Annotated in this window: 108 protein-coding genes and 5 riboswitches (1 of these 113 cut by a window edge); of the genes, 30 read left to right on the forward strand and 78 right to left on the reverse strand. The window is 42.3% G+C overall.

Translation table 11 applies throughout. The features are described from left to right. Positions 1–579, reverse strand: partial view of an NAD(P)H-dependent flavin oxidoreductase gene (locus BHE18_RS07880; protein WP_268876301.1) — the 5' portion only. It extends 411 nt beyond the left edge of the window; only the first 579 of its 990 coding nucleotides appear in the window; it begins with the start codon at positions 577–579; its stop codon lies off the left edge, out of view. A 367-nt stretch (positions 580–946) separates the two neighbouring features. Between BHE18_RS07880 and BHE18_RS07885 the strand changes: the two genes are divergently transcribed. Further along, positions 947–2,416, forward strand: coding sequence for an aminotransferase class I/II-fold pyridoxal phosphate-dependent enzyme (locus tag BHE18_RS07885; protein ID WP_071618020.1), 1,470 nt, complete (start codon positions 947–949; stop codon positions 2,414–2,416). Between the two features lie 143 nt (positions 2,417–2,559). Here the strand turns inward: BHE18_RS07885 and BHE18_RS07890 are convergent, their stop codons facing one another. Next, entirely contained in the window at positions 2,560–2,679 is a 120-nt protein-coding gene (locus BHE18_RS07890) for a GapA-binding peptide SR1P (protein WP_071618021.1), read from the reverse strand. 467 nt (positions 2,680–3,146) lie between these two features. Continuing rightward, the gene (locus tag BHE18_RS07895) at positions 3,147–3,944 is read right to left on the reverse strand and encodes a polysaccharide deacetylase family protein (protein WP_235860264.1); all 798 of its coding nucleotides are present in this window, start codon (positions 3,942–3,944) and stop codon (positions 3,147–3,149) included. A gap of 569 nt (positions 3,945–4,513) precedes the next feature. On the opposite strand from BHE18_RS07895, the gene BHE18_RS07905 reads away from it, so the two are divergent. After that, positions 4,514–4,897, forward strand: coding sequence for a hypothetical protein (locus BHE18_RS07905; RefSeq protein WP_071618024.1), 384 nt, complete (start codon positions 4,514–4,516; stop codon positions 4,895–4,897). A 91-nt stretch (positions 4,898–4,988) separates the two neighbouring features. Here BHE18_RS07905 and lpdA read toward each other — a convergent pair whose 3' ends face one another. From lpdA to BHE18_RS07930, 5 genes are all read right to left on the reverse strand, one after another. Next, positions 4,989–6,398, reverse strand: coding sequence for a dihydrolipoyl dehydrogenase (gene lpdA / locus BHE18_RS07910; protein ID WP_071618025.1), 1,410 nt, complete (start codon positions 6,396–6,398; stop codon positions 4,989–4,991). A 4-nt stretch (positions 6,399–6,402) separates the two neighbouring features. Further along, positions 6,403–7,755: a dihydrolipoamide acetyltransferase family protein gene (locus BHE18_RS07915; protein ID WP_071618026.1), complete on the reverse strand. Its 1,353-nt coding sequence runs from the start codon at positions 7,753–7,755 to the stop codon at positions 6,403–6,405. 120 nt (positions 7,756–7,875) lie between these two features. Beyond that, a complete protein-coding gene (locus tag BHE18_RS07920; protein WP_071618027.1) occupies positions 7,876–8,853 on the reverse strand; it encodes an alpha-ketoacid dehydrogenase subunit beta in 978 nt (325 codons plus the stop codon). A 3-nt stretch (positions 8,854–8,856) separates the two neighbouring features. Next, the gene (gene pdhA, locus BHE18_RS07925; RefSeq protein ID WP_071618028.1) at positions 8,857–9,972 is read right to left on the reverse strand and encodes a pyruvate dehydrogenase (acetyl-transferring) E1 component subunit alpha; all 1,116 of its coding nucleotides are present in this window, start codon (positions 9,970–9,972) and stop codon (positions 8,857–8,859) included. Between the two features lie 456 nt (positions 9,973–10,428). Beyond that, positions 10,429–11,079 carry a YkyA family protein gene (locus tag BHE18_RS07930; RefSeq protein ID WP_083573661.1) on the reverse strand — a complete coding sequence of 217 codons (651 nt, stop codon included), beginning with the start codon at positions 11,077–11,079 and terminating at the stop codon, positions 10,429–10,431. Between the two features lie 307 nt (positions 11,080–11,386). On the opposite strand from BHE18_RS07930, the gene def reads away from it, so the two are divergent. Beyond that, positions 11,387–11,941, forward strand: a complete 555-nt coding sequence (def, locus tag BHE18_RS07935) for a peptide deformylase (RefSeq protein ID WP_071618029.1) — start codon at positions 11,387–11,389, stop codon at positions 11,939–11,941. An 82-nt stretch (positions 11,942–12,023) separates the two neighbouring features. Here def and BHE18_RS07940 read toward each other — a convergent pair whose 3' ends face one another. After that, the gene (locus tag BHE18_RS07940; protein WP_071618030.1) at positions 12,024–12,794 is read right to left on the reverse strand and encodes a Cof-type HAD-IIB family hydrolase; all 771 of its coding nucleotides are present in this window, start codon (positions 12,792–12,794) and stop codon (positions 12,024–12,026) included. Between the two features lie 648 nt (positions 12,795–13,442). Between BHE18_RS07940 and BHE18_RS07945 the strand changes: the two genes are divergently transcribed. Beyond that, entirely contained in the window at positions 13,443–13,649 is a 207-nt protein-coding gene (locus BHE18_RS07945) for a DNA-dependent RNA polymerase subunit epsilon (protein WP_071618031.1), read from the forward strand. 4 nt (positions 13,650–13,653) lie between these two features. Then, entirely contained in the window at positions 13,654–15,321 is a 1,668-nt protein-coding gene (rnjA, locus tag BHE18_RS07950) for a ribonuclease J1 (protein ID WP_071618032.1), read from the forward strand. A 67-nt stretch (positions 15,322–15,388) separates the two neighbouring features. Here rnjA and BHE18_RS07955 read toward each other — a convergent pair whose 3' ends face one another. The 6 genes from BHE18_RS07955 to BHE18_RS07980 form a co-directional block, all read right to left on the reverse strand. Then, complete coding sequence (locus BHE18_RS07955; protein ID WP_071618033.1) at positions 15,389–16,051, reverse strand: potassium channel family protein; 663 nt, start codon at positions 16,049–16,051, stop codon at positions 15,389–15,391. A gap of 130 nt (positions 16,052–16,181) precedes the next feature. Beyond that, complete coding sequence (locus BHE18_RS07960) at positions 16,182–17,195, reverse strand: cytochrome d ubiquinol oxidase subunit II (RefSeq protein WP_071618034.1); 1,014 nt, start codon at positions 17,193–17,195, stop codon at positions 16,182–16,184. Between the two features lie 65 nt (positions 17,196–17,260). After that, positions 17,261–18,598, reverse strand: a complete 1,338-nt coding sequence (locus tag BHE18_RS07965) for a cytochrome ubiquinol oxidase subunit I (RefSeq protein ID WP_071618035.1) — start codon at positions 18,596–18,598, stop codon at positions 17,261–17,263. 635 nt (positions 18,599–19,233) lie between these two features. Then, positions 19,234–19,791 carry a nuclease-related domain-containing protein gene (locus BHE18_RS07970; protein WP_071618036.1) on the reverse strand — a complete coding sequence of 186 codons (558 nt, stop codon included), beginning with the start codon at positions 19,789–19,791 and terminating at the stop codon, positions 19,234–19,236. 394 nt (positions 19,792–20,185) lie between these two features. Next, the gene (locus BHE18_RS07975; protein WP_071618037.1) at positions 20,186–22,009 is read right to left on the reverse strand and encodes an ABC transporter ATP-binding protein; all 1,824 of its coding nucleotides are present in this window, start codon (positions 22,007–22,009) and stop codon (positions 20,186–20,188) included. A gap of 9 nt (positions 22,010–22,018) precedes the next feature. Further along, a complete protein-coding gene (locus BHE18_RS07980) occupies positions 22,019–23,773 on the reverse strand; it encodes an ABC transporter ATP-binding protein (RefSeq protein WP_071618038.1) in 1,755 nt (584 codons plus the stop codon). Between the two features lie 599 nt (positions 23,774–24,372). On the opposite strand from BHE18_RS07980, the gene BHE18_RS07985 reads away from it, so the two are divergent. Continuing rightward, positions 24,373–25,248 (forward strand): mechanosensitive ion channel family protein, encoded by an 876-nt coding sequence (locus tag BHE18_RS07985; RefSeq protein ID WP_071618039.1) that lies wholly within the window; start codon positions 24,373–24,375, stop codon positions 25,246–25,248. A gap of 44 nt (positions 25,249–25,292) precedes the next feature. On the opposite strand, the gene BHE18_RS07990 is transcribed toward BHE18_RS07985, so the two are convergent. The 3 genes from BHE18_RS07990 to BHE18_RS08000 form a co-directional block, all read right to left on the reverse strand. Beyond that, the gene (locus tag BHE18_RS07990) at positions 25,293–26,423 is read right to left on the reverse strand and encodes an N-acetyldiaminopimelate deacetylase (protein ID WP_071618040.1); all 1,131 of its coding nucleotides are present in this window, start codon (positions 26,421–26,423) and stop codon (positions 25,293–25,295) included. A gap of 123 nt (positions 26,424–26,546) precedes the next feature. Then, positions 26,547–27,257: a 2,3,4,5-tetrahydropyridine-2,6-dicarboxylate N-acetyltransferase gene (gene dapD, locus BHE18_RS07995; protein ID WP_071618041.1), complete on the reverse strand. Its 711-nt coding sequence runs from the start codon at positions 27,255–27,257 to the stop codon at positions 26,547–26,549. A 91-nt stretch (positions 27,258–27,348) separates the two neighbouring features. Beyond that, positions 27,349–28,230 carry a LysR family transcriptional regulator gene (locus tag BHE18_RS08000; protein ID WP_071618042.1) on the reverse strand — a complete coding sequence of 294 codons (882 nt, stop codon included), beginning with the start codon at positions 28,228–28,230 and terminating at the stop codon, positions 27,349–27,351. 110 nt (positions 28,231–28,340) lie between these two features. On the opposite strand from BHE18_RS08000, the gene BHE18_RS08005 reads away from it, so the two are divergent. After that, entirely contained in the window at positions 28,341–29,066 is a 726-nt protein-coding gene (locus BHE18_RS08005; protein WP_071618043.1) for a sulfite exporter TauE/SafE family protein, read from the forward strand. On the opposite strand, the gene BHE18_RS08010 is transcribed toward BHE18_RS08005, so the two are convergent. The 3 genes from BHE18_RS08010 to BHE18_RS08020 form a co-directional block, all read right to left on the reverse strand. Continuing rightward, a complete protein-coding gene (locus BHE18_RS08010; protein ID WP_071618044.1) occupies positions 29,055–30,554 on the reverse strand; it encodes an MDR family MFS transporter in 1,500 nt (499 codons plus the stop codon). The genes BHE18_RS08005 and BHE18_RS08010 overlap by 12 nt on opposite strands. Before the next feature lie 110 nt (positions 30,555–30,664). Beyond that, positions 30,665–31,102, reverse strand: a complete 438-nt coding sequence (gene cbpB / locus BHE18_RS08015; protein ID WP_071618282.1) for a cyclic-di-AMP-binding protein CbpB — start codon at positions 31,100–31,102, stop codon at positions 30,665–30,667. Between the two features lie 392 nt (positions 31,103–31,494). Next, the gene (locus BHE18_RS08020) at positions 31,495–31,740 is read right to left on the reverse strand and encodes a YkuJ family protein (protein WP_032089035.1); all 246 of its coding nucleotides are present in this window, start codon (positions 31,738–31,740) and stop codon (positions 31,495–31,497) included. Positions 31,741–31,883: 143 nt separating this feature from the next. On the opposite strand from BHE18_RS08020, the gene BHE18_RS08025 reads away from it, so the two are divergent. Next, positions 31,884–32,837: an MBL fold metallo-hydrolase gene (locus tag BHE18_RS08025; protein WP_071618045.1), complete on the forward strand. Its 954-nt coding sequence runs from the start codon at positions 31,884–31,886 to the stop codon at positions 32,835–32,837. After that, positions 32,834–33,067, forward strand: coding sequence for a glutaredoxin family protein (locus tag BHE18_RS08030; protein ID WP_071618046.1), 234 nt, complete (start codon positions 32,834–32,836; stop codon positions 33,065–33,067). The genes BHE18_RS08025 and BHE18_RS08030 overlap by 4 nt, the downstream gene beginning before the upstream one ends. 53 nt (positions 33,068–33,120) lie before the next feature. On the opposite strand, the gene BHE18_RS08035 is transcribed toward BHE18_RS08030, so the two are convergent. The 6 genes from BHE18_RS08035 to BHE18_RS08060 all read right to left on the reverse strand — a co-directional run bounded on the left by BHE18_RS08035 (position 33,121) and on the right by BHE18_RS08060 (position 39,423). After that, the gene (locus tag BHE18_RS08035) at positions 33,121–33,615 is read right to left on the reverse strand and encodes a DUF3993 domain-containing protein (RefSeq protein WP_071618047.1); all 495 of its coding nucleotides are present in this window, start codon (positions 33,613–33,615) and stop codon (positions 33,121–33,123) included. Between the two features lie 808 nt (positions 33,616–34,423). Next, positions 34,424–34,663 carry a hypothetical protein gene (locus tag BHE18_RS08040; RefSeq protein WP_071618048.1) on the reverse strand — a complete coding sequence of 80 codons (240 nt, stop codon included), beginning with the start codon at positions 34,661–34,663 and terminating at the stop codon, positions 34,424–34,426. A 110-nt stretch (positions 34,664–34,773) separates the two neighbouring features. Continuing rightward, positions 34,774–35,997, reverse strand: coding sequence for an EAL domain-containing protein (locus tag BHE18_RS08045; RefSeq protein WP_071618049.1), 1,224 nt, complete (start codon positions 35,995–35,997; stop codon positions 34,774–34,776). Between the two features lie 137 nt (positions 35,998–36,134). Next, positions 36,135–36,902: a 2,4-dienoyl-CoA reductase gene (gene fadH / locus BHE18_RS08050; protein WP_071618283.1), complete on the reverse strand. Its 768-nt coding sequence runs from the start codon at positions 36,900–36,902 to the stop codon at positions 36,135–36,137. Positions 36,903–37,023: 121 nt separating this feature from the next. Beyond that, on the reverse strand, positions 37,024–37,239 hold the full coding sequence (locus BHE18_RS08055) for a hypothetical protein (RefSeq protein WP_071618050.1): 216 nt from the start codon (positions 37,237–37,239) through the stop codon (positions 37,024–37,026). 108 nt (positions 37,240–37,347) lie between these two features. Further along, on the reverse strand, positions 37,348–39,423 hold the full coding sequence (locus BHE18_RS08060; protein WP_171910672.1) for a sensor domain-containing protein: 2,076 nt from the start codon (positions 39,421–39,423) through the stop codon (positions 37,348–37,350). A gap of 217 nt (positions 39,424–39,640) precedes the next feature. Between BHE18_RS08060 and BHE18_RS22875 the strand changes: the two genes are divergently transcribed. Both BHE18_RS22875 and BHE18_RS08070 read left to right on the forward strand, forming a co-directional pair. Next, on the forward strand, positions 39,641–39,937 hold the full coding sequence (locus tag BHE18_RS22875; protein WP_071618051.1) for a hypothetical protein: 297 nt from the start codon (positions 39,641–39,643) through the stop codon (positions 39,935–39,937). Positions 39,938–40,141: 204 nt separating this feature from the next. Continuing rightward, positions 40,142–40,609, forward strand: a complete 468-nt coding sequence (locus BHE18_RS08070) for a YkyB family protein (protein WP_071618052.1) — start codon at positions 40,142–40,144, stop codon at positions 40,607–40,609. 86 nt (positions 40,610–40,695) lie between these two features. Here the strand turns inward: BHE18_RS08070 and BHE18_RS08075 are convergent, their stop codons facing one another. Beyond that, positions 40,696–41,598, reverse strand: coding sequence for a chemotaxis protein (locus tag BHE18_RS08075; RefSeq protein ID WP_071618053.1), 903 nt, complete (start codon positions 41,596–41,598; stop codon positions 40,696–40,698). Positions 41,599–41,759: 161 nt separating this feature from the next. On the opposite strand from BHE18_RS08075, the gene BHE18_RS08080 reads away from it, so the two are divergent. Next, on the forward strand, positions 41,760–41,960 hold the full coding sequence (locus BHE18_RS08080; protein WP_071618054.1) for a hypothetical protein: 201 nt from the start codon (positions 41,760–41,762) through the stop codon (positions 41,958–41,960). Between the two features lie 54 nt (positions 41,961–42,014). On the opposite strand, the gene queE is transcribed toward BHE18_RS08080, so the two are convergent. The 4 genes from queE to corA all read right to left on the reverse strand — a co-directional run bounded on the left by queE (position 42,015) and on the right by corA (position 45,177). Beyond that, on the reverse strand, positions 42,015–42,740 hold the full coding sequence (queE, locus tag BHE18_RS08085) for a 7-carboxy-7-deazaguanine synthase QueE (RefSeq protein WP_440480386.1): 726 nt from the start codon (positions 42,738–42,740) through the stop codon (positions 42,015–42,017). Then, positions 42,734–43,171 (reverse strand): 6-carboxytetrahydropterin synthase, encoded by a 438-nt coding sequence (locus BHE18_RS08090; RefSeq protein ID WP_071618056.1) that lies wholly within the window; start codon positions 43,169–43,171, stop codon positions 42,734–42,736. Before BHE18_RS08090 ends, queE begins: the two co-directional genes overlap by 7 nt. Continuing rightward, positions 43,171–43,833, reverse strand: a complete 663-nt coding sequence (queC, locus tag BHE18_RS08095) for a 7-cyano-7-deazaguanine synthase QueC (RefSeq protein ID WP_071618057.1) — start codon at positions 43,831–43,833, stop codon at positions 43,171–43,173. The genes BHE18_RS08090 and queC overlap by 1 nt, the downstream gene beginning before the upstream one ends. Positions 43,834–44,012: 179 nt before the next feature. After that, a riboswitch (PreQ1 riboswitch) is annotated at positions 44,013–44,057 on the reverse strand. Between the two features lie 124 nt (positions 44,058–44,181). Beyond that, positions 44,182–45,177 (reverse strand): magnesium/cobalt transporter CorA, encoded by a 996-nt coding sequence (corA, locus tag BHE18_RS08100; RefSeq protein ID WP_071618058.1) that lies wholly within the window; start codon positions 45,175–45,177, stop codon positions 44,182–44,184. Positions 45,178–45,307: 130 nt separating this feature from the next. On the opposite strand from corA, the gene BHE18_RS08105 reads away from it, so the two are divergent. Continuing rightward, entirely contained in the window at positions 45,308–46,465 is a 1,158-nt protein-coding gene (locus BHE18_RS08105) for an aminotransferase A (RefSeq protein ID WP_071618059.1), read from the forward strand. 42 nt (positions 46,466–46,507) lie between these two features. Here BHE18_RS08105 and BHE18_RS23185 read toward each other — a convergent pair whose 3' ends face one another. After that, entirely contained in the window at positions 46,508–46,684 is a 177-nt protein-coding gene (locus BHE18_RS23185) for a hypothetical protein (RefSeq protein ID WP_169792809.1), read from the reverse strand. 888 nt (positions 46,685–47,572) lie between these two features. Between BHE18_RS23185 and BHE18_RS08110 the strand changes: the two genes are divergently transcribed. Next, positions 47,573–48,253, forward strand: a complete 681-nt coding sequence (locus tag BHE18_RS08110; RefSeq protein WP_071618060.1) for a GNAT family N-acetyltransferase — start codon at positions 47,573–47,575, stop codon at positions 48,251–48,253. 117 nt (positions 48,254–48,370) lie between these two features. Here the strand turns inward: BHE18_RS08110 and ptsP are convergent, their stop codons facing one another. The 11 genes from ptsP to BHE18_RS08170 all read right to left on the reverse strand — a co-directional run bounded on the left by ptsP (position 48,371) and on the right by BHE18_RS08170 (position 58,141). Continuing rightward, entirely contained in the window at positions 48,371–50,092 is a 1,722-nt protein-coding gene (gene ptsP / locus BHE18_RS08115) for a phosphoenolpyruvate--protein phosphotransferase (RefSeq protein WP_071618061.1), read from the reverse strand. Then, a complete protein-coding gene (locus BHE18_RS08120; protein WP_032089054.1) occupies positions 50,092–50,358 on the reverse strand; it encodes a phosphocarrier protein HPr in 267 nt (88 codons plus the stop codon). Before BHE18_RS08120 ends, ptsP begins: the two co-directional genes overlap by 1 nt. Before the next feature lie 629 nt (positions 50,359–50,987). Then, positions 50,988–51,251, reverse strand: a complete 264-nt coding sequence (locus tag BHE18_RS08130) for a hypothetical protein (RefSeq protein WP_071618063.1) — start codon at positions 51,249–51,251, stop codon at positions 50,988–50,990. A gap of 106 nt (positions 51,252–51,357) precedes the next feature. Beyond that, a complete protein-coding gene (locus tag BHE18_RS08135; RefSeq protein ID WP_071618064.1) occupies positions 51,358–52,140 on the reverse strand; it encodes an ABC transporter permease in 783 nt (260 codons plus the stop codon). 14 nt (positions 52,141–52,154) lie between these two features. After that, on the reverse strand, positions 52,155–52,772 hold the full coding sequence (locus tag BHE18_RS08140) for an ABC transporter ATP-binding protein (RefSeq protein ID WP_071618065.1): 618 nt from the start codon (positions 52,770–52,772) through the stop codon (positions 52,155–52,157). A 101-nt stretch (positions 52,773–52,873) separates the two neighbouring features. Further along, positions 52,874–54,151: a hypothetical protein gene (locus tag BHE18_RS08145; protein ID WP_071618066.1), complete on the reverse strand. Its 1,278-nt coding sequence runs from the start codon at positions 54,149–54,151 to the stop codon at positions 52,874–52,876. Further along, positions 54,121–55,317, reverse strand: a complete 1,197-nt coding sequence (locus BHE18_RS08150; RefSeq protein WP_071618067.1) for a DUF58 domain-containing protein — start codon at positions 55,315–55,317, stop codon at positions 54,121–54,123. The genes BHE18_RS08145 and BHE18_RS08150 overlap by 31 nt, the downstream gene beginning before the upstream one ends. A 5-nt stretch (positions 55,318–55,322) precedes the next feature. After that, entirely contained in the window at positions 55,323–56,255 is a 933-nt protein-coding gene (locus tag BHE18_RS08155; protein ID WP_071618068.1) for an AAA family ATPase, read from the reverse strand. Positions 56,256–56,352: 97 nt separating this feature from the next. Continuing rightward, a complete protein-coding gene (locus tag BHE18_RS08160; protein ID WP_071618069.1) occupies positions 56,353–57,090 on the reverse strand; it encodes an SDR family NAD(P)-dependent oxidoreductase in 738 nt (245 codons plus the stop codon). Positions 57,091–57,237: 147 nt separating this feature from the next. After that, on the reverse strand, positions 57,238–57,825 hold the full coding sequence (locus tag BHE18_RS08165) for a cell wall hydrolase (protein ID WP_071618070.1): 588 nt from the start codon (positions 57,823–57,825) through the stop codon (positions 57,238–57,240). Between the two features lie 124 nt (positions 57,826–57,949). Continuing rightward, positions 57,950–58,141, reverse strand: coding sequence for a hypothetical protein (locus tag BHE18_RS08170; protein WP_071618071.1), 192 nt, complete (start codon positions 58,139–58,141; stop codon positions 57,950–57,952). Positions 58,142–58,314: 173 nt separating this feature from the next. Between BHE18_RS08170 and BHE18_RS08175 the strand changes: the two genes are divergently transcribed. Next, on the forward strand, positions 58,315–58,494 hold the full coding sequence (locus tag BHE18_RS08175) for a YkvS family protein (RefSeq protein ID WP_071618072.1): 180 nt from the start codon (positions 58,315–58,317) through the stop codon (positions 58,492–58,494). Positions 58,495–58,684: 190 nt separating this feature from the next. Next, positions 58,685–60,049, forward strand: a complete 1,365-nt coding sequence (locus BHE18_RS08180; protein WP_071618073.1) for a DUF2254 domain-containing protein — start codon at positions 58,685–58,687, stop codon at positions 60,047–60,049. Positions 60,050–60,123: 74 nt separating this feature from the next. On the opposite strand, the gene BHE18_RS23600 is transcribed toward BHE18_RS08180, so the two are convergent. From BHE18_RS23600 to BHE18_RS08225, 10 genes are all read right to left on the reverse strand, one after another. Further along, a complete protein-coding gene (locus BHE18_RS23600) occupies positions 60,124–60,243 on the reverse strand; it encodes a DUF6254 family protein (RefSeq protein ID WP_440480379.1) in 120 nt (39 codons plus the stop codon). A 70-nt stretch (positions 60,244–60,313) separates the two neighbouring features. Then, positions 60,314–61,351, reverse strand: a complete 1,038-nt coding sequence (locus BHE18_RS08185; RefSeq protein WP_071618074.1) for a YkvI family membrane protein — start codon at positions 61,349–61,351, stop codon at positions 60,314–60,316. A gap of 604 nt (positions 61,352–61,955) precedes the next feature. Beyond that, entirely contained in the window at positions 61,956–63,650 is a 1,695-nt protein-coding gene (locus BHE18_RS08190; protein ID WP_071618075.1) for a M3 family oligoendopeptidase, read from the reverse strand. A 101-nt stretch (positions 63,651–63,751) separates the two neighbouring features. Next, positions 63,752–64,210: a MarR family transcriptional regulator gene (locus tag BHE18_RS08195; protein WP_141771826.1), complete on the reverse strand. Its 459-nt coding sequence runs from the start codon at positions 64,208–64,210 to the stop codon at positions 63,752–63,754. Positions 64,211–64,415: 205 nt separating this feature from the next. After that, positions 64,416–64,655: an aspartyl-phosphate phosphatase Spo0E family protein gene (locus tag BHE18_RS08200; protein WP_071618077.1), complete on the reverse strand. Its 240-nt coding sequence runs from the start codon at positions 64,653–64,655 to the stop codon at positions 64,416–64,418. A 249-nt stretch (positions 64,656–64,904) separates the two neighbouring features. Then, a complete protein-coding gene (locus BHE18_RS08205; RefSeq protein WP_071618078.1) occupies positions 64,905–65,405 on the reverse strand; it encodes a GNAT family N-acetyltransferase in 501 nt (166 codons plus the stop codon). 130 nt (positions 65,406–65,535) lie between these two features. Further along, a complete protein-coding gene (locus tag BHE18_RS08210; RefSeq protein WP_071618079.1) occupies positions 65,536–66,048 on the reverse strand; it encodes a 1,2-dihydroxy-3-keto-5-methylthiopentene dioxygenase in 513 nt (170 codons plus the stop codon). 13 nt (positions 66,049–66,061) lie between these two features. After that, on the reverse strand, positions 66,062–66,697 hold the full coding sequence (locus BHE18_RS08215; RefSeq protein WP_071618080.1) for a methylthioribulose 1-phosphate dehydratase: 636 nt from the start codon (positions 66,695–66,697) through the stop codon (positions 66,062–66,064). Then, positions 66,684–67,898 carry a 2,3-diketo-5-methylthiopentyl-1-phosphate enolase gene (locus BHE18_RS08220; RefSeq protein WP_071618081.1) on the reverse strand — a complete coding sequence of 405 codons (1,215 nt, stop codon included), beginning with the start codon at positions 67,896–67,898 and terminating at the stop codon, positions 66,684–66,686. The genes BHE18_RS08215 and BHE18_RS08220 overlap by 14 nt, the downstream gene beginning before the upstream one ends. Before the next feature lie 89 nt (positions 67,899–67,987). After that, positions 67,988–68,094: riboswitch (SAM riboswitch) on the reverse strand. Positions 68,095–68,136: 42 nt separating this feature from the next. Further along, entirely contained in the window at positions 68,137–69,336 is a 1,200-nt protein-coding gene (locus tag BHE18_RS08225; protein WP_071618082.1) for a pyridoxal phosphate-dependent aminotransferase, read from the reverse strand. A gap of 119 nt (positions 69,337–69,455) precedes the next feature. Between BHE18_RS08225 and BHE18_RS08230 the strand changes: the two genes are divergently transcribed. The 3 genes from BHE18_RS08230 (at position 69,456) to mtnA (ending at position 72,852) form a co-directional block, all read left to right on the forward strand. Further along, positions 69,456–70,232, forward strand: a complete 777-nt coding sequence (locus BHE18_RS08230) for a carbon-nitrogen family hydrolase (RefSeq protein WP_071618083.1) — start codon at positions 69,456–69,458, stop codon at positions 70,230–70,232. Positions 70,233–70,337: 105 nt separating this feature from the next. Beyond that, positions 70,338–70,489: riboswitch (SAM riboswitch) on the forward strand. Positions 70,490–70,601: 112 nt separating this feature from the next. Continuing rightward, positions 70,602–71,789, forward strand: coding sequence for an S-methyl-5-thioribose kinase (gene mtnK, locus BHE18_RS08235; RefSeq protein ID WP_071618285.1), 1,188 nt, complete (start codon positions 70,602–70,604; stop codon positions 71,787–71,789). Between the two features lie 10 nt (positions 71,790–71,799). After that, on the forward strand, positions 71,800–72,852 hold the full coding sequence (gene mtnA / locus BHE18_RS08240) for an S-methyl-5-thioribose-1-phosphate isomerase (RefSeq protein ID WP_071618084.1): 1,053 nt from the start codon (positions 71,800–71,802) through the stop codon (positions 72,850–72,852). Between the two features lie 355 nt (positions 72,853–73,207). On the opposite strand, the gene BHE18_RS08245 is transcribed toward mtnA, so the two are convergent. The 3 genes from BHE18_RS08245 to BHE18_RS08255 form a co-directional block, all read right to left on the reverse strand. Continuing rightward, positions 73,208–73,807, reverse strand: coding sequence for a metalloregulator ArsR/SmtB family transcription factor (locus BHE18_RS08245; protein ID WP_071618085.1), 600 nt, complete (start codon positions 73,805–73,807; stop codon positions 73,208–73,210). Between the two features lie 104 nt (positions 73,808–73,911). Continuing rightward, on the reverse strand, positions 73,912–74,376 hold the full coding sequence (locus BHE18_RS08250; protein ID WP_071618086.1) for a methylated-DNA--[protein]-cysteine S-methyltransferase: 465 nt from the start codon (positions 74,374–74,376) through the stop codon (positions 73,912–73,914). A gap of 14 nt (positions 74,377–74,390) precedes the next feature. Beyond that, positions 74,391–76,544 (reverse strand): PAS domain S-box protein, encoded by a 2,154-nt coding sequence (locus BHE18_RS08255; RefSeq protein ID WP_071618087.1) that lies wholly within the window; start codon positions 76,542–76,544, stop codon positions 74,391–74,393. A gap of 175 nt (positions 76,545–76,719) precedes the next feature. On the opposite strand from BHE18_RS08255, the gene BHE18_RS08260 reads away from it, so the two are divergent. Further along, positions 76,720–77,745, forward strand: a complete 1,026-nt coding sequence (locus BHE18_RS08260; protein WP_071618088.1) for an acyltransferase family protein — start codon at positions 76,720–76,722, stop codon at positions 77,743–77,745. Between the two features lie 293 nt (positions 77,746–78,038). Next, a complete protein-coding gene (locus BHE18_RS08265; protein ID WP_071618089.1) occupies positions 78,039–79,772 on the forward strand; it encodes a B12-binding domain-containing radical SAM protein in 1,734 nt (577 codons plus the stop codon). Between the two features lie 22 nt (positions 79,773–79,794). Here BHE18_RS08265 and BHE18_RS23755 read toward each other — a convergent pair whose 3' ends face one another. After that, positions 79,795–79,923, reverse strand: coding sequence for a hypothetical protein (locus tag BHE18_RS23755; RefSeq protein ID WP_268876299.1), 129 nt, complete (start codon positions 79,921–79,923; stop codon positions 79,795–79,797). Then, on the reverse strand, positions 79,923–80,084 hold the full coding sequence (locus BHE18_RS23190; RefSeq protein ID WP_171910673.1) for a hypothetical protein: 162 nt from the start codon (positions 80,082–80,084) through the stop codon (positions 79,923–79,925). Before BHE18_RS23190 ends, BHE18_RS23755 begins: the two co-directional genes overlap by 1 nt. Before the next feature lie 142 nt (positions 80,085–80,226). Here BHE18_RS23190 and BHE18_RS08270 point away from each other — a divergent pair, with 142 nt between their 5' ends. After that, the gene (locus tag BHE18_RS08270; protein WP_071618090.1) at positions 80,227–80,751 is read left to right on the forward strand and encodes a hypothetical protein; all 525 of its coding nucleotides are present in this window, start codon (positions 80,227–80,229) and stop codon (positions 80,749–80,751) included. A 66-nt stretch (positions 80,752–80,817) separates the two neighbouring features. Here the strand turns inward: BHE18_RS08270 and BHE18_RS08275 are convergent, their stop codons facing one another. Further along, on the reverse strand, positions 80,818–82,170 hold the full coding sequence (locus BHE18_RS08275; protein WP_071618091.1) for a TrkH family potassium uptake protein: 1,353 nt from the start codon (positions 82,168–82,170) through the stop codon (positions 80,818–80,820). 248 nt (positions 82,171–82,418) lie between these two features. Between BHE18_RS08275 and BHE18_RS08280 the strand changes: the two genes are divergently transcribed. Continuing rightward, positions 82,419–82,619, forward strand: coding sequence for an alpha/beta-type small acid-soluble spore protein (locus BHE18_RS08280; protein WP_032089084.1), 201 nt, complete (start codon positions 82,419–82,421; stop codon positions 82,617–82,619). A 103-nt stretch (positions 82,620–82,722) separates the two neighbouring features. Here the strand turns inward: BHE18_RS08280 and BHE18_RS08285 are convergent, their stop codons facing one another. The 6 genes from BHE18_RS08285 to BHE18_RS08310 all read right to left on the reverse strand — a co-directional run bounded on the left by BHE18_RS08285 (position 82,723) and on the right by BHE18_RS08310 (position 91,108). Beyond that, positions 82,723–83,826, reverse strand: a complete 1,104-nt coding sequence (locus BHE18_RS08285; protein WP_071618092.1) for an anti-sigma-I factor RsgI family protein — start codon at positions 83,824–83,826, stop codon at positions 82,723–82,725. Beyond that, entirely contained in the window at positions 83,823–84,578 is a 756-nt protein-coding gene (gene sigI, locus BHE18_RS08290) for an RNA polymerase sigma factor SigI (protein ID WP_071618093.1), read from the reverse strand. Before sigI ends, BHE18_RS08285 begins: the two co-directional genes overlap by 4 nt. Positions 84,579–84,790: 212 nt before the next feature. Then, a complete protein-coding gene (locus tag BHE18_RS08295; RefSeq protein WP_071618094.1) occupies positions 84,791–86,047 on the reverse strand; it encodes a DUF5667 domain-containing protein in 1,257 nt (418 codons plus the stop codon). Positions 86,048–86,251: 204 nt separating this feature from the next. Then, a complete protein-coding gene (locus tag BHE18_RS08300; protein WP_071618095.1) occupies positions 86,252–87,028 on the reverse strand; it encodes a TerC family protein in 777 nt (258 codons plus the stop codon). 46 nt (positions 87,029–87,074) lie between these two features. Further along, a riboswitch (yybP-ykoY riboswitch) is annotated at positions 87,075–87,226 on the reverse strand. Between the two features lie 61 nt (positions 87,227–87,287). Beyond that, entirely contained in the window at positions 87,288–87,749 is a 462-nt protein-coding gene (locus BHE18_RS08305; RefSeq protein ID WP_071618096.1) for a hypothetical protein, read from the reverse strand. A gap of 275 nt (positions 87,750–88,024) precedes the next feature. Beyond that, entirely contained in the window at positions 88,025–91,108 is a 3,084-nt protein-coding gene (locus tag BHE18_RS08310) for an efflux RND transporter permease subunit (protein WP_071618097.1), read from the reverse strand. A 248-nt stretch (positions 91,109–91,356) separates the two neighbouring features. Here BHE18_RS08310 and BHE18_RS08315 point away from each other — a divergent pair, with 248 nt between their 5' ends. Next, complete coding sequence (locus BHE18_RS08315) at positions 91,357–92,232, forward strand: hypothetical protein (RefSeq protein ID WP_071618098.1); 876 nt, start codon at positions 91,357–91,359, stop codon at positions 92,230–92,232. Between the two features lie 47 nt (positions 92,233–92,279). Here BHE18_RS08315 and nhaC read toward each other — a convergent pair whose 3' ends face one another. From nhaC to BHE18_RS08335, 4 genes are all read right to left on the reverse strand, one after another. Then, positions 92,280–93,686 (reverse strand): Na+/H+ antiporter NhaC, encoded by a 1,407-nt coding sequence (gene nhaC / locus BHE18_RS08320; protein WP_071618099.1) that lies wholly within the window; start codon positions 93,684–93,686, stop codon positions 92,280–92,282. 730 nt (positions 93,687–94,416) lie between these two features. Further along, positions 94,417–95,436 (reverse strand): EAL domain-containing protein, encoded by a 1,020-nt coding sequence (locus BHE18_RS08325; RefSeq protein WP_071618100.1) that lies wholly within the window; start codon positions 95,434–95,436, stop codon positions 94,417–94,419. Positions 95,437–95,563: 127 nt separating this feature from the next. Next, positions 95,564–97,132, reverse strand: a complete 1,569-nt coding sequence (locus BHE18_RS08330; protein WP_071618101.1) for a peptide chain release factor 3 — start codon at positions 97,130–97,132, stop codon at positions 95,564–95,566. Between the two features lie 660 nt (positions 97,133–97,792). Continuing rightward, complete coding sequence (locus BHE18_RS08335; protein WP_071618102.1) at positions 97,793–98,026, reverse strand: YueH family protein; 234 nt, start codon at positions 98,024–98,026, stop codon at positions 97,793–97,795. A gap of 170 nt (positions 98,027–98,196) precedes the next feature. Here BHE18_RS08335 and BHE18_RS08340 point away from each other — a divergent pair, with 170 nt between their 5' ends. Beyond that, complete coding sequence (locus BHE18_RS08340; protein ID WP_071618103.1) at positions 98,197–99,414, forward strand: NupC/NupG family nucleoside CNT transporter; 1,218 nt, start codon at positions 98,197–98,199, stop codon at positions 99,412–99,414. 35 nt (positions 99,415–99,449) lie between these two features. Here the strand turns inward: BHE18_RS08340 and BHE18_RS08345 are convergent, their stop codons facing one another. The 3 genes from BHE18_RS08345 to BHE18_RS08355 form a co-directional block, all read right to left on the reverse strand. After that, on the reverse strand, positions 99,450–100,532 hold the full coding sequence (locus tag BHE18_RS08345; protein ID WP_071618104.1) for a GGDEF domain-containing protein: 1,083 nt from the start codon (positions 100,530–100,532) through the stop codon (positions 99,450–99,452). A 119-nt stretch (positions 100,533–100,651) separates the two neighbouring features. Then, the gene (locus BHE18_RS08350) at positions 100,652–102,127 is read right to left on the reverse strand and encodes a UDP-N-acetylmuramoyl-L-alanyl-D-glutamate--2,6-diaminopimelate ligase (protein WP_071618105.1); all 1,476 of its coding nucleotides are present in this window, start codon (positions 102,125–102,127) and stop codon (positions 100,652–100,654) included. Positions 102,128–102,411: 284 nt separating this feature from the next. Then, positions 102,412–103,467, reverse strand: coding sequence for a M42 family metallopeptidase (locus BHE18_RS08355; RefSeq protein WP_071618106.1), 1,056 nt, complete (start codon positions 103,465–103,467; stop codon positions 102,412–102,414). A gap of 178 nt (positions 103,468–103,645) precedes the next feature. Between BHE18_RS08355 and BHE18_RS08360 the strand changes: the two genes are divergently transcribed. Further along, positions 103,646–105,040: a peptide MFS transporter gene (locus BHE18_RS08360; RefSeq protein ID WP_071618107.1), complete on the forward strand. Its 1,395-nt coding sequence runs from the start codon at positions 103,646–103,648 to the stop codon at positions 105,038–105,040. A gap of 31 nt (positions 105,041–105,071) precedes the next feature. Here the strand turns inward: BHE18_RS08360 and BHE18_RS08365 are convergent, their stop codons facing one another. Next, positions 105,072–105,890, reverse strand: coding sequence for a YihY/virulence factor BrkB family protein (locus BHE18_RS08365; protein ID WP_141771827.1), 819 nt, complete (start codon positions 105,888–105,890; stop codon positions 105,072–105,074). Between the two features lie 235 nt (positions 105,891–106,125). On the opposite strand from BHE18_RS08365, the gene kynA reads away from it, so the two are divergent. Both kynA and BHE18_RS08375 read left to right on the forward strand, forming a co-directional pair. Continuing rightward, complete coding sequence (kynA, locus tag BHE18_RS08370) at positions 106,126–106,944, forward strand: tryptophan 2,3-dioxygenase (protein WP_268876302.1); 819 nt, start codon at positions 106,126–106,128, stop codon at positions 106,942–106,944. A gap of 82 nt (positions 106,945–107,026) precedes the next feature. Continuing rightward, positions 107,027–107,476 carry an OsmC family protein gene (locus BHE18_RS08375; RefSeq protein ID WP_071618109.1) on the forward strand — a complete coding sequence of 150 codons (450 nt, stop codon included), beginning with the start codon at positions 107,027–107,029 and terminating at the stop codon, positions 107,474–107,476. Between the two features lie 91 nt (positions 107,477–107,567). Here BHE18_RS08375 and BHE18_RS08380 read toward each other — a convergent pair whose 3' ends face one another. The 3 genes from BHE18_RS08380 to BHE18_RS08390 form a co-directional block, all read right to left on the reverse strand. Then, the gene (locus BHE18_RS08380; protein ID WP_071618110.1) at positions 107,568–107,894 is read right to left on the reverse strand and encodes a DUF3243 domain-containing protein; all 327 of its coding nucleotides are present in this window, start codon (positions 107,892–107,894) and stop codon (positions 107,568–107,570) included. A gap of 102 nt (positions 107,895–107,996) precedes the next feature. Then, entirely contained in the window at positions 107,997–109,034 is a 1,038-nt protein-coding gene (locus BHE18_RS08385) for a ribonucleotide-diphosphate reductase subunit beta (protein WP_071618111.1), read from the reverse strand. Positions 109,035–109,050: 16 nt separating this feature from the next. Continuing rightward, positions 109,051–111,285 (reverse strand): ribonucleoside-diphosphate reductase subunit alpha, encoded by a 2,235-nt coding sequence (locus BHE18_RS08390; protein WP_071618287.1) that lies wholly within the window; start codon positions 111,283–111,285, stop codon positions 109,051–109,053. Between the two features lie 178 nt (positions 111,286–111,463). After that, positions 111,464–111,646, reverse strand: a riboswitch (cobalamin riboswitch). A 525-nt stretch (positions 111,647–112,171) separates the two neighbouring features. On the opposite strand from BHE18_RS08390, the gene BHE18_RS08395 reads away from it, so the two are divergent. Both BHE18_RS08395 and BHE18_RS23195 read left to right on the forward strand, forming a co-directional pair. After that, positions 112,172–112,933: a SurA N-terminal domain-containing protein gene (locus BHE18_RS08395; RefSeq protein ID WP_071618112.1), complete on the forward strand. Its 762-nt coding sequence runs from the start codon at positions 112,172–112,174 to the stop codon at positions 112,931–112,933. Positions 112,934–113,658: 725 nt separating this feature from the next. After that, positions 113,659–113,835, forward strand: coding sequence for a hypothetical protein (locus BHE18_RS23195; RefSeq protein WP_171910674.1), 177 nt, complete (start codon positions 113,659–113,661; stop codon positions 113,833–113,835). Between the two features lie 86 nt (positions 113,836–113,921). On the opposite strand, the gene gndA is transcribed toward BHE18_RS23195, so the two are convergent. After that, positions 113,922–115,334 (reverse strand): NADP-dependent phosphogluconate dehydrogenase, encoded by a 1,413-nt coding sequence (gene gndA / locus BHE18_RS08400; RefSeq protein ID WP_071618113.1) that lies wholly within the window; start codon positions 115,332–115,334, stop codon positions 113,922–113,924. Positions 115,335–115,343 lie beyond the last annotated feature (9 nt).

Here is a 115,343-nt window from a genome sequence, read left to right on the forward strand (position 1 = left end):
TCTTCCGTCACCAATGCCGCCCGACGCTACCACGGGTATTGAGACTGCATCCACTACTCCCGGGATTAACACGAATGTACCGATATCGTCTTTCCCTAAATGGCCGCCCCCTTCATGACCAACCGCCATGACAGCATCCGCACCCAATTGCTCGGCCTTTATTGCCTGTCTTTTTGATGCGACAAGAACCATTTTAATTGTATTTGTGCCTTCCAATTTTTTTATCAATGGAGCCGGATTGCCCCCGGTAATAGTAACAACAGGGACTTCTTCATCGACTGCTGCCTCTACAAACTTTTCGTAAGGCCTTCCGTGCTGACCGATTGCAAAATTGACACCAAATGGCTTATCGGTCAGTTTCCTTACTTTTATTATCTCTTCCCTGAGTTCATCAGGGTGATCCAGGGACATTGCAGTGATCTGCCCAAGCCCTCCGGCATTTGAGACTGCCGCAGCAAGTTCGGCATATGCCAGGTGAGCTAGTCCTCCTTGAATGATGGGATATTTAATATTTAATAATTCTGTTATTCTTGTCTTCCACTTCAATTTAACCCCTCCTGTCATACACGTATTCTTTATTGGATAAATAATTCCCTTCAAGAAGATTAAAATGATTAAAGTATGGGCAAATACCACTATGCAAAGGAATACCTAGATGCTATAATTCTTTTGTTTGAAAAAAGACTACTATTAAAATGGTCTCTTTATAAAAATTTTCATTTCGTAAAATTAGACCGTTTCTTTTCGCTGGAGGCACAAGATTCCCCGGGGAGAAAGTCGAGCCTCCTCGGCGTTTCCTCTATTTCCCGCCGGAGTCAAGTGCCTTCCGCTACAATCCACTCTAGACTTTAAGCAGGGATTATAGCGGCAACCATTTAAGAAAAGAGCTTTTAATAAATTTGTTGCATTTAAATATTTAAACCATATCAAAGAGGTGTTGATTGAATTGTCTCAATATGAAACCCCGTTATTTACCGGATTAGTTGAACATAGCAAAAAGAACCCTGTCCAGTTTCACATCCCCGGACATAAGAAAGGGGCCGGCATGGATCCCGATTTCAAAGAATTCATCGGCGAAAATGCCCTCAGTATCGATTTGATCAACATCGGCCCCCTCGATGATCTTCACCAGCCTAAAGGGATGATCAAGGAAGCCCAGGACCTTGCTGCAGAGGCCTTTGGAGCAGACCATACATTCTTCTCGGTTCAGGGGACGAGCGGTGCGATCATGACCATGGTAATGAGTGTATGCGGACCTGGTGATAAAATCATCGTTCCGAGAAATGTACACAAGTCCGTAATGTCTGCAATTGTTTTTTCAGGAGCAACGCCTATCTTCATTCACCCGGACATTGATAAAGATTTAGGTATATCCCATGGAATCACTACAGATGCGGTTGCAAAAGCATTGGAACAGCATCCCGATGCCAAAGGGGTCCTGGTCATCAATCCTACTTATTTTGGAATCTCAGCAGATTTAAAGAAAATAGTGGAAATCGCTCATTCATACAGTGTACCCGTTCTAGTAGATGAAGCACATGGAGTTCATATTCACTTTCATGATGACCTCCCACTCTCCGCAATGCAGGCGGGAGCAGATCTTGCAGCTACAAGTGTACACAAGCTCGGAGGCTCGATGACGCAAAGCTCGGTACTGAATATGAAGGAAGGATTGGTTTCACCCAAACGTGTTCAGACCATCCTGAGCATGCTAACGACCACTTCGACTTCTTACCTTTTGCTCGCGTCATTGGATGTGGCAAGGAAGCGCCTTGCCACGGAAGGACACGATCTGATCAGTACGACAATACAATTGGCTGAAAACATAAGAGGCGAAATCAATGAAATCGAGGGCCTATATTGTGTGGGTAAGGAGATCCTCGGCACCAAGGCTACACATGATTACGATCCCACCAAGTTAATTGTATCGGTAAAAGAATTGGGAATCAGCGGTTTCGATGCTGAAAAATGGCTGCGGGAAGCTTATAATATTGAGGTTGAGATGTCCGACCTGTACAACATTCTCTGCATCATCACACCCGGCGATACCCAGACTGAAGGTGATCAGCTGGTCACCGGATTAAGAGAACTTGCAAATCAGCTGAAAAAACATGGAGACATCACCCCAGCAACCGTGATGCTTCCCGATATTCCCGTGTTATCCATGACACCTCGTGATGCATTCTATGCAGATACCGAAGTCATTCCGATCGATCAATCTGTCGGTCGCACCATCGCGGAGTTCATCATGGTGTATCCACCTGGTATTCCCATTTTCATACCAGGGGAGATCATTACACAGGAAAACATCAATTATATCAAAACCAACATTGAAGCCGGACTTCCTGTACAAGGACCGGAAGATTATGATTTGCGGCACCTCCGTGTCATAAAAGAACATCATGCAATCAGATAAACCAAATTGGCGGCCCCATATCGCATGGGGTCTTTTCTTTTCTTTTGTAAATAAAAAAGGTGAAGAAGGACATACGCCCCTTCTTCACCCTTTACTCTATATTTACCCCTTTAAGTCAAACCGTTACTGATTTCCCCTTGAACTTAATCGTCTAATTCTACATCATCATTACATTCGCAGCAGTTAGAGAATAAAACAGAAACCTTCTCATCTTCGTAATGTTCAATAGTGTTCAGGCATGATTGACAAACAATTGTTCCCATCTTTTTTCATCTCCTTTAATGATGTTTTGTAAGCGTTTTATCTTAGCTGATTCTATAATAATATAACACATTTAAAAAATCAACCTTATATTGTATAACATATTAAAGATATTATTCTTTTAATTAATCATATTTTAATTCTATGCAGTAAAAGTGTATATAAGACCTTTTGAACTTCTCAACACCGCTGTGGATTTCCGTGGAAGACTACGCTTTCCGCGGGTGACCCCCGTGAGCCTCCTCGTCGCTTTTGCTCCTGCGGGGTCTCACATCAGTCACTTCTCCCCCAGGAGTCTTCGTCTTCCACTCCAATCAACTGCTGGAATAGGCTGTTCCTCAAATAGCCATTAAGTAACATCAAAACGTCTATTAATTGCAGAAATCGACTTAACAAATAATAGATATTTTTATAGGAGTGGTGATTATATAAAAAAACCTGAATGGTCGCATTCAGGTTTTTGATGTGATTATGGAGTTTTGATTTTTGCCGGGTCCAGGGTTTCGTAGCCTTTTTCCCTGAGTCCTTTTACGATGTCGGGCAGTGCTTCACTTGTCCAGGTTCGGTCGTGCATTAGCAGGTTTGCACCGTTATTCAGGTATGGGTTGTTAACCATGATCTCAGTGATTGCTTCTTTTGTTTGATACGCCTTCTCCCAGTCGTAGCCGTACGTCCAGTTCATAAGGGCCATTTTCTCTTCTGCTGCAATCTGACGGCTGTAATCCGTATTCTGCCCAAAAGGAGCTCTGAAGAATTTAGGGCGTTCACCGGTGATCGATTCAACGAGCTCATTCACCGTAACGATTTCTTCTTTTTGTTTTTCCGGTGAAAGGTCAGGAAGTGAACTGTGGCTGTATGTATGATTGCCTATCATAAAGCCCATGTCATGGATTTTTTTTAATACATTTTTCTCTTCGGGGGTATCAAGAAAATGTCCATTTACAAAGAAGATTGCAGGAGCATCCATCGCCTTCAGATCTTCAGCCATTTTCAGTGCATATTTATCCGGGGCATCATCAATTGTTAAAAGCACGACCTTTGCATTTTGACCTGCTAACGGTTCAATACTCCAATTGTTTTCATTAATCTTGTATTGAGGCTCCTGAACCACTTCTACTGTTTCTTCTGGTTCAGTTTTATCTCCTTGATTTTCTTGCTTTTCGTTACGAGTTGATTCCTCGATATCTGTCTTTTTATCAGAATTCTCGGCCGGGTCGGCTTCTTTCGTAACATTTGCGGGTTCGCCGGTACATGCAGTCAATAACATCAAAGTTACTCCTGTTGCAATAATCTTTTTCATTATACTCACCTTTCATGATTCACTTTGAATATTTTAACATATTATGAGTGAATCTGGATAAGTTTTAAAATAATTCCATCAGGTTTTCAAATAATATTTTGAATCCAAAAAAACAAGATAAACTGAATGAGGTCACAAACAAAGTAAGCCTTCTCGACTGAACAATCTTCCTTGCAGCAATAAATGCCACATAAAAAAACAGAACAAACATGATCCATTTATATTCAATATGATCTTTGACAGACAACCATTCTGCTATATAAAAAACGCTCCACAGAATCATCTGAATAATGAAAGCCACATAAAATTTCATCAAAAACACCCTTTATTTTTGAGTATTTTCATGCAATACATGTACTAACTAAGTATATTCCTCTAATGTTACTTTCATTATTGATGTCTTTTCATTTCTGTAACATTTCAGTGACTTGCCTCATTTCGTGGAATCCATATGATAAAATGTGACCAACGAATAGGTCTTTATACGTATTGATTACTTACGTTCATGGTGCATCACTAAGAAAAGAGGATGATGTATGAAACATTTACTTACCTTGTTAATGCTGGCATCGACAGCCTTGCTTCTCACTTCATGCAATGATCTGGCTGCAGATAAAGTAGTGTTGGCAGAGGATCGATTCATTGAAAGGCAAATCATATTTTTTTCAGATGAACGCAATATTTCAAAAGAAGTCGCATACTATGATGCCATCATTGAGCTTAAGAATGAGTACCCCGAAGACTTAAAATACCTTGAAGTCGTAAATTTCAATTCTGACAAATCGAATCCAAAGGTCCAATCCACTGCTTATCCTGCCATTGTCGTTGTAGATAACAATCAGGTTGTCACAAAAATCACGGGGAAGGCACATAAAAATCAGATCGTTAAATCCGTTTCCCATGCTATCAGTAAATGGTGAGTTTGTTTGAACCAGCCGTATGCAGCCAGTGAACTTATTTCCCTATATAAAAAAATGACCCTCTCAGATGGAGGGTCATTTTTATTGGTCATTATTTTACAATGTGGATTGGGCTTCCCATCGCAACTTCTGCTGCTTCCATTGAAATCTCACCAAGGGTAGGGTGAGCATGGATTGTCATCGCAACGTCTTCAGCCGTCATGCCGGATTCAATCGCAAGACCAAGTTCAGCGATCATGTCAGATGCGCCGGCACCTACGATTTGTGCTCCAATGATAAGACCGTCTTCTTTGCGAGTCACAAGCTTCATGAAGCCTTCAGAAGAATTAAGGGCCAAAGCACGACCATTTGCAGCAAATGGGAATTTAGCTGCAACCACTTCAATTCCTTCTTCTTTTGCTTCAGCTTCAGAATAGCCTACTGTTGCAAGTTCCGGGTCTGTGAAGCAAACCGCAGGAATTCCAAGGTAATCGATTTCAGCCGGCTCACCAGCAATTACCTCAGCAGCGATTTTACCTTCATAAGATGCTTTATGAGCAAGTGGTGGTCCATCAACGATATCACCAATCGCAAAGATGTTAGGAATGTTTGTACGGCATTGTTTATCAATTTTGATAACACCGCGGTCTGACATTTCAATTCCTACTTCTTCAAGACCGATTTCATCAGTATTTGGACGGCGTCCCACTGTGACAAGCACATAATCTGCTTCCACTGATTTCTCTTCACCGTTCACTTCGTATTTAACGACTACGCCGCTGTCACTTTCGTCAACGCCTTTAGCCATTGCTTTCGTGACTACTTCAACGCCTTTTTTCTTAAGGCCTTTTTTGACAACTGATGTCAATTGCTTTTCGAATCCGCCAAGGATATCGTCAGCACCCTCAAGGATTGTCACTTCAGAACCGAGGTTGGCATATGCAGTTCCAAGCTCTGTACCGATGTAACCTCCGCCGATGACAACGAGCTTGCCTGGTACTTCCTCAAGCGCCAAAGCACCAGTTGAATCAAGAACGCGTTTAGAGAACTTGAAGCTTGGAATTTCAATCGGGCGTGATCCGGTCGCAAGGATCAAGTTGTTGAATTTATATGTTTGCGCAGAGTTATCATCCATCACACGCAGAGTGTTTTGGTCTACAAGATAAGCTTCTCCGCGAACGATTTCCGCTTTGTTTCCTTTTAGAAGTCCTTCAACACCGCCGGTAAGCTTCTTAACTACGCCAGCTTTCCATTCTTGGACCTTGTCAAAGTTAACTTTTACGTTCTCTGCAACGATCCCCATATCATCTGAATGCTGGGCTTGATGAAAACGGTGTCCCGCAGTGATAAGGGCTTTTGATGGGATACAGCCTACGTTCAAGCAAACGCCGCCCATGTTCTCTTTTTCGATGATCGTTACCTTTTGTCCAAGCTGTGCTGCACGGATCGCCGCAACGTATCCTCCAGGACCTGAACCGACTACAATAGTATCTGTTTCAATTGGGAAATCTCCTACTACCATCTCATTACGCCTCCATTAATAATAATTCTGGATCGTTCAACAAACGCTTAATGTGGTTAAGTGCATGTTGAGCAGTAGCTCCATCAATCATACGGTGATCGAAGCTCAATGATAATGCTAACACAGGTGCTGCTACAATTTCACCATTTTTAACTACAGGTTTCTCAGCGATACGGCCAACTCCAAGGATTGCAACTTCTGGATGGTTGATAACAGGAGTGAACCATTGACCGCCGGCAGAACCGATATTGGTGATTGTGCATGATGCACCTTTCATTTCGTCACCTGAAAGCTTGCCGTCACGTGCTTTGCCTGCAAGTTCATTGATTTCATTGGAAATAGAGAACATTGATTTACGATCAGCATTTTTCACGACAGGTACTAACAGCCCTTTGTCAGTGTCAGCCGCGATACCGATATTGTAATAATGTTTTTGTACGATTTCGCTAGTAGAATCATCAATGGATGTATTCAATGCCGGGAACTCACGCAATGCGCTTGTCAAGGCTTTTACGATATATGGCAAGAAAGTCAATTTCACACCTTTTTCCGCTGCAACTTCCTTGAATTTTTTACGGTGTGCCCAAAGCTTCGTCACGTCAACTTCATCCATAAGTGTAACGTGAGGTGCAGTGTGCTTGGAATTAACCATCGCTTTTGCGATTGCTTTACGCATTCCGCTCATCTTCTCGCGAGTTTCAGGGAATTCTCCTTCCGGTGCTTTAGGGGCAGCCGCTTTCCCTTCTTCTTTGGCAGGTGTTTGTTCTGCTTTTTCCTCTGCAGCAGGGGATTCAGCTTTCGCTCCGCCGCCGCTTAAGAATGAATCGATATCTTCTTTCAGGACACGTCCGTTTTTACCTGAACCTGAAACCTGGCGGATTTCAACACCATTCTCTCTTGCATATTTACGGACAGATGGCATCGCGATCACACGTTTGTTAGGATCAACGTCTGCGTCTGCTGCTTTTTCTTGTTCAGCTTCAGGAGAAGCGTCTTTATCAACATTCTGACCTTGTTCCGCTGTACCTTGAACCTGGCCTTCTGTTTTTTCTTCCGCTTTAGCTTCTTCCTTCTTGCTGCTTTCGCTGTCGCTTCCTTTGAATTGAAGATCCTCATACCCAGGTGCATCGAACTTGATCAATGTGTCACCGACTACTGCTACAGTGCCTTCATCAACCAGCAGCTCTTCTACCGTACCGGCAACTGGAGATGGAATTTCAACTACTGCTTTATCATTTTGGACTTCACATAGTACATCGTCTTCTTCTACTTTATCGCCGGGTTTAACAAACCACTTAACGATTTCACCTTCATGGATACCTTCACCAATGTCCGGTAATTTGAATTCGAAAGACATGGATTCTACCTCCTGTATTGAATAATGATATAGATGAATGTTTTTGTTTTCTGTCTATTTTCTCTATTTAAATGGGAAAAGAGAAGGGAAAGAACCCTTCTATTTCCTTTGATCGATTAATTAAAATTCAAGTACTTTCTTGGCAGTTTCGATAACATCCTTATGGTTTGGAAGCCATACAGGTTCTGCTTGAGAGAAAGAGTACACAGTATCCGGTGCTGTTACGCGAAGCACAGGTGCTTCAAGGCTTAGGATTGCACGGTCATTGATTTCTGCAACTACATTCGAAGCGATGCCTGCCTGCTTTTGAGCTTCTTGTACGACAATTGCACGGTTTGTCTTTTCGACAGAAGCCATGATTGTGTCAATATCAAGAGGACTTACAGTACGCAGATCGACAACTTCAACTGAATATCCTTCTTTTTCAAGTTCTTCAGCAGCTTTGATAGATTCATGTACCATAGCCCCGTAAGTAATGATGGATAGATCTTTACCTTCACGTTTCACTTCCGCTTTACCAAGTTCAATTGTATATTCCTCTTCAGGAACTTCCTGACGGAATGAACGGTATAACTTCATGTGCTCAAGGAAAATAACCGGATCATTATCACGGATAGATGAAATCAGCAGCCCTTTTGCATCATAAGGTGTTGATGGGATAACAACTTTAAGACCTGGCTGTTGTGCCATTAAACCTTCCAAGCTGTCTGCATGCAGCTCAGGAGTATGTACCCCGCCGCCGAATGGTGAACGAACAGTGATCGGTGCAGTGTAAGTTCCGCCTGAACGGTAACGCATACGCGCCATTTGGCCCGAGATTGAATCCATCACTTCGTAAACGAAACCGAAGAATTGAATTTCAGGAACTGGACGGAATCCTTCCAATGCAAGTCCGATCGCTAAACCGCCGATTCCGGATTCTGCAAGTGGTGTATCGAATACACGGTCTTCACCGAATTCTTTCTGAAGTCCTTCCGTTGCACGGAAAACACCGCCGTTAAGACCTACGTCTTCACCAAAAACTAATACGTCTTCGTTGTTACGCAGTTCTGTGCGCAGTGCATCAGTGATCGCTTGAATCATTGTCATTTGCGCCATGGCTTATTTCGACTCCTTCTCTGTATAAATTTCTAATTGTTCTTTTAGGTTATATGGAAGCTCTTCAAACATGTTATTGATGAAATCAGTAACTTTTTGTTTTGGCTCTCCATCAGCTTTCTTGATTGCTTGCTTGATATCTTCTTTTGCTTCTTCGATTACTTCATTTTCTTTCTCTTCGCTCCATAAGCCTTTTGCTTCAAGGAACTTGCGGAAACGCACCAATGGATCTTTCTTCTCCCAGTCAGTATCCATTTCTGAAGTACGATAGCGTGTAGGGTCGTCCCCTGCCATTGTATGCGGACCATAACGGTAGCACATTGTTTCAATCAATGAAGGTCCTTCACCGTTGACCGCACGCTCTCTCGCTTCACGAGTAGCAGCGTAAACAGCCAATGGATCCATTCCATCCACCAGGATACCAGGGATCCCTGCAGCAACTGCTTTTTGAGCGATTGTCTTACCCGCAGTCTGCTTGTCACGAGGTGTGGAAATCGCGAATTGATTGTTTTGTACAACGAAAATTGCCGGAGCTGAATAAGAACCTGCAAAGTTGATTCCTTCATAGAAATCACCTTGTGAAGATCCGCCGTCTCCTGTATAAGTGATGGCAACTGCTTTCTTTCCGCGCTTCTTAAGACCAAGAGCCACGCCTGCAGTCTGGATGTATTGAGCACCGATGATGATTTGAGGAGACAATACATTTACGCCTTCAGGAGGCTGGTTGCCTTTGAAGTGTCCGCGTGAAAATAAAAAGGCTTGGTATAACGGAAGACCATGCCATACGATTTGAGGTACATCACGGTAACCCGGAAGGATCCAGTCCTCTTTCTCAAGTGCAAAGTGAGAAGCAATCTGTGAAGCTTCCTGCCCTGCCGTTGGTGCATAGAAACCTAAACGTCCTTGACGATTCAGGGAAATTGATCTTTGATCGAGAATACGAGTGTAAACCATGCGGCGCATTAATTCCTGAAGGTCCTCATCGGAAATTTCAGGCATTGCGTCTTCGTTTACTACTTCGCCTTCTTCGTTTAAAATTTGAAACATTTCAAACTTGTCTTCAATCTGTTCGAGCGTTTTAACTGCATCGAATTGTGCCTTCTTTGATTTAGAAGCCATCGAAGTCACCTATCCTTTCTGTTTACATTTATTTTGGTTTTTTACATACAAAGTTTAGATTACCCAAATTCAGTATGACCTACCATAATACTTGCGAATCACATTGTAGATAGTTTTCCACAAATAATAAGAAAGAAAACCCAAATTTGCATATTAGGTTATCTGTATTAGTTTGTTTTACACTTTCACTAATACAACTTTTGCTACCATTCATAGTTTACAATATAAAAAAACATCTCGTCAACGACAAAGTATTATAAATTCAATATACTTTCAATTGATCATATGGATAAGAAATCTTTTTTGAAAAAACTGTATTAGTTAGTCAACGTCATCTGTTATATATAAACTACTCGTCCTTATCTTCTGTTATAGAGTAAACATACAAAACTTTATATAAACAAAAAAAGCAGCGGACTGCAGTCCGCTGCCTTTCTACCCGTTTCAATCAATTTTTTATTCCACTTCTATTCCGGCAGTTGAATAAAAACCTTGTTTTAAATTGTTGTATTGTTCAGTTGAGGTATTAAATTCTTTATTCAACTCTATTGTTTTTTCATATGCTTCATTAATGGAAGTGATTTGTTTCTCCATTTCTTCCATAGTCAATTCTTTATTCTTGAATAATTCATATAGTTTTTTATCCTTTGATAATGCATCCAAGTATGAATCCGTAAGCTCTTTATGGAGCTTATAGCGGTCCTTCATTGTATCTTCCAATTTACCGGCTTCGTCTTTCAGCTTTTTATCATCTAATTCAGTAATAAATCCATTTAGGTCAGAAAATGTTTCTTTCGCTTCCTTCATTGCTTTACGTTCTTTCTCAATATAATTTGTACGTTCTGAAATGTTTTTAAGAGCGTCATCAGAAAGTTTGACTATTTTATCAAACTCTTTCATTCCCAGGTTCATGATCTCGCTATAGATTTCTTTCTCTTTCTTTTCCAGTCCCTGGATCGGTTTCTGTACTTCAACATATTGTTCTTCCTTGGCTACGGTTTCTTCCAGGACATTATAGATATTCTCCTCGGGAGAATCTCCCCCTATACATCCCATCAAAATAAAAATGGCTGCTCCTAAAACGAAAGCAAAACGAAATTTCGACACAACTAGATCCCCCTTAACTATATAACATCTTCTACTATATATCCGTCTACAACATTTGACAATAGGGATTTACAACTGTGGAAAATTTTGTCGATTGAACTATTCTCCCATACACATAAATATGTACTGGCCCTTCAAAGTATTCCGCCATTTCTCAGTACTGTTCTGTTAACTTTTCTCTCAGAAAATGCTAGACTTAATTTATGCATATTGGTATATCTTATTAGGTGTAAATACATATATTCTTACTAAGCATAAAAAATCACTGTTTATACAGCGCCGCTGTTTGTTGTAAGGAGGAAGATTTATGATAGCGATGAAGGACATCATCCGTGAAGGGCATCCCACTCTCCGCATAGTGGCTGAAGAAGTAGCGCTGCCCCCCTCGGAAGAAGACAAAGAGGTACTGAGAAGTCTGCTGGAATACGTGGTCAACAGTCAGGACCCGGAAATTTCAAGCAAATATGGCCTAAGACCTGGAATCGGCCTGGCCGCGCCCCAGATTAACGTTCCAAAGAGAATGCTCGCTGTAAATGTCATCGATGAAAAAGGGACACTGTACAGCCATGCTCTATTCAACCCTAAGATTATCAGTCATTCCGTAGAAAAGGCATATCTTACTTCCGGAGAAGGCTGTTTATCAGTCGATCGCCAGGTTCCGGGACTTGTCCCTCGTTATGCACGCGTAACCGTGAAGGGATGGAACATCGACGGAGAAGAAGTGAAGCTGAGACTGAAAGGCCTTCCAGCCATCGTATTCCAACATGAAATTGACCACTTGAACGGGATCATGTTTTACGATCATATCAATGAGGACAATCCTTTCGAACCGATTCCGGGGGCGCTGGCCATCGAAAGGTAACTCATAAAGCTCTGCAGTCACGGCATTTATGCTCCAGGGTAAATGCAAGGACGCATCCAGGTCTGGATGCGTCCTTTTGAATTTATATTAGTTGAAGTTCTTTAAGACCGAAGTAGATTCCATCTTCATCGACAGGCTTTGTTACCAGATTTGCATGCTTCTGCACTTCGGTAACAGCGTTGCCCATCGCAACCCCGGTTCCTACAGATTGGAGCATCTCGATATCATTAAGGCCGTCTCCAAATGCATAAACATCTTCCATCTTGAAGCCGAGGCGATCAATCATTTTCTTGATTCCTTCAGCTTTCGAACCGCCGGCAGGGAGGATATCCATTGAATACTGATGCCAGCGGATGAAGGTGAATTCCTTATACTTTCCCCTGTAGAAATCCTCCTCTTCTTCGGTACAGAATAACAGCGACTGATAAATATCGCGGCCTTTGTAGAATTCGGGTGAATACCCCGGATGAGGAAATTTCAGGCTGCCCATGCTTTCTTCAATAAAAGGATGGTGCTCATGGTTCGCTTTCATCGTTTCATGGTTCAGATGAACGACAGGATGTTCACTTCTTTTGCTGTCTTCGAGCAGTTCCTCCAACTTTCCGACATTAAGGGGGTTTGTATAGATTACTTGATTTTCGAAGACGACATATTGCCCGTTGAACGATACAAATGATTCAATTCCGAGCTCTTCTCTTAACCCCTCATACATGAAAGGAGCCCTTCCTGTCGCAATGGCTACATACGTTCCGTTATCCTGAAGGGTCTTTATCGCCTCTTTTGTCGCATCAGGCAGTTTTTTATCATGATCGAGTAATGTTCCATCTATATCAAAGAAAACTATTTTTTTCATATCTGATCTCCTTTTACCTCTTTTAAAATATTCGTTAAATAACGTAAACCTTTCAAAATCAATTGTCAAACCATTGAACAACCCGCCATTACCATACTTATCCATGTAAGAGAATCTAAAAATTCCGTACACTATAAGTAAGACAATAGAGACGTTAGCTTGATTGCACCTTTACTTCACTGCACATTCTCGGTAAACTAATAATAAGGAGTGAGCCATATGTTAAAGAAGCTGAGGAAAAAGCTCTTAAAACAGTGGAAAGATATTCTCAGAAGAAAAACAATTGCTTAGACTGACTCCCTTTTACACTAGTTTCTTGCAGATAAAAAAGAATGTGATACGTTTAGGGACTGATGCCAATTGCGAGCACTTTATTCGTCTCCTTTGGTTTCGGTCCCTCTCTTATTTTCAGCAGGGGTTCTCCGTTAAACTTTATTTACTTACAAGAATCCTTTATAATCAAAACATACATAATCAATACTATCATTGTAGATTACATTTTATTATTGTTTATTTATAGAAAGACTAAAAGGGATATCCCTTTGAATGAGAGGCAGGTTTCTGCCTGCCCTGCGGATGTAGTTGATAACTTTTTTATCATAGATGAAAGTTAGATTTTTTGAAAACGGATAAGGAGAGAGAAAAAACATGATTTTCAAAGTATTTTATCAAGACAGTAAAGCTGAAGTGCCTGTTCGCGAATGCACAAATTCACTTTACATGGAAGCAGAATCAGAAAGAGAAGTACGCCTAAAACTTAAAGACAAACCTTACAACATCGAATTCGTACAGAAGCTAGAGGGCGCTTTTTTACAGTACGAGCAAAACCACGAATCTTTCGAGCTGGAGAAATAAACCCATGAAATTTGTAAAGAATGACCAAACCGCAGTATTTGCCCTTGGCGGTTTAGGTGAAATCGGTAAAAACACATACGGCGTACAATTTCAAGATGAAATCATTTTAATCGATGCGGGAATCAAGTTCCCCGAAGATGAGTTGCTCGGTATTGATTATGTAATCCCTGATTACACATACCTTGTAAAAAATGCGGATAAGATTAAAGGACTTTTCGTCACTCATGGTCACGAAGACCATATCGGCGGGATCCCCTACCTCCTCCGGGAATTAAATATTCCGATTTACGGAGGCAAACTTGCTCTCGGTCTGATCAAAAATAAACTCGAGGAACACGGTTTATTGAGAAATGCCAAGCTGAATGTCATCCAAGAAGATGATGTGATCAAGTTCCGAAAAACATCCGTCACGTTTTTCAGGACAACTCACAGCATTCCCGATTCTTATGGAATCGTTGTTAAGACACCACCGGGGAATGTCGTTCACACTGGAGACTTCAAATTCGATTTCACACCGGTCGGCGAGCCCGCGAACCTCGCCAAAATGGCTGAAATCGGAAAAGAAGGCGTGCTATGCCTGCTGTCTGACAGTACAAACGCTGAAGTTCCAAACTTTACAATGTCTGAACGCAAAGTCGGAGAAAGCATCAATGATATCTTCCGTAAAGTTGACGGACGTGTTATCTTTGCTACATTTGCTTCAAACATCCACCGTCTTCAGCAGGTGGTGGAAGCAGCTGTATACCATAACCGTAAAGTTGCCGTTTTCGGCCGCAGTATGGAAGCAGCCATTACGATCGGACAGGAATTAGGTTATATCAGAGCACCTAAAGATACATTTATCGAACACAATCAGATCAATCGTCTGCCTGCGAATGAAGTCGCGATACTATGTACCGGTTCTCAAGGTGAGCCGATGGCAGCTTTATCAAGGATTGCAAATGGCACTCACCGCCAGATTCAAATCCAGCCAGGCGACACAGTCGTATTCTCATCTTCGCCTATCCCTGGAAACACGATCAGTGTAAACCGTACCATCAATATGCTGTTCCGTGCCGGCGCCGAAGTGATTCACGGTCCTTTAAATGACATTCATACATCCGGGCACGGCGGGCAGGAAGAAATGAAATTGATGCTGCGCCTGATGAACCCGACCTTCTTCATGCCGATCCACGGTGAGTTCAGGATGCAGAAAATGCATGCCCAGCTCGGTGTCGACTGCGGCGTACGTGAAGAAAACTGCTTCATCATGGACAATGGTGAGGTGCTTGCATTAAGCAATGACTCTGCACAGGTAGCAGGTAAAATCCCTTCTGGCAATGTCTATATAGATGGAAGCGGAATCGGGGACATCGGTAACATCGTATTGCGTGACCGACGCATCCTTTCTGAGGAAGGGCTTGTCATCGTAGTCGTAAGTATCGATATGAAAGAATTCAAAATCGCTTCAGGCCCTGACCTGATTTCCAGAGGATTCGTTTATATGCGTGAATCCGGCGATCTTATCAATGAAGCACAGAATCTGATTGCCAAGCATTTAAACAAAGTCCTGGAAAGAAGAACATCACAATGGTCTGAAATAAAGAATGAAATCACTGATACCTTGGCTCCATTCTTATACGAAAAAACAAAACGTCGTCCAATGATCCTGCCGATCATCATGGAAGTATAATATTAAAAAGGCACAGAGTGAATTTACTCTGTGCCTTTTCCTTTCCTTTATGGGTTACTCCTTGCTCTTAGACCGAAAATACCTTCTTTTCGAACCGGTTGATATCTGAATCCGCCCCAATCACAATCAAGATATCCCCCACTCTAATTTCTTCGTCAGCCTGCGGGGAAACAATGATGTCACGGTCACGTTTAACTGCTACTATATTTATACCGTATCTCGCACGTATATCAAGGCTGCTCAGCGTATTTCCCGCCAGATGATCATTGGCGACAATTTCGACAATCGAGTGTTCATCTGACAGTTCAAGATAATCCAGCACATTATTCGATACAATATTGTGAGCAATCCTCCGCCCCATATCCCTTTCAGGATGAACGACCTGGTTCGCCCCTATTTTCCTCAGTACTTTTTCATGATAATCATTTTGCGCCTTCACTGTTATCTTTTTTACACCTATTTCTTTTAGCATAAGCGTTGTCAAAATACTGGACTGAATGTCATCCCCGATCGCTACGATTACATGGTCGAAATTTTTGATGCCAAGACTTTTCAATACCGATTCATCCGTTGAATCAGCCATAACAGCGTGAGAAGCAATGGATGAAAATTCGTTGACCTTGTCTTCGTCCTGGTCGATGGCCATCACTTCCATCCCCTGTTCGGTAAGAGACCGCACGATGCTTCCGCCGAACCGGCCCAACCCGATTACCACAAATTCTTTTTTCATCTTCATTCCCCCAGATTTTCCAGTAACTTGTTTTTATTTTACCATGAAGTATATCGGGAATTCGATTATTGAATTGAAAAAAAGGAGAATCATAAAGTTCGTAAGTGATTCTCCTCTTTTGCTTGCCTGGCTATTTTTTACCTTTCACGTAGTCCGCATCAAATAAGAACAACCTCATCAACAAAATCAGTGACGGAATGAGCAGAAGAAGTCCTGCCACAAACGCAATAACGAGCGCCATTCCCATCGCCGGATTGGTTACACTTGATTCAATCGTAATATAAGGCTTCAAGATATAAGGTAAGTGGGATGCTCCGTAACCGAAGAATGCAAAGAAGAACTGAAGCATCACAAGCACAAATGCGGTCCCGAATTTCTTTCGTTTGTAAATCAAAAACGACGCCGTGAGGAAACTGAGAAGTGACAGCCCGAACATCCACCAGATATCAAGCGCATTTGTGAAGTGTTCCTGATTATGTTCCCTCAGTCCGACAAATACTAAAAAACTTGCAAGGATAGTAGGAGGACTCCAGAATAACGAAAACTTCCTCAATACCTCCCTTGAATCAATATCCCCCGCACGATCTGCGTAGTAAGTCAAAAAGGCGGCACTTATAAACAAAACTGAAACAATCGACAATACGACTACGCTCCAGGAATAAGGGCTTGTAAACAGTTCTCCTGCCAGGAATTCCACATTTCCGTCCGTGACTCTGAGGAAACCTCCTTCAGAAATTGTCAAAGCTGTAGATAGCGACGCGGGAATCAATAATCCTGTAGCACCATAGAGGAAAAGATAAATGATATTTTCCTTGGAACCATAATTATTGAAGGCATAAAAACTCCCCCGTATAGCAAGCAGGATAATACCAATACTCCCCGGAATCAATAGCGCTGTCCCGTAATAATAGGCTGCATCGGGAAAAAATCCAACAAGCCCCACAAAAAAGAATACAAAGAAAACATTCGTCACCTCCCAAACTGGTGACAGGTAGCGGCTGATCAGAACATTCAATGTGTGCTCCTTATTCTTCAGCCTTCCATAAAAAGCGAAGAACCCGGCACCAAAATCGATGGATGCCACAATCAGATAACCATAAAGGAAAATCCACAAAACCGTGATTCCCACTATTTCCAAACTCATAGCCATTCCTCCCTCTCACACCCTTGCATGGTGCCCCTTCATATTGCTAAAGTGGCTTGTCAGGGTTATTTTGTCCGTTCAGGAAACCGTTGTTCCAACTCCGCTTCAGCCGGTTTATCCTTGAACATCTTGATTAACACTACAACACATAGAATACCGAGCAGAATGTAAAGTGCGACAAACATCATGAAAGTCAAACCGACACCATCTGCCTTAGTTGATGCATCCGCAACTTTCATATATCCTCTCAAGATCCACGGCTGGCGGCCGACCTCCGCATAAATCCAACCGAACTCAATTGCCAGCATGGCGAGCGGACCGCTGGCAACGATTCCCCATAAAAGCGGCTTATTCCATTCGTTCCGCTTTTTCCATTTCCAGAAGAGAATGAACAAACCTGAAATGAAAATACTGAAAAATCCTATGGAGACCATGCCATCAAACAAATAATGAATCCACAACGGCGGCCTTTCATCCTCCGGCGTCTCATTCAAACCGATTACTTCATGGTCGAACGAACTTCCTGCCAGGAAGCTGAGGAATCCGGGCAGCCTTATCTCGTTATGAACCTCATTGTTTTCATCCAGCGTACCGAATACAATCAAGTCTGCATTTTTTTCTGTATCGAAATGCCATTCTGCTGCAGCCAGTTTTTCAGGCTGATACTCAGCAAGGAATTTTGCTGAAAGATCTCCTGCCAACGCTGTAGCAAATGCAAAAATAAGGGCAGATACCATCGTCAAGCGCAGAGCCTTCCTATGATACTCACTTCCCTTTTTCTTTAAAATCGTAAAGGCCGTGATACCAGCCAAAATCAATGCTGATGTCAGATAGGCCGTTGTCAGCACATGGAAAACTTTCGTCGGTGTGGCCGGGTTCAACATGGCAGCAATCGGATCGATATTGATCGCTTTCCCATCACTCAGTTCAAACCCCTGAGGCGTATTCATGAAAGCATTCACGGTCGTAATGAACAACGCAGAAGCAGAAGACCCGATCATGACCGGAATCGTCAACAGCCAGTGAATCCATTTGTTCTTGAAACGGTCCCACGTATATAAATAGATTCCCAGGAAGATTGCCTCAAAGAAAAACGCGAATGTTTCCAAAAACAGCGGAAGCGCAATAACCTGTCCCGCAACCTGCATGAAAGCAGGCCAAAGCATCGACAGCTGAAGTCCTATCGCCGTACCTGTGACTACCCCTACAGCAACCGTGATCGTAAATCCACGCGCCCATCTTCTTGCCAATAAGGTGTAATGAGGATCATTCCGCTTGATCCCCATGAACTCGGCAATCGAAATCATTATCGGCACACCTACCCCGATCGTTGCAAAAATAATATGAAACGCAAGGGTGGTGGATGTCAGCATTCTGCTTAATATCACACTATCTAATTCCATTAATTTATCCCCCTACCAATTAATAGCGAATACTTACTATTTATCACTTAATGGTTATTATAAAACCTATCCGCTAGTTTGTGAAGTATTGAACATGTACATTTTGTGACATATTTCACAAACTTTTGTTTGGTTATAGTATAGGTTGGTAGGCGGGAGTTGGGCAAGGAATCAGTTTTGGGATGCTCCTTACCCTTTATAAATTTATGGGATATGAAGAAACACATCTGTTACATTCAGATGGAAAGTCAATTTGGCTGAGAATACGTAGTCCCTCTACCTGAACCGCTTTGGATAAAAGTCATAGATTTTAGTAGATATTGAGCAAGGCGGGGCGATGAAATTCGGAGGAAATTCCTGACATCATGATTTGTAATTTCAGAACCAATAAGTAAAAAGAAATCATTTAAGGTTTGTACATGGGCACTTTTATCATATGAATTGCATTTAACACAAAGCCAGGAAGCCTTATTTCTGATCATTGAAAACTCTTTACAGCTCGTACACTTTATACCTTTTACATAATCGGTTTGGTATTTATTGATTGGATATGGCCGATGCTCTTTTATGAGTAATTTTGAAGTGCGTCTCAATTCCTTATCTTCTAGAAAGGGGGTGTTGAAGGTATTCATCAGCTACTGCATTTTAGGGAGCAGGTTTTCTATCCTCAACACACTATGAACTACTTCAGTATCATGGGGAGATGCCGGGAGTATTGACGAGGAATTTGTAAAAACAACTAAAAATTCTATGGGAAGGCTGGGAAGCTTCATTGTCTTTAACCAGTTTTTCAAGTGAATCTTGTATTTTTTACACTGGGCGATTGGACTGGGAAAGGCCGTTATCTCTCCATTAATTGTTCTTTCTAATTGACCGAATTCCCTTGAAAAATCAATACGGCCTGAAATGTTTTTTATTTCAAGGATAAGTGCCAAATGTTTTGTGAGTATCAATGTATCAATCTGAATATAGGTACTTCCTGTTTGCAGGCATAAATCATGAATGATGTATAACTCCTTGTTGTCTATGATGCTCAACAGACGGTCGACTTTACACTCACCTGTATAGCCGGCCCAGGCTTTCAATAGGGATTCTTCAAGTTTGGGGCGCAGGTCGGAAAGGGGCGGGAGTCTTTTTAATGCAGCTTCGTTATATAGGATTGTTTCGGGGATTGGTCGTTCTCTCAGTATCACTATTTCACTCCTTTGATTTCAATTTTTCCTTACTTGTTTTCTTTTTTCTCCATACTGTTGGCAAAACCCTTTATTTTTGGTGAAATGATTCTGGTTTTTGTTAGAACTCCGCCTGATCAAGGCGGCCAAATTAATGGTCCTCCAACGATATTGTGGAATCAGTGAGTTTGTCGGATACAATGAACGGGGACTTAGCGTTATCAACAAATATTGGGATTTACCAACAAAAATGAGGCTGGTATCAACGTTTTTCAGTATTTACCAACAAAAAACATACACTTACCGACAATTCGACATAATCCGCCAAGTTCCGCAACACCCCTGCTCCACTCAAAATAAAAACCCCGCACAAAAATGCAGGGTCCCTATCCCAAAACCACAATTCAAACCGAAACTACATAGCCTCCAACATCTTAAACTGCGATTTCACCAGTTCGTAATAATCGCCTTCTTGATCCATGAGTTCATCATGATTGCCGGATTCTTTGATCTTGCCGTGTTCCAGCACAAAGATGTTGTCGGATTCACGGATGGTCGATAGACGGTGGGCAATGATGATTGCCGTTCGTCCTGCCAGCAGCTTTTTCAATGCGTTTTGAATCTTGACTTCAGTCTCCGTGTCGATGGAAGCTGTGGCTTCATCCAGTATGATGATCCGCGGATTTGCCAGCAGCGCGCGGGCGAACGACAGCAGCTGTCTTTCTCCGACGGATAAGACGTTCCCTCGTTCTTCAACTTCGGTTTCGTAGCCGGCTGAGAGTTTCTCTATGAATTCGTTCGCTCCTATGGCCTCTGCAGCCGCACGGACTTCCTCATCCGTGGCATCCGGTCTTCCGAAACGGATGTTATCCTTGATGGTCCCGGAGAAGATAAAGGTATCCTGAAGCACAATGCTGATTTGGCTCCGCAGGCTCGAGACGGTCACATCCCGCAGATTGACACCGTCAATTTTGACTTCTCCCTTTGTAGGATCATAGAAACGGCTGATCAGATTCGCAATGGTTGTTTTACCCGACCCGGTGTGGCCGACCAATGCGACGGTCTGTCCTGCCTTCATTTCAAGGTTGATGCTTTGCAGCGCTTTTCTCTTATCATCGTAGGAGAATTCCACATCTTCAAATTGAATTCTTCCCTTGATATCATTCAACTCGACAGCGTTTTGTTTTTCATTGACAATCGGCTGCTCATCGAGGAATTCAAAGATACGTTCGGATGATGCCATGCCGATCAAGAGCTGATTGTATACCTGGCCCAGCCTTGAAATCGGTTCCCAGAACATCCCAAGGTAAAAGGCGAATGAAACAAACTCCCCAAGTTCCAGTGAGCCTCCCTGGATAAGATGTGTACCATACCAGATCAGCACTGCTGTACCGACGGCATTTGTCAATTCTACCATCGGTCGGAACATGGCATTTTTCTTTGTGGCGGTTTTCCAGCTGTCGTAAGTTTCTGTATTCACTCCATCGAAGAAAGCCATGTTTTCTTTTTCCTGCGTGAATGATTGGGTGACGCGGATCCCTTGTATGCTTTCATTCAAGTGGGAATTAAGTTTTGCCTGCTTGATCCTCACATCCTGCCAGGACCTGCGGATCTTTTTCCGCAGACTGGTGGATATGAAGAACATGATCGGCAGAATGACCATGACGGCCAATGTAAGTTCAGGACTGAGTGTGAACAGGATGACAATGATCCCGGCGAGCAGGATGATGTCCATCAGAAGGTTGATGACCCCGTTCGTGAACAGTTCCTGAAGGGAATTGATGTCATTCATGATCCTGACAAGGATCGAACCAGCCGATCGCTGGTCGAAGAAGCGGTGAGAAAGCCATTGTACGTGACTGAACAAATGCTTCCTCAGGTCATATATGACTCCCTGCCCCAGCTGGTTCATCCATCGGATCCTAAGGACATTTGCAATATAATTGATGACATAGAGCCCTGCGATGATTCCGACCAGTGTAAAGAGAAGAGTGGAGTCTTTCTGCCGGATTGCTTTATCAAGCGTGTATACACCAATCAGGATCGGGATGATCAGCCGTATCGCGGTTGTAATCAAGACGGTGACGATCGACAGGGGAAGCAGTTTTTTCGAATATGGCTTTAAATAGGTAAGCAAACGCCAAAGCTGTTCCCAGTTGAAAGGCTTGTCGATTACCTGATCTGTCGAATAATGAAACCGGCTTAAGACATTCTTATTCACTTTCGTTTTCTTACTCATTCCCCTCACCTACCTTCCTTGTGCCTGGAGTATTTTTTTTTGGTCTTTGTATTGAATATCATAAATTCGCTGATAAGGTCCATTGTTTTTGAGAAGGAAGTCATGGACACCCCTCTCGACAATTTTCCCGTTTTCCAGCACAAGAATTTCATCGGCGTGTTTCAGTGAGGAAATTCGATGTGCAATGATAAAGGTCGTTCGGTCGGACATGACGTTTTTGAGTGCTTTTTGGATTCTGAATTCTGTTTCCATATCGACCGCACTCGTTGCATCGTCAAGTATCAGGATAGACGGATCTGTGCAAAGTGCGCGGGCGATGGCAATACGCTGTTTCTGCCCGCCGGACAGGCCGAGTCCCCTCTCCCCGAGTCTTGTATCATAACCGTCCGGAAGCTCGGTGATGAATTCATGAGCCTGAGCCATCTTGGCTGCTTCAATGATTTCATCCATCGAGGCTTCAGGACGGCCATAAGAAATGTTCGCCTTGATCGTTGATGAAAACAGGAATGACTCTTGAAGTACAACCCCGACATTCTTCCGCAGTGATTTTAAAGAGTAATCATCCAGCGTCTTCCCGTCAATGAGTATTTCGCCATTAGTAGGTTCATAGAACCGGGTCATTAACTGGGTGATACTCGTTTTCCCTGATCCGGTGCCCCCGATCAGCCCGATGACTTTCCCGCTTCCGGCCTTGAAGGAGATATCCTCCAGGGCTGCTTCATCATGTTCTGTATAATTTAAGGATACGTGATTGAATTCCACTTCACCTCTCATTCTGTCTACATGGATCACTTCGTCATGGTCTTTGATCTTTTCATCGACTTCAAGGATTTCCAATAATCGTTCCCCTGAGGCTTTTGATTGTGAAAATAGATTTATGGTGAATCCGAGGTTCATGATCGGCCAGATGATATACCAGACCAGGCTGTAGAACGCCACAAGTTCGCCGGGCTGCAGACCGCCGTTCATAACGAGGTATCCGCCGTATGCCAGAAGTGTGACCACACTGACATTTCCCAGGAACTCCATTAACGGAAAGTATTTTGCCCAGATGTCGGATGTAAATAGATACTTATCTTTGTAGTCTCCATTGGAAGAATTGAATTTATTGATCTGAAAGTCTTCTCGTGAAAGAGACTTGACTGTATTGATCCCGCTGATATTCTCCTGTACATTCGTATTCAACTTCCCGAATGATTTTCGGATTCCCCTGAAGGCAGGATGGACTGCTTTATCAAACTTGTAAACGGCAATTGCCAGAAATGGCAGTGAAACCAGTGTCACAAACGTTAATGAAGGAGAATAATAAAACATGACCCCAAAACTGACACTGATTAATAGGAAGAAACGTAAAAGTTCTGTAAAACCGAATGACAGGAAAAAGCGGAATGATTCAACGTCTGCTGTCAGGCGTGACATCAGATCCCCTGTCTTTGCATTATCATAATAACTGAATGGCAGGAATTGCAGTTTTTCATATAATTCATTCCTGAGTCTGTACACGGAAGTGATTCCAAACAGGTCCCCGCAATACTGCTGAACAAATGTTGTAATGCCCTTCAAAATCATGATGCCGACGAATCCAAATGCAAGATACGGGATCCATTTATAGTTTCCTTTTAAAATGACATCATCAATGGTTTTTTGAAGGATGATTGGATATACCACGGTGATTCCCGTTACAAATAATAAGAAGAACATTGAAATGAAAAAGTACTTCTTATAGGGCCAATAATAGGCTTTTAGTTTTTTAAATGTTTCCATAATTCCTCTCCCTTCCCCTGGGTGCGTAAAAACGACGTATTATTAAATATATCGGCTTTCGAAATATTTATCTACCCTTTTTTTAGAATTTTTCATTTTATTGTGAATTGTTTTTATTTATTATTGTTTCACAAATTTATAAATAATCTTCTCTATACCGCAGTTGATTTCCGTGCAAGACTACACTTTCCGCGGGTAGCCAGTGAGCCTCCTCGTCACTGCGTTCCTGCGGGCAGAAAAGCGGAGGCGGCTCGTTCAGCCCAGACAAGCATAAGATACATAAGCCTCTGAGCATAGCCCTTCCGCTTTTCTTATAAGCTACTCTTCCCGCGGGAGTCTTCGTCTTGCACTCCAATCAACTGGAACAATATAAAATAAATATTTGGTTTTATAAGCCTATTCTATAAATAAACTTCCCTTGAAAAATCGGTCGTTTGACCGATACATTTTAATCATTCTGTTGGATATTCTGTTCTGTGGTTGGAGTTTATCTTTACACAGCCGGGGAATAAATCAATAGACTCCTGACAGGTTTCTCCTTTGACATAACCCTTCTGTCAATGTGTATACTATAAAGGTTCATAATTATATTAGAAAGGATGGTTGGATTGGAATACATACTTGGACTAAATTTATTAGGTGATAAGATTGCCAATTTCAATTGGGGCGGGCTGCTTGTCACCCTTGGGATCGGCGCTCTGCAGATACTGGCGATCTGGATTGTCTTCATAGCAGTAAAGGCTGCAGCAAACAAAGTGATTGAAAGAATATTTGATAAGTACAGTAAGAGAAATGACGTATCGGCAGGCAGGGCTCAGACGCTCCAAAGCCTCAGTAAAAACATTGTAGGATACGTCCTGATTTTTATCTTTTTTGTTACGATCCTTCAGATCTTCGGCATTCAGGTTACGGCAATCCTTGCAGGAGCCGGAATCGTAGGTCTTGCAGTAGGATTCGGTGCCCAGGGACTTGTCAGTGATGTGGTTACAGGGTTCTTCATTCTTTTAGAAAAACAGGTCGATGTCGGCGACTATGTCAGCACTGGAAATTTCTCGGGGATTGTTGAAGAGGTTGGACTCCGCACTACCCATATCCGGGGGTTCGATGGTACACTTCATTACGTTCCTAACAGGGAAATCACCAGTGTGAGTAATCATTCCAGGGGTAATATGCGTGCACTTGTAGATATCGGGATTTCGTATGATGATAACATTGATAAAGCCATGGTTGTCATGCAGGAAGTGTGCGACAGGATTGCCCGGGAAGATGACAATATTGTTGAAGGTCCAAATGTTGTCGGAGTTCAGACTCTTGGGGCTTCCGATGTCGTGCTCCGCATTATCGGGAAGACGAGGAATATGGAACAGTGGGGTGTGGAAAGAAAGCTTCGTAAAGCATTAAAAGAAGCTCTCGATCAAAACGGTATAGAAATTCCATTCCCTCATCAAGTCTATATTGAAAAAAAAGAACAATAATAAAAAGGTCCGGTGCCGACACTAACGGCTCCGGACCTTTTTCTTTAATTCTTTCCATTCAGTGATTCGAAATAGTCCGTCAATAACGAGATGGCAAAATCTATCGCGTCTTCATCGGGAACGAGTTTAGAATGATGCAGGCCATATGGAGAATTCACACCCAGCCAAAACATAAACCCGGGTATTTTCTCAAGCATATAGCCAAAATCTTCACCGGTCATGGCTTCTTTACAGATTACAAGTTTACGGTTTTCTGTTTTCTCTATAAACGAAACGAAGTCCTTCGTCCATTCTGGATCGTTGTACACCTGCTGATACATGCTGCCGTAATCTACTTCTATGTCACAGTCATAAATTATCTTCATGCCTTCAACCAGTGCTTCCAATCTCGTTTTCACACTTTTCATCGACTGGGGTGAGAGGGTACGGATCGTGCCTTCGAGGGTGGCGGTTTCGGCAATGATATTTTGGACGGTGCCGCTTTCCATCTTTCCAATCGTAATGACGGCACTGTCAAGCGGATCCACATTCCTTGATACGATCGACTGAAGCTGTGTTACAAAATAAGAAGCAGCTACAATCATATCTTTGGTTTGGTGAGGATATGCCGCATGCCCCCCTTTTCCCTTGAACGTGATGAATAATTCCGATGTATTCGCAAACAGGAGGCCTTCCTTAATCGCGACCGTACCCACTTCGTATTCTGGAGCTATATGCAAAGCAAAAATAGCATCGGGCATCCAATCCTTCAGCTCTGCACTTTCAAGCAAGGGCTGGGCTCCGCCCGGCCCTTCCTCCGCCGGTTGAAAAATGAAAAGCAAATCATCTCCTGTCGGGTGCTCAACAAAATGAGTAAGGACACCGAGTGCAATCGACATATGAAGGTCATGTCCGCAAGCATGCATCCTTCCTTCATGAGTGGAATGGAACTCAAGGCCGGTTTCTTCGTCAATCGGCAATCCGTCTATATCCGTACGGTAACCGATGACTCTGGAAGGTTTTGTACCCAGAACCTTTACAAGCAGGCCTGTCTTCCATTTCTTCATCTCATATCGATGTGAAGGCAAATCGTTTATATAATCAATCAAATACTTCTGTGTCTTGAATTCCTGAAATCCCAGTTCCGGGATTTTGTGAAGGTCTCTTCTGATGGTCTTGAAATCTCTCGCAATCATACTCCCGCACCCTGCCTTTCTGTCTCACCTCTATACAAAAAGAACAGACGAAAGATTTTCTTTCCGCCCGTTCTTTCATGGATAGCTTTTAATTATGTGAATCCCCGCTTCGCCTGCAGTCGTTTACAGCTGGCGAAGCTCCTGCTTGATTTCTGTTTTTGATTTTGTCTTATCATCGATGTCTTTAAGCTTTTTGGCAGGTGTACCTGCTACAACCGTAAATGGTGCCACATCATCAACGACTACCGCACCTGCTGCGACAACAGCGCCTTTTCCGACCGTTACGCCTTCCAATACAACTGCATTCGCCCCAATCACTACGTCGTCTTCAATGATGACCGGTTTTGCCGATGGCGGCTCGATGACTCCGGCAAGGACAGCTCCTGCACCGATATGACAGTTCTTACCTACCGTAGCCCGTCCACCGAGGACCACATTCATATCGATCATCGTACCTGCACCGACCACCGATCCGATATTGATGACAGATCCCATCATGATGACACAGTTTTCACCGATTTCTACCTGATCACGGATAATCGCACCAGGTTCGATACGGGCTTTTACACTTTTTAAATCCAACAACGGGATGGCAGAGTTCCTGCGGTCATTTTCAAGTACATAATCCTCAATTTTGTCACTGTTCTCTTCAAGGACCTTGGAAAGCTCATTCCATTCTCCGAAGACAACCCCTGTTTTTCCATCAATAAATGTTTGAGAGGAAGAACCGAAATCGATCCCGTCCAACTCTCCTTTTACATAAACCTTTACAGGTGTTGATTTTGTACTATTCTGTATAAACGAAATAATTTCGTTTGCATCCATCATTTTCATGCATGTCCCCTCCAAAGTTATGTATAAATTCAGATTCTTTCTTGAATTACTTTAACAAATTAAAGGGTAGAAGACAACCCAAAAATCCTGATTATCGAGAATTTCCATCAAGGAATTCTTTTACAACTTCAACAAATGCACTTACCTGCCTGAGTTCAAAAGCATACTCGTAACCGAGCAGCCAGGTATCCCTGTGAATGAGGGCATCATGATCATCCACGAGAGGAATTTTATAAATATTTTCTTCCATCCCATCAAGAGTGATTGCCGGCAGTATGGCATAACCGATTCCATTCAGGGTCATCTGTTTGCAGGTTTCAATCTGATCCACCACGATTGTGCGTTTCGGGGTCGTCTGGAACTGGCGGTGCCACCATTCCTGAATTTCCTGATAATAATTCGAATCACTCTTAAATTGTATGAACGGTCTGTCTGTTTTCATCACTTCGTCAATTGATTGAATTTCACGGTCGACCAAGTACAAAGTATCCTGGAATAAATGATGTTTTGGACCTTTCCAATCAGGTGTCCCCCTTATGATTCCAATATGGACCTCATCTTCATAGATTGCCTTCAGGATTTCGCTGCTCCATCCTGTCATCAAGGATATTTTGGCATGGGGATACGTCTCGACAAAACGCTTCAGAACTTTCGGCAGCCAATTCTGGCCGACAATCGACGCACAGGCAATCTTTAATGTACCGTGCACCTCATTTTCAAGGGCCTGGATCTGTTCTTTCACAAGTTCCTGCTTCCCGAGCATTTCATCTGCCAATTTGACGACAAGCTCACCGGCAGGTGTCAGCGACAACCCTTTCTGTGAACGGAGAAAAAGTTTGGTCCCCCACTCTTTTTCGATATTTTGCAGCCGCTGAGATAATGCAGGCTGAGAGACAAACAGCCTTTCAGCTGCTTTTCTCATATTCATTTCTTGAGCCAAGACTTGTAATAATTGATATTCCGTAAATGCCATGATCATAACCTCATAAGTTTTTCTTATATTATATCTTAAAATAAATAATATTTCATTATCATTTCGATTGGAATACACTATAAGTACCTAGAAACAGCGAGGTGGAAAAAATGGAAGTTCTATTATTTGTGACGGGGCTTACTGTCGCTTTTGTCGGTACACTTGCAGGAAGCGGGGGATTGATCGGAATGCCAATGATGCTTCTTCTCGGCATTCCTGTCCACACCAGTATAGCGACTGCTAAATTTTCAAATATCATCAGTTCATTATCAAGTTTTGTTTACTTGCTTAAGGATCGTAAAATAACCATGAAAGAATGCCTCCCGATCGTCCCGCTTGCAGTTGCAGGCGGACTTGCCGGAGCTTTCCTCTCAGACAAGATAGATCCGGAAGTGCTCGAGTGGATGGCTTTTTTCTTCTTATTGGGTGCATTGCTCTTAAGTGTATTAAAAAGAAACAAGACTGAAAAGTCAGCAGAAGATCATAAGCTTCCATTTGGCAAACTTTTTTTGATCAGCAGCTATGACGGATTATTCGGCCCCGGCCAGGCTACCCTCCTTATGTACACATATATAAGACACGGTTTCTCTTATCTAAAGACCGTTGCATTAACGAGGTTCCAGACCTTTATCAGCTGCCTTGGTGCATTCTTCATGTATTTGATCAATGGCCATGTCGACTGGATGACTGCGGTTCCTTTTGCTTTAGGTGCTTTGATCGGAGCTCAGCTTTCTGTCAGATTGGCATCTAAAATCTCCATTAAACAAGCAGGAATCTTATTGAATATCATTACGCTGATCCTCATCATACAAGTTGGATTCCGTCTATTTCTGTAACCCTTTGTCTTTTGGAAGAAATAATATCCCGATAAAGCTGAAGACTGCAAATAGAAGCACGACAAGATAAACAGTGTGAAGCGAGGATGTTAAACCATCCTGAAGGGTTTGAATCAGCTCGGGGCTCATGGCCTCTCTTTCCGACTCGCTTAATAAAGCATTCACCCCATCGATTGAAAGTTCACTGTCTGCTCCCGACTCCTGAAGATAATCCTGCAGTCTGCTATTCAGGATTCCTCCGAGCAGCGCAGCACCAATTGTCGTACCAAGGTTTCTCATGAACATATTCGTGGCTGTAGCGATCCCCCTCACCTTCCATTCAACGGTGGATTGGATGGAAACAATAAAGGCGGTAGATGAAAGGCCCATCCCGACTCCGATAAAAAAGGAACCGGCTGCTGCCCATAACGGCCCGTAAGACGGCTGCATCATTACAAAGACAGCTGCGCCAGCAACGAGTGAAATGCCGCCGATCAAGGAAGTGACGAAATAACCGGCGCGTAATAATAAGCGTCCGGCAATCGTGGCTGAGATCGGCCACCCTATCGACATAGCTGTGAGGGTAAAACCAGCAACAGTAGCGCTTCTTTCCATGACCCCTTGTACAAAGGCAGGGAGAAAGCTCGAAATCCCGATAAGCATGACTCCCGTAGTAAGTGAAACCACATTCGCTGCGAGAATCGATCTTACCTTCCACAAATCGAATGGCATCATAGGCTGCGGAGTCCTATTTTCATGATAAACAAACACTGCAAGACCAAGGACAGAGATGCTGATCAGAAGGATCGTCTGCCAGGAAGCCCACGGCAGACGGACGCCCCCTTCTACCAGTACGATCATTAAAGCAGATATAGTCATTACCAGCAAAACAGCACCGGCGTAATCAATCACAGGTTTTTTCTTTTCAATATTCTCATGCAGGAATAACCAGAGGCCGGCAATGGCGAGGATCCCTAATGGTATATTGATCCAAAAGACAAACCGCCAGCTTACATATTCAACAAGCAGCCCTCCGATGAGCGGTCCGCTGATCGCTGAAATCCCCCATACACTCGACAGGTAACCTTGAATTTTAGCACGTTCCTCTTTGGAATAAATGTCTCCGACAATTGTCGTTGCCATAGGGAGCACCGCACCCGCACCGAAACCTTGAATAAATCTGAACACAATGAGCTGTGTCATCGATTGGGAAAACCCGCAAAGAATCGAACCTATCAGGAATATGATGATTCCAATTGTGATGATTGGTTTCCTGCCGAATAGATCAGATAACTTCCCGTATATCAATACAGTTACAGCATTCATCAATAAATAAGAGGAAAACACCCAGCTGTACAGGGAGAATCCACCGAGATCACCGACTATTGCAGGCATTGCCGTAGAAACGATTGTCGCTTCAATCGCTCCCATAAACATCGCGAGCATTACTGCTGCCAGTACATAAGGTTTTTTTGTCTGCTTTTTACTTTCTTTCATTAAACCGTCCATATTGTTCTCCTTACTTCAATATTCAATGAAAGAGGATGACATGTAATGCCATCCTCCCCGCTCCTCGAAAGCAGGTTCCCCCTGCCTTCCATATTCGATTCCTATAAGTATCAGGAATTATAGATGTTACGTTTAAGCTGCTTCAACATCACTCTTCTGGTCATGATCCCTTCAAAATAGTCATCTTCTGATATCACACATAAAAAAGGATGATCAATCAGTAATTCAAGTGCCTTCTTAAAATTAGAATCGAGCGAAATGGCAGGGAACTCCCTCGTCATCACTTCTTCAACTTTTAAAGTTTCCAATTTTTCGAATTCAAAGCGTTCCAGTCCAAGAACTGCATCTGTTATTAAAGAGGAACTGATAAGCCCCTGCAAACGGAATGCCGGGTCCAATATGGGAATTGACGAATATCCGCTCTTAGTGAGAAGCAGCAAAGCATGCTCAAGGGAATTCCCCATCTGGACATGTGCCACCTTCTCTGATGGAATGATAAAATCTTTAATATTCGTTTCTAAAAATTCCTTACTGTTTAATGAAATCATGCATAACCCCTCATTTTTGAAGAATGTTTCATTTAATTCTTGCACTTTTTTAAAGACATCTTTTTTCATTTGGCTCTTTTCGCTTGCTTTGTTGCTATGCACACAAGAAAATACCTGAACTTGGGTATCTTCGGCTTGTCCGTCCGTCTATTGTTAAAGACTGGGTTAGAAAAGAGCACGACTATAAGCTATTTTCAGGCTACAAGCCTATTTACGAAAAGCAACACCTTTTAGAAAGCAGCCTTTCATTTCAATTGATAGCACGTGCCAAACTAATTTTAACATATGAGCAGAAAAATGTTGTAATATTCAATCCGAAATAACAAAAAATGGATTAGAAACCACAAAAAAATAACCAAATAAGATTAAAATCTCATCTGGTTATCTTTCCACTATTCCTGATTTGCTTCCTGCAGCAATTCATATATTTCAATTGCCGTGATATCGATGTTATCAAAAGGAAAGCTGCTTCCTTTTTCATTCATAACCTCAATTTCGAAAGTATCCTGTTTTGGTAAATACTTTACCTCACAAATCTTCTTTCCATTGTATTCAAAAAATCGTTGTTGAGTTTCCCCTTGTTCACCTTGTTCTTGCAATGTCTTTAATCTTTGTATGATTCCAAGAAGCTGAGACATAAGCAGTCTCTCCTTTCCTGTTCTATTTCTTTTTTCATAGCTTTTGCATTGTACCAAATTCTATCCTGTGAAATCTAATGTTTTGCCCTGCACATGAGAAAAATACTATATAATGAAAAGAAAAAGCTGAGAAAGGATTTGTTATGATGTGTGTTGAGCGTTTGGATTCCAGGATATCATTAGTCGACCTCATGGATTTGTCATTGAAAGGACGAACCGGGAGCTATGTCATTCATGAAGAATCGATTGCGATTGTTGAAACATCTGCCAGCCCTTCGATTCCTCATCTAAAAAAAGGTCTCTCTAAGTTAAACATTAAATTAGAAGATATTCAATACATAATTCTGACCCACATCCATTTAGATCATGCCGGAGGAGCAGGTCTGTTGCTGGAAGAGTGCCCTTCAGCTACAATTGTCGTCCACCCAAAAGGGTACAGGCATCTGAACGATCCATCCAGGTTGATTGCCGGGGCAAAAGCGGTTTACGGAGAAGATTTCGAACGGTTATTTTCTCCGGTCAAACCCATACCGAAAGAACGGATGGTGGTTAAGGGGCACGGGGACACTTTAAGACTCAGTGAGACATGTACGCTCACCTTTTATGACACACCGGGTCATGCAAATCACCATTTCAGCATTTACGATCCGGTGTCAGAAGGCATGTTTACCGGGGACACCTGTGGAATTCAGTATCGGAACGATGGAAAATCAATTTACCTTCCTTCCACTTCCCCAAACCAATTCAGCCCGGATGCCATAAAGGAATCCATGCATTTTTTCAAGGATAAAAGTTTGAGACGAATCTATTTCGGCCATTACGGCATGACGGAAGAACCCGTTCATGCTTTATCAGAAGTTGACGCATGGCTGGATCGGTTCATGGCTGTGGCGGAAGCAGTATTTTCTCCCGACTCTTCATTCAATGATAATTCAGAAAATCTGTCCACTGAGCTATACAATCTTGTGAAAAATTCATTCGTACATGACGGCATTGAACCGGATCATCCACTGTTTAACGTATTGGAACTTGATATGAAGGTTTCAGCGATGGGGATAGTGGATTATTTAACCAGGAAAGGAGAACTTAAATCTTGAAAAAAGTAACATTATACTCACAGCCAGAATGCCCTCCATGCGAGGTCGTGAAGCTTTTCATGAGAGAATATGGAATTGAATACGTTGAAAAAAATATTAAGGAAGATACCGGAGCAAGAGAGTTTTTGATGAAGAGGTTAAAGTCCTATTCGACCCCTACCATAACCGTAGGAGATCTTGTCATCTCAGGGTTTGATTTGGAAGCACTCAAAGCAGCATTGGAAATATGAATAAGGCCAGAGAAAAAGATACCTCCTTCGCAGAGAGGTATCTTTTTTCACGTTTATCTAAGCTTATCAGGAATTTCATTTGTTATGGAAGATATCTTCCAGTCACCTTTTTCCTTCGCTAACACCACCGCTTCCACTCCCGGCTCTGTGCTTACAGGACCTTCCTCTTCACCTGAACGTTCTTCCCATATGTACCACTTTCCATTTTCGTATTGAACATTGGTTGACTTGTCGTAAGAAAAGAAAGGAATATAATGCTTTGCAAAGTCTGAACCAAACGTCATATAGCCTCCGTCTGCCTGTACAACATTATCTTCTATGAATGAATTTGTCAGTTCCTCTGTAAATGATGCATGAAGCTGCTTTTCGATGTCCTCCATTGGTTGAGGCTTTTCACTTAAAGAGACTTGGGTCTGGAACGCTTCCTTCACCAAAGCCATTGCCTGCTTGTCCGTGAACGTGGACGCCTGTGTTTGTTTGATTTGTCCGCAAGCTGCTGAAACGAGGCCGATGATCAACACAAGGATTAATAACTTCCTTTTTTCCATTTTATTCCCCTCCTTAAAATAAATAGGTGAATCTATTGTAGCAATTGAAATTTGTCGATTGGCTAAGTTTTGTTCGAAAAATAACTACACTGATTGACATCTTTTTCACTTATTTGCCATTTTCCCGGATATCCAGGTGTTAAACACGAAGACCACTGGAATATTCAACCACAAGAAGAAGATCGGGACTCAACTCCATGCTAATGATTTCCGTGCAAGACTTCGCTTTCTGCGGGCGGGCGATGATTCTCCTGGCATTCTCCGGAGCAGATTATGTTAAGTTCCGGCGGCAAGTCCCTCGAGGTGATAATCGGTATTATATGGAGGTTTCCTGAGGTTAAAGGCGTTCTTTGCTCAGTAAACAAAATGGTTGTACTCGCCGTATTAGGTGTAATCAGCGTTTTTTCTCGAAATGAGCGCTATAAAGCTGCCTGCGGAACGGGGTGAATCGGGAGAATCTTTTAATTTTTGCCCGTAATCTTTTGAAAACTAGACTTTTTCTTTCAATTCGGATCAATAATCTTCGAATACTGAGGGATAATCTTTGAATTTTAGGATTTATTCCATTAATTTCCAAAAAATCCAAATAACAAGATAATTGAATCAAGAAGGAAAAGATTCCCGGCCCATTCATCATAGGCTTGCCGCCTCTGAGCAGTGCACTTCTCTTTTCTTTTGCCCAGCTCCGGCGGCTAGAGGCTTGAGGTCCCATTGAACAAATTTAAAACCCGAACTAATTTGCCTGATCGCATGCAAATTAGTTCGGGTTTTATTCAGACTAAATTACTTTTGTTCCAACCTAACTGTGTCAATAGACAAATTTAAAAGATAAATAAAGGATCATGACTACCACGAAAACAGTAAAAACTAATATCGCTATGAAGACCGGATTACGCATAAAAGGATGCGCCTTAACTGCTTCCGGTATGTCTGTGTCAAATTCACCTTTTAACCTTTTTTCCTGTCCCGCAATTCTAAATGTATAATAAACTGAATAGCCCGCCACTCCCACAGCAACCAAAGTGAGCAGTATAATATAAAAACTCATCAAAGCCCCTCCTTCAATGTTTCTTTAATGATAATTTCCCCTAATGGAAACACACTATTCAAGGAAAAATGGAAAGGCTCAGGCAGCTGCAAATGAATGTACAAAAGACGTTAATAAAGAAGGCTTTCTTCTTCAAATAAAAATTCGTAAGAGAGATCGATGAACAAGTACAAACCGTCACCGAATGGGTATGAATAAGTCCGAATCGGTTCACCCGAATCAATATCGCTGTAGATGTCAGACAATAATCCCTTTTTATTTATCCTCATCCTGATGATATTTTCCAAGAAATAAGGCCGCCAGCTCCAGTTCTTACCTTTAAATCGTTCGTAGACTTCCCAATTTCCATGTACTTTCAGAATATTGCTGGTGACCTGGAACCCATTTTCATCGCACATATACAGGCGGAAGCACTTATCAGTGAAAGCGTCAGCAAGTCCGGAGAGCAGTTGATCATACTCTTGTGTCTGTTTTCTCAACAGGATCAGGAGACGGTTGATTTCCTTATGTAAATCTTCAGCGAATTGATATCCTGCTTCCAGATGTTTTTTTTCGTAACGAATGAAATCCTGGCATTTTTCTTTCAGTTTGACTTTAAGTACATCGGATTTCAAGAAACCCTCCGAAGGCTTTTTCAAATAATAACCCTGATAGTATCTGCCGCCGTTCAACCATGCAAACTGCAGCTGATAATTTATTTCGATATGCTCAAACAGCAGGGAGGCACCGATTTTTCTTGCAAGCACAGATAGACTGAATAATATGTCCTTATACATTTTATTACCTGCGTCATTTCTGAGCTGCGAAAGATCAACTTTCAGGATATCCGGAGAAAAAAGAGACAGTCTGTCAAGCTCTCCAATATTCCCCCTTACATTATCAATGGCTACTTTTATTCCATATGTTTTATAATAGAGCAAAACATGTACCAGCTGTTCAAAATCACCTTGAAAGGTCTTCTCGGATAATTCGAGCACAATCCGGTTCAAATTAAGCCCTTGCGCTTTAAAACACTGTAACAGCTCCATGAACGATTCACCATGGTCAAGCATGAGGAGCCTCGCATCCCTGTTAATAAATATGAGCCCCTCCTGATTGGACTGGATGAATTGAAGGAGTGCCTTTGCGGTCACTTTCTCGTCGACTTCGATTTTATATTCGTCAGGAATATCATTCCCCGTAAAAAAAGGACCAAGGCTCACTGCCTCGCCATTGTCCTCGATCATTCTTCCAAGGACTTCATACCCGATGATTTTATGTTCATCTGCACTGAAAACCGGTTGATAATAAGGAATGACTTTCTCAATATTGCTAATTACGTCCAAGGGATCCATTTCCACTCCTCCAACCTGAAACATTTTTTTGCATAATTATAACACATGATCATTAACTCAAATAGTCATACGTTAGGATGAATAAAAGCCAAAAAAAAGAATGCCCCGCATCGTGAGCATTCCAACAAAAAAGGTTATTAAAACGGAAATGGGTTCAGCCATTGCCCGCCATCCAGTGTGATGCATTCCCCATTCATATATGCAGCTTGTTCTGAAGAAATGAAATAAGCAAGACCCGCAATTTCTTCCGGGGTCCCCAGTCTTTTTAATGGGACGCTTTCAATCGTACGTTTGGCAGCTTCCTCTGAGGTCCATAACTTCTCGGCCCCTCCTGTACGTTCAATCGGTCCCGGCGCAATTGCATTGGTACGAATTCCATACTTATGACCCCATTCCACCGCAAGGGTCCTGGTCAAGGACAAGACACCCGCTTTAGCTGCAGCAGAATGAGCCACCCCGGCTCCGGCGTTCCAGGCATATGTAGCCACCATATTGATGATAGAGCCTTTATAATTTTCTTTAATCCAATGGTTACCCACTGCATGGGAACAAAAGAAAGTACCATTCAACACGATATCTATAACAGATTTCCACCCGTTTGGAGAAAGCTTCTCAACGGGGCAGATAAAGTTTCCGGCTGCATTGTTGATCAAGACATCAATTTTTCCAAACTTCTCTGCAGTGAATGACGCCATTTCCTCGGCATGCGCAGGTTCCCTCACATCCATTTGAAACACTTCCATTTTCCCTTTAAGTGAAGCGAATTCTTCTTTCACAGATTGAAGTCTCTCTTCATTCCGTCCAGTGATGACAACGTTAGAGCCTTTTTCCAGAAAATACTTTGCCATGTATTTCCCCATTCCGTTGGATCCCCCGGTAATGATGACCGTTTGTTTTTCTCCCATATTTTTTCTCCCCTTTGAAATGAATGAATATTCACTCATTATTTTAACACACCTGTTTCCCAATCAGCCAGCTTTCTTATAAAAAAAATCCGGCACATGTTTTATGTGCCGGATTTTTTATTTAACTGTCCTGATTATTGACAATCGCATCATGGAGCTGAGCCAATGCTTTAATAATCGTCTTATTCCGTCTGTATCCCTTTGCTTCAACAGAAACATTATTAAATGTAACAGAGACCTGACCCAGAGTTCGAGGCGTATGAAAGCCGTATACATACACTTTGACCGTCCCTCTATCGGCAGGGAGAAAAAGGATTTCCATTTGCTTCTTCTTCATCGTAATCCCTCTCCTTTATTAACTTGACTCTTACCTTACTATAATGATGACCTCACTTAAACATAAGTGATATCACCCGTCACTGTCAAATTAATGGATCGAAATATATTAAGCATAAACATAGTGCTCCAATTCTTCGGGTACTTTCGGTTTACTGAAATAAAACCCCTGCGCTTTTTGGCAGTTTGCTTCTTTTAAGAAATGGACCTGGCCTTCTTTTTCAACACCTTCTGCAATCACTTCCATTCCAAGACTGTGGGCCAGATGGATAATGGTAGTGGTGATTGCAGAATCTTTTTGACTGGATCCGATTTCCCTCACGAAGGATTGGTCTATTTTAAGAATGTCAATCGGAAACCTTTTCAAATAATTCAGAGAGGAATAACCTGTGCCGAAATCATCCACAGAAATAAACACACCCAATTCTTTAAGCTTCTTGAGTAAGGTCAAAGTCTGCTGGGTATCCTGCATGGCTCCTTCCGTTATTTCAATTTCCAGGCATTCAGCAGGGATTGCATATTTATAAAGGTACTCCCGTATCATATCCGCCAGCTGCTCCTGTTGAAATTGTTTTGGGGAAATATTGATTGCAATCCTTACGTCCTTATTCCCTTTCCTCCTCCAATCTCTTAGCTGGAGGCACACATTTTCAAGCACCCATTCACCAATTCCGTGGATTAGTCCGGTTTCCTCTGCAAGCGGGATGAACTGACCGGGAGACACAAATCCGAATTTCCTGTTATTCCAGCGAATCAACGCTTCGAAACTATCAACATTGCCGGTTGAAAGATTAATCTGAGGTTGATAATGTATGGACAGTTCATCTTTCTCGATCGCTTTCCTCAAATGAGATTCCATGATCATATAATTCGGAAAGCTTGATTCCATATGCGTTTGATAAAACCTGTAATGAGCCCTGCCTTTCTCCTTTACTTGAAATAAAGCCTGAGCAGCTTTTTGTATGAGAGTATTTCCATCATAGCCATCTGCAGGATACCGGCTTATTCCCATGGAAGGACTTATGTAGAACTCCTGCCCCTCCATCATGAATGACTGTTGAAATAAGCTGAGGACTTCCATCGCTTTTTTCTTTGTATCCTCAAGACTGCTGTTTTTCAACAGAAAAATAAATTCATCCCCTCCCTGTCTGTAAAGAAGGCAATCTTCATCCGTCAAAGTCGCCAGACGCTGCGCTATATTTTTAAGTACACGGTCGCCGCCTGTTAATCCCAGCGTATCGTTCACAAACTTGAATCGATCAAGATCCAAGTACAATACCGACAGCTCCCGTTCCGATTCCTCCATCGATTGAACAAACAAGGGTAAATGCTCATCTAAAGCTTTACGGTTCCAAATTCCGGTTAATTGATCATGCAGGGCCATGTAATGGATCATTTCATTTTGTTCAAAAGAAACAGTATTATCTTTGATAATGATATAACACCCATCAAATTTCTCCTCTACCACAATCGGAACAGCTTTGATGCTTGTGATCTTGTCTTTCCCGGTCACAGTATTCAGCATACAATGTTCAAGTGTAGACGGTATACCGTTTGAAGCCTTTATTAAGGCCTCTTCTATTTCCTGCTTGATCGATGAATGAAACAGCTCATAAATAGCGGAATTCACCATTTGGCTTTTTTGATACCCCGTCAATTGGCAGCCAGCAATATTGGATTCCTTTATTACACCGTTTGAATCCAATATGAAAATGGCGTCCAAATTATGTTCAATGATCGACTTATACCTGTTTCTTGCATTAGATAGCCTTTTCTTTTCCCTCATGATCGGAGTAACATCTCTCGTAATAGAAACAACGTATTCAATTTTTTCCGATTCATTCTTGATAGGCGTTAAGATTGATTCATTTATCACCTGTTCCCCGCCAGGAAGTTCGATTGTATCCCTGAAAATGATCGACTCCCCGTTCTCCACCAATTGAACATACTTCTCCCTTAAACGGTCACCTAGATCCCCCGAGAGCACTTCATCCAGCATTCTTCCCATATCCTCATCTTTTATATCCGTGCTTTTTCTGGCTGATTCATTTATATATACATAACGAAAAGAAGGTCCTTTTTCGACTTTCATGATAAAAATCATGTCATTTATGTATTCCAGTACAACCTCTTTAAAAACCATGTCCAATCTATCATTATCCTGCTTCCTGTTCAGTGCCTGCATGAATTTCATCCTCATCCGCGTATACTTGGTTGATTCTTTTTTCCTAAATACATTGTACTAGTAAATGGAGTCATTTCCTATAAATATGTGTGAAAATTCAATATTTATTGCACTTTATAATCATTAATGTGAAGATCCCCCATTGGCTTTTTCATTAATACAGGCTCACAGAGTACAACATGACCATACAATAATAAGAATAGAGAGGAGGTTATTCATGTATCGTCAGCCGTTTATTCCTTATAATACCTATAACTACCCTGCCATGAGAGGATATGATCAACGGTTCTTTCCTTTTTTCGGCCTTCCATTTTTAGCAGGTGGTTTAGCCGGTTTGGCCATTGGTCCGCTGTTATTTAACAGACCATGCTGCCCGCCGTATTATCCGCCTTACCCGCCTTATGGTGGGGTACCTTATGGAGGAGTACCATATGGAGGTGCACCTTATGGAAACACTTTTGCGCCTTCCCCGAATTATGTGACGGAAAATATCAACATTTATCCGCAAAGGTAAGCTGCTTGATAACTTAAATCAAATTTAAAAGAACTGGTCATTTATTGATTCAGTTCTTTTTTCTTTTCTTACAGTTCCGATAAAATTGTAAGAAGGATTAAAAGAAAAATCCCAGTTTTCTAACAATAAGTAGCTTCTTCTCCTTTCCATCGATAGAAAAAGAAGGTATAATAGTAAGGAATATAATAGAAAGGAGCCAATAACTTGAGAAATACCAGTAATGAAACCCCTTCCTCCACATCAGTTAATATCCTCTCTCAAGCCATTTTCACTGTAAATCGTCACGCAAAGACCGCCGGTAATCCCAAATACTTGTATGCACTGAAGAAGCGTGCCTTGATGAAGATGATCCGTGAAGGCAAAGCCAAAAAAGTAGGACTTCATTTTTCAAACAATCCTAAATTCAGCCAGCAGCAATCGGATGTCCTGATTGACTGTGGTGAATACACCTTTCACATACCGCCCTCAAAAGAGGATTTCAAGCAGCTCCCGCACTTGGGGACACTCGACCAGGCTATAAGGAACCCGAGAAGTAAAATGGGACTTCACCAGGCAAAGGGCATCTTGGAAAACTATACGGGGATGTCCGATACTGAAGATAAACACAAAAAGCAAAGAAAAAACAATTACCAGAAACCTGTATTTAAAAAGCTGGGGGACAGCTTCTTTTAATGCCCTGGAATTTTAGCGCTTTAAAGCGCCCCCCTTTTTTTTGCAGATGGCTGTATGAATATAAATCATACAGCCTTTTTCTATTTTCACAGTACGAACTGATCAATTTTTGATATCAATTCTGCTATTTCAGGTTTGCTTACTTGATCTTCTGCACCTACCATCTCACCCTTGTGCCGCAGATCATTTGTGATAAGCGATGAGAAGATAATAACCGGCAGCTTTTTTAAAACAGGATGACTCTTGATTCGCTTTGTCAGATGATGGCCGTCCATCTGCGGCATTTCAACATCTGTTATGACCAGACCTACCATTTCTTCAATAGGTCCTGCATTCTCTGCAAGTGATTCAAGATATGACAGTGCATCTGCCCCGTTCTCAAAAAATTCGACCGTATCGTAACCCGCTTCAGTTAAGGTTTCATTGAGCAGTTTCCTGAGGAGCGGTGAGTCTTCGGCAGCTACGATTTTTTTATCCCTTCTTTCTCTTTTCCCAAGCTTTTTCACCTGCTCGATGTGGATCCCCGACTCAGGATTGATTTCTACCATGATACTTTCAAAGTCAAGCATTAATACCATTGAATCCTCACGCTTAACGACTCCGATGATTCCTGACTTTATCCCGGAATACATTTCAGAAGGTTTTTCAATTTGATTCCAGGAAATACGATGAATCTGAGTAACATTATGTACATGGAAAACCACTTTTTGTTTATTGAATTCGCATACGATGAATTTTGACTGGGGAGCGTCTTTTTCTTGAAGTCCAAGCACCCTGGCCATATCCACCACTGGAAGTACTTCACCCCTTAGTTGAATTAATCCCTTTACATGCGGATGAGAGTGAGGAACGGGGATGACCGCTGATGGTTGAATAATTTCCTTCACTTTGATCACATTTATTCCGAATTTATTCCCTTGAACTTCAAATTCAACCATTTCAAGTTCATTTGTGCCGCTTTCAAGCAAGATCCTTTTTAAATCATTCATTTTGATACGTCCTTCCATTCTCTATAAGCGCGATAACTGCCTTACCTAGTTTATATCGAACAAAATCTTTACTTTTTTACACATCAAAGCATTTTATAGGTGATTAAAATTTTTACATACAAGTTTTCTTATTCAGCAAACTAAAGCTAGGAGGTGTATATATGCCTGAGAGAAGAGATGTGGAAAATAGAAGGATTCTTGATTTTGATGAAATAACCGGTCACATTTTACCCGCACAGTATTCAAATCCTCTAGTTGCAATAAGCAAAAATAAAGAGGGACAGGACGATTTTGATGAGGTATTTTATGTAGAGGGGAAAAAGAGCATCGACCGAAATCAAGATGAAAATGCAAGAAAGTGAATAACAGTCACAATACAAAAAGCGATTGAAACATTCAATCGCTTTTGTGATTTCCTACACCCCCCGCTTGTTTCCCCAAACAAGCGTATGCAGCTGCGGGAGGACCCTTACATTATTTAATTCATCATCCTTTGACACTTTATCGATCAATTTTTCAAAATCATTCAGCAAATCGGAAACCAATTTAGTTGTGTTTTCTTCTGTTGTTTGCGGATTACCTGTTTGGATGTAAAAAGGGACTGATGGATATCGCTTGTGCACCTTCTTGGCATATTGCATATCTTCGTCATTGAAAACCACCACTTTTAAGCTGAAACTGGATTCATTGTCTATTAACTTTTTAATGATTTCGTCCAATTTCTTGAAATCTGTTACCATATTAGAACTTGGCGGTTTTGGTGAAATCGTCAAATCGTCAATATCGTAAAACCAATCCTGCCATCTGCTGCCTTGTGTCTCCAGGGCGGACTCTATGCCTTTTTCTTTAAAAATGTCGAGCAGTTCCCCTAAACTGGATAGCAGTGCAGGATTCCCCCCTGAAATCGTGACATGGGAGAACCGCTTCCCACCTGTCTCACTCAGCTCATTCCATATCTCTTCTGCAGTCAATAGCCTTATATCATCTTTTGCCGATCCGTCCCAGGTGAAAGCCGAATCACACCATGAACAACTGTAATCACATCCTGCAGTCCTTACAAACATCGTTTTCCGGCCGACTACCATCCCTTCACCTTGAATAGTCGGTCCGAAAATTTCCAAGATAGGAAATTTGTTCATGATACTCTCCCCTTTTTCGGTCTGTATATGACATAAGATGTAGGAGTTTCCCTCAAGAACACCTGAAGACATACAGGATGGTGTTCCAGCGTATCCAAATGCTCCTGTATGATTTCACATACCGTTTTTGCCACGACTTCAGTAGTTGGGAATTTCATGGGATCTTCATCTGAAAAGAGGCTGTCCTTGTTTAACAAAGTGTGATCAAAACGTTTATGAATCAATTTCTTGATATGCTTGAAATTTATGAGGAAACCTGAGTCATCCAGTTCATTTCCACCAATCGTTATATTTGCATAGTAAGTATGACCATGCACCTTTTGACAGTCACCTGCATCTTCATGCGGGATATAATGAGATGCAGCAAAATGCATATCCTTATTCAGTTCAAATTCATACTCATGAGAAGGAGACGGATAAATTTGCTGAATCATTATTCTTCTCCTCCTTGTTTCTTTAGTAAATATTGTTTCAGACCTCTTTGCCGCAATTCACAAGCCGGACATTCACCGCACCCGTCACCTTTAACTCCGTTGTAGCAGGTTAAGGTGTTTTCACGTATATAATCAATTGCTCCCAGACTATCGGCCATTTCCCACGTCTGAGCCTTATCAATCCACATCAGCGGGGTATGAATCACAAATTGTGCATCCATTGAGAGATTGAGTGAAACGTTCATTGATTTCACAAATATATCCCGGCAATCAGGATATCCGCTGAAGTCGGTTTCGCAGACGCCCGTAATGATATGCCTGGCCCCGATCTGCTTCGCCAGAACCCCGGCAAATGAAAGGAATAATAAGTTTCTTCCGGGAACGAAGGTAGAAGGCAATTCACCTTCCTCATGTGTGATGGCTTCATCCTTCCTTGTCAGAGCACTTGGAGCCAGCTGATTCAATAGACTCATATCAAGCGTATGATGGGGTATATTCAAATCCTCCGCTATTTCTTTTGCACAGTCCAATTCAGCTGCATGACGCTGCCCGTAATTGAACGTTACCGCTTCAACTTCACTGAATTCTTTTTTTGCCCAGAACAGGCATGTAGTGCTGTCCTGCCCTCCGCTGAATACGACTAAAGCTTTTTCTTGTTTCATTTCGATTCTCCTCTCTTTTTGCAGTCATCAACCGCACCCGAAAAGAAGAAAAAAAGATTCTTTTATTACTCTATAATCATGCTCTTCCCTCTGAATATGCCACGTAACAGAGCGAAAACTGTAAATGACAGCTTAAGAAAATCCGCTTAAACAAAAACAAACGACACCAAAGGATGCCGTTTCCCTTAGTTTTTTATAGAGGGTTGTGCTAGAACCTCTCGGGAATATAAACATCCCAATTCTTCTTTTGTCCTCAATCAATATACCTCGTTTTCTAATAAAAATCCACCGTTTCAATACATTTTTTTATTCCCATAGCTATCTTAGGACTGCGCGTGGCAGATTCAGTTATTTAAGCTTGAGCAGCCTCCTTCTTCTCCTTCTTTTTCTGCCACCAAATTTCAGCCAGCCGATTTTCACGAAGAATCCGAACATGACTGCGGCAATCGCAGCCATTATAGCCAACACTACGAAGTAGCCGTTATGTTCATTGAGTTCCGGCATATATACAAAATTCATCCCATAAAGGCCAGCTATGAATGTAAGAGGCATGAAGATGGTGGTGATGACGGTCAACGTCATCATGATGTTGTTCATTTTATCAGAATTGATGGACAGATAATTGTCCCGGATATCTGCCGAGAATTCACGATAGGATTCCAGCATTTCAACTTGCTTGATCAAATGATCATACACATCATTAAAATACAATTGTTCTTCCTTCAATGAATTCAACCTGCTTGAATTACTGATCCTGTATAGTAAATCCCTCATTGGAACAAGTGTCCTTCTCAATTTGGACATTTCATGACGGATATCGAATAATTCGTCCATCAAATTTGAATCTGATTCTTCATTCGTATTTTCTTCTATTGTATTCAATCGGTCTTCGATGCTGTAGATCAGGGGAAAATACTCATCGACCAGCCTGTCGACAATTCCGTGCATGATGGTGAATGGAGTCAGCTGTACACCTTCTTCTTTTACCAACTTCCACAAATTATCGATTTCATTCACCGGTTCCTTATGGAAAGTAACAATGAATCTGCCATTCACAAAAAGATTCACTTCGTATGAATCCAGTGTATGCCTATTAATGGCGTGCATCAGCACAAATATATATCCATCATAAAAATCCAATTTAGGTCTTTCACTAAAGTCATCCAGACAGTCTTCCACCGCCAGTGGATGAAACTGAAAGAAATGCTTCATCATGCGGATATCCTTGTCGGTCGGTTCGAAAAAATCGACCCAGTACCATTTGACATCGTTTTCCTTCACCTTTGATAAGGGTATATCCTGCAGGATGTCCCCATCATTCAAAATCACAGTCGTCCTGATCATTGCTGCTCACCTTCAATGTTATTTTCTTTTCTAACCATTCCCCGATTCAGAACGTTTCAAACAAATGCATTCCTTTACAGCAGTAAAAGATGATAAAATATGTAGCAAATGAAAAAAGTAGGTGTGCACCTTGGAACAATACTTGAATCCTGACGTGAAAAACATCAAAATATCAGGCATACGAAAATTCTTTAATTTGGTCGCTGATATAGAAGGAATGATTTCTCTTACGATTGGACAGCCTGACTTCCCGACGCCTCTCCATATAAAAGAAGCAGCCAAAAATGCAATCGATGATAACTTCACTTCATACACGCATAATGCAGGGTTTCTTCAGCTGAGAGAAGCGGCTGCATCTTTTATGAGCAGAAAGTATAATGTGCATTATAAACCCGAGTCAGAGGTGATCGTCACAACAGGGGCTTCACAGGGAATAGACGTAGTGCTAAGGACAATATTAGAGCAGGGGGATGAGTGCCTTCTTCCTGGTCCTGTATATCCCGGATATGAACCAATCATTCGCTTATGCGGTGGAAAGCCTGTACATATCGATACCACAAGTAACAATTTCAAGCTTACAGCTGAATCAATCGAGAAGCACATTACAGAGTCTACAAAATGCATCATCCTTCCTTACCCATCCAATCCGACAGGGGTCAGTCTTGATGCAGAAGAACTAAAAGAAATCGCAGAAGTTCTGAATGACAGGAATATCTTTGTGTTGGCAGATGAGATTTACAGTGAACTGACATTTGAAGGCACTCACCGATCCATAGCTGAATTCCTTAAAGAACAGACCATTCTGATTAATGGACTATCCAAATCACATAGTATGACAGGCTGGAGAATAGGGTTTATTTTCGCTCCTGAATCCATCAGTAAACATCTCTTGAAGGTTCATCAGTATAATGTGTCCTGTGCCTCTTCTGTCTCCCAGAAAGCAGCGTATGAAGCTTTGACAAAAGGAATGAACGATGCTCTGGAAATGAAGGATGAGTACAGGGTCAGAAGGGATTATGTCTTTGAACGCCTGAAGGAAATAGGATTTGAAAATGTTGTAAAACCCGACGGAGCATTTTATTTCTTTGTGAAAATCCCGGAACAGATTGAGATGTCATCTTTTGAATTCGCGCTGGCACTTGCCAAGGAACTAAAGGTGGCTGTCGTTCCAGGTGATGCATTCTCAAGCTTTGGCGAAGGCTACGTAAGGATTTCTTATGCATGCTCAATGGAGCAATTAAAGTCAGGACTATCAAGGATTCAGTCCTTCATTGACAAAACCATTTAAAAGGACAGACCTTGGATCCGAATCCAAGGTCTGTCCTTTTCATTACTTAGTATATTCACCGTTGTTTTTAGGTGCTTTTTCTTTTTTTGCTTTATCTTTGTGAATCTTGTTTGCTGCTGCACTGCCCATTTCATGCGCGAATTCTTCATTTAAACGGGAAGAATCAAACCCCTTTTTATTTTTCTGCTGAGGATCATTCTTTTTTGTTCGTTTAGCCATTTTAACAGCTCCCCTTTTCTCTTCTTATGCTTCTTCACAGAAACACTACAAATAGTATTGTACGCCCACTAAATAAGTATTCAATTAAATCCTCCCATAAAAAAAGACTGCCGGATGTAAAACCGGTCAGTCAAAAAAAGGAAAAGGGGGTGTTAGTGAGAAATTAATCTCCAATTTCATGCTTACTTATAGATTACCCCCCTTTTAAAATAACTAAACCAAAAAAAAAACTTTTTTAAAAATTTTTTTGGGTTGTAAATATATATAGATTTTTGCACAATTCCAGCTGTTGATTGGAGTGCAAGACGAAGACTCCAAAGGCTGCGGCATAAGATGAAGCTGTCAGGAAGCGTCCTTTGCCTTTTTGGAGCATTTAGCTAATAATGTAGATATTTTTGGTAAATTATGGAATTAATCCTAAAATTCAAAGATTAATCCACAAATTTCGAAGATGATTGCCCGGAATTGATAGAAAAAGTCTAGTTTTCGAAAGTTTACGGACCAAAATTAAAAGGTTCGCGGGTTTCACCCTTTTCCGCAACCTGCATTATAGCACTCATCTAGCCAAAACGTTGACTACACCTAATACGACGGGTGGAACTATTTCTTATACTGCCTCAAAAAATACCTATAACCTCCGTAAAAAACCGATCACGACCTCGAGGGGCTAGTCGCCGGAGCTGGAGAGGATCTGCTGCAAGATTGCCAAGAGGCGCACGGGCCGCCAACGGAAAGAGAAGCCATGCACGGAAATTCAACAGCGGTACAGAAAAGAAAAATTTTAGTAAGATGGATGTTTTAGAAATATTATTTTTGTGAAATATCTTTAAAAAAGCGCTTTCATAAAGTATAATGAACAAGTAAATTTCTGATAAATGGGGTTCGATCATGTATCGAAAACAACAATTTGTCTTCAGAAACAATCAAATTCATAAGGCCACTATCCGGAACTATACCACTTCGGATTTCAACGGACTCATTGAAATCCAGAAGCGTGCCTTCCCGCCGCCATTCCCTCCGGAATTATGGTGGAATAGAGAACAACTGTCGAGTCATATTAACAACTTCCCATTAGGTGCACTCTGTGTTGAGATTGATGGCAAGATTGCCGGCAGCATGACTGGTCTGATAGTCGATTTTGATCCAGCTCATCCTCATCATACGTGGGACGAAATGACGGATGAAGGATACATCCGCAGTCACAGGGAGCACGGTAATACCCTGTATGTTGTCGACTTGTGCATCGACCCTGAATTCCGGGGATTCAAACTTGGTAAAGAATTGATGAATGCCATGTATGAAATTGTGGTGCATTTGCAGCTTGACCGCCTTCTGGGAGGAGGACGCATACCAACCTACCACAAATTTTCTAAACATTTAACCATTGAGGAATATGTACATAAATTAACTTCCGGGGAGTATAAAGATCCCGTGATCACGTTCCTGCTTCAATGTGGAAGAACCCCATTGAAGGCGGTGAAAGGATACCTTGATGATAAAGAATCGTGTAACTATGGCTTATTGATGGAATGGAAGAATCCATTCATCACCCATAAAAAAAAGGATTGAAAGCTGTACACTTTCAATCCTATAGAAAAGGGGGAAATGAGAATGAAAAGGCCGTTTGGGTGCCTCAACTTCTTATTCTTTAATACATTACCCCCGCTTCAAACAAATAAACATTTATTAGTCATTTGAAACAGCTTTTTCTACCGCTTTGATGACTTCATCATTAGTGTCGAGCTGAAGTACTTCTTCAGCAAGCTTTTTCATATCGCTCTTGTTAAGACGATGGATTTGAGAACGTGCTCTCAAAATGGAAGTAGCACTCATCGAGAATTCGTCCAGTCCCAAACCTAGTAAGATTGGAACGGCAATTTCATCTCCAGCCATCTCACCGCACATACCTGCCCATTTGCCTTCTTTGTGAGCGGCATCAATAACCATTTTCACAAGGCGCAGGATAGCAGGATTGTATGGCTGATACAGATAAGAAACGCGTTCGTTCATACGATCGGCTGCCATTGTGTATTGGATCAAGTCATTTGTTCCGATTGAGAAGAAATCAACTTCCTTGGCGAAAACATCCGCCATGACAGCAGTCGATGGAATTTCAACCATGATTCCCACTTCAATTTTGTCGGCTACGTCTATACCGTTCTCTTGAAGCGCTTTTTTCTCTTCTTCAAGAATCGCTTTTGCTTCCCGGAACTCCTGGAGATTTGAAATCATTGGGAACATGATCTTCAAATTTCCGTACGGGCTTGCTTTCAGAAGGGCTCTCAACTGTGTACGGAAGATGTCCTGTTCATCGAGGCAAAGGCGGATTGCACGATAACCAAGGAACGGGTTCATTTCCTTTGGAAGATTTAAGTATGGAAGTTCTTTGTCTCCTCCGATATCCAGCGTACGCACGACAACCGGTTTTCCTTCCATGCCTTCCAATACTGCTTTGTAAGCTTCGTATTGCTCTTCTTCGGTCGGAAGCTCGTCGCGTCCCATGTACAGGAATTCTGTACGATAAAGGCCGACTCCCTCACCGCCGTTGTTTCTTACACCTTCTAAATCTTTAGGTGTACCGATGTTTGCTGCCAGTTCTACATGCTGGCCATCTTTAGAAACCGTCGGTTCATTGACAAGTTTGGCCCATTTCGCTTTCTGTTCCTCATAGCGGGCATGTTCCTTCTTGTACTTTTCAATGACCTCAGGTGTAGGGTTGATATGTACTTCCCCATTTAAGCCGTCAACGATCACCACGTCTCCATTTTCAATAGAGGAAGTAATCGACTTTGTACCCACCACTGCAGGGATTTCCATAGAACGTGCCATAATAGCGGAGTGGGAAGTCCTGCCTCCGATATCGGTTGTGAATCCTTTAACGAACTGACGGTTTAATTGTGCAGTGTCAGATGGAGTCAGGTCCTCTGCAATGACAATCACTTCTTCAGTCACCATACTTGGGTTGGCTATCTGCACACCAAGTAAATGTGACAGAACCCGCTTTGTTACGTCCCTTATATCTGCTGCACGTTCTTTCATATATTCATTATCCATTGATTCAAACATATTAACAAACATATCAGCAGTTTCTTTTAGTGCAAATTCGGCATTCACACTTTCAGTTTTCACTTTATCTTCAATAGGTGTCAGTAATTCTGGATCGCTTAATACTAAAAGATGTGCTTCAAAGATCTGGGCTTTGTCTTCCCCAAGATCTTCCCTAGCCTTATCCCGGATCGCTTCCAACTCTGATTTCGAAGTTGAAATTGCATTCTGAAAACGAGCAACTTCTTCTTCTGCATTTTCAACAGACTTCTTTTCGAAGTTTAAATCAGGTTCTACCAAACGGTAGGCTTTTGCGATGGCAATCCCGTTAGATGCCGCAATGCCTTTTAAAATGCTTGACATTACTCAGCTAAACCTTCTTTATTTAATGTTTCTTCCAAGCTTTTAAGTGCTTCTTCTTCGTCGCTGCCTTCAGTAATGATTGTGATTTGTGCATCTTTACCGACACCTAGAGACATAACACCCATAATTGATTTTAAGTTTACTTTCTTTTCTTTGTATTCAAGATGTACATCGCTGTCGAATTTGCTTGCCGTTTGAACTAATAAAGTTGCCGGGCGGGCATGGATTCCTGTTTCAGCTGTAACTGTAAATGTTTTTTGTGCCATTATGAATCGACTCCTTATTCTACATTGTTTTTGGTTGCTTCATAAAAGTAATGGATTATGAAGAAAACGTCAACTATTTCTAGTGATTAATCCATTCTTCCTATAAGCCTGCTCAATAAAAAAGAATAGCATGCAATGGCGATATACACAATTGTAAAGCTTTATTTTTTTAGTATTTCATATATTTGCCACTATTATGTTCGTCATTTTAAGTTTCCCCAAAATATGGTTAGTTTTTATGCCGCTGTTATGCCGCTGTTGATTTCCGTGCAGGACTTCGCTTTCCTCGGGTGACCCGCGAGCCTCCTCGGCATCGCCTCCGGGAAGAAAAGCGGAGGCGGCTCGACCTGAGGCGACAAGCATAAGGAGAGCAAGCCGGAAAGGCGTGTTTTGCCTTTTTGGCTTGCTCTCCTTATGACCTCAAGCCTCTAGCTGCCGCAGCTGGACAAATCTCACATTGGCCACTTCTCCCGCAGGAGTCTTCGTCCTGCACTCCAATGAACAGCTGGAAAGGGTCTTATACAGTTAAATTAGCTTTAACAGAAGGAGCAATCCGTCATTAGATACAAAAAAATGAGATATTTCATAATGGTCGAAGTTAGAATCAATTTCTTTTTTCAATATACTTATTATTCCTTTACATCGATAGAGCTGTTTTTAAGCAGCGTATTATATCCGATCCTGGCTTTGATGACTGTTCCGCTGAGGGTTGATTGGTGGTCTTCGGAGATATTGGTGTATACGTTCACCAGGTCACAGATGCATCGCGCGAATAACTCAGAGACTTGCTTCAAGTCTCTCGCTTCATAGTTTGGGTCATCTTTCATTAACTCTTCTATCACATCCATCGCCAGACTTTTCACACGAAGTGCCTGCTCCGTTTCATACTTCATAAAAAATTCCTCCCTATTCTTCTTTCTCTATCATATGCAGACATATAGGGTGAAAAGAACAGGAGGACTCTTCTTTCTATCATTTATACTAAAATAGAAGATTAACCTAAATATTCAGTTGAGAATGCTTAGTGAAAAGGAATTTATAGCCTAAGTAAATGAAAAGGATGACCGTCAACGCAACACTCCCCACGATTCCGAGCAAGATGGCGATCTGATACTCAATGGCCACCAGCGGGCTGACGCCTGAAAGAATCTGACCGGTCATCATTCCCGGCAAGAAGATGATCCCCATGCCGATCATATTATTGAGGGTGGGAAGGATGGCCGAGTCGAATGCATTATCAACATATTTCTTGGATGCCGCTTTTGGTGTTGCTCCCAGCATCAATGCACCCTCAACTATTTCTCTTTGGTCTTTCAGCCCTCCGAGGAGGGTATTGAGCCCCAGTGTGATGCCTGTCATGGAATTCCCCACAATCATCCCTGCAATCGGAATGAAATAACGCGGTTCGTACCAGGGGGTAAAGTGAATGACTACGATATTGAAATAAAACAGGCAGCCAAGTGTCCCAACCGTCATCGCAATACTGACAGTAGTTTTCAGCTGTTTACTCAATTCGTGTTTCACCTGCTTAAAGACATTGCGTATTGCGAATACCTCCATGACTAAAATGATCAAAAGGGTCAGCCACGGACTTGGGTTATCAAATATGAACGTAAGGATGTATCCGGCAATGACCAATTGGATTGTCATTCTCAGGGATGCTATGATGATTTGCTTTTCCCGCGAAATCCCTCTGAGCTTTACGATGATTAACAAGAGCAGGATGAATGCATATGCTGCAAGGAATCTCCAAAGCTCGATATTGATAATTCCTTTTTCCACCTGATAAACGCCTCCTATCTTTTAGTGATCTTAATTATCTCATCACCATACGTATCAGCAACATTCTTTGAATGAGTCACCATGATCACTGTCCCCCCATGCTCCCCCGCTGCTCCAATGAAGCTTTTCATCACTTCTATTTCTGTCTCTTCGTCCAATGCGGAGCTAGGCTCATCCAGCAGATATATTTCCGGTTGCATCAGCAGGACCCTCCCAAGCGACAAACGCTGTCTCTCGCCGCCGGATAACTCTTTTGCATCTGTATCCAGATCCTTGTCCAGTTTCACTATTTTCAGCACCCTATACATATCGTCACGGTTTGCGGTTTGCTTTTCAGAAAAAATCAAGCCTTTTTGAAGATTTTCTTCTATTGTGTCGCCGAAGAGTAAAGGAGTCTGAGAAATCATCACTATTTTCCTTCGCAGCTTCACCGGATCCATATCCTTGATTGGATTGCCCTTATAATGAATATTGCCTTTATCAGGTATGTACATTTTATTGAGCATTTTGAGGAGGGTGGATTTACCAGCACCGCTTTCTCCTATTATGCATGTATTTTTGTTTTCTGGAATATCCATTTCTCCAATATTCAATATATCCTTGTATACCAAGTCTCTGATGGTAAATAACATGACGTGCACCTCCCTTTTCGTTATACACTGTTATTTTACCCTATCACTAACCGAAATAAAAAAGCTGATGCGGTCTGCTTTCAATATCAGGCCGCATCAGATTATTTTTCCATATACCTGTCTCGCAATATAGAAATATGTTGTTTTACACATTGTAAAAAAAAGGATACTTCTTTTTCATCCGGTATCTTTGTTCCGTATCTGACTGTTTCATATAGACTAAAGAAACTTTCATCCTCGTTCATTCCCATTCTTGCAAACCAGCTTCGGATGTTTTCGTTGGATTTCCTGCCTATTTGCTTCGCAGCTGCCTCTTTTTCCAATTCCTTCACCGCTTGCCGGATTGCGTTTCCGGCTTCTGAATAGTGGATTATGGCTGAATAATCCTTTGGTTGAATTTTTCCTTTCTTCACCTTGGTCATCAGAGGGGCAATCTGTCCATCTGATTCTATTTCGTACGTTATTTTTCTCTTTTTAACGAAATAGATGATGACGGCCAGGATAAAGATGCCGATCAATATCTCGTTCAGCCAAGGAAAAGACATTCCTTCATAGAAAGCCGCTTGCTGTGTCTCGTCAATTTTTTCTTCCGGTAACTTAAGACCAAAACCAGAAAGCGTATCCCTCGAAATCTTACTCATGATCCAATCCCTCACCTTCTCTAACAAAGCGAAAAGAGGGTTGACAAGGAAAGAAAAGAGCCAGAATACTTTATTTAAAATCCAGTAAAACCCGCTTCTGGCATAAGTACTGAAGACAGATAAAACACCGCCGGCCGTTAACACGATGAGCAATACGCCAAAGGGTTTCATCAAATTAATCTTATTATCACTTGCTTCCCCGCTGCCTCCTTTCAGCATCCTTTGGATGCTGGTCACGGTTGAAACGAGGGAAAATAATAAAAGGATAAGGATCATTATGATCAAGCCATTCCCCAAATCCCTTGCATTGCCTATGATAAGCGAACATGCAGACAGACATAGAAACCCCAGTACCATCGAGCTTGAAACCTCAATTTGATCATCTTCACTTTGAAAATATGAGCCTATTCTCCAATGAAGAAATAATAGGATAACCGCCGTCATCCACAGGGAAATGTTGAACAGAAAGAAACCTGCTGCCCCTGAAATCAGAAGGACTGAGTACAGTATCAAGGAATGAATGCCTTTCTTCTTAACCCAAATGAGCATGGCAGGGTACAAGAAGAGAAACACAACTGATATAAACGGGACGTATCGGGTCAGGATGCCTTCCTTTTCGACCAGCAAGGTTGAGGTGAGCATCACGAATAGAAGATCCACGCCAAATAATAGTGCTATTTTAAGCAGAAGATGCTGCTGTCTGCTGGTCAAGAAGGAATTTTCGATCTTTGTTTCCATAACGTGACGACTCCTTGTTTACCTTCAATATGCAATGAATAAATTTCCCTGTGTCCTGTTTTGATTTTCATCAACCTATTCTCGCTTTCCATTGAAAGTATACCTGCCGTGATCAATACAGAAGGCACAAGCTGCCTGATGGAAAGATGCTGCAGTACAATATGAAACGGTATAGTCGCATCATCCGTAGATAATGCTGATAGTATTTCCAGGGCTTTTTGCTGATGTTTCCTGCCTGTACCCGAAGGCAGGTAATAAAACGGGGTGATTCCCTGACTCCCGATATTCACCACAAGTGAGAATGAAATTTGCTGCCCGACAGCAAGATGCATTAAATAGGCAGTATGTTTTATGATCTTTTCAAGGTCCCTCGTAATCGAATATTTCTCTGAAAGGTTTACGGCAATCATCCATTCTTTCTTAACCGCGGGTGCGAAGACTTTTGTCTGCAAGGTTTGTGTCCTTGCGCTTGCTGTCCAATGGATGTCCTGAAATCTGTCACCAGGTACATATTCCCTCGTGCCTATCGGTTGAAAAACATCATAAAATAGCGAATGCAGGGCAGGTACCTCGCCGATATCATGTGAGTCATGGTTATTTTCAAGCATGACAGGGGCAGGGGCTGGAAATACCATGATTGTAGATTTAACCGGTTCTGCCAGTTCCATAAGTACTTTACCGCTTCCGAATAAATGTGGAATAAGTATTTGTACTTTCGTCAAACGGCATAACCCCCTTCTTTTACCAACAATCGGCAGAGAGACTTTTCCACATTCCCTCCTTCCCACCGAGAAGGGGATCGAGACTTCTATGTTCCCGCCATGATATGTTTCAAAGGGATGATCCGCAGGTTCGACGATGTCTTTGAATGTAAGTCTTATAGAAGCACCCCACAACGGCATTCCTTCATTGTCAAAATGGATATCCCAGTGACCTTTTTCTTCTGAGTGAAGCCGGACGCGCTTTGGCGGCTGCTTTATTTTCAAATTCTTCCCGATATTTTCGAGATACCATTTATGGATTCTGAAATAGACGATACATAGCAGAAATATTCCCGCACCGGAATAAAACTGAAAAAATAAGCTTGCTGCTGTCAGAATGATTAGCAGAATTTCACTTAATGCGTTATATGGTCCCTCCTCGATCAATTCACGCTTCCAGTTCACGCGCGTTACCTCGTTTCAACAGGGAGAATAATTGTATTGATCAGTCCAGCTATGACTTCTTCCTCGGACTTGGTCAACGAAGCTTCTGCAGTTAATTGAATTCTGTGCTGCAGGACATAAGGGGCTACATGCAGAACATCTTCCGGCCTGACAAAATCTCTCCCTTCCATGAAAGCCTGGCCCTGTGCTGCTTTAAGCAGGGCCAGGCTTGCACGTGGACTCGCTCCTACTTCAATCAACTCATGTTCCCTCGTGCCCCTTGTCATTTGCAGGATATATGACTCTATGTCAACTGAAACATGTACTTCTTTAACTTCTCTGGACAAAGCCTCTACTTCCTCTAAACTCATGACGGCTCTCACTTCATCCAAAGGCTGTACCGATTTAAAGCGGCTCAGGATCATTCTTTCTTCCTCAAATTCAGGATATGTAAATGGGATTTTCAGTAAAAAGCGATCCAGCTGGGCTGCAGGAAGCGGAAACGTCCCCTGCTGTGATTCAATCGGATTTTGAGTGGCAACAACGATGAACGGTGGATTTAATGGAACCGTTTCACCATCAATCGTAATTTGTTTCTCTTCCATTACTTCCAGTAAACTTGCCTGCGTTCTCGGAGTGGCACGGTTGATTTCGTCAGCCAGCAGGACGTTTGCAATCACCGGACCGGTCCGGAGTTCAAATTCCTGGGTCTTGGGATTGAAGAACTGTATGCCGGTCACATCGCTTGGCAGGACGTCCGGGGTAAATTGGATCCTCCTGAACATTCCTTCTATACATTGAGAGAATGTTTTAGCCAGTAATGTCTTGCCTGTCCCCGGAACGCTCTCCAGTAAAACATGACCACCTTGCAGTAAGGCAATCAAAAGCAGGTCTATTTCTTTGTCCTTTCCGACCAGTACCTTGTTCATTTCTTTTTTTATCTCTTTTAATTGAGTCATTCTGATCCCCCTTTTTCTGACCTAATTATAATGAAATAGTAAAAATATAGCAAATATTCATTATATTTCACAGTTCAAGAATCGGGAGTATCAATGGTTAATGTTCATAAATCATTTTTCTCGTCATACCTCCGTCTACAACTAGATTTTCACCGGTAATGAAATCGTTTTCCGGATCAGCAAGAAAACGGCATGTCCTCGCAATATCTTCCGGTTTTCCTACACGCCCGGACGGATGCTGACTGTGATCGATTTCACGCAGGGCGGAATAGTCACCTGTTTCAATCCAACCGGGGCTGATGGAATTTACGCGGATTTTATATTCCCCCAAGGTGATGGCAAGTGAGTGAGTCAAGCTTGCGATGCCCCCTTTGGATGCAGAATAAGCTTCTGTATGAGGTTCAGACATCCGGGCTCTGGTGGAAGCAATATTGATGATTGTACCCCCTTTATCTTTCATTAGTCCGGCAGCCTCCCTTGAGCAGTGGAAGACACTGCTGAGGTTGGCGGAAATAATGGTATTCCAATCCTCGGGCGTCATCTCCCAGAATGATTTGAATTTTGATATACCCGCATTGTTGATAAGTACATCGAGGGAATCGTGGTTCCTTCGAATCGCTTGAAATCCGTTTTTGATTTCTTCATGTGAAGCGACATCAGTGTGATGGAAAACTGCTGAGTATCCCATTTTCACCTGCTCCCTCTCCAGTCTTTCCCCGCCTTCACGGTCTTTATCAAAGAAATGGACTACATCCCCGAGCTCCGAAAAATGCTCTACAAGCGATTTACCGATCCCGTTGGCTCCTCCCGTAATACAGACAATACGCTTCTTCATTCATTATCTCTCCTTCCTCAGTATTGGTAGATTACCCTTTTTGAACAGGCAAAAAAACGGATTCCATAAAAAAAGATTAACCTGCCATTCTTTTGAAATGGCAGGTTAATCGCTTTTAAGTCAGACTAATGCTAAAAGTCACTTGCATTATTTTGCAAATACGTGGTTACCGATTGTCAATATTGTATCGGTTGAAGTGATCCAGCTGCTCGTTGAGGTATCAGGGTTATAGAAAAACAGGGAACCCTGCCCTTGACCTCTGAAGGCAAGCGCCTCTTCTACAGCTCTTTTGGATTCATCTGACGGAGTATTATTGATCTCTCCGTTTTGCACGGGTGAAAAGGCATAATGGCCGTTGGAAACTTCGTATACGACTTCTTTTACTGAATCAGGAAACTCATCCGAATCCACCCTGTTCAGCACAACAGTTGCAACTGCCACCTTACCTGCATAGGGCTCACCTTTCGCTTCCGCTTGAACCAGTTTTGCAAGCAGCTCTTTATCTTCCTCACTTACATCCGTTTCAGGAAGGCTTAAGGTTTGTCCAGGTTGGATTTCATGAGATTCCAAACCGTTTTCTTCCATCAAACCAAGTACAGAAACAGAATTTGCTTTACCGATATCCCAGAGCGATTCCCCTTTCTTCACAGTGTGAACGCCTTCTGCCGCCGCGGCGGAACTAGTAAAAGCAAGCATGCTTAAAGCTGCAATACCTGAGAGTAAATGTTTTCTCATGCTATATTCCCCCTTAACGATATTCACCCTATACATTATCAAGGTTCGTTAAGGATTTCATCCGTTACCTGCTCTAATCAAACCTGCCTATATATCATAATGCTTACAGCACTTTCCTGAAATTTCAGCTTCTTGGAGCATCCATATACTGATATCGCACACTCCCGCCGTGTCCTGCAATCCCCCTGAAATGTTTGAAGTCCGGTTGTTTGACCAGGACTGCCCTGAAAGAAAGAAAATCTTCCTTTTCAACAGAGATTTCTTCTACCTCTTTATTCCTTAAAGCATCCAGCATTTTTACGATTTCGCTCTCCATGACGTATTGAGCCTCCTTCTAAGAATGTCTAATACTATTTTAATTCAGTGTGAGAATACTGCAAACAATAGTTTTTTTAATTAAATTGTTAGAAAACTCTTTACCTTTTAATATATTTAAGTCAAAATATTAGTAATTGTTTGTAGAATTTTGGTAAAAAGGAGATGCCTCACATGAAAAAAGCAGAAATTGGAAATGTCATTGAATTTAAAGAAGGTTTAAAAGGAGTTGTAGAAAAAGTAAACGAGAATTCTGTCATTGTCGATCTGACTTACATGAAAAATTACAGGGAACTCGAACTTGAAGAGAAAACGGTTGTGAACCATAAGAACTATAAAATTATTGAGCAATAATCATTCCCAATATTATAGAGGTCGCCGGCTGCTATAACATCTCTTTACTCCACGCATTTGCCGGCGTGGACGACTGAAATGAGTACCGGCTTCCGCTATTGCAGTTATCTCGGGTGCATGGATGAATAGATTCTTTTCTTTCGTTCAGGATATTCATATAGCATATTAAATAAAAGGTGGTCCAACGAAGATGCATCTGAATATCCATATCCTGAAAAAAGCCCAAAAAAGCTTTTGGTTCGTACCGCTTGTTTTATCATTGATTTCACTCGTTCTTGCGCTTCTCACCTTTTCTTTTGATTGGTGGCTGAGTAAGCACGACTATCCCCTGCTCCCAAAAGTTTTATTTGCCAACTTCGACTTGAGCATGACCATCATAAGTACCATTGCCTCTTCCATCATGACCATGACTACGATTACCTTTTCCACTATCATGGTAGTACTTACAACCTTCTTGTCCCAATATTCACCCAGGACGCTTCAAAATTTTATTAATGACCGCCCCACACAGCGTGTTCTTGCCATTTTTGTTTCAGGGGTCGTATACTGCATCACACTTCTGATACTCCTGAAAGATGAATCCGGCCAGGAGCTTTTCATTTCCGCTGCGTTTGCTGCAATCGTTGCAATCATCTGCCTTTTTGTATTTGTGTATTTCGTTCATCACGTTTCCAACTGGGTGAAAGTCAGCAACCTGATTCATAATATTACGATTAAAACGAACAACAAAATTGAGAATAGCCCGCTCTATAGAAAAAAAGATAAGTTGGAATCGACTCATACAGGAATCGATCCCTTATCTTTCGAGGATACCCAGCCGTGTTATGTATATAGTAATGAATCCGGTTATCTGCAGCATATTGAAATTGAAGGGCTGCTCCATAGGGCGGTAACAAATGACTGTGTTGTCCGCATGATTAAGACGCCGGGCGAATATCTCCTGGAGGGAACCGCGGCGATGGAAATCTGGTCGGAGGAAGATGATATAAAACCTGAAGAATATTTGAATTTCATTAATATGGGCCCGGATAAGGAACCGATCGAAGATATTGATCTTGGTATAAGAAAATTGGTCGAAATCGCCATCAGAGCCATTTCTCCTGCCATAAATGATCCAAACACTGCTAAAAATTGCATCGAGGAGATAGGGATCATCTTATCAAAATTAGCGAGACACAAGCTTCCAGGTTCTCATATTACAGATAAAGAAGGAAATATACGCATCATCCTTGAGCAGCCGGATTTTGAGGATTATCTATACCAGAGTTTTTATCAGCTGCGGCATTATGGAAAGCAGGATATATCAGTGATAGCCGAAATACTGAGATCTCTCAGGATGATAGCAGAAAATAATAAGAAAGACATTAAGAAGATAATCTGGACTTTCAAGGATTATATCTTGGAAGGAATCAATTATGACAGCCTGCAGGGCCTGGATATGAAGTACTTGATGAAACATCTGGAAGAACTGGCTTCCAGCTGCGGCCAGCATGAGTGGGACCGGGACGCAGTCAGAAACTCTTATTTTCCTATAAAATATAAAACCGGGGACTGAAAGAAATCAGAACACAGCTAGTTCCCCTGGGATATTATTGGTAAGGGGGATGGCACAGGCCATCCCCCTTAAACTTATTTCTCTTTATCAGGCTGTGATAATTCTTTGAATGAAGGTACCTTGCCGTGGGGTTTTTGATCTTCTTTCCTGACGTTCCATTGTCTTTCTTTTTCATGCTTCGATTTAGTCATCATTTTTCCTCCTTTAATAGCTGTATTTTTATATTGAGCAAAAAACAAAGAATTAACCGCTTGATTCCATCAATCATTTTCCACTATCATGCTTCATCCATAACAGAACCAAAAACAGTAAACTCAAATATCCGAACAAGGGGTATAAATAAGATAATAGTTTACTGTATTCAAAAAAGCTCAGTAAATAAATCACTGCAAAAATTGCGGAGAATGTAACGAAAGAAGGTCCTTTCCAATAACCCGCAAGCTGTTTCTCCAAACCGAACACACCACCGATGACGGAAGTGAAAATTTCTCCATAAATGATTAAAATGTAGACAAAATACAACCCTGCAGCAAATGATTTCATTACTACTGCCATAGGTATTTCATACAGCGTCACTTCGGGGATCAAGACAAGGGTCATATGACTCGAGATCAATATCAGCGTCAGGAAGAAACCGCCCAAATAACCTCCGTATTTAATCACTTGCCTGTCTTCCACCTCACTCGCTACGGGTACCAGGACTGCCTGTGCCATTGCTAAATTGAAAGCAACATACGAAAAAGGGGCGACCACCGATTTCCAGCCGTCGTCAACAGGAGGGATCGTCAGGAAAGCCTCTAAAAATCCAGTATCTGTAACCGAGTGTCCCATCAGGAATAGGTTGAATATGATCATGAGCGGCACCACGAATGTGTTTACCGCAAAGAGCCCCTTCATTCCTACCATCATCGTGATGAAGCCAAGCACGATTGTCAGTATCACCCCGGCCTGTTTCGGCATCAGGAGCTGTTCCTCGAAGACGGCACCGGCACCGGACAGCATCACCGCGGAAACCCCGATCAGCATGACCATCATCATGATATTCATGAACTTTGAGAACCATTTCCCAAATAGGTATTCGTTAAATTGCTCAAATGACTTCGCCTGTATATCATGTGACTTGAGCATGATCCTTGTACCCATTGTAATGAATAAGTATCCGCTGAATAAGATGGCAATGAAACCGATGAATCCAAAACGGGTGAAAAATTCCACTATCTCCCTTCCCGTCGCAAACCCTGCACCGATAACTGTTCCTACATATACAGCAGCAATTTGAAATGCCCCTGACATTTTTTTCATTCACTCACCTCATACCTCTTCTACTTCACTCTATGTACAAGCTGAAGAAATCAGAAGCAAAAGACAATAAATTACCTGATTCAACCGAATGAGGATGAAACGAACGTCTTGATAAGACTTTAAACAACGCTATTGATGTTCGCTTTCCGAGGGCAGCCTGTGATCCTCTTCGTCTAAGAAGGCAAAGAACACCTTCATGTCAGATTCGCCTTATTCCATACGCCTCTCTTAAAAGCCGCCACCGCTTTTCTGACAGTAGTCTTCGTCCTGTACTACAATCAACCGCTGGACGTGATGACACCCCCTTTTAAATATTCAAAGAAAAAAGCCGAACTAATTTGTTCTGCAAGGAAAATTAGTCCGGCTATCCCATTATTTGAAACTTCCTGCTTTAACGTAAACTGCACGCTGCGGCATATAGGGCTGTTTGTGATATGTACTTTTATTCACCTTATGGCATTGAGCCCACCGGTATTATTATTTTCTCTTCAAGAAAAAAAGGAGTGGCAAAATCAAAACCAATTGATTAGGCACTCCTTTTTATGTGTCATTTTCGTTTATGCACTAAACAGTAACCCATTACGGAAATCGGCTGTTTTTTATTTTAAAGATTCTTATCATCTATTTGGTCCAGCCACTTTGCGATCGGCTCGATCACTTCTTCGACTGCCCCTTCCTTAAATGGAGAATCCAGATTGGCTGAAGCAGCAAGCTCAGTGAACGAAAGGCTTCCCCCCAGTTTACAAAGAGCCGCATAATCATTCCATGCTTCTTCACGATTCTCGTTCATTTTCACCCAGAATTGAAATGCACAGATTTGCGCAAGTGTGTAGTCAATATAGTAGAAAGGCGAGTTATAAATATGCGATTGCCGCTGCCAGAATCCACCATTTTCCAGATAGTCAATGCCGTCATAATCCCTGCCCGTCAGATATTCCTGTTCAATCTTCCTCCACCCTGCGTTCCGTTCTGCCGGACCTGCATCGGGATTTTCGTAGACGAAGTGCTGAAATTCGTCTACAGCGACTCCATATGGAAGGAATTGAAGGGCATCACTTAAATGGGAGAATTTATACTTGTCCGTGTCTTCCTTAAAGAACAATTCCATCCACGGCCAGGTGAAAAACTCCATACTCATCGAATGGATCTCGCAGGCTTCATATGTTGGCCACTGATACTCCGGAATATCGAATCCTCTGCTGCTGTATACTTGGAAAGCATGACCTGCCTCGTGGGTAAGGACATCGATATCACCGGACGTCCCGTTGAAATTAGAAAAGATGAAAGGTGATTCATAATTAGCGATATACGTGCAATACCCTCCGCCAGCCTTTCCTTTCTTCGCTTCCAAATCCATTAGATTACGTTCAATCATAAAGTGAAAGAATTCTTTTGTTTCCTGTGACAATTCATCATACATTTTTTTACCGTTATCAATGATGAAGCGGGCATCCCCTTTTGGTGCCGCGTTCCCGGAAGTGAATTTAAACCCTTCATCATAGAATTTCATGGAGCTGATTCCGATCCTGTCAGCTTGTCTCCCTTTTAATTTGTTCACCAGCGGAACCACGTGATTTTTGACACCCTCACGGAACACTTTCACCATTTCCGGTGTATAATCCGTTCTCGTCATACGATAATAGCCGAGTTCGACAAAGTTTTCATAACCAAGAGTGACAGCTATTTTGTGGCGGACCTTGACAAGATCATCAAAGATACTGTCCAATTCTTCCTGATTCTCTTCAAAGAAACGGACAGATGCCAGCGATGCGTCCTTACGCGTATCTCTGTTTATTGATTGAGTGAAAGGTCCCATCTGAGCAAGTGTTCTTTCTTCCCCTTGAAATGGGATTTTTGCAGAAGCCATTAATTTCGTATACTTGGAAGAGAGTTTATTCTCTTCCTGAAGCAGTGTCACCACTTCTGGTGAGTAGGTTTTGATTTCACTCTCCGCCAGTGAGAATAACTGTTTTCCAAAACGCTTTTCCAGTTCCGGCCGGAAAGAAGAAGTCAGGAGCTCTTTGTAGTAATCTGTGACTAGCCCCTGGAAATCCGGCATGATTTCATCGAAATAATCCTGTTCTGCTTTATAGAAATCATCATTGGTGTCGATCGAATGACGGATATAGCAAATGTTTTGCATCGTATCGAAATGAAGGCGCAGCTCATTGATTTCATTCATAGCATTTACTTGTTCATCTGCTGCAGCGGCTTGCTTGAAAGTCTTCAATGCCTGGTTTATTCCATCTTTGATTTCCGGCAGATTCGGCCGTTCATATGTATATTGTTCAAATTTCATCATAGGTCCCCCTTTTTAAAGTCCATCTATTGTATTCGACCTATGCTTCTGTTTTTCCTACAAAAAAAAGAGTCTTCTGAGCAAAAGACTCTTTACATCTGTCAATATGATAGATTTTTGATCGAAAGACCCAGCTTTTTGACCAGTTCGATTACCTCACTCTTTTCTTCGGAAGTAAGAGCCGACATCAATTCATGGATCCTCATTTCATGATTTGGGAAGATCGTATCGATCAGACTCTGGCCAGCATCCGTAATCTGGGCATAAGTCACACGCCGGTCTTTCGGACATGCCACACGTTTAAGCAGCCCTTTTTTCTCTAATTTATCCACCACATATGTGATGCTTCCGGAGGCCAGCAGGATTTTACCGCCTATTTGCTGCAGCGGCTGATCCCCTTTATGATAGAGGAGTTCCAAAACAGCAAATTCAGTGGGATTCAAACCATTTTCTTGAATATTCTTATTAATCTCTTCATTTAATGCTTTAAATGCACGGGAGAGAACGATAAAAAGTTTTAATGATTGTTTTGTATCTTGGTTTTCACTCATGGTTTTCATTCCTTTTAACTAATATCTCAGTTTCAAAATATTATACTAGAAATTAGTGGATAAGTCAATCTCTTTAAGAAAGCAGAAACCCCCCGTATCAGTAATAAGCCGATTCGGAGGGTTTCATATGGAGATTAGTTATAAGATGAATTTTTCTTAGGCAGTGGTCATTCTGAGAGGTTCTTATCTTAAAAAGGCTTCATTAAGGGGGAAATTAAGATGCTGTTTTTTTGAGTAATGTTTTGATTGCCTGACTGAATTCATACGGTACTTCCTGAAAGTTATAAGTGCGTTTATTACAATTTTGATATTGGTTCAATAGATCATCCAATTGCTGGCTGCACTCTATTGTTTCCTGTGCCCCCAACCCCATGTTTTCTCCAAGTGAAATCATTTCAGCACGCTTTTGATTAATTTTTACAAGTAACCACTTCTTTTTAAGATATTGACCCATTTCGTACTAACTCCTTTTTGTTTTGTGACTGTCAGGCTGGAAAATACAACAGACCTGCATATGGTACGCAGTCGATAGCCCGGCAGCAGATTGTTCAATTCCCTGTGATTCTACTAGCGACTCTATTAATAAAAACGTTACTCAGTTAGTATCGCAACTATTTGCAGAAAAGTAAATAGATTCGCAAAACAAGACAAAATGACTAGTAATGTCCGTTTTTTCGACAAATATCTAGAAGCCGGTAACAGGTCATTTCTGAATTTCCTTACCCATAATGATATATTCATACGGCGTATTCGGAAAGAATCCACCGCTTATTTCTTTCCACTTCAACTTTTTATAAAAAAGGCGGGCTCCTGCGTTATCTTTCCGGACTGTCAGCAGCGCTCTGGATTCTTTTCTGTTATCAATTAATTGTTTAGTTAATGACATGGCGATGCCTGCCCGCCTGAATTGTGGATGTACCCCTAATTCGGCAAGTTCCATGCAGTCTTTCAGCCATATCTTCTCTTTCTTTAGGTGCATGGCAAGCAAGTCATGATAGTACTGGCCTGCCCGTGAGCTGTAGCCGTAAATGAACCCCGCCAGTTTGCTCCCTTCGACTGCGAAATACCCTTCAAAGCCGGGGTACTCCAGATGTCTTCTGATTTGTTTCTGCATTTCCAGTGGATCTGTACCGTGGAGAATCCGGTATAGGTTGAGCATGTCAAGGAAATAACTGCTGTTTATCGTAATAGGTACCAGCTTCATCCATACACCCCTTCCGCAAAACAAAGAATTACATTAACTTATGCAGTGTGGTTATACATCATACTTATTCATTTCAACCTGACGTTACAAAATAAAGGAGGAAAAGCCCATGCTTTCCCTCCTTTTTCGTTTAATAAATCGGTACCCATCCTTCTTGTGTGACAAAAATACGGATGGCCACCACTTGTTTATCTTCACTTAATGTAAAATAGTGCCGGATATTTTCGGGTACGGAAATCAAGTCACCCGGATTGAGATGAACTTCGAAGAATTTTCCGTCTTTTCCTTGAATGATGAAAACACCATGCCCGCTTACGATGAAGCGGACTTCATCGTCCGTATGATGATGCTCCTGCTGAAAATTTTTAAGGAGCTGCTCAAGATTTGGTGTAGCAGGCGACAAGGTAATGACGTCCCATGCCTGGTAACCCCTTCTAGAAGAGATATCTTCTATTTCTTCCCTGAACGCTTCGATAATGCTCTCCTTTTCGGAATCTGACAGCTCGAATTTTTCACGCAGGCTGGTATCCAGCTTTGATAGAGACCAACTCTCATAGATTACCCCCTGGTTTTGCAGAAATGAAACAACCTCTTCCTGATTTTCTATTGTTTCTTCCGATTCCTGTATCTTGATTGTCGTCATAGTGCCTTTCCTCCTAAATAGTCTGTGAAATATTTTTCAAAGACAATAATGATATGTGATATTGAAACAAAAATTCGCATGCTTCCAGGAGCTTTTTAGCCTCAAAAGCATTCCGGCCCCACACCGTGATTCCATGATTACGGATCAGCACGGCCCCTTTTTCTTCCGTGGCATAAACGGAGAATTCTTCTGTCAATCGGGGGATATGTGCGTGATTATGAATGATCGGGATGATCAGTGAGGCATCCTCTTCCCATTTATCAAATGCTTTAATCAATTCCTGGTTCCTGAAAGTAATTTCCCCTCTGTCTCCATACAGCTCACTCACTACATTATTAGGAACTGTATGAACATGAAGGCTGCAGCCTGCCTGACTATTCCGGAATACCCTGCTGTGAAGGAGTGTTTCGGCAGAAGGCCGCAAATTGGTTTCTTCCATTGCTTCACCATTTTCATCTACAAGCAAAAAGTCTTCATCTGTCTGCTTCCTCTTATCTTTTCCGCTTGCTGTAACCAGGAAAGACGCCGGCGAAGAACTTACCCTGATGGCAAGATTCCCGCTCGTCCCCATGAACCAATCTCGTTCGGCAAGCTCTTTTTTCACTTGTGCAAGCTCTTCCCATTCGGCTTTATATTCATTTTTTCCCACTGACTGCAGCCTCCCCTCCCCATAACTTGAGGGCTTCATCCAGCTCTGCATGACCAGCCGCTGCTTCAGCAAGCGGAGTTCCATTCAATACAGCCTCAATTGCCTGCAGGAAGGCCTTCCCTCCACCTTCAGCACCGTCCGGATGGCCATGCACCCCTCCGCCGGCATTTATGACACACTCATGACCGAAGTCAGCAATCAACCGAGGCACCAGCCCTGGATGAATCCCTGCGGAAGGAACCGGGAATGTTTTATTGAATACATCCGGTGTTATCAATTCGTCCCTGATCTTCAATACTTGTTCCTTGTCCAGTGCCACACTTCCATATGGCGAGGGGAATAAAGATAAATCTGCTCCGGCCATCCTCAGAAATTTACCAAGCCACAAAGAATAACTCACCCCGTAATGAGGGGAAGCAGCCGATGCACCTGCAAAGGACGGATGGGCCATGATAGGGAGGCCGATTTCTTCATCTTCCCTTAACTCCTGCAGCACATCCAGACCATATGTAAACACATTGAATAATATAGCGTCCGCCCCAAGTTCCCTTGCCCTTTTCGCTTTTTCCTTTAACCTTGCTGTCCTTCCGGATAAATTGACTGCATAAAGAGTGCGTTTCCCAGTCTCTTCGAAGACTTCTCGCAGAACATTGGTTCCAGTCCTGATCCTCTCTTCAAAAGGTGTCAATTCATTATCGAACAGGATTTCATCATCCTTGACCAGATCCACTCCCCCGAGCGCCTGTGCCCTGAGTTGTGACTGCAAATAAGTCAGATCCCTTCCGATCACCCCTTTGAAAATGCTCATTAAAAGAGGTCTGTCAAAGACATTCACTTTCTCCCTGATTCCTTCCAACCCGAATCTTGGCCCGGGATATTCCTTCTTTAAATCATCGGAAAACTCTATGTCTATCAGTTTCACACGGCCATCAAGAGAAAGTTTGCCAAAGACGGTCGTTAGGATGGCCGGTATATCATTCGAATAGTTCCCGGAAGGATATGCAATCCTAACTTCCGCTGTATCTCTTCCCTTTTCTTTGACTTCCACAACCATGCCTTTATACTTTCTTAATTGTTCCTGCTCCAGCAGGGGAAGATCTGTCCATGAACCGACCGTCAGTCCAAGTGCGATACCTTCCGCTTTCTTCTCGAATGTACCGCTCTTTCCGGTCAAAATATATGTTGCAATCACTTCGCTCATTCACGCTGCCTCCGATCATGTATGTTCTTTTAAAGCACCTTTTCAACAAAAAAACCCCTTCGATAAGAAGAGGTTTTATACATTACTCTGTCTTATCTCTCAGCAAAAATACTGCTGCAAGAATTAGCACCGTGCTTGTTAAAAGTCGGTTGCCGGGCTTCATAGGGCTGGTCCCTCCGCCTGCTCTTGATAAGAAAAATCATTTGCTATTAAATTTAATTTCAGTTGGATTATGGCATCATTTTTCATTTCTGTCAATCTTTTTATCGAATAATTTTAAATTTTCAATTCTCTTCACAGCTTCTCCCAGGCGTGCTTCACTGGTCAATAAACCTGCTCGCACATAGCCTTCTCCATATTCACCAAATCCCACTCCGGGTGCAACTGCCACATTGACTTCTTCGAGAAGATAGTCTGAGAATTCCTCAGATGTGAAACCTTCCGGCACCTTCAGCCAGGCAAAGAAAGAACCAGCCGGTGCCTTTACATCCCACCCGATTCCCCTCAGTCCGTTTATGAATGTCTTCCTTCTGGATTCATAGGCAGCCACCAGTTCTTCCACACATCCCTGAGAACCGAGCAAAGCCTCCACGGCCGCCTCCTGCACTGCTCCGAAAAGACTTACATACATATGATCCTGGAGGATATTGATACTGTCGATCACACTCTTGTTCCCGACAGCAAAGCCCACTCTCCAGCCTGCCATATTATACGTTTTTGAGAGTGTGTATATTTCGATGCCCGTGTCTTTTGCTCCGTCCGCTTCCAGGAAGCTGATTGGCTTTTTCCCATCGAATCCGATGGCACCATATGCAAAATCATGAACGACACATATCCCGTGTTTCTTCGCTAGAGCTGTCGTTTCTTCAAAGAATGGTTTGTCGGCCACAGCTCCGGTCGGATTATTGGGATAGTTCAAAAACATGAGCTTGGCTTTTTCCCTTTCCTCCATTGGAATCTTGCCATACTGGGGAAGAAAATGATTTTCTTCTTTGAGGGGCATCTTCACCATCCTTGCTTCTGCAAGGGATACACCGGATAGATAATCGGGATATCCCGGGTCTGGTACCAACACCGTATCGCCGGGATTCAAAAGGCATTGAGGCAGTTCAACCAATCCTGCCTTTCCCCCGAATAAAACGGCCACCTCTTCGTGCGGATTGATATCCACGCCATACTCCCGCTTATAAAATACCGATATGGCTTCCTTGAATGAATCTAACCCCCTGAAAGGGGAATATTTGTGGTTGCCTGGCGAGTTAACCGCCTTAACCATCGCATCCACGATATGCCGGGGTGTCGGCTGATCTGGATTTCCCTGCCCCAAATTGATCACATCGTGCCCCTGTTTCAACACTTCCTGGACTTTTCCAGTAAGTGTTGCGAAAAACTGCTGCGGCAGTGAGTTGATTCTTTCTGCTTTTTTAAAGGTTGTCATCTTTTCACCTTCTGAACTTTTTAGAAAATTATTTACTTTCAAATTCTAGTCACAAATGATATAACGTAAAGTAATGATTGTAAAGTGAAAATTTTTAAAAATGAGGTGTTACTTTGGGTATGAAGATTGGACTGGCACAAATGGATATCTCATTTGGCCGCCCTGATGAAAATAAAAAACAGGTTCAGAAGTGGGTAGAGAAAGCGGATGAGGCAGGGTGCGATATTGTGGTCTTCCCTGAATTGTGGACGACCGGTTATGACTTAACAAGAATCAGTGAAATCGCGGATGAAGATGCTAAAGATATTTCCGGATTCCTTTCAGAACTTTCTTCTAAGTATTCGATTCATATCATCGGAGGCTCTATTGCCAAGAAAACCGAAGATGGTGTTTCAAACACTCTCCTCGTTGCCGAAAACAGCGGAAACATCATTAAAGAGTACGATAAACTCCATCTGTTCAAGCTGATGGATGAGCACCATTATCTTCTTCCGGGCAAGGAAGACGGCCTGTTCACACTAATGGATACGGTGATGGCCGGCATGATCTGCTATGACATCCGATTCCCCGAATGGTTCAGGAGACATGTAGTCGAAGGGGCAAAGGCCGTCTTCGTGGTGGCCCAGTGGCCTGCCGAAAGAATTTCGCACTGGAAGACCCTTTTAACGGCACGGGCCATTGAAAATCAATGCTTCGTCATTGCATGCAACCGCACAGGAAGCGATCCAAAGAACGAATTCGGAGGTCATTCGCTGATCATCAATCCCTGGGGGGACATCATAGCGGAAGGAACCCTCGAAGAGGAGTTAATCACAGCAGATATCGACTTGAATGAAGCAGCTGAAGTAAGGAAGAAGATCCCGATCTTTCAAGACCGGCGGCCGGAATTTTATTAAAATAAAATTTTCCCAAAAAGTTATTGACTCAGTATTTCAAATAATGATACTATTCAAACCACAAAGCATTACAACCTGAGATGCAACCGCAATGCAACTGAATAACTCTTATCAAGAGCTGGCTGAGGGATTTGGCCCTGTGAAGCCCAGCAACCGACCGTAATACCGTTGTGAGACGGGGCGCTGTATGCGCCGGATGATTCCATAAGGCACGGTGCTAATTCCAACAGAAAGGATACCTTTCTGAGAGATAAGAGGCGAATAAGATTCGTTCTTTAAGCCTCTTTCCCAAAATGAAAGAGGCTTTTTTCAATGCAGAAAATAAGCCTCCTGAATTACAGAAAAGAAAAAGATCAAGGAGGAAACATCATGTCATTAAGTCCGGTTTCAAGCTATCAACCCCTGAACGAACAAACTGTCAAAGAATTGGCGTTCAAATTGAATTTTTTTGAAGAGGATGCAGATCTGTCCTGCCAGGAAATAGGTGACGGAAACTTGAACCTTGTATTTCAAATCAGCGAGAAGGGGAAAAACGCGATTATTATCAAACAGGCCCTTCCCTATGCGAAAGTGGTGGGTGAAAGCTGGCCGTTGACGGTGGACCGTGCAAGAATCGAGGCGGATGCATTGAAGCTCCAGCAAATCCATGCCCCTGATTTAGTACCACAGGTATTCCATAGTGATGAACTGCTCGCAGTCACTGTGATGGAAGATTTAAGTTCTTTGAATATATTGCGTACAGGACTGATCAACAGAAACCCTTTCCCGTATTTAGCAGAACATATAGGCACGTTTTTGGCCAATACGCTGTATTTCACTTCCGACTATGCACTGCATCCTTTTAAGAAAAAAGAATATGTCAAGAACTTCTCTAATCCCGAACTGTGCAAGATCACCGAAGACCTGGTGTTCACAGACCCTTTCTTCAACAGTGAAACGAACGATTTTGAAGAGGAATTGCTGCCCCTTCTAAAAGATTTATGGAATAATTTCACTTTGAAACTCGAGGTGGCAAAACTGAAGAAAAGCTTTATCACCGAGAGCGAAGCACTCTTGCACGGCGACCTGCACACCGGCAGTATATTCGCTGATGAAAATCAAACAAAAGTCATCGACCCGGAGTTTGCCTTTTACGGCCCAATCGGCTTTGACATCGGCCAGTTCTTTGCAAACCTGACTTTCCAGGCAATCACCAGGGAAGACACGGAAGGAAAAGAAGAGATCCTGACGATCCTCTCTGACACTTGGAACGTATTTTCTGAAACATTTTCACAACATTGGCAGGAAAGCGGGGACGCGTATACAAAGGTAAATGGGTACTTGGAATATGTCTTGAACAAAGCCTTTCAGGACAGTGCAGGTTTCAGCGGGTGTGAGCTGATCAGAAGAACGGCCGGGCTTGCCCATGTCGCAGACCTTGACGGCATTCCAGAAAAGGATAAAAGGTTAAACGCCAAAAGAAAATCACTTTCTCTTGGAAGAGAACTGATCCTAAACAGACACACGCTCTCATCAATTGGAGAACTGACTCAATTAATCAGAAAACATTCATCGTAAGGAGACAATCATGACTAATACGACCACCATCCCGACATCACTGAATTTTCGTGATGATTGTTTAGAGATATTAAATCAGCAAAAGCTTCCACATGAAATTGAAAACCTGAAGCTTTCTTCGTTAAATGAATTCTATGACGCAATCGTGACCTTGAAAGTCAGGGGGGCCCCCGCCATCGGTATTACGGCAGCATATGGACTGGCGATAACCCTTAATCACTATCAGACTGAAAACCTGGATGAATTCATTCTGAAGTTCAGGGAGGACAAAGAATATTTATTTTCTTCCCGCCCCACTGCCGTAAATCTCGGCTGGGCATTGAATTCACTGGAGAAAGCGATTGAGAATGTCCAATCCGTCAATGAAGCAAAAACCACCCTTCTTCACACCGCGATTCAACTTCATACAGAAGACGAAGTCATATGCAGACAAATCGGAGAGCATGGCCTTGAACTTCTTAAAGATAAGTCCGCCATCATGACAATCTGCAACGCAGGTTCAATCGCCACCAGCAAGTATGGGACAGCATTGGCACCTTTTCACTTAGGAAGCGAAAAAGGCAAGAATTTTCATGTTTATGCATGCGAGACCCGCCCTGTCCTTCAAGGCTCAAGATTGACAACCTGGGAATTACAGCAGTCCGGTGTAAATGTGACGCTTATCGCTGACAGCATGGCCGCCCATACAATAAAAGAGAAGAAGGTTGAAGCTGTCATCACAGGAGCTGACAGGATCACTGCAAATGGTGATACAGCAAACAAAATCGGCACCTCTATGCTCGCCATCCTTTGTAGATATTTTAAAATCCCGTTTTATGTGGCAGCCCCTTCTTCCACCTTTGATCTCACATTGCCGGCGGGTACCTCCATCCCCATTGAGGAACGCGCGCCGGAAGAGCTGACTGAACTCAATGGACACAAGGTTGCCCCGCAGGGAACACAAGTATACAACCCTGCATTTGATGTGACGCCCCATGAATTGATAACGGGCATCATTACTGAAAAGGGCGTCATTTATCCTTCCTATGAAGAGAATATTGCCAGCATGATATCTGGAAAATGATGAGGGGAATTGGAGATTTGAGCACCAGCGTCTTCCCGGCGGGCTGCCGGGGAGCTGACCCTGGTGCTTTTTTTGCGGGCTGGGCATGAGTTTAAAGCGTGCGATGGGTAGCAGTGCTTTTGGGATATTCATTCGTTTTCGGGTTTACCGACGGAGAGCTACCAACTTTTTTTAGATTTACCAACAGAAATTTTGATTTACCAACATTTTCAAGAGATTTATCAACAGTAATCAATCACTTACAGACAATACTTCTAAAAACGACAAAATTCACAAGCGTCGACCGACGAATAGGCCAATGCCTGGGCTAGAGCCAACACCATCCACACCCCCTGCGCCGACACACCTCCTTGGATCATTCCCCTTTATATAAAGCAGTCGATCCCCACATTTCCCGCGGGTTGACTTCATAGATTCCATTTTCCCTGAACATAAACTGGTGGATGATGAACTCTCTTCTCAGAGTGGCAAAGTCTGCATGAAAATCCTTGATATATTCATTGATCTCTTTTTCGGTGTATTTGGTCCCGACTTTCAACCCTTCCACCATATGTTCAAGCAGGAACAGCTTCTTTTTTTGCTGAGCAGGTATGGACTTCAATCTCCCGCTCTTTTCCATGAAATTATTCATTACTTTTTGCTTTTCTTTCAGCATTTTATCGTTCATTTCCGCCGTTCCTCCCCCTTGATCAGTGAATCGTTCAAGTACTGATGCATGATGGGCCAGCACTTTGCTATTCAGAAAATAATACATCGTATTCTTGTCCCGTCTGGAGTAGACAAGATTGCAGTCTTTCAGTTTGCTGAGATGATGTGAAATAGTTGGGGCAGTCAACCCCAGTTTTCCTGCAATTGCATTGACATGCAGAGAACCCGCCGCCAGTAGATGCACAATTTTAATCCGTGTGGGATCTCCCATCGTTTTATGGAAAGCGACTTGTTTTTCCAGCTGCAAAGAACTCACTCCCCTATTTAGATTATTATCTAATTAGATAGTAATCTAAATAGGGGTCTATTACAATTAAAAAAGCACTTTTCCGAAGAAAAATGCTTCAAATCCTAAATGCCCTGCTCAAGTGCCAGCAGGATTTCTTTTTTATCCACCTGCTTTCCTGCATAGCCGGTCATTGTTTTATCCTTACCTATGACTCTGTGACAAGGAATGATCACGGGAAATTTATTTGCTTTATTGGCCTGGCCGATGGCTCTGACGGCTTTTGGTCTCTTTATTCGTGCAGCTAGATCTCCGTAAGAGCAGGTTGATCCGTATGGGATAACGCTTAAAGCCTTCCATACCTCCTCCTGAAAATCTGTTCCTTCTATTTTAAGCGGAAGTGTGAATTCCTTCCTTTCGCCTTTGAAATACTCTTGCAGCTGGCGTTTTGCTTCCAGGAGGATTCGGTGATCAGTATGTGCAGGAACCCCGTCTTCCCCTCCGAACTCCAGGGACACTAGTGATTCTTCATCGGCCCGGAGTTCCAGCTGTCCAATCGGACTTTCCATCACAAGTTTTGATATAGACATTTGCGCTCATCTCCTTACACCTTTGGCAGATAAATATGGAAGACTGTTCCTTCACCTATTTGACTATCGACTTCCACTCTGCCATTATGCTCTTTGATTATATTAAAGCTTACCATAAGACCTAGCCCTGTTCCGCGTTCTTTCGTCGTATAGAAAGGTTCTCCGAGCTTTTTAATTTTATCCCTCGATATTCCGCTTCCCTGGTCCCTTATCTCGATATGAACACAATCATCAGCTGTTTCATGGATGCCAATCGTGATGACTCCGCCCTGGGTCATCACTTCAATCGCATTTTTAATGATATTGATGAAAACCTGTTTTAACTGATTGGGTTCAGCAAAAATCGGCTGCAGCCCTTCCTGATATCGTTCATCGTACTGAACGTTATGCATGGTCGCCTGTGCACTTAACAGCTCAACGGTATCTTTCATGATTTTAATGAGGTTTGTTTCCTGGTACTGTACAGCCTGCGGTTTAGCCAGCACCAAAAATTCCGTGATGATCGATTCGATTCTCTGAAGCTCGGACGTTATGACATTAAAGTACATTTCATGATCTTCACCCACACTGTTTTCAAGAAGCTGGATAAATCCTTTCAACGCTGTCATCGGATTCCGGATCTCATGTGCAATTCCGGCTGCCAGCTCCCCTACCACACTCAATGTATCCGACTTCCTTAATTGTTCCTGCATTTCTATTTGTTCTGTGATGTCACGGATGATTGTTAAGTTGAGATTGGAAAGCAGATTATATTTTGACGATAATTCGATATAATGAAGCCTTTCATCATGAGAGCGGAACGTTTTTAAAAAACTGGACTGGCCCTCTTCTTTCAATTGTACCAAATAATCATGGTACGTCTCGTCGTCTGCTTTAATGTTTAAAATTTCCCGGACATCTTTACCAATTAATTGTTCCTTGTCAAGATGCAGAATCTTGCTCGCTTCAGGATTGGCATCGACCACCACATAATTATGATTTGTAAGGAACAGCCCGTCCAGTGATCCTTCGAATATCTTTCGGAATCTCTCCTCACTTTCCCTCAGTTCCTTTTCCATCTGATACCTCTCACTTACATTCCTGAAGATCGTCATATTATAACCATCCACTGAATGAAGCTTGGAAGTGAATTCAAGGTGTTTCAGCTGGTTATTGGGCATTAAAAAGAGAACCTCATCCCTTACTGCACCGCTTTTATACAGCTGCTCCATCACCAGGTCGAATTTTTGGCTTTCTAACGGATAAACGAAGTCTTTTATTTTTTTGGACAATAGTTCTGATAAAGAACATTCAAAGATCCTCAGGGCAGACGCATTCGCTTTCAACACTCTCCCGTCCTGATCCCATAGGACAATCGCGTCAATCGCTTCCTCAAACAGGCCTTTGAATAATTCTTCATTTCGTTTGACCTGTATTTCCATCTGCCTTCTTTCCGTGACATCCCTGAGGATGGCCATATGGAGCTTATGATGGATAAAGGGGCTCGTTGTGAATTCCACGATTGAGATTCCGTTGTCCCTTTTTATCGGTATTTCTCCCCTGGCTTTTCTGTTCTTAGAAAGCAGTTCCTTGATTTTATCTATTTTATAATGGGAATTTTCAGGGATGAATGAACGGATATTCCGTTTGATGATTTCCTTTTTATACAGACCGACTTGCTTGGTGAAAGCCGTATTCACGTCATTGATGTTCCCCTCAAGGTCAAATAGGACGATTCCTTCCGAGGCATTCTGAAAGATATTCGACAGCAGGTGAACGTTGAGATGATCCTTCCGTTCACTCTCCTTTGATTTCGTTACATCTTTAAAGTACAAATAGGCATTAGTAGAAACGGAGGATTTTTTCAGTATCAATTCAACATGGATGATTTTATCGCCTTTGATATTCATTAATGTTTCATCTTCAAGTGACTTTCCCGATCTCATCACTTCCTGGTAGTGCGCTACGATCGGGGAAGGCACTGATGAGAAAAAGGTGTTGAAGAGCCTGCCAGTCAGTGTGGAAAGGTCCATCTTCATTACCTTGCAGGCTTGATCATTGGCATAACTGATTTTCAATTCATCATTTATGACAACCATCGCCATCGGAGAGGCTAAGCAAATTTCCCTATCGACAGGATGACAATCTTCCTTAATTAATTGATTTTCCAACTTGCTGCTTTTAGTCATTTCTACATCCTCCTATATTTTCAAAAGAAGACTTTCGGCTTAACTTACCACAGTGTTTGAATAGTACCGTTACCTAATGGTGATAATTAACAGTGAAATTCAGGTTTTACACGTTGTATCCTAGGGTAGAAAATTTATTAGCGAAAATATTAGAAAAAAAGTCGGTGATGCTTTAATGAAACAACGTGATTCTTATTTTGATAATGCAAAATTCATTTTGATTTTTTTTGTGGTGTTCGGACACCTCATCCGTTCATACATCGAGAGTGACCCATTTGTGCTCTCCCTATACAAAACCATCTACACGTTCCATATGCCTGCCTTCATTTTAGTTGCAGGTCTGTTCGCAAAAGGTTTTTATAAGGAGGGGTATATCGGTAAACTTGCTAAAAAGCTGATTCTTCCCTATATCCTTTTCCAGCTTATCTATACTATCTATTATTATTTCTTGTATGACAAATCATCATTTGAACTTAACCCATTGAATCCGCATTGGTCATTATGGTTCCTGATCAGCCTGTTCTGCTGGAACGTCCTGCTTTACGTGTTCATCAAATGGTTCAAATTCAAACCGGCAATGGGATTGACGGCAGCCATTGCACTCGGGCTGCTGGTCGGCTTTGTTGATGAAGTCACTAACTATCTGAGTCTGTCCAGAACATTTGTGTTCTTTCCGTTTTTCCTGCTTGGCTACTATATGAAAAAAGAGCACTTTGAATATTTCAAAACAAGTAAAGCGCGCATCTCTGCAGGGATCATCATTCTGCTCGTATTCTTAGGAATGTACTTTGTACCGGAGTTTTCTGATAAATGGCTGCTTGGATCAAAGCCTTATGGAGATTTCGAATGGAATGACGTCATCAGCATGGGAGTCAGGGCCTTTGTGTACGCCCTCAATTTTGTAATGATATTCAGTTTCTATGCATTTGTCCCAAGCAAAGAACAATTCTTTACGAGTTGGGGAAGAAATACACTTTACGTATACCTGCTTCACGGCTTTATCATCCGCTTGTTCAGGGTAAGCGATATAAAGGACTCAATCAATCCAACAGCAAGTCTGTTATTGTTCCTGGCTGTTTCTCTCATCTTGACGATCATCTTTTCCACGAAGCTTTTAACTTCGATCACACAGCCGATCATTGAGTTGAAATCGACCAAACTGCAAAAGCTGCTCTCAAAAAGAGAGATGAAAACAAGGTAAAATCTCTACACCGATAAAAGGCTGACCACATGATTATGGGTCAGTCCTTTTTCTTGTTAAAGATAATGTGCAGTTTTTGTCTTGTTTGTTGATTATACTCTATATAATTCGGAACTATTCTCTGAAATCCTTCTTATTCATACAATAATTCCGAATTACTTTTAGACAAATATTGAGCTTTTTCGCTCCCTCGGATAAAATGGGTAGAGCGGTCCGCTGTATCATCGCAGACAGATTAATCATGAATGAGTTATGAAACTTGGTTATAAGAAGTAAAGAAGGAGTTATTCTCAATGAAGAAAGTCGTATTAAGTACGTTAAACGCAAAATATATCCATACCAATCTCGCCATCCGCTGCCTGAAAGCATATATACAACCCCACTACGATGCAGAACTGGCTGAATATACGATCAAGGATCCGGTATTGAATATTGCTACCGATCTTTTCTCAAAAAAACCGGATGTCATCGGATTCAGCTGTTATATCTGGAATATCGAAGAGACAATCACAGTCATCCAGGTCCTTAAAAAGATCCTTCCGGAAGTGAAGATTGTCCTTGGTGGCCCTGAAGTCACATATGATGTCCCATACTGGCTCGACCGGCTTGAAGGGGAAGTTGACTTCATCGTCCTTGGTGAAGGGGAAGAAACCTTCAAACAACTTCTTGATGAGATACATGGTGATGAAAACTGGTCCAACGTTCATGGTATTGCTTACTTAGATAATAGTAAGCCAGTGATTAAACCCCAGCAGAATAAAATCGATTTGAGGAATGTCCCTTCACCATTCAGATTTGAAGAAGATCTTCCTCAGCTCTCCAAAAGGGTCACATACATCGAAACGAGCAGAGGCTGTCCATTCCGCTGCCAATTCTGTCTTTCTTCAATTGAAGTCGGTGTCAGATATTTCGACCGTGAAAAAGTAAAAGAAGATATCCGCTTTTTAATGGAACACGGCGCAAAGACCATTAAATTTGTCGATCGCACGTTCAATATCAGCAGAAGTTATGCAATGGAAATGTTCCAATTCCTGATTGATGAACATTTACCAGGTACAGTCTTTCAATTTGAAATCACCGCAGACATCATGAGGCCGGAAGTCATTGAATTTCTTAATCAAGAAGCACCTCCTGGATTATTCAGGTTTGAGATCGGGGTTCAGTCTACAAACGATGAAACAAATGATCTGGTTATGAGGAAACAAAATTATAAAAAGCTTACCCGGACGGTTACCATGGTGAAGGACGGAGGGAAAATCGATCAGCATCTTGATTTGATAGCCGGCCTGCCCGAGGAAGATTATCATTCATTCCGTAAAACATTCAATGATGTATTTGAACTGAGACCTGAAGAGCTTCAATTGGGCTTCTTAAAAATGCTGAGGGGAACCGGTCTGCGCATTCGAGCCAACGACCATCAATACATCTACATGGATCACTCCCCTTACGAGATACTTGGAAACAATGTTCTATCATTTGATGATATCCTGAGGATCAAACAAGTGGAAGATGTATTGGAAAAGTATTGGAATGACCATAGAATGGATCAAACAATTGAGCACCTGGTTACAAATTGTTTCGAAACTCCGTTTGATTTCTTTCAGCAATTCGGCTCCTATTGGGAAAGCCGCGGCTGGTCAAGGATCGGTCACCAGCTTGAAGACCTCTACAAAAGATTATACGAATTCCTTTCAACTCAAGGAAAGCATGATATGAGAGTGATCGAAGGGCTTATGAAACTTGATTATTTAAGTAATCAAAAGTATAAGCCGCGTAAGCCTTGGTGGGAAATTGAAATGACAAAGGAAGACCGTTCTTCTGTTTATCAGGAACTTTTAAAATCGCCTCAAATTGCAGGGGAAGAATTTATGATATTGAATCTTACAGAAAAAGAAATATACAAACACACGCTGCTTGAAACAATTGTATCTCCAGATGGCGGCAATCAATACGTACTGGCTTATTATGAGCCTGCCGATGGCCGTTCTTCACTCTTTTTATTTGATAGGCAATGTATACCACATTAAAAAAAGTGCTAAGCGATAACGCTTAGCACTTTTTCTTATCTTCTTTTTGCTGCTTGTTTTCTTTCAACGACACTTCAATCAGCTTCGCTGCATTGATATCTCCAAACTCCTGTCCGAATTCTTCGCGAACGGTGTCTTTTTTATCTTTCATCAGCTTCTGCCTTCTTTGCCTTTTGCAGAGTTTCTATTTTTCCCTTTAATGGCATCCTCGCCATGTGTATATTCGGCAGCAAATTCAGTTTCCTGTTTATTCTTCAAGGGTGTCTTATTATTCTTCTCGGCAGCATCGTGCTGTGCTTTTCGTTTAGCCATGGTTGATCATCTCCTTTATGTTTTACTTTTCCCACTTATTTATATGCTCATCCATTAAACTGTTTTAGAAACAATAACCATAGAACATGAATAAATGAAGACGATTACCAAAGACTAAAAAAAAATAGAATGAGGAAATAAAATGATCTTACTATTTTTACTCGTATATGCATTGGCAGGATGGAAATTCGGCAATTGGAAGGAGTTTCATTCTTTTTACCCGACTTTACTGTTTTTTATCATTGGGGATTTACTTTCGCAGTTCCTTCTTTTCGATTATTCGATGTGGGAATTCCAGCCTGCGGACCCTCTTGCACAATACTTCAAACTGAATCATACCTTTATCGCCCTTCTAAAGATGATTATCCAATATACAGCCACGGTTGCCATCTTTATCGGACGACTTCCGGAGACACTTTCCAGGACGGTCCTTTGGGTGCTGTTTTGGACATTGATCTTTGGGATAACCGAAGGCTTGACCAATTATGCCGGCATTATGACTTACCACAATGGCTGGCATTTTGGATGGGACATCGGATTCAACCTTATGATGTTTACGATGCTTATCGTCCATCATAAACGTCCATTGCTCGCCTGGACCGCTTCTTTTCCGGTCGTTATTGGATTATGGATCATCTTTGACGTTCCTTATTCTGTTTTAAAATAGCCGGGTATTACATAAATCACGACTACATAATAAAAAACGGTGCCGGGTAATACTGGCACCGTTTCTTTATCCGATGATTACCCTCTCTTTAGGGTAATGATAGTTTGCCTTCTTCTCCTTTCCACCTATCATGAAGAGGAAGGAGAGGATCCCGACACGGCCGATGAACATCAGGATCATGATGACGCATTTTCCAATTGTGCTCAATTCTGAAGTAATCCCCAGTGATAATCCACAAGTACCAAACGCAGATGCAACCTCAAAAATAATCTCGATTAATGAGTGCTTTTCCGTCATGGTTAGGATGACAATAGATAGAAAACAAATAAAGGTGGCTAAAATCGTGACCACAAGGGATTTAATGATATCCTGTTCATGAATTTCCCTTCTGAATATCTTAATGGTTTGATTTCCCCTTGCGAAATGAAACAGGAATAAAAGGTTGAGAGCAAATGTAGTGGTCCTTATCCCGCCTCCCACTGAACTAGGGGAAGCCCCAATGAACATCAACCCGCTTAATACGAGTAATGTCGGGGAAGAGAACTCCGAAACATTCATTGTCGCAAGCCCCCCGCTTCGTGTAGAAGCCGATTGAAAAAATGCGTAAAAAAATGTTTCATGCCAGACCATTCCGCTGAAGAAATGATTGTATTCAAGTATGAGGATCATTAATGTTCCAAACACTAACAAACACCCGAACGTCAAGGTCGTTACTTTCGTAAAAAGTGAAAAATGATGCTTGCTTCTTTTACTATTCATCAAATAGTCCTTTGTCTCAATCAAGACTGGAAAACCGATGGCCCCCATTGTAATGAGGATAATTGTAATAAACTGAACGAAATAATCATGTTTAAATGGAATGAGCGACTGTCCGGTGATATCAAAGCCTGCATTCGTGGTGGCACTTACCGATGCAAATAATCCTTGTATGAAGGCTTCCTGCCAGGTAGGATAATAGCTCATAAAATACACACCAAGGGTGAGACCCCCGATAATTTCAATGATGATAATCAAGAGCAATATCTGCTTCAAAAGATTTACCAGGCCGGATAGATTTGTTTGGTTTTGATCTGTCATGATCAATTGGCGTTCTTTTAGACCGATTTTCTTTCCAACAAGCAGCCAAAAGAACGTTCCGACTGCCATGACACCGATCCCCCCGAACTGAAGCACGAATATCAACAGGAAGATTCCCGCGGTACTGAACGTGTCGGCTGTACTTACGACACTCAGTCCTGTGACACTGACTGCACTCACGGAAGTAAATAAAGCATCTATGAACTTCCATTCCACCCCGGGCTTATGTGCGACGGGCAAACTTAGCAATAATGTCGCAACCGTAACTGCAAGCAGGTAATAACTGACGATCACTTGAGCCGGTGTCAACTTATTCAGTTTTGAACGAAATGATAACCACATAATGGACTTCCCTTTCAAAGCAATAATATGTACTTTATCTATCTTAAATAAAATGGACATGGAAAGAAAGGAAAAAAGCAGATTTCCTCTATTTTATTCTTCCATATATCAAAGCAGCTTAAACCAAACCGTTCTGCGTCCTATCCAATACGAATAAAAATTACCACTCATCACTTACTCACCCTTTACGGATACTACTTGTACGGAAGCATTTAAGCTTCACGTTTTTCAGAAGGAGGTTACTCACTATGGCTAGAAGCAGCAACAAATTATTAGTGCCTGGTGTCGAGCAGTATCTTGATCAAGTGAAATATGAAATTGCTCAGGAATTTGGCGTGACACTTGGATCTGACACTGTTTCCCGTTCTAACGGTTCAGTTGGAGGAGAAATTACAAAGCGTCTTGTAAAGCAGGCTCAATCCCAGCTTTCAGGCGGTCAAACTAAATAATATGGCTTAAACCGGCCGGCATCACCGGCCGGATTTACATATATGAGATAGAAGAAAGGAAGGCTCATCATAAATTTAATGAGCCTTCCTTTAGTGTAAACATTTATCGGTCATTTTTATCTTTATGCTGCTTTTCCCTGTTGTGAGATGACTGATCTTGCTGACTGTTCCCCTGACCTTTTCCTTTTTCCCGATTGGATTGACCATTTTCATCACTTTTATTTTTCCAGCGATTTTCAGATCTTTCCCCATTTCCTTTTTTTCCATTGTTAGAATTGTTTCCGGAACGTTTTTTCTGAGAAGGATGATCTGGTTCGAAATGTTTGTTTCTCTCATTGCTTTTAATTTCATTGCTTTTTTCTTTATTCTTACTGTGTGTGGAATCTGTCTCGACTTCCTTTTTAGGTACCGGACCGTCGTGATCCTTGTTTGTTTCAGGAGCTTGTGGTTCTTTTTCAACTGGAGAGGCGTTTGTGTCATCTCTTTTATCCCCGTCACTATCATTTGTGGTGACACCGGCCGGTTTAACAGGTTTTGTCTGTTCTGATTTAACCGATTCTTTTAGGAAGGCACCTGCCGTGACCCCTTGCTTTAATGCTTTATCTCTAACATCCTTGGTCGTTTCATTAACGATGATTTCATTGCTGTGCATGTTGTTATATTGTTTAACAAATGAGTTCAAGTCATTAAGCAATGCTGAATGCTTACCGCTATCCGAAGAATCTATCATGGTAGATGTGATCCACACATTTTGATCATTTTTCATATATCCGAGCTTTTCGCTCAGACGAAGTATTTCCTCAGTAACTTCACTGATATCTTCTTTCTTCCAATCCTCTAAGTTCTCAATTAATATCTTCGCATCTTCATTGTAAGGGTTTATGTCAATCACTTGGTTTTCCTTATTTAGAGAAAGCTCAAGGCTTGGGTTAATATCTACTGAGACATAGGCATATGCTTTATTGCTTTGAATGAATGATGCAGAGAAGAGCGTAATGATAAGAATGGCTGCTGTCAGGAGTGCTGCAGCTGACTTCCACTTATACCCCGGAATAAATCTCCTATGTTCTTTTACAGGAAAAAAAGTTATCTCTTCACCTATTGCATAATGGCCATCCGGCACTTTCTTTCCATTTACGAATTGTCCATCAGGCGTCATCATAATGAGTACATCACGTCTAATTTCCATAATGATCCCTTTTTTCATCTATCTAACCGCCCTTTTAAGTAATCCTTCAAATACATATAATCGCTGCTCATAATGATCGAAATAGCAATTATGTATTTTCTATTTCTTTCTATTGTCTTTCTGCTGACATTCACCCGTTTCTCTAATTTCTTTATTGGCAAACGCTTCTTTTCTTTAAGGTAAGACATTAATTCATTCGACGTGACGACTGTTTTGGCTATTTCAATCGCATTGAGCCTCGCATCTTCATGCTTCGGTGACTGATCAACAAGTTCGTTAAATGAAAGACTGTATTCTGAGAGGTGATGCTTGAAATCAACTATTTCCTCTCTTCGCTTATCAATTTCCATTTGTTTTTCAAACTCATCCATTGAAACCAGCTGTTCAACGGTCAAGCCTGGTGAATCTGCATCATCTTCCATGTGGCTGCGATCCATACTGATATCTTGATATTTTCCATTCTTCCTTATATAATCGATTACTTTCCTCTTAATGATCACTTCTGCAAAACTAAGGATAGATGAACCGCGATCATGGCTATACTTTAAAATCGCATCATTAAACGCAATCAGACCGATGCTAAATTCATCATCGCTTTCATATATATACCGTTTACAAACGGAAGAAACGGTTTTTTTCACGAATGGCTTATAATCATTGATGACTGTATTAAGAAGCTGCTCGTTACCGCCTTGTATGTCCAGTGCCAATTCTTCCAATGACGGCTTCTTCATTCTTTTCGTCAGTAAAAATAGTAATAAATTCAGCATCAGTCTCACCCCATCATGCAAACTATTATACTAATAAGCTGCCATTTTTCAATAAAAAATGAGAGGAAGGGGTACTCCAAGCCCTTTTTCACCAGATAATGTTTCGATTAGCACGCAATCTGGTGAACAGTGCCGAAGTCCCCCCTTCAGACTGATGGATTAAAACTTTTCACACTTCAAGATGTTTCATCCTTTTCTTTACAGCCGCAAAATTAGTTATGTCCGTTCCCTTTTTGACCCTGCCCTTTATTATGGTCGTTCTTTTCATGTCCTTGACCTTTATTTTTATGTTTTTCACTCTGGCCTCTTTCTTCTTTACGGCCTTCATTCGCTTGCTTTCTTTCTTCTTTCAGCGTTTCGCGCTGCTCTTTTGCCTTCTGCTTTCTTTCTTCACGTTGTTCTTTCGCTTCTTGCCTTGCTGCTTCACGTTGTTTTTTCGCTTCTTGCTTTGCTGCTTTACGATCTTCTTTTACTTCATTCTTATCTGACTTTACTGGTGCAGGTGCAGGTTCAGCTTTTTCCTCAGCCGGTTGTTCTTCCGCAGTAGTTTCAACCGTTGTTTCTTCTGCAGCAGATTCAGTTGTATCTGTTGATTCTTCTGGAGTTACCTTCGTTTCTTCTTCGGCTTTTTCCTCTGCCTCTTCTTCTTTTGCCCATTTACCTTCAAACTTGGCAAGCTTTTCAGCTAATTTTGCATAGCTCTTTTCAATATTCTTCTGTAAAGCAGCTTTTGCTTTAGGGTTTTTCACTTTTTCCATTGCAGCACTTAAAGCTGCAATATTTTGTGACATAATTTCTTCCATATCAGCAGGTGCATCTTCTTTGTTTTCTTCTGTACTGTTATTTTCATCAGTTGATTTTTCTTCTGAATCATCTGCTGCGTCTGTGTCTTCAGTATCAACAGGATCTCCAGATGTTTCTTCAGTGTCTTCTGCAGGCTGTTCCTCTTCAGTTGAAGCGGTTTCTTCTGTTTCAGAAGCGGTATCATCTTCTGCAGTATCCTCATCTGACGATTTGTCTTCAAAAGAATTCATCATATCGATTGCTTTGTTGATTGCGTCCACTGCTTCTTCTTCCTGTCCATTTTGGAATAAAGCTTCTGCTTCTGCCAAACGCTCAGCTGCATATTCTGCCAGTAATTTTGCTTCTTTACTGTCGTCCATTGTGAAAGCAAGCTTTACTTTTTCTAATGCAAGCTTAGCAAAGTAAAAGAAATCACCCGGTAATAAAGAAGGAGACTCATCCGCTTCTTCTAATTTCTCGATTTCTTCTTTAACTGAGTCGATTACCGCCTCATCGTTCACTTGTACATTTGTACTGGAATCCGTTTCTTTCTGATCGATCTTCACAGTTTCAAAATCTTCACTGTCAGAATTTGCAAATGCTGAAGTCCCTGAGAAAGTAACTGACCCCGCAAGCAGTACTGCAAGCGTGGATTTCATAATTTTAAGTTGTTTATCTTTTGTCATATGTAGCACCTCTGATTTTTATTAGATGCGATCGCTCTATTACATGAATTACGTGCCTGGGATATTTTTTGAGGGGGTATACCAAAAAAAATAAAAATTCCTTTTTGAAGAGGAAGGATTGAATCCCAATCTTCAACACTTAAAAATAACCAATGAAAAGCCGAGGCTGCTTCTTGCTTGCAGCCTCGGCTCAGTAATAACAATTTATTCAGTTCCCTCTAAGTCTGTTTTCTTTGCTTTTCTTTTAGAAAGTAAATATCCCCCGGCAGCGAGCAGGATGAGGACACTCCAAAAGACTGCTTTCCATCCTTTTGATTCCGGGAAATGGCGCTCCAGCACTGCAACTTCAGGGTGTGCAAGAGTAAACACCGCAAGTTTTACACCGACCCACCCGACGATTAGGAATGCAGTGGACTCGAGTGTAGGATATTTTTCAAGAAGTTTAACAAACCACGTTGCCGCAAATCTCATGATGACCAGGCCGATTATACCGCCAAGGAACATGACGGTAAACTGCCCTCCATCAATTCCACCGATTTTGAACCACCCCGTTGGCTGAAGGGTCACGGCAAGGGCGACTGCAGCAAGCATGGAGTCAACGGCAAATGCAATATCGGCAAGTTCCACCTTCAAAACAGTTGTCCAGAATCCCGAGCCCTTGGCATTTGACGGTTCTCCTTCGACAGCACCCGTCTCTTTTTTCTTTTTTATGAAATGATGAATGGCCACATAGAATAGGTATATTGCACCAATTGCCTGTACCTGCCAGACATCGACAAGGAATGAAATCATGAAAAGGGCCAGGAACCTGAATACGAATGCGCCAAATAAGCCGTAAAACAAGGCTTTTTTCCGTTGATCCGCAGGTAAATGCTTAACCATTACAGCCATGACGACAGCGTTATCGGCAGCCAGGATCCCCTCAAGACCCACCAGGATAAGCAATACCCATCCATATTCCAAAAGTATAGATGCATCCATGTTCGTAAAATCCCTCCTGTTAATATGATTGTTTTCAAGTTAGGCAAGGAATTTCAGAAAATAAAAAAGACCCTTGCCCAATAAAGGCAAAGGTCTTGCTTAGCATTGTTCAAAATGCCAACAAAGCCGATGGAAGTATCCATGAAATGACGACTTTGTTTAGGCCGAAGCCTATAGCTACTCCCCTTTGACAGGTAGAAAACATATAGTTCAATATATACATTCTATATCACCTTTAGAACACCGTAAAGGAATATGCTCACCTGAATCTGAGCAGGATGGAGCGCAGTGCAAGACCGATAAAAACCCCGGGTATGACACACATCATAGGGAAAAAAACGGGACCTATGAACCGCCCGAGTATATATACTTTAGGCGAAAGCATAAGACCTGCCGTGACAAAGTAAGCCGACAGGACAAATGGCAGATACGCGTACTCCTCTTCTCTGGTCAAGGCTATCTTATACGCATCCCACATAGCAAACATATAAAGACATGGATAAAACATCAGCCACTGATAATCAATCACATTTGCAGCCTTTTGTGTTTCCCCTAAAAAACTTAACATGATTGCCTGATTGAAATTGCTCTGTACATTGATTATGATTTCAAGAAGCACGAATAATGTTCCCTTAAACCACAGGCCAACCAATAGTTGAGGAAACCCCGGCAAGGCAATGCTCCAGAGAATCCCTTCTGATTTCGTGATGGATTTCTTCATGAATATCCCCTGTTGTCGAGATAAATCTTTGCTTGAATCGTCATCAAGTATAGTTTTATTATTCCTTGCGGCCGGCAGTTATGTAATGAAAGGGAAAGTAACATCTTGAGAATCCTCCTAGAGATGTATCTCCGCTTATTTTTACCATTCTCCTCCCAATTATTACGCAGATTCTTACCCTGAATTTAGTTTCAGTCTTTTTGAGTAAAAACATCCAGAAAAAAAGTTCACCCTTGCCCCGGACTTTGTATGCCCGGAACCAGGATGAACTCCTATTAGAATTTAAAGGTTGTCTTCTTTCTTTTCATCCGCCTGGTTTCTTTATCAAAGAAGCTGTAAACGACAGGGATGACATATATCGTCAACAAAGTACTGCTGACCAGTCCCCCTATTACCGCAATACCCATAGGCTGATTGATTTCGGTTCCCTCCCCTATTCCAAGCGCCAAAGGAAGCAGGCCCAGGATGGTCGTAAGGGCAGTCATCAAAATAGGACGTGTACGATCCTGTACAGCTTCGACGATCGCTTCAAAACTGTTAGGGGCGGTTTCTTTTCGCTGATTGATGTAATCTACAATCACAATGGCATTGTTTACAACAATACCGGCCAAGACAATCACTCCGATGATAGCAGAAATACTGATCGGCGTTTTGGTCATGGTAAGTGCGAGGGATACACCGATCACCATCAATGGTACAGTGAACATAATGACAAACGGATACTTAAATGACTCAAACTGCGCAGCCATCACCAGGTATACCAGAACAATCGCCAGACCCAGTGCAAGTGCCATATCGTCGATCGAGTCTTCAAGCAGCTCTCTATCCCCGCTGAATGAAACTTGAGTGCTGTCGGGGAGGTCCAGTTTCTCTATCTCTTCATCCACTGCCTTTGAAATGGTTCCAAGATTGGTGGATGATGAATACTTCAGATCAAACTGGACAGCATGCTGCTGATCGATTCGCTGGATGCTGACCGGTCCGTCTTCTATGCTGAAATCAACAACTGAATCGAGGGCAATATACTCCCCTTTCCCATTAGGGATCAGCAATTTTTTTAATGAATCAAGATTCTCGGTTATATTGCGGTCATACTGCACAAATACACTGAGCACATCCGAATTCTTAGTCACGATTTGGGTGGCCATTACTCCTCTCGTGATATCCTGGACTGCCGTGCCGATTTGGGCAGGGGTAAGTCCTTGTTTTAAAGCTTTGTCCTCATCGACGTTCATTTGAATTTCTTTTACCGTCTCCATCTTATCCGTACTGAGAGCCGTTACGTTTTTCATGGACTTAAGGGAATCGAATAAGCGGTCTGCCGATTTATCAAGCCTGTTTGGATCGGTGTCGCGGACATTAAAGGTCAATGTCTGCGGACTGGTGCCGGAGGTGGACTGCAAATTGAATGAAATTTCCGCTGATTCATTGACATTTCTTGCAGCTTTTTCTACCTCAGGTTTAATATCATCTGCAAATTCAAAGATGGACCTTTTCCTTTCCTCAAAAGGCTTCATCTTCACATAAACCTCTGCTATGTTTCCTTTCTCGGAGCCCCTGAACGATTCTTCCTGGGTCGTTCCGACAAGGCTTACAAATACATCCACATCTTTTTGCTTTTCCAGATTCGCTTCAACCGCCTTGACTGTTTTATTTGTTTCACTTATGGAGGAGCCGTTCTCCAGCTCAACTTTCATATTGAAAAATCCTTCGTCGGTCGGAGGCAGAAACTGAGTACCGACAGTAGTCAATCCATAGCCGCCGGCTGCAAGGGTGACGACAGTAATGAACAAAATCACGAATCTGTGGCGCAATGACCATTTGATGCTTTGAACAAACCGCTTACGGGTCTTGGAACGCCTTCGCCTTGCGTCAAGGTTTCCTTTCGGTTTCTTTAACAGCCTGCTTGCCAGCATCGGGATCACGGTCAGGGCTACCACCAGGGAAGCAATCAAACTGAAAGAAATCGTAAGGGCAAATTCAGTGAATAACTCCCCAAGCAACCCGGAGATGAACACGACCGGCAGGAAAACAGCCACAGTTGTTAAAGTGGATGCCGTAATGGCTGCCCCGACTTCCTTTGCCCCTTCACTCGCGGCTGTCCTGGAATCTTTCCCTAAAGATAGATGTCTATATATATTTTCAATCACGACAATTGCATTATCCACAAGCATGCCGATACCGAGTGCAAGTGCGCCAAGTGTCATAATGTTCAGTGTGAAATCCGCAAAGAACATGAGGACGAATGTGACAATGACTGAGTATGGAATTGCCACCCCTATGATCAATGGACTTTTGATATTTCTGAGGAATAAGAATAACACGAGCATGGCAAAAGCTCCGCCAATCAATAATGAGCTGGTGATATTGCCGATTGCATCAGATATATAATCCCCTTGATCAAAAAGAATGTTGGACTTAATTGATTTATATTGATCCTGATCGAGAAGCCTGTCCAATTCAGTCTGAAACGCTTTTGAAACAGAAGCCGTATTGGCATCAGATTGCTGTAGTACGCTGAATAGTACGGCAGGCTCCTGATTTGCGCGGGTGGAGGTATTCGTACTCTGTTCCTTACGCTCCACCTCTGCTACATCCTGTAATGTGATGTTTTTACCTGTTCGGGGATTGACTCCCATGACCAGATTCTTAATGTCATCCACATTCTTCATTTGGCTGATGACGCGGGTTGTCAATGTCTGACCGTCTGTTTCGATAGTATCTCCCGGCGAGGTGATATTGTTGGCCCGGATACTGTTGACGATATCAGACTGATTCAACCGGTACTTTTTTAAAGACTGCTGGTCTAATTCGATGACCACTTCATCATTGAATGAACCTGAGACATTTACATTGGCAACTCCTTCAACCCTGGTGAGTTCCAACTTTAATTTTTCTGACAGTTCTTTTAAATTGCTGCCGTCCCCCTCTTCTCTAAGCGATACCTGGATGATGGGAAACTGGGCAGGATCAAACTTTAAGAACCTTGGTTCCTGGGCCCCTTCCGGCAGAGGAGATTGATCAATGCGCTGGAGAACGTCGTTTTCAATTTCATCAATGGAGGTCGTCCAGGAAAATTCGAGGAGAATGAAGTTTGAGCCTTCCCTTGAAGTGGATTGGATATTTTTCATTCCAGGAAGGGTGGATAGGTTTTCTTCCAATGGTTTTGTAACTTTTTCCACGACCTCCTCGGGGCTGGCACCCGGATAATTGGTCACCACTACCCCTACAGGGGGATTCAGATCAGGAATGAGTTTCAACGGGATTCTGGAGAGGGACACTCCCCCTAATATCAATATTAATAACATCGTCACGGCCGTAAATACTGGACGGCGTATTGAAAAATCACTGATCTTCAATGATGCTTCTCCCCTTTCTAGGACTTCTACTATAAAGATCACCTTTTGTCTATGTACACTTACTTCATTACCCGGCAATGCTCTCTCATATGTAATAAAATACAGTTAGCTTTACTATAAGTCCTTCCTGCGTAACCTTCAATAATAAACACGCCCGTTGTTCAAATGTTCACACATTGGTCACCAAATAAATATTTTGAGTCGTTTTTGCGAAATATAAGTTTATCCTTGAATGAAGGAGTAAAATCATGCCAAATTGGGTTCCGTTTCTGGCCTTAACCGTTTTTAGTCTCTTCCTTCTGGCCTATACAATTTCAAAAAATCGTGAAAAATCTCACTTGATTTTTTTATTTTGGCTTTTTATCTGCGGCCTTGCATTTTTATTTGAGTTCATCATTTTTATCCTGTTCAAAAGCTATGAGTATGATCCGGGGATCCTGGTCAATCAATATAGCGACAGCGTACTGGGATCGATCGTTTCACAGGCCTTCGCCGTTCCGGTTGCCATCACCTTCATCGTAGTCACTAACTTAAGAATAAGGGCGATTATCTTTATTATTGGTCTTTTTTTCATGATTGAAACGCTTTTCTTATATCTGGAGGTGTATGTCCATTATTGGTGGAGATCGATCTTCACTTCGATGTTCCTGATACTGACTGTAATACTCTCAAAGCTCTGGTGGAACAGCCTCGATAAGGACAGGTCGCACTATATCAATTTCACCACCCTGTTCTTTGCAATGCTTGCCCTTACTCAAACTGGAGGCTGGATATTGTCCTCCTTGCTCGGTCTATATGAATTGCCTATACCGGCTTTCACTGAAGAAATGAGAAATAATATTACCGGGAATTTTGCCTATCTATTTTTCTCATCCTATCTTTACTCACTTATCATTTATTATCGTAACAGGGAACTTCCATTTACCATTATGACGGTCGTATTCTTAACCACAATAGAAATTGCAATGGCGGACCGGGGGATCCTGTCCGTAAAGGAGCCGGTTTACATTTTGGTCCTCCCTGCCCTCCACTTCTTATTGATTCAGACCGGCAGGCATGTTTACCGCCGCTACTTTAAGCTCTTCCCCGATACCTCACAAAAAAGACTGCCCCGTCACGAATAGCCAGGAACTGGTCTATCGGATGGGTGCAGTCTTTTTTTATTATCTTACTATTGATTAACTGCAGGGTTTACGTTTGTATTTTCCCGTTTGATTGTCCACCCCGTAAACCCGTATAGAATGGTAATCAGAGGGGATGCGATGCAGAAAACGGCAAACGGGAGGTATTCAATGGTTGATACCCCCAGGACGTCTGTCAGGAAGATTCCACAAACACTCCAGGGAACTAAAGGATTCACAACTGTCCCTGCATCTTCCAGGGTCCTGGATAAGTTCTTCGGATGCAGGCCGAGCTTCTTGAACTGCGTTTGAAATGCTTCACCTGTCAACAAAATGGACAGATACTGTTCACCGACGACCACATTGACGCCGATCGCTGAGAGAGCGGCAGCAAAGATGGTACGTCTGGCAGAACCGATCACCCCGGACAATTTCGACAGGATGACAGGGATGACTCCCAGCTTGAATAACAGCCCTCCCAGACTCAAGGAAAGGATGACTAAAGAAATCGTGAACATCATGCTTTCCACCCCGCCGCGGGTCAATAACGAATCCACAGCGTCCACGCCGGTTTTTGATGTAAAGCCGGAGAAAAGCACTGAAAATATCTCTTTGAGCCCCATCGAGGAATGAAAGAATGAAATGGCCACTGAAACCGCGACGTTGATTGCAAGCGCAAGCAAGGCAGGGACCTTAAGCACAATAAGGAGCAATAACAGGACGACAGGTATGAAGCTGTACCAATGAATGAGTCCTGATTGACTCAATCCATCCTGGATCGCCTGCAATTCCGCAAGGTCAACCTGCTGCTTCCCAGGTGATAAGAGGAGAAACACAACCAGAGTGATGATGAACGCGGGAATTGTCGTCCATGCCATATTGCGTATATGGGTAAACAGATCCACTTTCACAATGGAGGACGCCAGGTTTGTCGTATCAGACAGCGGAGACATCTTGTCCCCGAAAAATGCACCTGATACGATGGCCCCTGCCGTAACTGCCATGGATAACCCCATCGCTTCACCAATTCCGATCATTGCCACCCCGATGGTCGCCGCTGTTGTCAGTGAGCTGCCGATCATCACTCCGCTCAAAGAAGTCAGAAGAAAGGCTACTGCATAAAAGATATGTGGTGAAACCAGGTCGAATCCATGAAACATCAACGTGGGAATCGTTCCGCTTATCAGCCAGCTGCTGATGAGGAGTCCGATGAAAATGAATAACAACACGGCTCCAAGTCCCCCTTGCGCCCCGTTGATCATCCCTTCTTCAATATCTTTAAATTTCATTCCGCGAATGAAACCATAGATCATGAGAATGAATAAAGAAATGATGATGGGTATATGAGGTACAGCCTCTAAACGGATGATGCTGAAACTGATCGTAGCAAGAATGATTAGTAAGATCGCAATTGCTTCAATTAATTTTGGCTGTTGAACAGGTTTGATATTTAACACTTGATGTCACTTCCTTTTGTATATGTGTCGTTATTATTAGCTTTAGCATGTGCAGAAAATAGAAAAAACCCTTCTTCCCTGGAATAGGGACGAAGAGCTTCTCCGCGGTACCACCCTAGTTGAAGTTACAATCTCAAGATAAAGACTGTATACTCCCGCTTCAAAAAACTGTCTCTTTTATAAAAGCTGACGATGAAGAAACTTTTATGAACAATGTAATTCAGATCATCTTTGACCTAAGCTTTCACCTTCCGCTTAGTCTCTGGCTGCTGTCAAATGAGGTCCTACTGCGTTGTTCGAGACATTGATTATTTATTTTCATACTTAAACGCTTTTAAGCTTTTATGCACTAAAGTACTTGGTTATAGCTATCATTTTACCATGATTCGAATGGAAGTCAATAAGTTAAATATAAAAGAGATTGGGACAAAACTAAAAAGGTACCATTTAATGACGAACAATATCAGTATAGGTTCTTTATACCGCTAATGATTTCCGTCGTGCAAGACTTCGCTTTCCGCGGGTAGCCCGTGAGCCTCCTCGGCAAGCCTGCGGGAAGAAAAGCGGAGGCGGCTTGTCGCCTCTAGCCGCTGTAGCTGGACAGGTCTCACTTGTCTAGCTGCAGGGCTTAGAGGCACAGGTCATAAGCCAAAATGTACAATGAAACCAACTAATTTGCCTCAACTCATGCAAACTAGTTCGGGTTTTTGTCCCGGCCTCTTTGATTAGATTACCCAGCAGAGATTAACGGCTTTTCGGGGACCAAAGCAGGTTTGCCGATCAGGTAGCCCTGTCCATAGTTGACTCCGATTTCTTTACAGAATGCCAGCTCTTCTTTTCGTTCAATACCTTCAGCTAATACGGATATGCCCAATTCCCCCGCAGTATGGATCACTGTTCTCAGAAATTGCTGTTTGTCTGGATTCCTGTCGCACCCTGAAATATACGACCGGTCAATTTTGACAATATCAGGCTGCAGGAGGGAAAGCATTTCAATTGTTGCAAACCCGGAGCCAACATCATCCAGGGCAACTTTCATGCCCTCACGTTTATAAACTTCCAGTACGGATTTAAGATGGGATATATCCGCTATCTTCTCTGTTTCAACGACTTCAAACACTAAATCCTCAGGGTTCACCCCGTACTTATCGACAATATGGAAAGTGTGTTTCAGGCAGTACTCAGGATTATAAATCGTTGATGGCAGGAAATTAATAAAGCTCTTCACACCTTTTTCAATATTTCCGACACGGCTTTCTATGGCCGTCTTCCTTGCACGCTGATCCAGCATGGAGTGAAATCCCGTCAATTCAGCAGCTTTGAACAATTCCCCGGGATTTATCCTCCGTGAAGGATCAGCACTGCGGAGAAGACTTTCATACGCAAACAATTCATATTTCCCTAGCTCCATGATCGGCTGGAGGTAACTCACGAATTCACCTTCTTGAATCAGCTCTATCATGTCCCTGTATTTCATTTTATTAAGAAAATCCCCTGCGGAATGATACTCACCCGGTTTATCAGAATCCGAGATACTGCATGTCCATCCTTGCTCAATCAGTTTATGACCTGCGGCCTCGAGCATCCCGGAAAGCGAGTCAATGTCATGATAGGGCAGCACGTATGTGTTATCATCTCTTTGAACTGCCTCCTTAAAAGGTTTGTCGCTGCATTGTGCATGATATAAAAAAAGATAACCGGTTTCATAGAAATTCATCGTGGTACGGCAGTTTGCACAGCCAATATTCATAAAAAAGCCCCATTTCCAAATATTTATCCTGCTTCCATCATAGTCTTTTTTACCTATCCATTACTAATGATAAACACTGAAAAAGCAAAAAAGCCCTTCAAAGAGTTTCTCTTTGAAGGGTTTTTAATTACATCAAGCTGTATAGCTTTATGTCAGGATGCTTATCTGAGAACCATCTCATGGCAAAGTCGTTTTCAAATAAGAAGACGAGATTTTCATGCCTGTCTTTTACCAGCATACTTCTTGAGCTGGACATCGTTTCTTTAACGTCTTCTTCATTTTCGATCCATCTGGCGATTTTCGAACCGATCGGCTCCATTCTGACATCAACATTGTATTCATTTTTCATCCGGTGTTCGAAAACTTCGAACTGGAGCTGGCCGACTGCCCCGAGGATGACATCTTCAGTTCTTGTCTTATAGTATTGAATGGCACCTTCCTGTACGAGCTGCAGGATCCCTTTTTGGAAGTGCTTCTGCTTCATTACGTTTTTAGCAGTTACCCTCACAAACAGTTCCGGGGTAAACTGCGGCAGTTTTTCATATTGGAATGGTTTCTTTCCTGCAGTAAGGGTATCGCCGATTTGATACGTACCAGTATCGTAAATTCCGATAATGTCCCCGCTTACAGCTTCATTCACTGTACTGCGGTCGTCTGCAAGAAACTGCGTTGATTGAGCCAATTTAATATTTTTTCCGGTCCTTGGGAGATTTACCGACATCCCTCTTTCAAACTGTCCGGAACAAATGCGCAGAAAGGCAATTCGATCCCGGTGGGCGGGATTCATATTTGCTTGAATCTTAAAGATGAATCCTGAGAATTCTTCACTGACCGGATCCACCTCGCCAACGTCCGAATTTCTGGGCTGAGGTGACGGTGCAAACTGTAAATACGTCTCAAGAAAAGTCTGGACACCAAAGTTGGTCAGTGCGCTTCCAAAGAACACAGGCGAAAGCTCACCGCTCGCAATCCGCTCCCGGGAAAAATCGTTTCCTGCTTCGTTGAGTAGAAGTACATCTTCCAATGTTTGATTATAAAGGTTATTATCCTTTAAGGAGTGTTCCCCGGCGATTTCCCCTTCATCATTAAGAGGAATGAAGCGGTCCTCGTCTTCAACACGGAATTGTTCAATCCTGTTGTGGAAACGATCGTAAATCCCAAGGAACTCTTTACCCATTCCGATTGGCCAGTTCATAGGATACGATTGGATTCCAAGTACTTCTTCAAGTTCTTCCAATAGTTCAAGCGGTTCACGTCCCTGACGATCGAGCTTGTTAATGAAGGTGAAGATCGGAATCCCTCTCATACGGCAGACTTTAAACAGTTTCAGGGTCTGTGCTTCAATCCCTTTAGCTGAGTCAATGATCATCACGGCACTGTCAACCGCCATCAATGTCCGATACGTATCTTCAGAGAAATCCTGGTGCCCCGGTGTATCCAGGATGTTCACCCGGTAGTCATCATAATCAAATGCCATTACAGATGATGTTACCGAGATTCCCCTCTGCTTTTCAATTTCCATCCAGTCAGATGTTGCAAACTTGCCTGATTTCTTCCCTTTGACGGTTCCGGCGGCACGGATCGCTCCACCGAACAGCAAAAGCTGTTCCGTCAACGTTGTTTTCCCTGCATCAGGGTGGGATATGATAGCAAAGGTCCGTCTTGACTGGACCTCTTCTTTAAAGTCTTTTTTCATTCATAAAATCCTTTCTCGACATTCTTCCCTTCCCATCATATTCTTTGTCAAATCAGAATGCAATACTAAAAGCGAAGGCGGCTTGAGCAGAGGCGTGGGGCTTATGACGAATCGGACGGGAAGGCGGTCTTTACCTTCTTGGCCAATTTGGCTTAAGTCATGTGCCTCTAGCCGCCGCTGCTGGATCATACTAAAGAGGAGACGGCTGGGGCAGAGACTTGAAGCTATTCATTGATCATGTAAGGGATCGTGCAGACTGGAAATGGCAGTTTCACCTAATGCATAGAGATTATTGGACAAGTGGAGCAATTATGATGATTTGTGGCGCAATTAATCTGGGAAGGGCGCAATTATGTAAAAAGCGGCGCAATTACCTTTGTAAGCGGCGCAATTATTTTATTTAAGGGTTCAATTAAGAAGACAGCGGCCAAGTTATCACTGAAATACTCCCTGGGTTGGGTTGGAATAATCCATAAATGATGATTAAATCCATATTCTTAAAGGTTTTTTTAAAAAAACCACAAAAAAAGGTCACTTTTAACACAATTTGACCATCAACATAAAAACGTTTTCATGACAATCTCGAAATCCCCGAACTCTGGACAGTACATCCCTATAACGAATTAACAGAAGCTCCTTCGTTTCTGGATGGTTCCCAAGTCACATCTCCCTCGTCCACTGCAATATCCTGCTGCCGATCACTTCGGCTTTTTCTTCTGTTACTCTTCTTTTCAACGATTGAAATAAGTCTTTTTGAATATCCTCGGCTTCATATGTAAATAAATAAGACCATTCAATATCCGGAATTGCGATTAAAATCAGTTCTTCTTTCTTATTTTCATGTATATATACTTTTTGTTCCAGACCTTCCATAAAATTTTTTCTTATTTTCATTTTTGTATCCCCTTTCATGAAAACGCTGTAGTAGCGCATACTAATATGGAACTTGTCCGTACATCTTTGAAAAAAACGTGTAATTGTAGGTTGTCAGACTTCTGAAAGAATTGTAAAATAAAAAACCGAAAGCATCAAGTTTGTTACTTAATTATTACGAGGTGAAAAGAATGCAGTATTTATGGGGTATTGTTGGAATATTAGTCGTCCTTGGAATCGCTTTCCTGTTTTCTTCTAATAAAAAGAAGATCAATTTCAGAACGATCTTTGGGGGACTTGCGATTCAATTGTTATTCGCTTTCCTGGTTCTGAAGACACCATGGGGGCAAAGTGGATTAGAAGGACTTACGATGGGAGTCAATCAGATTATTAACTACTCAAACGAAGGAATAGAGTTCCTGTTTGGTGGATTATATTCAGAGGAATCAAATATCGCGTTTGTGTTTGCGTTTAATGTTCTTCCTGTAGTTATTTTCTTCTCAGCATTAATTTCTGTACTTTACTATTTAAAAGTGATGCAGTTCTTCATTAAAATCCTGGGAGGCGGACTTTCAAAGCTCCTCGGCACGAGAAAAGCCGAGTCAATGTCTGCTGCAGCAAACATTTTTGTGGGACAAACTGAAGCACCGTTGGTCGTTCGTCCTTATCTTTCCCGGATGACTGAATCTGAATTGTTTGCGGTAATGACCGGAGGATTGGCATCTGTTGCAGGTTCCGTCTTAATTGGTTATTCATTGCTCGGTGTACCGCTTGAATTCCTTCTCGCTGCAAGTTTCATGGCGGCTCCTGCCGGACTGGTCATGGCAAAATTATTTGTACCTGAAACAGATGAAACGCCTGAACCTGCAGAATTCGATATGGAAGCGGATTCCGAATCTACTAACGTCATTGACGCGGCAGCAAACGGTGCAAGCGTCGGTCTTACTCTTGCATTGAACATTGGGGCAATGTTACTTGCGTTCATCGCATTGGTTGCACTGATCAACGGAATCCTTGGCGGTATCGGCGGATTATTTGGCGCTGACAACCTATCACTTGAATTGATCCTTGGTTATGTGTTCTCCCCGCTTGCCTTTGCAATCGGAGTACCATGGAGTGAAGCGGTGATTGCAGGTAACTTCATCGGTCAAAAGCTTGTCATCAACGAATTTGTTGCTTACTCTGCTTTTGCACCTGAAATCGGAAACCTTTCGGACAAGACAGTAGCGGTCATCTCATTCGCTCTTTGCGGATTTGCCAATATCTCTTCATTGGGAATCCTGCTTGGCGGACTTGGTAAACTGGCTCCTAACCGCAGAGGCGACATTGCACGCCTTGGACTTAAAGCGGTAATCGCAGGAGCACTTGCATCATTATTGAGTGCTGCGATTGCAGGTATGTTCATTTAGTACGAAAAACGAGAAGGCAATCAGCCTTCTCGTTTTTATTTTGCCGCTTTCATGGCAGGCTCTAAATCTCCGGAATATAATTCTCCGTCTTTTAAACACGCCCTCTTTTTCCCGGACTGTTTTGCTTTATACAGCCGCTTGTCCGCAAGCGAAAGAAGTTTTTCGGGGTCGTTTTCCTCTGAAGAACTCGCCTGACCGAAACTCATCGAAATCGGAAGCGAGCGTGCATTCATCAATTCACCGTATAAGTCATCAAGGAAGCTGTTCAGATTTTCTCCTTCAAAATGGGGTAACAGCAAGGCAAACTCTTCACCGCCGTAACGGAAAGCCTGTCCTTTGTGACCGGATGCAAAAGCACGCAGTATATCACCGACTTCTTTGATCACTTCGTCTCCTTTTTGATGTCCATACTCATCATTCACTTTCTTAAAATCATCAATATCACCTAGAAACAAACTGAATGACTTTCCGGATGCTGTATTTTCCCTCAGTTTTTCCTGAAAAGAACGATGATTGAATAAACCCGACAAATAATCCTGATGCATGAGGAAGTGATAAGCTTCTTTTTGAACATAATGGGAGCGTTCCCTCAGCATGATCAATGCACCGAACACGCCGATGATGCAGAGGAAAAACACATTCATCATTACCGTGAAATAATGCTCAAAAAGGCTTAAGTCAACTGTCATATAGCCAATTGCAATGTATGCAGCATTGAATGATAAAAGTGAGATGATGGCCCCTTTTGTACTCCAGTAAATGGTGGCATGGAGGACAAATAAGATCGCAATCGGAAATAACGGACTATGCACGCCCCCTGACAACGCCATCAGCCAAATAAGGGCAATGTAATCAAACAGGATGCCGGCTTTTAACACATAGTGCAGATTCTTTTTATTATCCCTCATTCGATAAAGAGCGATCTGCGTGACAAGCATATAAATACAGCCTGCTGTCAGCAGGTATGGAAACAGCTCTGTTTGAGATGGAATGTTTATAGAAAACGGCGGAACATAGAAAATCATGACTGAAACGAGGAGGAACAGCCATCTCAGGTACGAAAATAATTTTTCCGTTTCATAATCATTCAAATACAATGATAGTTTCATTTTTTTCATTCTTTCTTTTCCATATTTAGTAATACTTTAAATGTAGCAAAAACAGGTTGTTCCGTCTATGAAAAATCGTCCGTGAACAATAAAAGGAACCAAAAGCTGGTTCCTTTTATCATTCAGACTTAATGAGCCGGTGCGTATTTTATTTTGCTTTGCCCGATCGCAATATTTTTATCACTGTGAGGATATTTTGTGTTCTCCACAATTTGATAATCCTCATGACCTTTGCCTGCAAAGATGATGATATCCCCAGGTTCACTGACTTCTATTGCATGCTTGACCGCTTCCGCACGATCACCAATCAGGGCATATTTGTCATGTTGCATTCCTTTTTCCAGATCGCCGAGAATACTGTCATATTCTTCAAAGCGTGGATCATCTGTTGTCAGGATGACATAGTCTGCCATCGAAGCTTTCTCAGCCATCGTCGGCCGTTTTGACTTATCACGGTTCCCGCCAGTACCCACGAGGAAAATAATTTTATTTTGCTTGAACGGCAGCACCGATTCAATCGCTTTCTCAATCGCATCAGGTGTATGTGCATAATCGATATACACGGATAATGGTGCTTCCATCTCCACTTTTTCCATTCTTCCGCTTACAGGAGGCAGTTCACTGATGATGCCGACAAGCTTCTCCACTTCCATTCCACGGGCGTACAGACACGCCATTGCAGTAAGGATATTATAGACATTGAATTTTCCAAGAAGCTTCATTTCCACGTGGAAAGTTCCTTCAGGGGAATCCAGTGTAAAGGTTGTTTTGTCATTATCATACGTGATGCCTTCAGCCCTGAAATCTGCGTTTGCTTCGAGGCCGTAAGTGATCACTTCATGAGAGGTCATGTAGGTGTACCGCTCAGACCATTCATCATCAGCATTCAAGACCACATATTTTGGATTCTCGATGTCGTTGCCCAGCTGTGAAAATAATAAGCCTTTTGCATATCCATAATGCTCCATGGTTTCATGGTAATCCAGATGGTCATGGCTCAGGTTTGTAAATGCCACAATATCAAAGTCTATTCCCCATAATCTTCCAAGGCTCAGCCCATGAGAAGAGACTTCAAGAATGAAATTTTGAATATCCTTTCCCGCTGCCGTGTGCAGCATCTGTTGATTAGTGAGATTATCGCATGTTGTATTCTCGCTCGGCAGTAATTCACCATCCAGATTGAAGCCGATCGTGCCGGAAAGCGCCGCTTTTTGATGATCCCGCTTTAAAATCGAGTAAATCAGATTTGTAACAGTCGTTTTTCCATTTGTACCGGTTACCCCGAAGACGTTCAATTTTTTTGAAGGATAGTCATAGTATTTATTCGCTATTTGCGCCAAAGCCTTGAAGGAATCTTTCACCACGACCAGTGCGGCTTTTTCGGTATCGATATCAAGCTGCTTTTCTGCGATGATCAGCCTCGCTCCGCTATCCACTGCTTTCCCGGCAAAATCATGGCCGTCGACCGTGTAACCCCTTGTGCAGACAAATACGCTTCCTTCCGTGACTTTTCTGGAATCGACATAAATGTCTTTGACTTCTGATGGCAGCTCTCCATATACAGTTTTTAATTTGATGCTTTCTAAAAGGTTGTATGTATTCATTGTTTGTTCCCTCACAATTGTTTAAAATATAATATTGTTTTTATTTTACCTTATCATTCTGACTTTGATAAGAGAAATACCTCCTAAATTGATTGCGATTCATTTTCCCATCCATTCAGCTCTTCCCTTAAGAGTCAGGGTTAAAACAAAATCCCCGTTAATACCGCTGTTTGATTTCCGTGCAAGACTTCGCTTTCCACGTGCGGCCGGTTAGCCTCTCTCCCTATACACGAAGGAAAAAGCCTTCCCAGGCAAATTAATGCTATAGGAAGGCTTACAAACATTTATTCTATGATCATTTTAGACTGGACGTAGTGCCACAGCAGGTTTTCGGTGTGACGGATTGATGATTCGTGAGTGCGCTCATAGGCATGGGAGGCATCGATTCCGGCGCCGATGAGGCCGTGTACGATATCAAATCCTGCCCTGATCGCAGCAGATGCATCTGACCCATAGTAAGGATAGATATCGAGTTTATACTCGATACCATTTTCCTCTGCCAGCTGCACAAGATGTTTTCTTAATCCGTAATGATAGGGGCCGCTCGAATCTTTTGCACAGATCGAGACAGTATATTCGTCGGTGGATTGTCCATCCCCGATGGCACCCATATCCACCGCGAGATATTCAACCGTTTCCGGCGGAATGTTTGAATTCCCGCCATAGCCGATTTCTTCATTATTGGAAATAAGGAAATGGGTTGTATATGGCAGTATGATTCCCTGACTCTTGATCTGCCTGATTAATTGGAGCAGCATGCCGACACTTGCTTTATCATCAAGATGACGTGACTTAATAAATCCGCTGTCTGTGATTTCAGCCCTAGGATCAAATGAAACAAAGTCCCCCACTTCTATGCCAAGCTCCCTTACTTCATTTGCACTGCGTACTTTTTCATCGATTCGGACTTCTATATTCGTTTCATCGCGCTTTGCTTCTCCTGCATTTTTGTATACATGGACGGATGTTTGATGCATGAGGATCGTCCCGCTGTATGTTTTACCGCTGGATGTTTCGATCTGGCAGTATTCTCCCTCTACCGCATTCCATCTGAATCCCCCGATCATTGAAAGACGCAGACGACCGTCGCTTTTAATTTCCTTGACCATCGCACCCAGTGCATCGACGTGTGCAGTCAGCATGCGGTGGCTTTCTGTATTTTCCCCCGGGATTGTTATGATGAGAGCCCCTTTACGGTTCCTTTTCATTTCTAAGTCCAGGCCGGAAAGGTGTTCTTCCACGAAATTCATGATTTTATCCGTGTTGCCGGACGGGCTTGGGATTTCAACCAATTCTTTGATCAATTCGATCGTTTTCTTCGTATCCGGATATGTATTCACTATGATTCCCCCTTTATGATTACAGGTTTTACCTTACACCATTATACCGTCTTTTCTGACTTTTCTACAATAAAGCTCGTTGATATAAAAAACTATCCGCTCAGAACATAATTTGAAGGAGAATGACAAACGATATAGTTTATAATTTTGTATTTTAAAGGATTGGAGTGGATCGTGTATGGATTCTTCTGCACTGGATTCATTACCGCAAGGCAGAAAACATCCCAAGGGGTTATATCTGTTGTTCTTTACGGAACTTTGGGAAAGATACAGCTATTATGGCATGAGGGCTATATTGGTCCTGTATTTGACCACGGCCTATGTAAGCGGCGGACTTGGGGTCGAGCCTGCACAGGCACTGTCCATATACGGGATTTACACGGGATCGGTATATTTCACACCAATCCTGGGCGGGTGGCTGACAGACAGGTACATCGGGTTGAGGAAAGCGATTACGATCGGCGGTATTACAATGGCTTGCGGGGACTTCACTATTTTCCTCACCCATTCACAGTCGGGACTGTATATTGGTCTTGCACTGCTTGTACTCGGGAACGGCTTTTTCAAACCGAATATCTCGACTCTTGTCGGTGAATTATACCCGAGGCATGACAAACGTAAAGATGCAGCTTTTACTATCTTTTATATGGGAATCAACCTCGGAGCTTTCTTTGCTCCGCTCATTGCAGGGTATCTTGCTGAAGATCTGTTTTTGAGGCCGCTGAATGACGGGACGATGCACTACGGTTTTAAATGGGCATTCCTGGCTTCATCTCTTGGAATGATCACAGGCCAATTGATATTCAGTCTGCTAAGTAGAAGATATCTTGGAAAGATCGGGCTGAAACCGAATAAACAATTGGCTGAGGAGTCAAATGAGTACCATGATGCCCCATTATCTGTAAAAGAAAAACAGCGTACAAGGGCCATTTTGATTCTGGCATGTTTCGTCGTCTTCTTCTGGGCTGGATTTGAGCAGGCAGGCAGCTCATTCACGCTCTATACCAAAAACTTCATCGATCGGGAGATCTTCGGCTATACAATTCCGGTGGCATGGTTCCAGTCGGTGAATCCATTGTTCATCATCATCCTTGCCCCCATCCTTTCCGGGGTATGGTTAAGACTTTCCCAATCAAAAAGCGGGGATTTGAACATGACCACCAAGATGGGCTTCGGGATGATCCTTCTTGGACTGGGGTTCATGATTTTGATACCCGCAGTCCTGCAGACAGGGTCCGATGAACAGAATATCGTCAGCCGCGCAAATATCATGTTCATTATTTTCACCTATTTGTTCCATACATTGGGGGAACTGTTCCTATCACCGGTGGGGCTTTCACTGGTAAGTAAGGTCGCGCCGGTGAAAATCGCTTCCCTGCTCATGGGGGTCTGGATGGCCGCAATCGGAGTGGCAAGCCTGCTGGCGGGACAGCTCGCTTCCTTGACAGCGACCCTTGGCTATCTGGAGATCTTCGCGACTATCGGATCTGTCGCAATCATATTGGGACTGATCCTTCTTGCAATTTCAACAAAACTTGTAACAATGATGAGAGAGGAAAACACAGTCCGGTAAAAGGAATGACCTGGAGAACGGAATCTCCAGGTCATTTATTCATTCCGCTTCTTTCGGCGATGCTTCCATTCAGCAGTCCGCCGATCAATAAAATCGCGGACGAAATGTAAAACCACACCACCAAAGTGATGACACTTCCAAGCTGCCCATAAAATTGAGTATAATCGTTAAGTTTTACATATGTGCCATATAACCATGAAACCCCCTGCCAGCCAAAAGTGGCCAATAGGGCACCCGGAAGTACATGTGAAAACGAAATCCTCCTGCTCGGTACGACCAGATAAAGAAAAATGAACAGGACAAGCATAAAAATCGAGCTCAAACCCCATTTTCCGATCACCCAGGCTTCGCTCCATTCTCCTTCAAGCTTTCCGCTCACAAACCGGGCATGCCTTATGTATTCTTCCACAACCGGGACAACCAGGGAGAAAGCAATCAAAACCATAAATCCCATCGTCAATAATAAATCGTAAAGCAACGCGACCAGGAACGGTTTCGTTCTTTCTATTTTATACGCCTGGTTTAATGACCGGACCATGGACTGGACGGCCATGGAAGCCAGCCAGAAAGTAAAGAGGATCGATATCGATAATACGTCCCCCCGCTGATTATAGAGAATCCGTTCAATATTGTCCTGTATGATCGCATACGATTTCTCCGGGGCAAAAGGTTTGATTAAAAGCAGGACATTCGTCTCCGAAATAGGAAGATAACTGATCAACGAAAACACAAAAATCAAAAATGGAAAAATGGATAATAGCAAATAGTATGCCAGCTGGGCTGATTGATCAAAGAATCGTTCCCTGAAAAACCGGACGAGGACCTCTTTTGGGTAATGCAACAGCTTCATAACTCCAGTCTCCTTCACAAAGGATACTACTATTTTCCCCAAGTTCAGGATTTCAATCATGTAAGTGTTTTGAAAATCGGGGACCCAGCTTCCGGAAGCTCCTGTAATTCATCCATAAAAAAGGATTTCACTCTGTTTTCTAGAAGTGTTAAATAGTATGCGTTTCCAACTACAAACAAACGTTTTTTTGAAAGGAAGATGATTTGTGTCAAAGAAGGACGAACAAACGAATTCTATAGGAAATGAAAGTGTTCACACCGACTTCATCAACAACATGACCTATGGAGATTATCTGCACCTGGACACATTGCTATCGAGCCAGAAGCGATTATCCGGACATCATGATGAAATGCTGTTCATCATCATTCATCAAGTTAGTGAATTATGGATGAAACTGATCCTGCATGAACTAAAAAACAGCATTGCATCCATAGAAGCAGGCGAACTGTCCCCCGCATTCAAGATGCTTTCCCGTGTGTCGAAAATCCAGTCGCAGATCATTCATGCATGGGACGTATTGTCGACCCTCACCCCTTCTGAATACATTCAATTCAGGGATGACTTGGGGCAGGCATCAGGATTTCAATCCTATCAGTACCGGATGATCGAATTCGCACTGGGCTATAAAACACCGCATGTATTAAAAATTTATGAAAAAGATCCCGAACTTTTATCATACCTGCATGAAGCATATAAATCACCTTCATTGTACGATGTATCCATACACGCTCTTTCGAAAGCCGGCTTCTCTATTGATGAAGATGTATTAAGACGGGACTTTACTAAAGCATACAAAGAGAATGATTCTGTTCTTTCAGCCTGGACGGAAGTGTACAGTAATACAGAAAAGTATTGGGATTTATACGAACTCGCGGAAAAGTTGATCGACCTGGAAGACTGGCTCCAGCAGTGGAGATTCCGTCATATGAAAACAGTGGAACGCATCATCGGCCATAAAAAAGGGACCGGCGGGTCAAGCGGGGTAAGTTATCTAAAGAAGGTCCTTGATCATCAATTCTTCCCGGAGCTTTGGAACGTCAGGACCAATTTATAATAATCACCGAGCCTTTTTTTGGTGAATTTCTTTGCAGTAGAGTATCCTTATCATAGAATCAACTGCAAAGGAGTAAGATCAAATGAACACTCATTCTTTCTTCATCAAGACAGATTGGCCGGGCCTGAGAAATGACGTCGGGACACTGACCTCCGCCACCCTGAACACTGAAATCTCCATCCCTCCTGAAATGGATGGCCCCGGTGCAGGCACAAATCCTGACGAGATGCTTCTTGGTGCAGCAGCGACTTGCTATATCATCACTTTGGCAGCGATGCTTGAAAGAAGCAGAATACCAAAAGAATCATTGACGATGGAATCTGAAGGAATCGTTGAGGTAGACAGAGGGGTCATTACCTATAAGAAAATCATTCATCGCCCCTCCCTCGTCTTATCTAAACAGTGTACAGAGAAAGAAATGGTCACTGCAAAAAGATTAGCGGTTAAAGCTGAGCAATCATGCATGATTTCAAGGGCTGTCAAGGGGAATGTAGCTATAGAACTTAAAGAGGAGGTTACGATTCAGGACTGAACGCAGTCCGGATTCACCTTCCCAGGTGACAATCCTTTACACCGTAAAACAAGGCGCTTCACTAAGAAGCGCCTTATTATAATGGAGATTATTAAGATTCAGAATGTACCAGTTTCACCAGCATATGGGAAAGCATATGCTGTTCGTCTTCATTGCCTGCCTTCCACAATTCATAGAGAAGTTTTTCTTCCCTGTTTTTAGGTTCTTCATGAGCAGCAAGATAATCCCCGACTTTCTGTGCAGCTTTAGCCTGCTGTTCCTCATTCATGCCCAGCTTGTCGGCAAGTGAGACTTTACCTCCTAAGTATTCTTTGAAGTGGTCGAAGTTTGATAGAATATCCTCTTTTTTATCTTCTGACATACGTGACAATGTGTTGTCTACTTTGTTCTCCATTTTATCTGTAGATTGATTCGCCATTTGTTAAATCTCTCCTCTCTTTACTGTAGTTTCTATATTCCCGTTAAAGAGATGCTTAAACTTAATAGAGAGAGCTGAATGGAAAAAGTTTACCAACGCGCTTTACAAGTCATCAAATCCATTCACATCGGTGGTTTTTGTATACTGCCTGGATTTCTGCTCAAAGAAATCCGTTTTACCGAGGTCCACTTCCTGGTATGCAATGATCCACTTTAACGGATTCGTCTGATATCCTTCAAAAGGCGGTACAAACCCGAGCTGCTTTGCCCTCTTGTTGGCCATGAATTTGATATAGCTCTCAAGTTCGGTCATCAGCAGCCCGTCAATTTCATTCCCGATGATTTCCTGCGCCCATTCGATTTCCAGATTCGCAGCTTTCAAGAATGTCTTTCGGCCAAATTCCATCAATTCATCCGATTGATGAGATGGATATTCCTCCAGTATTTCTTTGAAGATCTTTTCGAACAAGCCGACATGAAGCTGTTCATCACGATTGATATAATTGATCATTGTACTCGTGGCGACCATTTTCTGATTTCTGGCAAGGTTATAGAAGAAAGCAAAACCGCTGTAAAAAAACAACCCTTCCAAAATGACATCATAAATGATCGATTTTAACAGATTCTCAATCGTCGGTGCTTCTGCAAAATCCTTATACCCATTTACAACAAATTCATTTCTTTTTTTAAGGATCGGATCCGTTTTCCAGTAATTGAACACTTCATCCTGCTTTTGCTTTGGTACTATGCTCGAAAGCACATAGCTGTAAGAATGATTATGAATGACTTCCTGCTGGGCAAGGATGATCATCAGTGCATTTAAACTTGAATCCGTCAAGAAGTCGGCAACTTTCCCTGCATAGTCAGTCTGTACACTATCAAGCAGGGCCAATAATCCTATGACTTTAAGAAATGTACTCTGCTCTTTCGGTGAAAGTGTTTCAAATTGATTGATATCTTTGCTCATATTAATTTCAAAAGGTGTCCAGAAGTTCCCGAGCATTCTTTTGTATTTTGGATAAGCCCAGGTAAATCGTACATCATCCCAGTTTAGTACATTAGAGCTCCGGCCGTTTATGATTGATGTTGATTTATTCGGCGATTCGGAATCGAGCAGTTCTCTTTTATTCAATATGGTCATTTACATTACCCCCTTATTAACTATGGCAGCTTTCACATTCATCAATCACGGAATCTGACGTGGATCTCACATAATAAGTAGTCTTCAATCCAGATTTCCACGCATCAAGATGAAGGAGCAAAAGGTCCTTTGCTTTGATATCATTTCTTACATAGAGGTTGAACGAGATACTCTGGTCGATATGCCTCTGTCTTTTGCTGTTTTGTTTTATGCTCCAATGCTGATCGATATGATAAGCTGTTTTGTAATACCATTTCGTTTCGGCTGAAAGACCGGGTGCTGTTACCGGGATTTTATAATCCTTCTTTTCTTCAGAATAGAGCATTCTGAATAAGGGATCGATACTCGCTGTGGATCCGGCAATCAGCGAAGTGGACGAGTTAGGCGCCACTGCCATGAGGTATCCGTTGCGCACCCCGGTTTCAGCTACTTTCTTCCTTAATGCGTCCCAATGAATATCGCTGTAGCCCCTTTTCTCAAAATAGCTGCCATTCTCCCACTCAGATCCCGGGAAATAAGGATATGCGCCCTTTTCCTTTGCCAGATTACTGCTTGCCTCAATCGTGCGATAAGCAATCTCTTCATAAAGGGAATCACAGTAAGCTGCTGCTTCATCACTTTCCCAGCGAATCCCTTTTAAGGCTAATAAATGATGCCACCCAAACGTCCCGAGACCTATCCCTCTGTAACGTTTATTAGTCAACTGTGCTTGCAGCACAGGGATTTCATTAAGGTCGATGACGTTATCAAGGAGCCTGACGGCTGTCTTGATCGTTTTTGCCATCACATTGTCCCTGACAACTTTCGCAAGTGAAAGGGATGCAAGATTACATACTACATAATCACCGGGATGTTTATATGAAATGATCCTTCCGTCTTCAATCTTTTCTTCCTCTATGTAAGAGGGGCTCATATTCTGGGTGATCTCAGTACAGAGATTGCTGCAGTAAATCATCCCTTTATGGGCATTGGCATTCTGGCGGTTAACAGTATCACGATAAAACATGAAAGGTGTGCCGGTTTCCAGCTGGGAAATCATAATTCTTTTAAAAATGTCGATTGCAGGGACCGTTTTCCTGGATAGTCCCGAATGTTCCACACATTCCAAGTACTTCTCCCTGAATGACCCTCCCCCTTTTCTTTCATCGTAGTAGTCTTCCAGACTGAATCCCATGACACTCCTCACTTCATGGGGGTCGAAGAGATGCCAATCATCACGGTTTTCCACTGCTTCCATAAATAGATCCGGCAGGCAGACGCCGGTAAACAAATCATGTGTACGCTGCCGCTCATCTCCATTGTTCAGCCGTACGTCGAGGAAAGAATGGATGTCCTTGTGCCATACATCAAGATAGACGGCAATCGCTCCCTGGCGCTGACCGAGCTGATCGACTGAAACGGCAGTATTGTTAAGCTGCTTCATCCAGGGAATGACTCCCGAGCTGACCCCTTTAAACCCTTTGATATCACTGCCCCTGCTGCGGACTTTCCCTAAGTAGATGCCAAGACCCCCTCCATTTTTACTGAGAGTCGAGACATCCGTATTACTGTCAAAAATACTTCTCAAATCGTCCTCCACCGTGTCAATAAAGCAGCTGGAAAGCTGTCCATAACTTTTACCCGCATTCGCCAGAGTAGGTGTGGCGACTGTCATATACAGATTTGAAAGTGCCCAGTACGCATCTTTTATCAATGAAAGCCGTTCTTCTTCTTCATCCATCAACAGGGTCATAGCGATAATCATGAACCTCTCCTGAGGGAGTTCGTAAACTCTTCCATCATGTGATTTTGTCAGATAACGTTCGGCGAGGGTTACAATGCCGATATACGTGAACAGCTTGTCTTTTGAAGGGTCCAATAATGATTCAAGCTGCTTGACTTCTTCCCGGCTGTACGCTTCGAGCAGACGCGGATCATATAGTTTTTTCCCGACAAGTTCTTGTATCAAATCAAAAAAAGAACTGTATGGATTTAAGGGATCAAGCCCTCTTGACCGGCTGCCTGCAAGATAAAGATTTTCCAAGTACAGATAAGAAGCTGCATACGTCCAGTCCGGTTCTTCTGCTGATATCCTCTCAACAGAGGACAAGATTAATTGATGATAAAGCTGCTCTTCGGAGATTTCCATTTTCACTTGAAGAAGTGCTTTGATCTTCTCTTCAAACGAAGTCATATCCAACTGTGGGAATTCTCCCTTCAGCTTTTCGAAGACCATCTCGGCAGTTGATGATGTTTTTTCTGTTTGGATCATTGTCATTTCAAACTTTCCTCCCGTATTTGATCAATCCAACCGTAACATTCACTTTTCGGAAGAGAATATAAAAAGGCCCATCCTCTTATTAGGATGGGCCGCGATGATATGAAATAACAGACAAATGCAGAAATTCTATTATTCTATCCCCGCATATCCTCCCAATTCCCGAAGAAGATCGTACGTAATAAATACGGCAGGTCTCCTGACTCGTGCTTCATCCTACTATAAGGCCTTCCCATCTTTTTCAAGATAGTGGATATTCCTTAGTTCGTCATCACTTACAGTTGCGGGGACAGTTCTGGAATTTCACCAGATTCCCTATTAAGCCCTCATGGACACCGTATTTACAGATTTTATTGAATCAATCAATATATAGTTATATAAACTAATCGAAACACAACTTATTGTGCTCTTTTTATCATAGTTTAGTTCCATAGATTTTTCAAGCAGTAATCAACACTCCTTTATTAATGAAAAATCAGTCTATAATTAAATATGCTTATAATTATCTTTTTCATTAAAAATGCACGCACACCCCTGAATTGAGAGCAATAAAGTCCCGTAAAGCCCGATTACATATATATTCGCCGGTTGAGCAGCACGCTCATAAATCCTATAATCCTATTAGAAGGTTGTTTGACAGTATTCTTTGGTCCCCAATATTTGACGGGCTGCTTACACGGGATCCCCCATAGTAAGCAGCCTTTTTTTGATAACCGGCTGAATAAAGCTTTAAACGTCCGTGAAAACTAACAAAATCTTGTATTTCATGGTTGTTACAAAGTGATTAAATCAGACAAAAAGGTTTATTTTTACTAAATAATCATATAAAATGCGCATTAAGTGATTTTTTTAATCCCCTCTTTTGAAAGGAGAACATAATATGAAGAAGTTAATGAGTGCTTTATTAATATCGATTATGGCGATTGCTTTGGCTGCCTGCGGAAATGGAGATGAAGCGAAGCAGTCGGAGGATAAACCAAAAACTGAAGAGAAAAGCAAAGATCAGCAAGAGCAAGCTAAACAAATGGAAGAAATGCAAAAGAAAATGGATAAACAAAAAGTGGACAAAGACAAGGTCGTTGCCGTCGTTAATGACGAGGAGTTAAAGGGTGAAGATTACAATAACATCCTTACTTCGTCTCAGATGCAATTCCAGCAAATGGGACAGGACCCAACCACTAAAGAAGCTTCTGAACAAATCAAGAAACAAACAATCGACAGTCTTGTCGGCCAGACCCTTCTTATGCAGCAAGCAGACAAAAAAGGGTACAAAGCAAGCGAAGAGGAAATTGACAAACAGCTTGACGAGGTTAAAAAGCAATATAAGGACGAAAAAGAATTTGAAAAGGCAATGAAAGAAGCCGGCTTCTCGATGAAAGAATTAAAAACCCAGGTTGCTGAAAACATCAAATACACTAATTATGTAGAAAAAGAAATTAAAGTGGATGAAGTGACTGAAGATGAAATGAAGAAATTTTATGATCAGTTTGCCAGCCAGCAAGGCAAAGAACAAAAAGCACCTAAGTTTGAAGAAGTCAAGCCGCAAATCAAGCAGCAGCTTGAACAGCAAAAGAAACAAGAAAAACTTGTTCAACACGTAGAAGACCTGAAGAAAAACGCCAAAGTAGACGTTAAAATATAATTGCCTATTATGGCTGGGACAATAGTCATTTAGTCTAAGTAAACCCGAACTTGTTTGCATGCAATTAAGCAAATTAGTTCGGGTTTTTAATTTGTTCTGTCTCTAAATTAAATAAGAGCCTGAGAATAGGGCTCGGAAGGCAAAGAGTAATACCGGAATGGAAAATCCACGTGCCTTCTGTGTGATATATCTAAATAGATTAACTCACATTCCGAGTTCGTGGATCGGATCTTTATACGGAAAGATAAAATGTGAAAACCCACGAATATCAGAGTGCTGACCGCAGTTGAGATTTTTGCCTTCGTGCCGTGTTCTTACCTTCTGTTCCATCAAAGAAAAAGGAGAATCAAGACGAATGAATATAAGTTAAAATCCATTTTTATGGAATGGAAGTGTGTAAACTTATCCGTATTCAAAACCGGTTCCAGCGGTTGATTGGAGGGCAAAACTTAGACTCCTCCCTTGAGACCTGTCCAGCTCCGGCGGCTAGCTCCTCGAGGTCGCGACGAGGAGGCTCACCAACCGCCCGGGGAAAGCGAAGTTTTGCACGGAAATCATTAGCGGTATAAAGAGCACATACTGATTTTATTCGTCTATATATGATAACTTTTTAGTCTTGTCCCGATCTCTTTTTACTTATAACGTTTTTTCTTCATTCAGATGGGTAAAGTGTATCCAACGGAAATCAACACCGGCATCAACCCTACAACAAAGGAGCTGAAACAATGAACAAGCGTACAAATGATCACCCTGAACAAGTGAACAAAGACAAAGAAGGCATCCTTGACCAGCATGAAAGCGAACAAAATGTAGACCCGATCCCGCTCGAAGACTTAAAGAAGGAACAGCGGGAAGAAAAAAAGAAACACCATACAAAAGATGATTCTTCAAGCGAAGAGTAAACGTAAATATTCAATTTCACAATTTTAAAATCATAAAGAAGCCGCGGTACAACCATGATTGTACCGCGGCTTTTATGTTCATGGGATTATTTATTTAACCAATCAGTATGAAAGGTTCCTTCCTTATCAATCCGCTGGTAGGTATGAGCCCCGAAATAATCGCGCTGAGCCTGCAGAAGATTAGCTGGAAGCGATGCCGCACGGTAGCTGTCAAAATAAGCAATAGCACTGGCGAGCCCCGGGACAGGAATTCCCAATTTAATGGCCGTTGCCGCTACATCACGGGCATCTTCCTGATAATTCTCCACAATCTCCTTGAAATAAGGATCTAACAACAGGTTTGTCAATTGAGGTTCACGGTCATAAGCCTTCTTGATTTCCTGGAGGAAACCGGCGCGGATGATGCATCCTCCCCTGAAGATCATGGCAATCTCTCCAGGCTTAAGGTTCCAATTATACTCCTCGGATGCTGACTGTAATTGCGCAAAACCTTGGGCATAAGAACAAATCTTACTTAGATACAAAGCTTTTCGGATTTTCTCGATGAAGTCTTCCTTGTTACCGTCGAATTTGCTGTTTTCCGGCCCTTTGAGGATCTTGCTTGCCTTCACACGTTCTTCCTTCATGGCAGAAATAAAACGGGCGAATACGGATTCCGTTATGATTGACAAAGGTACACCAAGGTCCAGGGCGGAAATACTGGTCCATTTTCCTGTTCCTTTTTGGCCGGCCGTATCAAGAATGACCTCAACCAAAGGTTTACCTGTTTCTTCATCGATTTTGGTGAAGATATCTGCCGTAATCTCGATCAAGTAGCTGTCAAGTTCTCCTTCATTCCATTCTTTAAATATCTTATGGAGTTCATTTGCATCCAGTCCGAGTACATTTTTCATTAAGTAGTATGCTTCACATATAAGCTGCATATCACTGTATTCTATTCCATTGTGGACCATTTTCACATAATGTCCGGATCCATCAGGCCCGATATATGTGCTGCATGCCTCACCATTTACTTTTGCAGAAATGGCAGTAAGGAACGGCTCAAAGAGATCATATGCTTCTTTTTGGCCGCTTGGCATGATAGCAGGACCATAAAGCGCGCCTTCCTCACCACCGGATACACCCGCACCGATAAAATTGATCCCTTTTTCCTCAAGGGCTTTATTGCGGCGTATCGTATCTTCAAAATACGTATTCCCGCCATCCATCAGGATATCCCCTTTATCTAAATATGGCAGAAGGGAATCGATTGCTTTGTCGGTAATCTCCCCTGCCGGAACCATCATGACGATTTTTCTCGGCTTTACAAGCATTTCTGTAAAAGCTTCCACACTGCTTGTACCTGTCAATTGTTTATCATTATGTTCTTCAAGGATTTCATTCACTTTTTCCTCAGTAACATCATAAATGGCGACTGAGTACCCTCTGCTTTCAAAATTCAGAGCAAGGCTTTTCCCCATAACTCCGACACCAACAACACCAATTTGTTGTTTAGCCATACTATCCTT

The organism is Rossellomorea aquimaris (assembly GCF_001877785.1).
Taxonomy (GTDB): Bacteria; Bacillota; Bacilli; order Bacillales; family Bacillaceae_B; genus Rossellomorea; species Rossellomorea aquimaris_A.

What these genes read in the sequence shown, in the direction of transcription:
- BHE18_RS07890 (WP_071618021.1), bottom strand. Translation starts at nt 2,679, where the DNA reads ATGGGAACAATTGTTTGTCAATCATGCCTGAACACTATTGAACATTAC.
- BHE18_RS07895 (WP_235860264.1), bottom strand. Translation starts at nt 3,944, where the DNA reads ATGTTATTGACTGCATGTACCGGCGAACCCGCAAATGTTACGAAAGAA.
- BHE18_RS07905 (WP_071618024.1), top strand. Translation starts at nt 4,514, where the DNA reads ATGAAACATTTACTTACCTTGTTAATGCTGGCATCGACAGCCTTGCTT.
- lpdA (WP_071618025.1), bottom strand. Translation starts at nt 6,398, where the DNA reads ATGGTAGTAGGAGATTTCCCAATTGAAACAGATACTATTGTAGTCGGT.
- BHE18_RS07915 (WP_071618026.1), bottom strand. Translation starts at nt 7,755, where the DNA reads ATGTCTTTCGAATTCAAATTACCGGACATTGGTGAAGGTATCCATGAA.
- BHE18_RS07920 (WP_071618027.1), bottom strand. Translation starts at nt 8,853, where the DNA reads ATGGCGCAAATGACAATGATTCAAGCGATCACTGATGCACTGCGCACA.
- pdhA (WP_071618028.1), bottom strand. Translation starts at nt 9,972, where the DNA reads ATGGCTTCTAAATCAAAGAAGGCACAATTCGATGCAGTTAAAACGCTC.
- def (WP_071618029.1), top strand. Translation starts at nt 11,387, where the DNA reads ATGATAGCGATGAAGGACATCATCCGTGAAGGGCATCCCACTCTCCGC.
- BHE18_RS07940 (WP_071618030.1), bottom strand. Translation starts at nt 12,794, where the DNA reads ATGAAAAAAATAGTTTTCTTTGATATAGATGGAACATTACTCGATCAT.
- BHE18_RS07945 (WP_071618031.1), top strand. Translation starts at nt 13,443, where the DNA reads ATGATTTTCAAAGTATTTTATCAAGACAGTAAAGCTGAAGTGCCTGTT.
- rnjA (WP_071618032.1), top strand. Translation starts at nt 13,654, where the DNA reads ATGAAATTTGTAAAGAATGACCAAACCGCAGTATTTGCCCTTGGCGGT.
- BHE18_RS07955 (WP_071618033.1), bottom strand. Translation starts at nt 16,051, where the DNA reads ATGAAAAAAGAATTTGTGGTAATCGGGTTGGGCCGGTTCGGCGGAAGC.
- BHE18_RS07960 (WP_071618034.1), bottom strand. Translation starts at nt 17,195, where the DNA reads ATGAGTTTGGAAATAGTGGGAATCACGGTTTTGTGGATTTTCCTTTAT.
- BHE18_RS07965 (WP_071618035.1), bottom strand. Translation starts at nt 18,598, where the DNA reads ATGGAATTAGATAGTGTGATATTAAGCAGAATGCTGACATCCACCACC.
- BHE18_RS07975 (WP_071618037.1), bottom strand. Translation starts at nt 22,009, where the DNA reads ATGAGTAAGAAAACGAAAGTGAATAAGAATGTCTTAAGCCGGTTTCAT.
- BHE18_RS07980 (WP_071618038.1), bottom strand. Translation starts at nt 23,773, where the DNA reads ATGGAAACATTTAAAAAACTAAAAGCCTATTATTGGCCCTATAAGAAG.
- BHE18_RS07985 (WP_071618039.1), top strand. Translation starts at nt 24,373, where the DNA reads ATGGTTGGATTGGAATACATACTTGGACTAAATTTATTAGGTGATAAG.
- BHE18_RS07990 (WP_071618040.1), bottom strand. Translation starts at nt 26,423, where the DNA reads ATGATTGCGAGAGATTTCAAGACCATCAGAAGAGACCTTCACAAAATC.
- dapD (WP_071618041.1), bottom strand. Translation starts at nt 27,257, where the DNA reads ATGAAAATGATGGATGCAAACGAAATTATTTCGTTTATACAGAATAGT.
- BHE18_RS08000 (WP_071618042.1), bottom strand. Translation starts at nt 28,230, where the DNA reads ATGGCATTTACGGAATATCAATTATTACAAGTCTTGGCTCAAGAAATG.
- BHE18_RS08005 (WP_071618043.1), top strand. Translation starts at nt 28,341, where the DNA reads ATGGAAGTTCTATTATTTGTGACGGGGCTTACTGTCGCTTTTGTCGGT.
- BHE18_RS08010 (WP_071618044.1), bottom strand. Translation starts at nt 30,554, where the DNA reads ATGGACGGTTTAATGAAAGAAAGTAAAAAGCAGACAAAAAAACCTTAT.
- cbpB (WP_071618282.1), bottom strand. Translation starts at nt 31,102, where the DNA reads ATGATTTCATTAAACAGTAAGGAATTTTTAGAAACGAATATTAAAGAT.
- BHE18_RS08020 (WP_032089035.1), bottom strand. Translation starts at nt 31,740, where the DNA reads ATGTCTCAGCTTCTTGGAATCATACAAAGATTAAAGACATTGCAAGAA.
- BHE18_RS08025 (WP_071618045.1), top strand. Translation starts at nt 31,884, where the DNA reads ATGATGTGTGTTGAGCGTTTGGATTCCAGGATATCATTAGTCGACCTC.
- BHE18_RS08035 (WP_071618047.1), bottom strand. Translation starts at nt 33,615, where the DNA reads ATGGAAAAAAGGAAGTTATTAATCCTTGTGTTGATCATCGGCCTCGTT.
- BHE18_RS08040 (WP_071618048.1), bottom strand. Translation starts at nt 34,663, where the DNA reads ATGAGTTTTTATATTATACTGCTCACTTTGGTTGCTGTGGGAGTGGCG.
- BHE18_RS08045 (WP_071618049.1), bottom strand. Translation starts at nt 35,997, where the DNA reads ATGGATCCCTTGGACGTAATTAGCAATATTGAGAAAGTCATTCCTTAT.
- fadH (WP_071618283.1), bottom strand. Translation starts at nt 36,902, where the DNA reads ATGGGAGAAAAACAAACGGTCATCATTACCGGGGGATCCAACGGAATG.
- BHE18_RS08055 (WP_071618050.1), bottom strand. Translation starts at nt 37,239, where the DNA reads ATGAAGAAGAAGCAAATGGAAATCCTTTTTCTCCCTGCCGATAGAGGG.
- BHE18_RS08060 (WP_171910672.1), bottom strand. Translation starts at nt 39,423, where the DNA reads ATGCAGGCACTGAACAGGAAGCAGGATAATGATAGATTGGACATGGTT.
- BHE18_RS22875 (WP_071618051.1), top strand. Translation starts at nt 39,641, where the DNA reads ATGTATCGTCAGCCGTTTATTCCTTATAATACCTATAACTACCCTGCC.
- BHE18_RS08075 (WP_071618053.1), bottom strand. Translation starts at nt 41,598, where the DNA reads ATGAATGATTTAAAAAGGATCTTGCTTGAAAGCGGCACAAATGAACTT.
- BHE18_RS08080 (WP_071618054.1), top strand. Translation starts at nt 41,760, where the DNA reads ATGCCTGAGAGAAGAGATGTGGAAAATAGAAGGATTCTTGATTTTGAT.
- BHE18_RS08090 (WP_071618056.1), bottom strand. Translation starts at nt 43,171, where the DNA reads ATGATTCAGCAAATTTATCCGTCTCCTTCTCATGAGTATGAATTTGAA.
- queC (WP_071618057.1), bottom strand. Translation starts at nt 43,833, where the DNA reads ATGAAACAAGAAAAAGCTTTAGTCGTATTCAGCGGAGGGCAGGACAGC.
- corA (WP_071618058.1), bottom strand. Translation starts at nt 45,177, where the DNA reads ATGATCAGGACGACTGTGATTTTGAATGATGGGGACATCCTGCAGGAT.
- BHE18_RS23185 (WP_169792809.1), bottom strand. Translation starts at nt 46,684, where the DNA reads ATGGCTAAACGAACAAAAAAGAATGATCCTCAGCAGAAAAATAAAAAG.
- BHE18_RS08110 (WP_071618060.1), top strand. Translation starts at nt 47,573, where the DNA reads ATGTATCGAAAACAACAATTTGTCTTCAGAAACAATCAAATTCATAAG.
- ptsP (WP_071618061.1), bottom strand. Translation starts at nt 50,092, where the DNA reads ATGTCAAGCATTTTAAAAGGCATTGCGGCATCTAACGGGATTGCCATC.
- BHE18_RS08120 (WP_032089054.1), bottom strand. Translation starts at nt 50,358, where the DNA reads ATGGCACAAAAAACATTTACAGTTACAGCTGAAACAGGAATCCATGCC.
- BHE18_RS08130 (WP_071618063.1), bottom strand. Translation starts at nt 51,251, where the DNA reads ATGAAGTATGAAACGGAGCAGGCACTTCGTGTGAAAAGTCTGGCGATG.
- BHE18_RS08140 (WP_071618065.1), bottom strand. Translation starts at nt 52,772, where the DNA reads ATGTTATTTACCATCAGAGACTTGGTATACAAGGATATATTGAATATT.
- BHE18_RS08145 (WP_071618066.1), bottom strand. Translation starts at nt 54,151, where the DNA reads ATGGAAACAAAGATCGAAAATTCCTTCTTGACCAGCAGACAGCAGCAT.
- BHE18_RS08155 (WP_071618068.1), bottom strand. Translation starts at nt 56,255, where the DNA reads ATGACTCAATTAAAAGAGATAAAAAAAGAAATGAACAAGGTACTGGTC.
- BHE18_RS08160 (WP_071618069.1), bottom strand. Translation starts at nt 57,090, where the DNA reads ATGAAGAAGCGTATTGTCTGTATTACGGGAGGAGCCAACGGGATCGGT.
- BHE18_RS08165 (WP_071618070.1), bottom strand. Translation starts at nt 57,825, where the DNA reads ATGAGAAAACATTTACTCTCAGGTATTGCAGCTTTAAGCATGCTTGCT.
- BHE18_RS08170 (WP_071618071.1), bottom strand. Translation starts at nt 58,141, where the DNA reads ATGGAGAGCGAAATCGTAAAAATGCTGGATGCTTTAAGGAATAAAGAG.
- BHE18_RS08175 (WP_071618072.1), top strand. Translation starts at nt 58,315, where the DNA reads ATGAAAAAAGCAGAAATTGGAAATGTCATTGAATTTAAAGAAGGTTTA.
- BHE18_RS08180 (WP_071618073.1), top strand. Translation starts at nt 58,685, where the DNA reads ATGCATCTGAATATCCATATCCTGAAAAAAGCCCAAAAAAGCTTTTGG.
- BHE18_RS23600 (WP_440480379.1), bottom strand. Translation starts at nt 60,243, where the DNA reads ATGATGACTAAATCGAAGCATGAAAAAGAAAGACAATGGAACGTCAGG.
- BHE18_RS08185 (WP_071618074.1), bottom strand. Translation starts at nt 61,351, where the DNA reads ATGAAAAAAATGTCAGGGGCATTTCAAATTGCTGCTGTATATGTAGGA.
- BHE18_RS08190 (WP_071618075.1), bottom strand. Translation starts at nt 63,650, where the DNA reads ATGAAATTTGAACAATATACATATGAACGGCCGAATCTGCCGGAAATC.
- BHE18_RS08195 (WP_141771826.1), bottom strand. Translation starts at nt 64,210, where the DNA reads ATGAAAACCATGAGTGAAAACCAAGATACAAAACAATCATTAAAACTT.
- BHE18_RS08200 (WP_071618077.1), bottom strand. Translation starts at nt 64,655, where the DNA reads ATGGGTCAATATCTTAAAAAGAAGTGGTTACTTGTAAAAATTAATCAA.
- BHE18_RS08205 (WP_071618078.1), bottom strand. Translation starts at nt 65,405, where the DNA reads ATGAAGCTGGTACCTATTACGATAAACAGCAGTTATTTCCTTGACATG.
- BHE18_RS08210 (WP_071618079.1), bottom strand. Translation starts at nt 66,048, where the DNA reads ATGACGACAATCAAGATACAGGAATCGGAAGAAACAATAGAAAATCAG.
- BHE18_RS08220 (WP_071618081.1), bottom strand. Translation starts at nt 67,898, where the DNA reads ATGAGCGAAGTGATTGCAACATATATTTTGACCGGAAAGAGCGGTACA.
- BHE18_RS08225 (WP_071618082.1), bottom strand. Translation starts at nt 69,336, where the DNA reads ATGACAACCTTTAAAAAAGCAGAAAGAATCAACTCACTGCCGCAGCAG.
- BHE18_RS08230 (WP_071618083.1), top strand. Translation starts at nt 69,456, where the DNA reads ATGAAGATTGGACTGGCACAAATGGATATCTCATTTGGCCGCCCTGAT.
- mtnK (WP_071618285.1), top strand. Translation starts at nt 70,602, where the DNA reads ATGTCATTAAGTCCGGTTTCAAGCTATCAACCCCTGAACGAACAAACT.
- mtnA (WP_071618084.1), top strand. Translation starts at nt 71,800, where the DNA reads ATGACTAATACGACCACCATCCCGACATCACTGAATTTTCGTGATGAT.
- BHE18_RS08250 (WP_071618086.1), bottom strand. Translation starts at nt 74,376, where the DNA reads ATGTCTATATCAAAACTTGTGATGGAAAGTCCGATTGGACAGCTGGAA.
- BHE18_RS08255 (WP_071618087.1), bottom strand. Translation starts at nt 76,544, where the DNA reads ATGACTAAAAGCAGCAAGTTGGAAAATCAATTAATTAAGGAAGATTGT.
- BHE18_RS08260 (WP_071618088.1), top strand. Translation starts at nt 76,720, where the DNA reads ATGAAACAACGTGATTCTTATTTTGATAATGCAAAATTCATTTTGATT.
- BHE18_RS08265 (WP_071618089.1), top strand. Translation starts at nt 78,039, where the DNA reads ATGAAGAAAGTCGTATTAAGTACGTTAAACGCAAAATATATCCATACC.
- BHE18_RS23755 (WP_268876299.1), bottom strand. Translation starts at nt 79,923, where the DNA reads ATGAAAGATAAAAAAGACACCGTTCGCGAAGAATTCGGACAGGAGTTT.
- BHE18_RS23190 (WP_171910673.1), bottom strand. Translation starts at nt 80,084, where the DNA reads ATGGCTAAACGAAAAGCACAGCACGATGCTGCCGAGAAGAATAATAAG.
- BHE18_RS08270 (WP_071618090.1), top strand. Translation starts at nt 80,227, where the DNA reads ATGATCTTACTATTTTTACTCGTATATGCATTGGCAGGATGGAAATTC.
- BHE18_RS08275 (WP_071618091.1), bottom strand. Translation starts at nt 82,170, where the DNA reads ATGTGGTTATCATTTCGTTCAAAACTGAATAAGTTGACACCGGCTCAA.
- BHE18_RS08280 (WP_032089084.1), top strand. Translation starts at nt 82,419, where the DNA reads ATGGCTAGAAGCAGCAACAAATTATTAGTGCCTGGTGTCGAGCAGTAT.
- BHE18_RS08285 (WP_071618092.1), bottom strand. Translation starts at nt 83,826, where the DNA reads ATGAAAAAAGGGATCATTATGGAAATTAGACGTGATGTACTCATTATG.
- sigI (WP_071618093.1), bottom strand. Translation starts at nt 84,578, where the DNA reads ATGCTGAATTTATTACTATTTTTACTGACGAAAAGAATGAAGAAGCCG.
- BHE18_RS08295 (WP_071618094.1), bottom strand. Translation starts at nt 86,047, where the DNA reads ATGACAAAAGATAAACAACTTAAAATTATGAAATCCACGCTTGCAGTA.
- BHE18_RS08300 (WP_071618095.1), bottom strand. Translation starts at nt 87,028, where the DNA reads ATGGATGCATCTATACTTTTGGAATATGGATGGGTATTGCTTATCCTG.
- BHE18_RS08305 (WP_071618096.1), bottom strand. Translation starts at nt 87,749, where the DNA reads ATGAAGAAATCCATCACGAAATCAGAAGGGATTCTCTGGAGCATTGCC.
- BHE18_RS08315 (WP_071618098.1), top strand. Translation starts at nt 91,357, where the DNA reads ATGCCAAATTGGGTTCCGTTTCTGGCCTTAACCGTTTTTAGTCTCTTC.
- BHE18_RS08325 (WP_071618100.1), bottom strand. Translation starts at nt 95,436, where the DNA reads ATGAATATTGGCTGTGCAAACTGCCGTACCACGATGAATTTCTATGAA.
- BHE18_RS08330 (WP_071618101.1), bottom strand. Translation starts at nt 97,132, where the DNA reads ATGAAAAAAGACTTTAAAGAAGAGGTCCAGTCAAGACGGACCTTTGCT.
- BHE18_RS08335 (WP_071618102.1), bottom strand. Translation starts at nt 98,026, where the DNA reads ATGAAAATAAGAAAAAATTTTATGGAAGGTCTGGAACAAAAAGTATAT.
- BHE18_RS08340 (WP_071618103.1), top strand. Translation starts at nt 98,197, where the DNA reads ATGCAGTATTTATGGGGTATTGTTGGAATATTAGTCGTCCTTGGAATC.
- BHE18_RS08345 (WP_071618104.1), bottom strand. Translation starts at nt 100,532, where the DNA reads ATGAAAAAAATGAAACTATCATTGTATTTGAATGATTATGAAACGGAA.
- BHE18_RS08350 (WP_071618105.1), bottom strand. Translation starts at nt 102,127, where the DNA reads ATGAATACATACAACCTTTTAGAAAGCATCAAATTAAAAACTGTATAT.
- BHE18_RS08360 (WP_071618107.1), top strand. Translation starts at nt 103,646, where the DNA reads ATGGATTCTTCTGCACTGGATTCATTACCGCAAGGCAGAAAACATCCC.
- BHE18_RS08365 (WP_141771827.1), bottom strand. Translation starts at nt 105,890, where the DNA reads ATGAAGCTGTTGCATTACCCAAAAGAGGTCCTCGTCCGGTTTTTCAGG.
- BHE18_RS08375 (WP_071618109.1), top strand. Translation starts at nt 107,027, where the DNA reads ATGAACACTCATTCTTTCTTCATCAAGACAGATTGGCCGGGCCTGAGA.
- BHE18_RS08380 (WP_071618110.1), bottom strand. Translation starts at nt 107,894, where the DNA reads ATGGCGAATCAATCTACAGATAAAATGGAGAACAAAGTAGACAACACA.
- BHE18_RS08385 (WP_071618111.1), bottom strand. Translation starts at nt 109,034, where the DNA reads ATGACCATATTGAATAAAAGAGAACTGCTCGATTCCGAATCGCCGAAT.
- BHE18_RS08390 (WP_071618287.1), bottom strand. Translation starts at nt 111,285, where the DNA reads ATGATCCAAACAGAAAAAACATCATCAACTGCCGAGATGGTCTTCGAA.
- BHE18_RS08395 (WP_071618112.1), top strand. Translation starts at nt 112,172, where the DNA reads ATGAAGAAGTTAATGAGTGCTTTATTAATATCGATTATGGCGATTGCT.
- BHE18_RS23195 (WP_171910674.1), top strand. Translation starts at nt 113,659, where the DNA reads ATGAACAAGCGTACAAATGATCACCCTGAACAAGTGAACAAAGACAAA.
- gndA (WP_071618113.1), bottom strand. Translation starts at nt 115,334, where the DNA reads ATGGCTAAACAACAAATTGGTGTTGTTGGTGTCGGAGTTATGGGGAAA.